This is a genomic window from Sulfurospirillum sp. SCADC (assembly GCF_000743525.1).
Lineage (GTDB): Bacteria > Campylobacterota > Campylobacteria > Campylobacterales > Sulfurospirillaceae > Sulfurospirillum.
Map to the genome: position 1 here is coordinate 1 of NZ_JQGK01000005.1, position 114940 is coordinate 114940.

A 114940-nucleotide genomic window follows, 5' to 3' on the forward strand; every position below is an offset into this window, starting at 1 on the left:
GTTTTTCAGGGTCGACTATATAGTTTTTATGTAACTCTTCATTGGCTATAAATTCATCAAGTTCAGAGTGAATTAATACTCCTGTCGATGAGAAGGATTTTAACGTAACTGTTTTGTATGTAAAATAGAGATTATCATGGATATCCCCTTTTTTGCGAGCAAGAGGTAGTCCAATCCTGATATATGCAAGGTTCTCCAGTTTCATCGATTCTCCAAAAAAGTTTTACAACAAAATAATACATTATAAAGTAAAATTTGTCAAAATAAATGTTTTATTTTTATGATAATACATTGACATATTAATTTTTTATCTGTAAAATTCTAAACAGGATGAACTTGATACAGAAAAATCTTCAATAATTGAGGCAATTGAAGATTAACATTGAGAAGCCTTAGACTGGAAAAGGCAACATAAAGAGATATCGAGTCAAAACTTAAAACCATCCAATGTTCTTTAAGTTATTGGCAAGTATTGATAACGTTATCAAACTGAATCAAAATTGTATTGATTTAGAAACACATAAGCAACTAGAGATCTTGCAAATCTCTAACTATGCTTTACCGTAAAGTTTTCAAAGTACAACAACCTATTTTAAGCGTTCGTATGTGCCTTTGATGCTTTGTACGTTTTGCAACTAAATCCTATAAGACGTACGATAAAGAAAAGACTACAAGAGAGTTTGTAGCACATTTCTACTGAAGTGTACGAACTGTACTTCGATTTAGTACAGCAATATCAAAAAAAGATTTATTGTGAGTCTTTTGCGTGATCAAGCCATTAAGCTCGTTGGAGAATTATACCAATTCTTTGACAAACCTAAAATATCTGTTATTTCAACTAAAAAGTTACTTACAGAAAGTGAACTTGCTTTGTATTTCAGACGTGGTAAAACCTGGACGTCAGGACTCAGAACAAAAGGAGTGCTTATGGAAAAAAAACACTATCATTACATTGATGGCTTGATTATGTACGATCGTGAAGAAATAGAAAAAGCAATTATTTCGAATTCTTTACGATAATTATTTCAAATTCATCCGAATGCCTCATCTGAAGTAACTCTTCTTTTTACTTATAATTCCGGAGTAAGTAGGGAAGGGAGACTGCATGAAGGGCTGAGAAGCAACCAAAAAATTTGGGCATACTTCTCCGCTCTTGATGTTATAAATTTTCAGATTTTAGTCCAAAATGCTATAATTCCATCGTTTCGATCGGTCGGTCGTTTCGCCTCTTCGCCTTTTCACGCTCATGCGAGAGCACATTATCAACTGTCGGTTGTGCTGTACAGTTTGTTCCTTGTCCAATATGTGAGAGTTTTGGATTTAGGTCAATGTGAGAAGGTGATGAGTGCATAGTATCATCCACAGCGCCACTATCTGCGTGTAGTCGATTCCTCTTTTTGTTTCCATGTGAGAACCAGCCGCAACTGTATCAATTTCTACTCTTTATTCAATATAGGAGGTACTCATTATGTTTTTAACTATGATATTGCACATAAATGATATATCTACTTCACCAGACGCTTGATAATACGCCTATCAATTTTTAACAGTAAAATTCGATTGAGTGTGGAACAGGTACCAAGTGCCCCAGTTGAATTACTCAACGGGAAGCCAGAAATGACTTCCTTCACTTGGGTGTGAAAAAACACTTGGTACCCCGTTGAATAATTTAAACAGAGGTAATCATAGTTTAAAAAGATAGGAATGTTAATAAAGGGTTTTTCAGCTTGCAATACACTTCATGTGTGATGAAAAAATATCATTTTGTTTCATTCGATTTCAAATGTATTGTCAAAACGCTAATAGACTGAAGTTAAAAAATTAGTAATAAAAATTTATTAGAGGATAAGATTTATACTTGTAGTAAAAAAGTAGTAAAAAGGTGCTTGAAGTGATTTCTTAAAAAGAGAGAAAAAGTTTTTGAAAGTCCTAAAATAGGGATGGTGCGGATAAAGAGACTCGAACTCCCATGCCTCTCGGCACCAGATCCTAAGTCTGGCGTGTCTACCAATTTCACCATATCCGCACACAACAGTAGTAAATTTTGCGAAGCTGAAGCTCCGTCTTAAAAGGTGGTACGCCCTACACGATTCGAACGTGTGACCTACGCCTTAGAAGGGCGTTGCTCTATCCAGCTGAGCTAAGAGCGCATCTTCTCGGTTTAGGTGGTGCGCTCGAAAGGAGTCGAACCTACAACCTACGGATCCGAAGTCCGTTGCTCTATCCAATTGAGCTACGAGCGCATAAACCGCTCTAAACAATGGGGTGAGTGATGGGGATCGAACCCACGACCCTCAGAACCACAACCTGATGCTCTAACCGACTGAGCTACACCCACCATCATTTTAATATGACATGGTCGGGGCGAAAGGATTCGAACCTTCGACCCCCTGGTCCCAAACCAGGTGCGCTGACCAGACTGCGCTACGCCCCGACATTTAAAAAAACCTAAGATGGTCTTTTTAAGGCTGAAATTCTAGCCAAAATCCAGCCTTTTGTCAAGGAAAAGTTTTTAGCCTTTGTGAGAAAACTCGATCAGCCCCTCCGTCGGTGAGCTCGCCGTTGCAAAAGGCTTCTTCGCGATGCGTCCAGCGAGGAAGCTTGCACGCCCTGCCAATACAGCGTATTTCATCGCTTCTGCCATCAAAATAGGGTTTTTTGCCTGTGCAATCGCTGTATTTGTCAGAACACCATCGGCACCTATTTCCATCGCAATTGCCGCGTCACTCGCACATCCGATGCCTGCATCGACGATCACAGGAATGTTAACGGCTTCTTTGATGAACAGAACATTGTAACGGTTTTGAATGCCTAGCCCACTGCCAATAGGGGATGCCAAAGGCATAACAGCGGCACTTCCTGCGTTTTCCAAGCGTTTTGCCATGATCGGATCGTCATTGGTGTAGGTCATGATGGTAAAGCCATCTCGTGCTAACACTTCGCATGCTTTAAGCGTTTCCATAACATCGGGGTAAAGCGTTTTAGCCGTATCTCCGATAACTTCGAGTTTGATCAGATCAAGCCCTGTTGCTTCTCGAACCATGCGAAAAAGAGTAATAGCATCTTCTGCGGTGGTACATCCAGCAGAGTTTGGAAGCAGTTTGATGTCTGTGCCCTTGAAATAATCCATAAGGTTTTCTTCATTAGGATTGGTAATGTTAACACGACGCACAGCGACTGTGATGAGTTTTGAGCCACTTGCGAGCGTTGCGTCTTTGGTCGTTTGAAAATCGGGGTATTTACCGCTTCCGACGATCAAACGGCTTGCAAATTCGATATTGCCTACTTTAAGAATGTCGTTCATTTGAGTTCCTATTGAGTAAATTTTTAACGGTTTCGGGAAGGAGTTCATGCTCCAGTGCGTGGATTTTAGCTTCAAAATCTTCAAAACTCATGCCCTCGTGTTTCTCAAAACAGCGTTGTGCGATGATTTCACCGCCATCGAGCTCTTCGCTGACGTAGTGAACACTGATGCCAGCAACTTTCATCGGCGAATCAAAGCTCTCTTTTATAGCATTGCCTCCCTTAAAAAGCGGAAGGAGCGAGGGGTGTAAATTGATTGCTTTAATCTGTTGTGTAAAATAAGGAGTGAGAAAACGCATAAAGCCAGCCAATACAGTAAGCTCTGCGCCACTTTGGATAATAGCTTTTACAAGGGCTTTATCAAAGGCCTCGCGGCTTGAATAGAGCGTATGATCGATGATGAGAGGTTCTATGCCGTAACTGCGTGATTTTTCGATTCCTGCTGCGTTGGGGCGATTGCAGATGGTAGTTGCAACTTCGATTTGACAGTGTTCAAATACTTGGTTGTGAAGTGAGGCGAGCAATTTTTCCAAATTACTGCCCTCTCCACTGAATAAAATAGCAATTTTCTTTATAACCATTTAAGACCTTTACAAATATCCATTGGGGTGAGCGCAAAATTGTTACATGTAAACGTGCGTGAGACGAGGGCATGTGCTAAAGAGGCACTGATCGCCGCGTCTTTTGGGGTGTAGCCTTGGGCGAGGAGGGCTCCTATCATACCCGCTAAAACATCGCCACTGCCCCCTTTGGCAAGAGACGGCGTGCCATACGTGTTGATGAAAAGCTCTCCCTTGTGCGCGATGATGGTGTTCGCACCTTTGAGCACGAGTACGACATGAGGAAAAGCGAGACTAAAGCGTTTGGCGTGTTTAAAGCGGTTTTGCTGAATCATCTCCACGCTGATTTTCTCTTTACATGTAAGCTCTAAAATCGCGCTAAATTCTTTGGGATGGGGTGTTAAAACGACGGGTTTTTGGGATGCGATGATCTCCGTGATAAGCGGATGACGGGATAATGACGCATCAATCACCAGTGGCAGTGTGTTGGAGAGCAAAAGTGTTTTCAATGCTGTTTCATCAAAAGGCATTTCGAGTCCCATCCCTGCGACGATGACATTGGCATTTTTAGGCAGTTTTTCGCTGCTCATGAGATAAATGGGCAATTTTTTTGGCTTTTCTCCTAGGAGTGTTACCAGACCTGCGCCAAAATGAAATGCGCCCATGCCAGCAAGTCGCGCTGCACCCTCTTTGGAGCCTTGCACAATCGCGACGTGTCCAAACGTGCCCTTATTTGTGTTTTTCTTGATGCGAATCGGCAGTTTGAGATCGCTTTTGCGAAGCAAAAAGTTGGTGCTAGGTGTTTCGTACTGATTTCGTGCGATGCCCAGATTGGCAACTTTGATAGTGCCTATGGCATCTTTAACCGTGTCATTGAGAAGTGCGAGCTTCAAAGCGCCCATCGTCACCGTTTCATTCGCTTGGAAAATGACTGAATTCAGCGTTAAATCACTGAGAATTCCACTGGGAATGTCGCAGGCGATTTTATAGCCTTGCTTTGCATTGAGCGTTTCGAGTAGTTTACATGTAAAGCTATCTAAGGCGCGGTTGAGTCCTGCGCCAAAGAGAGCATCGACGTAAATATCGGCATCGATAAGCTCATTGACCATGGGAACACCCACTTTTTGGGCGCGTTCGAGTTGTAATTTTGCAAGTTCTGATTTGAGCTCAAAAGGAAGATAGACACTTACATTATACGCGCCATGAAGTAACCGTGCGGCGACAATGCCATCCGCTCCGTTGTTTCCCATGCCACAGACAAAGAGCGCACTCTTTTTACATGTAAGCTTTTTTTTCACGGCGCGAGCAAGTGCAAATCCTGCATGTTCCATTAAAATTTCTGGGGTTAAGCCAAAGGTTGTGTAACAACGCTCATCGAGTGTTTGGGTCTCTTCATAGACGTACTGCATTGGTTTCTCCTAACGCTTACGGAAGCTCAAAGCTTCTAAAAGATGCTCTTGCAAGATCAACTCACTCTGCGCCAAATCGGCGATGGAACGCGCAATACGAAGCACTTTGTGAATGCTGCGCTGGCTTAGCCCCAAGCGATTTTGTGCCATCTCTAAACTCTCAGCGGCTTTTGCTTCGAGGGTGCAAAAACGCATCGTGCTGTGCTCGTCCAGTTTGCCATTGAGCTCCTGTTGCCCTCGACTTTTTTGCATGATAAATGCTTTTAATACCTGATCAAACATCTGAGCCGAACTTAGACCATGCTCTTTAGAACTCTCTTCGCTCATCTGAATGTACAGATCGATTCTGTCCATAATGGGCTCGGAGATGCGGTTTTTATAGCGATTGATCTCGACTTCAGAACAACGACACTCATGTGTTTGGCTAAAAAGGTTACCGCAGGGGCAAGGATTTTGCGCGGCAGCAAAGAGAAATTTGGTCGCGTAACTTACTTTGGTATTGACCCGAGAGATGAGCACGCGATGATCTTCTAGAGGCTCTCTGAGGCTCTCCAAAACGGTTTTGGAAAAGTTGGGAAATTCATCAAAAAACAAAATGCCATTGTGCGCGAGCGCGATTTCACCTGCGCGACTTTGCGAACTGCCACCCCCAAAAATGGACGGACGAGAGGAGGTGTGATGGGGCGATCTAAAAGGGCGCAAGGGGCTTAGCGCCACGTCCTCTTCTTGGAGCGATTGATAGGCGTTTGACTCTAAAATTTCTTCGATGCTTTGAGGGGGTAAAATGTAGCGAAGGCGTTTGATGCTCATACTTTTGCCACATCCCGGACTTCCTTCCATCAACAGGTTGTGCATACCCGCTGCAGCGATCGTCATCGCCCGTTTGGCACGGTGTTGTCCTAAAACATCGCTAAAATCAAGCGGAAATTGCGTGCTGTAAAAGTAGCGTTTGTTCTCAATATCCAGGACATTTTCACAAAAATTTTGCTCACGTGGTGCTGCTTCGTTATTGAAGCGTTTTTCTTTAAAAAAGAGTAGGGCATCATGCAGCGTCTCAACACCAAATGCCTCGATATTGGGGATTTGGTGCACTTTGGCGAGAAGCTCGCTGGGAACCAAAACGCGAAGGTTAGGTGTGTGCGAAGCTAAGGAAAGGATAATCGGAAACATAGAGTTGGTTTTCTTGATTTTGCCATCCAGTCCTAGTTCGCCAAAGATGAAAAAATCTTTACATGTAAAGCGCTCTTTTTGGATGGCAATAAGCAACGCCGTGACCAAATCAAAGTGGCTTCCCTCTTTTTTGAGATCGGAAGGGGAGAGATTGATCGTAATTTTTTGGGAGGGAAACTGAAAATCGATGCTCGAAAGGGCTGATTTTACGCGCTCACGTGACTCTTGGATGGAGACATCCGTCAGTCCCACAATATTAAATCCTGGAAGGGCTCGCACTAACGTTGACTCAACATCAACCTCATACGCTTTATTGCCAAATAGCGTGGCGCACTTTGCATGTTTGACCTTGGAGAGTGCAACAGCTTCTTCCACGATTATTTACCTGCTTTTTGCTTTTTTTTCCACTCTTTGTCAAATTTTTTACGTTTTAAATAAGAGAGTTTTTCGATAAAAAGGCGACCTTTAAGGTGATCCATCTCGTGCTGTACGGCAATTGCCATCAGATCGGTAAACTCTTCTTCACAGCGGTTACCATCACGATCACAGTAGGCAACCTTAATATGCGCGGCACGCTCGATCTCATCGTAATACCCAGGTACGCTTAAACAGCCCTCTTGGTAAATGGTCAAACCGTCTTTTTCAAGAATGACAGGATTGATCATTTCATAAAGATTTTCGACGGTTTGGTACCCTTCTTCATCGACAAGATTGATGATGAGAACATTGAGAGGTACACCCACTTGAATTGCCGCAAGCCCAATACCCTCTTTGGCAACCATTGTTTCGTACATATCGTGTAAAAGCGTGTGCAAATGCACATCAAAATGCGTCACCTCTTTAGAGGTCTCTCTTAAAAGCTTATTGGGATAAACGAGAATCTCTCTAATCATAGCTCCTCGCTTGGAAGGGAAGGCGTACACACAATATACGGAACATACTTTTTACCTGTGTGTGGAAGTTCTTCAAGGGTTGCTGCAATGAACTCCTCGGAATTATGTTCGGTATCAAGCGCAACGATGGAAAGTTCGATGTCGGTTTCAACTTCACCGGTTCCCACAAAAAAGCTGGTTTGGTACACCAGTTCACTGATACGATCGCACGCTTTTTTAGCGCTCGTAATATCGGTATGTTTGAGAATCATCGCAAAAATACCATCCCCAAAATGCGCCACAATATCGCTTCTACGAGATGTTTTTAGAAGCAATTTAGCAATGTTACGCACAACGGTGTCTTTGTCTTTTTTATTGACAATTTTCTCTAGCGTATCTTCTTTAACGCGCGCCAATACCAAAGAGCTCGAATGCGCATAATTTTTAATGAGTTTGATCTCATCTTGGAGCGATTTAAGCAGGTATCTGCGATTGTAAACCCCATACTTCACATCGAAAATAGATTGGTTATCGACCTCTTGTAGAATCGTTGTTGTTTTTTGATAATAATCTTTTAAAAGATCAATTTGCTTGGTGGTCAGCGCAAACATTTTATTAAGATCTTCGCTTAGCGTTGAGATGATATTTTGAATCGAAAGTGGGTTAGAGTTGGTCTCTAACTGCGTTGAGCGTTTTTTAATAATCTCTTGCATGACATTCAGGTTGCGATACACCGTAGAAACCACTTGCATAATGTTTTTGATCTGCGCAAAACCCTCTTTAACTTCGCGCTCAATACGGGCATGATTTTCATCATTGTTGGTGTTTTCGAGATCTAAAAAATCATTAATGCGTTTTTTGAAAGCAGTTGGTTTGCTCTCTAGAAGTTTGTCAAAATAGATCTGAAAATTGGTAGGGGTGGGAGGGATATTCTCATCCCCCAACACCTTAAGGACCAACGCGGCAAATTTTTCAAGTTCAACATTGGAAGCTTGAGGAACAATAGGCTCTTTAGGAATCGGCAGGGGTGGTGCTTGCTCAATCGTATCATCCTTGACATCGATATTATAAACACCCGTTTTCCCTTTTTCTTTATTAAAACGAACCATTGTTTGCCCTCTTTATGTTATTTAAAACTTTTGTCTAATACTTTATCAATTAAACCGTATTCACTGGACTCTTCAGCACTCATGAAAAAGTCTCTCTCGGTATCTTTAATGATTTTAGGGAGCTTTTGTGAACAATTTTTTGCCAAAATTTCATTGAGTACTTGCTTCATACGTAAAATCTCTTTGGCTTGAATTTCAATGTCAGTCGCTTGCCCTTGAGCGCCACCTAAGGGTTGGTGAATCATAATGCGCGCATTTGGCAGTGCATAACGTTTCCCTTTAGCCCCAGAACTGAGTAAAAATGCTCCCATCGATGCTGCTTGACCGATACAAATGGTGCTGATGTCCGGTCTGACATAATTCATCGTATCATAGATGCTAAAACCACTGGTAATAACGCCACCTGGAGAGTTAATGTAAAGATAGATGTCCTTTTCAGGATCTTCCGCTTCAAGGAAGAGGAGTTGCGCTACGATTGAAGAAGCAACAACATCATTAATCTCACCGCTGAGCATAATGATACGATCTTTTAAAAGACGAGAGTAGATGTCATAGCTTCTCTCACCACGACCCGTTTTTTCGATAACGACAGGAACATAATAACTCATTATTGACCTTTAGTAAAAAGCTTTGTGAAGAGTCTCTCTTCAATGATAGACATTTTAATCGCTGGAAGAACCCCTTGTTTCTCATAGTATTCTAGGTATTCTTTTGGATTTGCACCTTGTTGCATGGCTTCAAAGTAGATCATTTGAAGAACTTCTTGGTCGCTGACATTAATCCCTTCTTGTTTGGCTAATTCGTCAACAATGAAGGTAAGTTTAACACTTTTTTCAGACTCTGCTCTAAATTCTTCTCGTTTCTCTTTGATTTTCTCAGGATTGCCTGCATACTCTTTGATTTCGTCTTCGCTGAGTTTACCAAACACACCACGCATTTGAAGATCAATCTCTTGGTCAACAATGTTTTCTGGTAAATCAAGCGCAAGTTTCTCTAAGATATTTTCAACAAATTTAGGTTTGACTTCATCATTGAAAAGTTTTGCGAGTTTTTCATTGCGGATTTCGGTCTCAATTTGCTCTTCAAGGATAGCTAACGTTGGAGCTTCTACACCTGGAAGTAATTTTTTGATCATCTCTTCACTTGGTGTTTCAGGAACGTCTTTAACTTTAATCTCTTTTATGGTGACTTTAAAGACCGTTGGTTTACCTGCAAGGTCTTTGTTTCCGTAGGTCTCTGGGAATGTTACTTCAATATCTTTGCTTTTGCTACTGACTTTGAGCCCGATAATGCCATCTTCAAAACCAGGGATGAATGATCCACTTCCGATTTCAAGGGTATATCCTTCTGCTTTGCCACCTTCAAACGCTACGCCATCGATAAAGCCTTCAAAATCAAGCACAACAAAGTCGCCTGATTTAACCGCGCGTTTTTCTTCAACCGTTTTAAGCTCAGCAACCAATGCTAACGTTTTTTCAAGTCTCTCAGAGATCTCTTTTTTAGTTACTTTGGGCGTTTTGTATTCAGGTACGCACTCTTTGTAGCCTTCAACGACCACCGTTGGTTTAAATGAAAGTTTCATTACAAGCTCTAAACCACCCTCTTTTTCTTCAAATTTTGAGAAACTTGGCTCTCCGACAACAAGGTCTGCTTTCACATCAAGATCAGCCAAGGCTTTGGTGTAAAGTTCTCTGAGAACTTCGGTTTGTGCGTCTTCTTTAAGTTGTTTGCCGTAACGTGCTTTAACGATGTGTGCAGGAACCTTCCCTTTTCTAAAACCATCCACTTTCATATTGGAAGCAGCAGATGCAATGAGCTTCTCTTCTTTTTTTTGTAAAAGTGCAGGTGAAATAGTCGCTTCAACTGCAGCATTAGCACTATTAGTACGGTTAACTTTAATTTGCATAAAATCCCTTTTCGATATAAAATTTTGCTCAAATATACCAAAAAATTGCTTTTAAGTCGCTTTTTATCCATTAAAAAGCAAAAAGCAGATAAAATAACTCGTCTTAATTTTAACAGAAGTGAATCACTATGCAACGAAGAGAAGAGTTCGAACAAGCCGTGAAAACGATGCTGGAAATTATCGGTGAAAATACCGAGCGTGAAGGGCTTTTAAAGACGCCAGAGCGTGTGTTTAAAGCGTATGAATATATGACGCAAGGCTATGCCCAAAGTCCCAATGAAGTTCTTGGCGAAGCACTTTTTAATAGCGACAATAACCAAATGGTACTGATTAAAGATATAGAATTTTATTCGATGTGTGAACATCACCTTTTACCGATTATTGGACGTGCGCATGTTGCCTACATTCCCAATGGAAAAGTCGTTGGACTCTCTAAAATTCCTCGCATGGTGGATATTTTTGCACGTCGTCTTCAAATTCAAGAACAACTGACCGAACAGATTGCTAAAGCCATCGATGATGTCATCGCGCCTAAAGGTGTCGGTGTTGTTATCCAAGCGCGTCATATGTGCATGGAGATGCGAGGGGTTGAAAAAACACACTCCAACACCACTACATCAGCACTTCGAGGACTCTTTCTCAAGGCCGATACGCGAAAAGAGTTTTTTGACATCATCAACGCACCGCAGGCAAATCGCTACTAATGCCACTCGAACGCCTCAAAAAACAACTTAACGGTAAAAGCCTCTCTCCCATGTTTGGCACTATCACCAAAATCAGCTCCACAACCATTGAGGCATGTGGGCTCAGACCCAGTATTGGTGATATTGTCAAAATCGTCTCTTTAGATGGTCATAAAAGTGAGCTTGGCATGATCACCGAAGTCGATCGCAACTCCTTTTTTATCTCTCCTTTTGGCTTTATCGAAGGGTTTAAAACAGGCGATAAAGTGTTTATCAGCGAGCAGGGTATGATGATTCCTGTGGGCGAAGAGTTACTTGGTCGCGTGGTTGATCCGTTTATTCGTCCCAAGGACGGCAAAGGAACAATAGGTGCAAGTTCACAAGCACCGATCATGAAAGCGCCACTTGATCCGATGAAAAGAGGGCTCATTAATGAGCCATTTCGTGTAGGCGTCAAGACCATTGATGGACTTTTAACCTGTGGAAAAGGTCAGAAAATGGGCATTTTTGCAGGAAGTGGTGTGGGTAAATCGACTCTGATGGGTATGATCGTTAAAGGGGCAGAAGCTTCCATTAAAGTCGTCGCACTCATTGGGGAGCGTGGACGTGAGGTGCCTGAGTTTATTGAAAAAAACTTAGGTGGTAATCTTGAAAATACCGTGATCGTGGTTGCGACCAGCGATGATTCGCCTTTGATGCGAAAGTATGGTGCCTTTTCAGCGATGAGCATTGCTGAGTACTTTAAAGACCAAGGACGCGATGTTCTGTTTATGATGGATTCCGTCACACGTTTTGCGATGGCACAACGTGAAATTGGTCTGGCTTTGGGTGAGCCACCCACCTCAAAAGGCTATCCACCTTCTGTTTTGGCTCTTTTGCCTCAACTGATGGAGCGAGCCGGAAAAGAAGAGGGCAAAGGCTCGATTACAGCGTTCTTTACGGTATTGGTTGAAGGGGATGATCTAAGCGATCCGATTGCCGATCAGTCTCGAAGTATCTTAGATGGTCACATTGTGCTCAGTCGTGAGCTTACCGATTATGGTATTTATCCGCCGATTAGCATTCAAAACAGTGCTTCAAGGGTTATGGGCGATGTCATTGATGGGGATCATAAAAAAGCGGCGATGCGTTTTAAACGACTCAATTCCATTTTGAAAGAGAACGAAGTTCTCATCCGCATCGGTGCATACGAAAAAGGCAACGATAAAGAGCTCGATATAGCGATCCATAAAAAAGAGAAAATGAATGGCTTTTTACAGCAAGCGCCCGAAGAGGTTTTTGAATTTGACGCAACCATTGCTGAGTTAAAACAGATTATTGCCTAAATTTCTTTAGTATTTTTTAATATAGAAAGTAATAGTATTCAAAAATTAATTAGGATAAACTTTATCCTATATAGAAATGGAGAGTGAAGCCAATGAGAGTCTATTTAGATAATAACGCGACAACCATCGTTGACCCTAAAGTGTTTGCAGAGATGGTTCCTTATTTTTGCCAAATGTATGGCAATCCAAATTCGTTGCATGAGTTTGGCAGTGAGAGCCATCCCGCACTTCGCAAAGCGATGGATCAACTTTATGCTGGCATTAACGCAAGCGATGAAGATGACATTGTCATTACCTCCTGTGCCACCGAGAGCAATAACTGGGTGATCAAAAGTATTTATCATGACTACATTTTAAATGGTGACAAAGATCACATCATCACCAGTGAAGTGGAACATCCTGCTGTTGGGGCTTCGTGTAAATTTTTAGAAAGCCTTGGCGTTAAGGTGACGTATCTTCCTGTCAATACCGATGGTGTCATCAGCGTGGAAGATCTTAAAAACGCTATCACTGACACCACCGCACTTGTCTCCATTATGTGGGCAAACAACGAAACAGGTATGATTTTCCCGATTGAAGAGATCGGTGCGATCTGCAAAGAGCGAGGCGTACTTTTCCATACGGACGCCGTTCAAGCGGTCGGTAAAATTCCTGTCGATGTCAAAAAAGTCAATGTCGATTTTCTCAGTTTCTCAGCACATAAATTCCACGGACCTAAAGGGATTGGTGGGCTTTATATCCGCAATGGACAACCTTTATCCCCTTTCTTCCATGGTGGAGAGCACATGGGTGGACGTCGTAGTGGTACCCTAAATGTTCCTAGTATCGTTGGTATGGGAAAAGCAATGGAACTGGCGGTTGAAGCACTTGATTTTGAAAAAAACAATGTCAGACGCCTACGTGACAAACTGGAAGATGCTCTTTTGCAAATTCCTGAAATGATGGTTGTGGGTACCAAAGAACAGAGAGTTCCCAATACTATTTTAATCAGTGTTAAAGGCATTGAAGGCGAAGCGATGCTGTGGGATTTGAACCAAAATGGTATCGGTGCGAGTACCGGAAGTGCGTGTGCTAGTGAAGCCCTTGAATCAAACCCTGTTATGGAAGCCATTGGCGCGGAAGCCGATTTGGCGCACACCGCACTTCGCCTTTCCCTTTCACGGTTTACCACTGAAGCAGAGATTGATTTTGCGATTGATGTGATTCAAAAAGCAGTTGTGAGACTTCGTGCCATTTCAAGCACGTATGCGTACGCGCCAGAATGGCACGTTAGTAAGCTATAAGCGAGTTCTTTCAGAACGCTAGACACGCTTTTAAAGCAAAGCTTCAAAAGCTACGTTAACACTGGGTTCTCTTTAGCAGAGAGCCCGCGCACCTTTGGTGCTTTTATGTTTACATGTAAAGATTATAAAGGATAAAAAAATGGCAAAAAATAGTTTAATTGGTGGCTCCATTTGGGAAGAGTACAGCCAAAAAGTACAAGATTTGATGAACCATCCCCAAAATATGGGTGAATTGACCGAAGAAGATGCAAAAAATATGGGTGGAAAGCTCATTATTGCAGATTTTGGTGCAGAGAGTTGTGGCGATGCGGTGAGACTTTACTGGATCGTTGATGAAGCAACTGAAGTGATTAAAGCGGCAAAATTTAAGAGTTTTGGTTGCGGTACGGCGATTGCTAGTTCGGACACGATGGCAGAGCTTTGTATCGGTAAAACGGTTTCTGAAGCGGTTAAAATTACCAACATTGATGTAGAAAAAGCGATGCGTGATACGCCAGATGTTCCTGCTGTTCCACCTCAAAAAATGCACTGTTCTGTTATGGCATACGATGTTATTAAAGCAGCAGCCGCTTCGTATAAAGGCGTGGATGCTGCTTCCTTTGAAGATGACATCATCGTGTGTGAATGTGCACGTGTGAGCCTTGGAACGATCAAAGAGGTCATCAAGATCAACAACCTCAAAACCGTTGAAGAGATCACCAACTACACCAAAGCAGGTGCATTTTGTAAATCCTGTATCAAGCCTGGTGGGCATGAGGCACGTGAGTATTATCTGGTTGACATTTTAAGAGACACCAGAGCTGAGATGGAACATGACCATCTGCTTGCGATCTCTAACTCTAAAATTGAAGGCAGCAATACCGTGAACTTTGATGATCTCACCATCGTTAAAAAATTCCAACAAATTGAAGCGGTGATCGATGAAAATATTCGCCCGATGCTGGTCATGGATGGCGGTAACCTTGAAATCCTTGACATTAAAGAGGGTGGCGATGGTATGAGTGATGTCTACATCCGTTATCTTGGCGCATGCAGTGGTTGTGCGAGTAGCTCAACAGGCACCCTTTTTGCGATCGAAGCGGTTTTACAAGAGAAATTAAGTAAAAATATACGAATATTACCTGTCTGAAAAGACTTCAAAGAAGAGACCCCCGCTCTTCTTTGAAATTCTTACATGTAATAAGGAAACGATGTGGCAAAAGTCGAATTTTTGGGACCCCTTGGGCGTCCTAGTATTGAAGTGGATATTGCAAATCTCAGTGAACTTAAGACCTTTTTTAAAGACGATCAAGAACTTCAAGATTGGCTTGCCATCTGTGCAGTTGCGGTGAACGATACGCTCGTTTGCGACCTCAATATCCCCCTCTCCAAAGAAGATAAAATCTCACTTCTCCCTCCCGTTTGTGGAGGTTGACCTATGTTAGAACTTCACGATGGATCTTTACATGTAAACACTATTTTGGCGGATTGGTATGCCAAAATAAGCGATAAAAATTATGGTGCATTCATCCCTTTTGTGGGCATCGTCAGAGATGAAGATGGCATAGAAGGGCTTAGTTTTGACATTTATGAGCCTATTTTAAACAGCTGGTTTAACGCGTGGCAAGAGAGGGCCAAAGCACAAAATGCGTACTTGCTGATGGCGCACTCACGTGGTGATGTGCCCAATCACACTTCAAGCTATATCGCCGCAGTGGTTTCTCCCAAACGAAAGGTAGCCCTTACAATGATTAACGATTTTGTTGAAGATTTTAAAGCCAATGCGCCGATTTGGAAGTACGACTTGGTGGATGGAAAACGTGTGTATGCTAAAGAGCGCTCGCATGTTTTAAGTGGCTCAGGTCTCCTAAAGGCGGACGTATGAGCCATTCATTTCCTCCCTTTGATGAGACGCTTAAGGCGCTTGAAAACTCCATTCAAACCGAAATTGGCATTGAAAATATTTTTATCGGTGACGCACTGGGTCGTTTTCTTGCCGTTGACATCGTGGCGCAGGACAATAACCCAACGCATGCGACCTCTTCGATGGACGGCTATGCCATTCGTTTTGAAGATCAACAATTAGGCTCACTCACCATTAGCGATTTTATCCCCGCGGGGACTGAAACGCATGGTGTGGTGAACAAAGGTGAGTGTGTGAAAACCTTTACAGGCACCTTGATGAGCGAAGGCAGCGACACGCTGATTCCCATCGAAAATGTCGAAGTTAAAGAGGGAAAAATTCACATCACTTCCGCTGTGTCTAAAGGCTTCGCAGTTCGTCCTGTGGGAGAAAACTATAAAGCGGGTGAAGTGCTTATCAAAAAAGGCACAAAAATTGGATTTGCTGAAATTGGTGTGATGGCAGAAGTGAGCATGGTGCAAGTCGAAGTTTTTATGAAACCTCGCGTTGCCATTCTCTCCACGGGCAATGAAATCTTGGACTTTGGCGAGCCAAAAACGTCATTTGCCCAAATTCGCAGTTCCAATCACGTCACCGTTGAAGCCATTTTACGCCAACTTGGTTGCGAAACAATGCGTTTTAAACTTATCCGAGATGATCGTGATGTGATCGAACAGCAACTCAAACAAGCGCTTATGTGGAGTGACATCGTCATCACCACGGGTGGTGGAAGTGTTGGGGATTTTGATTATTTGCAAAGCATTCTGACCGATATGAAAATCGAAAATATCATCGACGGTTCGTACATGAAACCAGGGCGTCATATTCGCGTGGTCAAAACAGGACACAAATACATCTACGCGCTCCCCGGTTTTCCGTATAGCGCATCGGTCTGTACCTTTTTGTTCATCGCTCCACTGCTTCGCAAACTGCGCGCACAAACCTTCGCCTTGCCAACGATTAAAGCGTTCATGGGCGAGCTCTATAAAAAACGCTCCAAATTTGTGGAATTTACCGCCTGCAACCTTCGCTTTGACCAAGGGCAACTCATCGTTGACTTAGAAGGCAAAAAAGAGGGCAGTAGCGCTATCCTCAATAATCTATTAGACAATCCTGTACTTTTACGTGTTGAAAAAGATGTGCAAATTATCACTAAAGGCGAAATGGTTGATGTTGTGTTGTTAGAGGTGTAAATTAGTATTTGATAAAAAATTAGATATTTAGTTTAAAAATATATTCAAATAAGGATTTTTTATGTTTCAAAAAATTATAGTTGGAACTATGGCTCTTGTGAGTGTTACCATTGTTTTCGCTGAACAAGATGTTATTACGAAAACTGGTAACAAAGAAATTCAAGCTGAAAAGCAAAAAATGACAATCTCAAATATTAATACAAATAAATATATCCTTGGTAAAGTTGCAGAGGTTGATAAAGACTCTAATAAGACCAATGTATCTTCATCAACATTAAGAAGTTCAGGTAATATAGATACGAGTGCAATAGGATTGAAAAGTGCAATTGATGAACAAACAAAGAAGCAAATAGATAAATAAAGTAAACTTGAAAAAATTAGATAGTATTAGAAAAATGCAAAATGCGTTATAATTGACTACTATCAAACACAAAGGAGATTATCGTGCAAATAGCGGTTGATATATCATTGCCACACATTTTAAATCTTATTTCGCAAATGAATCTCAATGAAATTGAGGAAATTAAAAACAAGATTGTCGAAAAAGAACTTTATTTTAAAAAGTTTAAAAAAGACAGCATTGCAGATGTTCTAAGCGATTTTAAAAAGGAAAATTATTCGGATGAATTTTTGAAAGACCTTGAAAATGGTTTGAAAAAAAGTTCTGTTTATCATGCACATTAAATCTTTAAGGGGTGATTTAGAAGCGTATCTTAGAGAACATAATCTAACGAAAAAATTTGAAAAAGCAAAAAAACTTTTTGAAAACAACCCCTTTCATCCCTCGTTAAATACAGAACTCCTTGAACCAAAAGAGAGACTGATTTACTCTTTTAGACTCGATAAAAAATACAGAGCCATTTTTATTTATATAGATACGAGCATGATAGAGATAGTGGTGTTTACAAATCACTATAAATAGCCATTAAACAATTAAAGACAGAAGCAAATATTTAGAAAATTGAAAAGATAAGATGGTGGATGTGGTATTGTTGGACGTGTAAAGTCGGGTGATGCTGGCTCCCCATTGCTCTTCGCAAACCAAATATTTGTAAACATGGCGCATACCAATATTCCAGACTCAATCGAACGTATCGCCGATGCGTGGTCTGCACATAATAAAAGCGTAGCAATCATCAAGCAAGAGAGCATCTCCTTTTGCACACTCTTTTTTAACGATACCTTGAGCAAAGAAGAGGCGAAGAGAATCATGCAAGGCGTGCCTCCGCAATAACGCTCACCTTTTCGTATATTGCGGACTGGCACTTTAGGTTTTATACGCTGAAATTTCTTCTTTGAGTTTTACGGTCATTTGACACAATTCATTGGCAGACGCAGAGATCTCTTCGGCACTTTTTGTATTGTTTGTGGAGAGGGAGCTAATGAGATGGATTTGATGGATGATGGTGCTTGTTGTTTGCACATTCGTTTGAGCATCTGTGTAGAGTTTTTGGATCAAATCAACCGTATCGGTTAGCGTATGGGCGGTTATATCTGTGTTGGAATTGACTGTGTTGGAGGATGTAACAAGGTTTTGAATGCGCTTGATGTTTTGATTCATTTTATCGGAAATGTCATTGACCGATTGCACGATAATATTGATCGTTGCGTTGGTATCGACTAAACTTTTTTGCGTACGCTCCGCCAATTTTCGCACTTCATCGGCAACAACTGCAAAACCACGCCCGTGTTCTCCTGCGCGTGCTGCTTCGATAGCAGCATTTAACGCCAATAAATTCGTTTGATCGGCAATGTCGGATATGATCGTAATAACCTCTTTAACCTGCGCTGCTTCTTCGGAGAGCGTATGGAGGTTGGTATTGATGTCGGATTCTATTTGGGACGTTATATCCAACTGTTCGATTGTGTACGAGAGTGATTTTTTAACTTCTTGCATATTTTCTCCCGTAGCGATGGCTTTTTCAAGAATATTTTTCGCTTCATGGGATGAGATTTCCATGCCTTTTTTCATCGTGTCGGAATGGGCTGTGACATCGACAATGACTTTTGACTCTTCGTCTACGGATTTTTTGATAAAAGAGGTCGTGGTCGAAAATGCTTCTGAAACGGCGACATTGCTGCTGAGCAAGAGATTGATCGTATGGAAGGATTGGCGAAGCATCGTGATGAGCTCATTTAGCTGGATGCTCATCTGCGCCAATTCATCGTTTCCTTTAATGGAGATGTCTTGTGTAAAATCTTTATTGTGCGTTATATTTTGAACACTGACGCCTAAATTTTTAATGGAGGTGACGATATTTTTGGTTATAAAATAAAAAATGCTCATGATAAAGGCAATACTCACAAAGATAATACTGGCTATCTTGGTTGTGTTGCTATCCATCTCTTCTAAATTGTTTGTTTGAATAAGGTGCAAAAGTGCGTCTTGCTCATCTTGAATACTATCTTTTAACGCGTTGGATGTTTTCGTTATTTTAGCAAGCGTTTTACCTTCCTCACTCTCTTGAAAGGCTTTGGTTTTGACGTTTTCTTTATGTTTAATAATTATTTCTGATATGGCGTAGCGTACATCATTCCATTTTTGATATTCATGTGATAAACTGACCAGTTTCTTTTTAAGAACCTCGTCATTTAGAATGGCGGAGAGCTCGTCGATTTTTTTGACGATAGCATCTGAATCTTTTTTAAATTAATCTAAAAAGTTTTGCTTTAAAAAAAGTCTAAATCCACGTAAATCTGCCGATGTTTCACTTGAAAGCGCTTGAATTTCTCCTACTTTTAACAGTCGTATCGTTATCGTTTTCGCTTGTTGATTATTGTTGTACGATATGTATCCTATCGATGAATACGTTATAAAACTCAGAATCGATAAAACAGCTAATTTCCCTTTGATGGTACTCAGATTAATCACTTACACCCCTTTTTTGATCTTGCTACATTCTAAAAATTATAACGGATAGGTGGGTGAAAATGGAGAGAAAATCTATTGATGAAGAAAAAAATGAATTATGTGGGTAAAAAGAGAAACACACCTTTGCGTGAAGGTATTCTTTTACATGTAAAGTCTCAGTCTTTGCCATAAAACGCAACAATTGCTTAAGGATTGAGATACATTTTAACTCAAAATGCGTTAGAATTAAACCACATTTCTGAAAGGTTCTTATGAATAACGAATTATTTGAAAAAACCATAACCTGCCCTTATTGTTGGGAGAATTTTTCCATTTTCATTGAACCCAGTTGCGAAGTGGGTGAGAGTTATGTTGAAGACTGCTATGTCTGCTGTCGCCCTATCGAAATTGTTATTGCCTCAACAAGTGACGATGCAATAGAAATTCGCATCAATCCTATTGAAGGGAATGAGGTTTAATAGAAAGGTTTTCACTTTTGCCTATTACATTTCCATAACTATTTAAGATTCTGTTATAATAGTGTTCATCTTAAATTATAATGAGGAGTATGTATGAAAAAAGTTTTCTTATCGATGGTTGTAGCAGGTGCTTTAGTGTTGCCTTTAAGTGCGCAAGAGGTAAAAGGTCTCAATGTCTTGATGGTCTCAGCAGATACGCAAACTCAAATGATGGGCATGGTGCTCTCAACTAGCGTAATCAAAGACCACAATAAAGTCGTGAATATCACCTTATGCGGCCCTGCAGGAAACTTAGCACTTAAAGAGTTTGAATCAGGTTCTGTAAAACGTGCTGATGGACAAAATGTCAATCCTAAAACTGCACTACAAGGCTTAATCAAAGCAGGCGCTATCGTGCAAGTGTGTCCTCTTTTCCTCCCCACAGCAGGAAAAGATGCTACCGCTTTACTCGAAGGTGTGAGTGTTGCTAAACCACCAATGGTTGCTAAAAATTTGGTAGACACAGCGTTTAAAAACATTACCTTTTAATAAAAAAAATGGGTTACATGTAAAGATTCTTCTTTACATGTAACGTTCTCAAATCTCTTTGTGCTTCTTTCCATTCAACGAAAAAATGCTCTGAAGATGGATCTTTTTCCCACTTTTTAGCATTAAAAACTCTTCATACTCTATCATCATCAATTCTGTGACAACGCCTTTAATGGTGCACGTTTGTTCGTTTTCCAGATAGACAATCGTCGAGGGAATTTTGCGCTGAATCACGACCATGAGTTGGTCGTAAAATTCGCAGGAGATGGGTGAGTTCATTGTAAACCTTATTATCTAAAATTATGCGAGTATTATAGTCTATACACGTTTGAGCGAATTAATTCCACAAAAAACCTAAAACATCATTGTAAAAGGCACCGCCCAAAGGTTTTCACCAAAGGCAAGTGGGTGTTCTCCCATGTAAACGACGATGCCGCGATGAAAAGCGTCGCTACTGTGTTGCAGGTCAATGATGTGCTTAAAGTCGGATTTTGAGACATTTTTGGCAAATTTGACTTCGATAGCAACGATTTTGCCATTGCGTTCGATGATAAAATCAATCTCTTTTTTATCGAGGGTACGGTAATAATAGATCTGCGTGGTATCCGTCAAAAAGCTTTGTTGTTTGCACAATTCATTAAAGACAAACGTCTCAAAAATGCTTCCTATAAACGATGAAGCCAAGAGTTGATCGACGGTTTGAATGCCAAGTAAAAAATTTAAAATGCCCGTGTCGGTAAAGAAGAGTTTTTCACTTTTAACAAACCGTTTTCCGATGTTGGCATAATAAGGTCGCACGCGTTTGATCTGATACACCAACGCTAAAAGATTGAGATGGTTGTCGAGTGTTTTTACATCCAGTGCGCTAGCAATGCTTAGGTCTGCTTTATTGATCATGTTCGCACTTCGGCTGGCAAGCAGGTGAATGAGTTTTGCAAATTTATCAATATTACGAATATTTTCAATGTCACGTACGTCTCTTTCGATATACGTAGCAATGTAGGAGCTTAGCCATAAATATTTCATCTTTTGTTCTTCTAACGAGAGCATTGTAGGGTACATGCCATCTAAAATGCGTTTCATAAGAGAAAATTCATCCATCGATGGTGCTCTTTGCGGTGAAAAATCATCACTGAAAAGTGTCTCTAAAAAAAGTGTTTTAGAATGGCTTACTTCGCCTAAGGAGAGTGGAGAAAGCTCGAAAAGGGCGATACGACCTGCTAAGGTATCACTGACATGTTTAAAATCCATAACGTTGGCTGAGCCCGTGAGAATAAACTCTCCTGCATTTCTCTTTTGATCAATCGCTATCTTAACAGCACTCAAAAGTTCGGGAGATTTTTGAATTTCATCGATAACCACAGGGCGTTTGAGTCCAGAAATAAATAAAAGTGGGTCTTCTTTGGCACGGGAGAGAACCGTGATGTCATCAAGGGTGATATAGTTTTCACACAGACTCATTGCCAGAGTACTTTTGCCACTTTGTCTCGCTCCTGTGATCAGAATAGAGGGAAAATAGTTAAGAGCGTGCTGTATCTCTTTTTGTAAAAAACGTTGATAAAGCATAGATACTCCTTTAAATTATAGGAGTATATTACCATAATTTATGAGAAGTAGTTTATGAAATAGCCAAAAATCCAAGATAAACAAACCCATACCGCGCCAATTTGGCAAAGGCAACGATAATGACAAACTTCCACCACGCATAACGCACGATGCCAGCGACGAAAGTGAGTGGGTCGCCGATGATGGGAAGCCATGAAAAAAGCAGACTCCATGCGCCGTATTTTTCAAACAGTGTGGAGGCTTTTTGAAGGTGTTTTTCGTTCATATAGTTTTTGCGCAGTGCAAAATCCGTAGCGTATTTTCCTAAAATATAATTGACACAAGAGCCTAGTGTATTGCCCAGTGTGGCAACGACTAAGAGTAAAAAAGGGTTGAGGTGCTCGCTTAAAAGATAGACAAAAAGGGCTTCGCTTCCACCAGGCAGTAGCGTGGCAGAGGCGAAGCTTGTGAAAAAAAGGGAGAGAAAGCTCACCTATTCTAAAACCGCTAAGATGGTCTCTTTGTTGGTTGCTTGTGAGTCATACTTGATGACGAGAAGGTGTTCACTTTCGTTTTGGTACCATTCGATGACACCTTTAACATGGCTAAGATGCAAGGTACGTGTCATGTCGATGGTGGAAAATGGCAAATAGAGATTTTTATTGTGGCTTGGATTTTTAAGTGCGGCTATTAAAAATAGCCAGAGAATACAGGTGATAAAGATAACCCAAGCAATTTCCATGATGCCAAAGTGTTGCAAGAAATACCCACCAAAAACACCACCAATGAACGTACCTGCGTAACCAAACGTGTTGAAAACGCCTAGTGCTGCACCTTTTTGGTGCACTTTCGCGTATTTGCTCGCCATAGACTGCATCAAAGGTTCGTGCATGTTAAAGCCGATGAAAAAGATCACCACACCCACGATAAACCATGAGGCACTTTTCGCGTAGCCCATCATCACATAGCTGATCGCAAAGAGTGCGACACCGATCATGAGCATCTCTTTGGAGCGGTGTTTTTTCTCCCCTAAAATCGCCGAAGGACCCATCGCAAGGACACCACAGAGCATCGCTGGGAGATAAACCATCCAGAGTTCTTTCTTCTCAAAGCCAAACTGTTGCACCATAATGATAGGAATGACCATAAACGCCAATGTCATCATCCCTTTTTGCAGCATATTGGTGATGTTCATGTTCATCAGGTTGCGGTCTTTTAAAATGTGTTTAAGCTCTGTCTCATCGGCGCCATAATTGTGAATAATTTTGGGAGGATTGGGGACTTTGGTGTAGAGTACGATTATCGCAAACGCTGAGAGAGCCGCGGTGATAAAAAAGAGTTTATCGACCCCATAGTAGCCACCGATCACGGAGCCTAGCATCATCGAAATGGCAAAACTCGCGGCAATACAGCCACCCATAATCGCCATAGCGTGTCCACGAACCTCTTCTTTGACCATATCGCTGATCATCGCTGTTCCCACAGCGCCAATCGCCGCGGCACCTTGCAAGAAACGTCCGATCATCAGACCGTAAATGGTTTCACTGTACGCACACACCAGTGAGCCTACAAGAAAGATAACCAATCCAATAAAAATAGTAATTTTGCGTCCAATCTTGTCGGACATAATGCCAAAAGGAATTTGAAGCAACATCTGCGTGAGCGCGTAGCCACCGATGGTGATACCCACTAAAAATTCGTTAGATCCTTCCAGATGCAGTGCATACACGGAGAGGACGGGTAGGACGATAAAGAGACCTAAGAAACGGAGTGAAATGATAAGGCTAAGGGGAAAAATAGTTTTAAACATCAGTCTGATAATCCTCGAAGAGATATAGAAGTGACAATTTTACCTTGGTTAAACTTTGAAAATTCTATGGGATTTGTAAGCATCATATCGCGCAAGGTATATTTATGTTATACTTTTTTCACCAAATGAAAAGGATAGACCATGGAAATTACACATGTTTTGGGTTTTGTAGGGTGTGTGGTTGCGTATTTTGTTTCGCTGTATTATGTGGGATTGAATCACTGGATTGTCATGGAACACAATAAAATCTATGCCGAGTTTGATGCGATTAAAGCGGAGTTAGCGACGCTTAAAAAGTAAATGCGAGACACTTTGGTGTCTCTTCTTAATGGATGGTAATGCGAAAGAGTTTCTATTTTTGTGTCTGTTTAATGGTTTTGGTGAGCGGTTGTAGCTTTAAAACGACGGCTCCAACGCTTCAAGATGAAGCTTTAGTCAGCTCGCTTCAAGAGCAAAATGAACGCTTTGAAATGCTCAGTCACACTGAGAATTTTGATGAACTTCTCTTCATGTTTCGCCAAAATTGTGCGGCACCTCTCACCAAAAAAGTGTACGCCAATGTCTGTGAACAATCCTTACATGTAAACGATGCGAAAGCTTTTTTTAAAAACTCTTTTGAGCTTAAAAAGATTGAGCCCAACGAACAGCGCTCGATGTTGACGGGTTATTATGAGCCTTTGTTGCATGGCAGTTTGAAAAAAACAGAACGGTTCAAATACCCCGTTTACGGCAAACCCAAAGACCTTGTGATGATCGTGGGGGAGAATGACAAAAAGATGCGCGGGCGTTCTGTAAAGGGCAAAATGATGCCTTATTTTACGCGTGAAGAGATCGGCAAGCGTAAACTCAACGCGGAAGTGCTCTGTTATGTGGACGATAAGATCGATCTTTTCTTTATGGAAGTGCAAGGCTCTGGCAGGGTTGAGCTGGAAAATGGCAACGTCATTTTCATAGGTTATGCCGATGCTAACGGGCATGCGTACAAATCTTTGGGGCGCGAGATGATCAACCGTGGCATTTTCAACTCTGTGGATGAGGTCTCGTTGCAGAGCATCAAAGCGTGGCTTGTTGCGCACCCAAGCCAGATCGACACATTGCTCAACACGAATCCCAGTTATGTTTTCTTCCGTAAAATGGAACAACGCGCCACGGGGAGTTTGGGACTGGTGCTAACCCCTGAGCGTTCTGTTGCGGTTGATCGCACGTATATTCCTCTGGGGTCTCTTTTGGTGGTCAAAAGTGAATCGCCTAACTACACAGTTGAGAAATTTGTGTTTGCCCAAGACACGGGAGGTGCCATCAAAGGACCCAATCGCGCCGATATGTTTATGGGCTACGGAGAGAGGGCACAATGGATCGCAGGTGAGCTTAAAGCACCGCTTGAGCTGTGGATCATGCAACCCAAGTTTTAAACAAAGAATGGATAAAATCAAGGTTTAGAACTAACCCTTTCTCAAAACGGTTGAGACACGACGGGAGCCCCGAAACGCTCCGCTTATTCGTCCCATCGGCTCAAAGTGTTTCGTGCGGGTTATTTCTAAAACCTTTTACATGTAAGGTAATGGAGCAGCGTTTGAGAATTATTTTAGCCACGTCCAATCACGGTAAAGTCAAAGAGTTTCAATCTTGGATCAGCGAGTATGAAGTGGTCGCGTACAGCGACATTATGGCACCGTTTGACATTGATGAAACGGGGTCGACTTTTAAAGAAAACGCTCTGATTAAAGCGCGCGCCGTCTATGAAAAACTAGAAAACAAAAATGACATCGTTTTAAGCGATGACAGCGGCATTAGCGTGCCTCTTTTAGGCGGAGAGCCCGGTATTTACAGTGCGCGTTACGCAGGAATCAATGCGAACGCAAAAGAGAATTTCACCAAACTGATTGCGGCATTAAAAGACAAAGGTATCCAAAAAACGCCTGCATTTTACACCGCGGCGATTGCGCTTGTTTGCGCCAAAGGCGAGTTTTGTGTGCATGGCTGGATGCACGGCGATGCGATTGCGCAAGAGCGTGGCACAAATGGTTTTGGGTATGACCCGATGTTCATTCCCTGTGGTTACAACCAGACACTGGGCGAATTGGATGAGAGCGTAAAAAAAGCCTTTTCACACCGAGCACGTGCGCTTGAACTCGCGTACATCGTACTTAAAAGCTTGAAATAAAAACGTAACCAAAACACTCTATAATAACTCTAAAGTCAATAGGCTTTTTTGATAATTTCTATGGTTATAGGGATTATTAAAGAAGCCTCAATGAAAATCTCAAAGGATAACAATGGCAACAGTATTAATTATTGGCGCGGGTGGCGTGAGCCGCGTGGTCACCAAAAAATGCGCAATGAACAGTGATGTATTCAGTAAAATCGTCTTGGCAAGTAGAACCAAATCAAAATGCGATCAAATCGCAAACGAGATCAAAGAGTCTTTACATGTAAACATTGAAACGGCGGCAATTGATGCGGATGATGTCGAATCACTCGTCGCTCTTATCAAAAAAGTAAACCCAGCGTTGGTGATGAACATCGCTCTTCCATACCAAGACCTCACCATCATGGATGCGTGCATTAAAACCAATGTTCCTTACCTTGACACCGCCAACTACGAGCACCCAGACTTGGCAAAATTTGAGTACAAAGAGCAATGGGCAAGAGATAAAGCCTTTAAAGATGCAGGCATTATGGCGCTTTTAGGCAGTGGATTTGACCCAGGTGTGACGAACGTTTTTTGTGCCTATGCGCAACAATATCTTTTTGATGAGATCAACTCTATCGACATCTTAGACTGTAATGCAGGCGATCATGGATACGCGTTTGCAACCAACTTTAACCCAGAAATCAACCTTCGCGAAGTAAGCTCCAAAGGGCGTTATTGGGAAGAGGGCAAATGGATTGAAACCGAGCCTGTTTCGGTAAAAATGGTCTGGGATTACCCCGAAGTAGGGCCAAAAGACAGTTATCTGCTGTATCATGAAGAGTTAGAGTCTTTGGTGCAAAACATTAAAGGGCTTAAACGTATTCGCTTCTTTATGACCTTTGGTCAAAGCTACCTCACTCACATGAAATGCTTGGAAAATGTCGGTATGCTTCGCATCGATGAAGTGGACGTTGATGGCGTGAAAATCGTGCCGATTCAACTCTTAAAAGCGTTGCTTCCAGATCCTGCAAGTTTGGGATCAAGAACCGTTGGTTTTACGAATATCGGGTGTGTTTTTGAAGGACTTAAAGATGGTCAAAAACGCAAAGTCTATATCTACAATGTGTGCGATCACCAAGAGTGCTACCGCGAAACGGGTGCGCAAGCGGTCAGTTACACCACGGGTGTGCCTGCGATGATCGGAGCGAAGATGATGTTAGAGGGAAAATGGGCTGGTAAAGGCGTTTTCAATATGGAACAATTCGACGCAAAACCATTTATGGACGAGTTAAATACACAAGGACTTCCTTGGAAAATCATCGAAATGAAACCAGAGGAAACGTTCGAAGTTAAATAATTTTTTAGGCTCAAAGCTTTACATGTAAAGTTTTGAGCTGCCTCTTTGACACTTTACATGTAAAGGATCACCATGTCAAAAAAAGCAAAAATCTTATGGACAACAGACAACAAAGAGACCGCCTTGCATATGGTTTGTCTTTATGCACACAACGCCATTTTAAAAGGGTGGATGGATGAGGTTGAAGTGTTGGTTTGGGGTGCTTCTCAACGACTTATTGCCGAAGATTCAGAAGTTCGAGCTAAAGTTGAAGCAATGATAAAAGATGGTGTCAAAGTCGTCGCATGTCTTAAATGTGCTGATACAATGGCGATAACTGATCCGTTGCAAACATGCGGTATCGATGTCTTTTACACGGGTGAGCTTTTAAGCGCGTGGATCAATTCAGGCGAAACCATTCTAAGCATATGAAAGCACAAACGATTTTGATCACAGGCTGCTCTTCGGGCATTGGGTACACCTGCGCGCATGGGCTTTCAAAACTGGGTTACACCGTTTTTGCAACGTGTCGTAAAGATGAGGACGTCAAGCGCTTGCAAGCGGAAGGGCTTAATGCGTTTAAGCTCGATCTGTGCGACTCTGGCAGTTTACATGTAGCGATTGCGTGGATGATCTCTCAAACGGGTGGGCGCATCGATGTGCTTTTTAATAACGCTGCATACGGGCAACCCGGAGCCGTGGAAGATTTGAAGCGTGACGTGCTGCGTGAACAGTTTGAAACCAATGTTTTTGGCACCCTTGAGTTGACCAACCTCGTGCTTCCCTATATGCGCAAACAAGGGCACGGGCGCATCATCTACAACAGCTCCATCTTGGGTTTGGTCGCGATGGGTTACCGAGGAGCGTACAATGCGTCCAAATTTGCCATCGAAGGACTTGCCGATACGCTCAGACTTGAGCTTCATGGCAGTGGCATTGACGTTGTTTTAATCGAACCAGGCCCCATCCGAAGCAAATTTCGTAAAAATGCCCTCGCAAAGTTTCGCGCCAACATCGACCAAGAGCGCTCCGCACACAAAGAGGTGTATACCAAAACCTTAGAGCGCCTTCAAAATAGCGGCGATAGCGCTTTTACCTTGGGGGCTGAGGCAGTTTTAGACGTGTTGATTCACGCGATTGAAGCCAAAAAACCAAAGTTCCGCTACCCTGTGACGTTCCCCACAAAGCTTTTTGTCTGGCTCAAACGGTTTTTCCCAACGCGTTGGATGGACACGATTGCCAGAAAAGCGGGAGAGTAAAAGCCCAAAAATAAGGCTTTTGCTCACGTTCTAAATTTATTCAAAATCGCATTAAGTTTTTCGGTCAAGGCATTGAGATGCTCGCTCGCTCCTGCTATCTCTTCGACACTTCTGGTATTTTGGGTTGAGAGGGTGTTGATCTCTTCGATTTTTGCGACAATGGCTTCGATTTTCGCTCCGGTTGCGATGTAGTCATTGACCGTTTTATCGTTGAGGTTGGTTGCTATATCCATAATATCAACGGTGGTGTTGATTTTTTTGCCCACATCTTCTGCGATGAGGGAGAGTTCTTGAACCTCTTTGGAGTTATGATTCATCTGCTCGCTGCTGTCCATAATCGCTTGAACGATCACGTTGATGGTGGCGTTGATCTCCACCAAACTTTTTTGCGTGCGCTCTGCTAAAGTGCGTACTTCATCGGCAACCACGGCAAATCCGCGTCCATGTTCCCCTGCACGTGCGGCTTCGATGGCGGCATTGAGCGCTAAAAGATTGGTCTGATCGGCAATGTCGCTGATGACCGTGAGGACATTTTTGACTTGGTCGGCATCTGAGCTGAGCTGTTGGATTTTATGCGCTAGCTCAAGTTCGGTGTGCGCACTGTTTTGAACGCGAAGTCCTAGTTGTTGGACAAATTTATGGGCGGATTTGAGTTCTTGATTGGCTTTGATGACCTCTTCTTTACTCTCTTTGGCTTTCACCACCGATGTGCTGATCTCTTGTTGGATCGCGTTGGACATGGTCGTTGTTTGATGAATGATCGTGGTCGAATCCTCGACGCGTTTGCCGACTTGCAGGGTTGTTGTTGAGAGCTCATGTGCAATGGAGGCATTTTCACTGCTTGTCTCTTTCGCAAGGGCAATCGTTGCACGCACTTTTTCGATGAAATTGTTGATCTCTTTGGACGCTCCTCCGATTTCATCGTTATTTTTGATCTCAAGTTGTTTGGTCAGGTCGCCATCGCCCTCTGCTAGATTGTGCGCGGTAGCTTGCAAGTTGAGAAGGGGCGCTGCGATCAGGCTGGTGATGAGAAAATAGATCGCAATAATCGCAATAAGTGCGACAATAGATCCTATGATCACGGTTTCGGCGAGCATGGTATTGATATTAGCAGAAATTTTTTCACCTTGTTTGGCAGTGTGTTCTTCGATGCTATCGATGTAAACGCCCGAGACAATCGTCCAATCCCACTCTTTAAAGTATTTGGCGTAGGCGAGTTTTGGAGCATCTTTTTTGGTGATGGGGTGCTCCGAATTGTAGATGACAAAAACCCCTTCTTTCGGGTTTTTCAATGCCCCCTCAATTAGCTCTTTACGAAACATTTTCCCCTGAGAGTCGGTGCTGTCAAGTTTGATTTCTTTGCCTTGACGATCTTGCTTTGTAGCATGAAATGCGTACACATAAGTGTTCGTATTGCCTTTTTTGAAACCAAAAAAGTAGCCCTCGTTATCATCCGTGTAGCGTAGGGTATTGAGAATTTTAATCGCCTCATTTTGGAAATGCGCTTTGATACTAGAGGCATAATCACCTGTGCCGATAACGATGTTTAAAGGTTCATAGTAGAAATTATACGAGAGTTTGGACTCATCTTGTTTGGTAATGGGATGCGGCCAAATGAACTTGGTAACACCCGTTCCCTCTTTAGCAGCTTTGAGGAGGTCTTTGATAACAAAGTTTCCCTCTTTGTCTTTCATGTCGATCAGATTTTTACCGACCAGTGCTTTGTTGATAGGATGAACGACATTGATACCTTCCATGTCATAGGCATAAAAGTACCCCACATCGTTGTTGTAGCGGTAGCCATTAATCAGTGCTAAAAGCATCGTTTGCAGTTCATCTTTGGAGAGTTTGTCTTTGTTGTTTGTATAGATGTCATCCAGCGTTTTTTTTAGAATCATCGCATCGGCTTTAATCTTTTGCGCGATGTTGGACTCCGAAGAAGAGGCTTCATAAAAGGAGGCAATCGCCTTTTCCGCCATCGTCGTAAAGGCTTTGAGCTCATTTTTATTGATCTCTAAAATGAGTTCGCCCTCATCCTTGGTTTGGGTTTGCCCGAGTTGCTGTGATTTGTAAACGACCACCACCAACGAGATGGATGCTACGAAGACAATTGAAACCATAAAGACAATCAAAGCCTTAATTTTAATACTCAAGGCACGCATAGATTCTCCTTGTATTTTGCTCTAACTCCTAATAATATCGTAACTTTTGAGGAATTGGTTCATGGTAGGATAATATTAAGATTATTAAGAGGAAAAATGCTACATTTCATCTGTCATTTTGGGAGAAAAACATGGTCAAAATCAGTAAAATAGAGACAATCATCAAACAGATTCACACCCCTGCGTATGTCTGTGAAGAGGCACTTTTAGAGGCAAATTTAAAGCTGCTTAAAGAGGTGAGTGAACGCTCAGGTGCAACGGTTTTACTCGCACTCAAAGGCTTTGCTTTTAAAGCGCTTGCGCCACTTGTCGACACATACCTCAGTGGTTGTACGTGCAGTGGACTCCATGAAGCGAAGTTTGCGAAAGAGTACTTTAAAGGTACGATTCATACCTATTCGCCTGCGTACAAAGAAGAGGATATTGACGAAGTCATTGCGCTTAGCGACCATCTTATTTTTAACTCGTTTAACCAATGGGAAAAATACAAAGCAAAAGCAGTCGGCAAAACCAGTTGTGGACTGCGTCTCAACCCTGAAGTCTCGTCTAGTCCTGTGGATCTTTACAACCCATGTGGGCTTTACAGTCGCCTTGGCATCACCAAAGAAAACATGCAAAATGATAAACTGGAAGGCATTGAAGGGCTTCATTTTCACGCACTTTGCGAACAAGATGCAAGTGCGCTTGAAGCGGTTTTAGAAGGGTTTGAAGCGCGTTTTGGAGATTTGATACCCCAAATGAAATGGGTCAATTTTGGAGGAGGGCATCACATCACGCGCGAGGATTACGACGTGGAAAAACTCATCCGGCTCATTAAAGATTTTCGTGCGAAATATAACAGTATCAACGTTTATTTGGAACCCGGAGAAGCGGTAGGTTGGCAAACAGGTCCATTGGTGGCAAGTGTGCTTGACATCGTTCACAACGGCATCGACATCGCTATTTTAGACATCTCCGCCGAAGCGCATATGCCTGACACGCTTGCCATGCCGTATCGTGCGGCGATCCGAAGAGCGGGAGAAGTGGGTGAAAAACCTTACCTGTACCGCCTTGGAGGTCCAACATGCTTGGCAGGCGACATCATGGGCGATTACAGTTTTGATGCGCCACTGAAGATTGGTGACAAGCTCATTTTTGAAGATATGATCCACTATACCATCGTGAAAAACACCACGTTTAACGGCGTCAAACTCCCAGATTTAGCCGTGCTTCACAAAGACGGACGTTACGAAGTGACCAGTCAATTCGGGTATGACGAGTACAAAAGGCGCAACTAAAAATCTTTACATGTAAAAGAGGAAGTCTTTAGACTTCCTCTTTTACATCCTAACAAAATCCTTATCTTTTAACCCCAAATAAAGATATTTTCCTCTTGTTATCTGTCCTATAATTTCCTAAATAACGAAAAAGGAAAACAATGGTTGCAGATATAACCCTTTTTATCAGCTTTTTGATCTTGCTCATAGGAGTGGCAAAAGCGTACAGTGGGTTTTTTACCAAAGTGTTGGTGGGGGAGAAAAATGTTTTAACCCCCATCCTTGCGCCGCTAGAAAATAGCTTTTATCGCTTGTGCGGCATCAATCCTCATCTTGAGATGAACTGGAAAAAATACGCTTTAGCACTCATGCTTTTTAACGGTGTGGGCATCGTACTTGTGCTGGTAGTGCTTCTGTCACAGCATCTTTTACCGCTTAATCCCCAAGGCTTACCCGCTTTGCCCTTTGAGTTAGCGTTCAATACGGCGGTGAGTTTTGTGACCAATACCAATTGGCAAAATTACAGTGGTGAGAGCACGATGAGTTATTTCTCTCAGATGTTCGTGCTCAGCGTGCAAAACTTTCTCTCCGCTTCAACAGGCATTGCGGTCGCCGTGGCTTTCATGCGAGGCATCATCTCTAAAGAGAGCGAGTCCATCGGCAATTTCTGGGGAGATATGGTACGCATAACGTTGTATGTTTTGCTTCCGCTCTCTTTGGTGTATGCGCTCTTTTTGATCTCTCAAGGCGTCATTCAAAACTTTTCCCCTTATATCAGTGCAGTGAGCCTCGAAGGAGCCAATCAGAGCATCCCGATGGGACCTGTAGCTTCACAAGAGGCAATTAAGATGTTAGGAACCAATGGTGGTGGCTTTTTCAATGCTAACTCCGCACACCCTTTTGAAAACCCAACGCCCCTTTCTAACTTTGTGCAGGTCTTCTCCATCCTCTTCTTACCCATCTCGTTGCTTTTCGTCTATGGAAAAATGAGCCAAAAAAGCGGTGAGGGACGTTCTATCTTAATTGCGATGGTTGTGCTTTTTGTGTTGATGTTAGGCTCGCATTACACTTCTGAAAAATTTGGCAATCCTGAAATTTCGGGCATTGTTGGAGAGAGTGCGATGGAAGGCAAAGAGGTGCGTTTTGGTATCGCCTCAACCTCTTTATTTTCAGTAGCCACAACGGCAGCATCGTGTGGTGCGGTCAATGGTATGCACGATAGCCTCACTCCACTCGCAGGTATGGTGGCTCTGGTGCAGATGATGCTCGGTGAGATTGTCATCGGCGGTGTGGGTGCTGGATTTTACGGCATGATGGCGTATGTCATTTTAAGTGTGTTTATCGCAGGACTGATGATAGGACGAACCCCTGAGTATATGGGCAAAAAGATTGAAGCCAAGGAGATGACCTATACCGTCATAGCCGTGTTGCTTCCGGGTCTGTGCATCCTTCTTTTTACAGGATTATCGCTTTTAATCCCTGATGCCACCAGCTCCATCTCCAACCCAGGACCGCATGGTCTTTCTCAAGTGCTCTACGCCTTTAGCTCAGCCAGTGGAAACAACGGTAGTGCTTTTGCAGGACTCAGTGGTAATACACTTTACTATAACTATGCACTGGCTTTTTGTATGTTTGTGGGACGTTTTGGTGTGATTATCCCGATGCTGGCGATTGCAGGAAGTTTGGCACGAAAGAAAGTGGTTCCGTTTGGTAAAGGTACACTCAATACCCAAAGTACACTTTTTATCACCCTTTTGGTAGCAACCATTGTGTTAACGGGAGCACTTACGTTCTTCCCTTCACTGGCACTTGGCCCTGTGATTGAGCATTTGATGATGCTTGAACGCGTCTCTTTTTAAGGAATGAACATGAAAAAACAACAAAATTCTAGCTATAACCAAGCGATTATCAACGATGCGCTCAAAGGGTGCGTTAGCAAATTAACACCCAAAGAACAGCTCAAAAATCCGATCATTTTTGTGGTCTATTTGGGTACGTTTATCACCGGTTTTATATGGCTTTATGAGAGCAGTCGTGGCAACATTTCTCTTTTTGGATTTGAATTTTGGGTCTTTGCATGGCTCTTTTTTACGGTTCTCTTCGCCAATTTTGCAGAAGCATTGGCTGAGGGCAGGGGTAAAGCGCAAGCCAGTGCATTACGTTCGGGTAAAAAAAGTAGCAGTGCCAATAAGTTAAGTGAGGATGGTAGCCTTTTAAAAGTGAGCTCTGAGAGCCTGAGAGTAGGCGATGTGGTCGTTGTCAGTGCAGGCGAAGTGATTCCCAGCGATGGCGAGGTCATTAAGGGCATTGCGAGCATTGATGAGAGCGCCATTACAGGCGAATCTGCGCCCGTCATCCGTGAATCAGGAGGGGACCGCAACTCGGTTACAGGCGGTACGCTTGTTTTAAGTGATGAGATTACGATCAAGATCACGAAAAATCCTGGTGAAACCTTTTTGGACCGTATGATTAGCCTGATCGAAGGGGCTAAAAGGCAAAAAAGTCCGAATGAAATTGCGCTCTCCATCTTGTTGATGGGCTTGACCGCCATTTTCATTGTGGTGACGTTGACACTTAAGCCAATGGCTTTACATGTAAACGCAGATATATCTGTTGTCTCGCTGATTGCGCTTTTGGTCTGTTTGATTCCGACAACCATTGGTGGGCTTTTAAGTGCCATTGGTATTGCAGGGATGGACAGACTGCTTAAAAAGAATGTGTTGGCGATGAGCGGTAAAGCCATAGAAGCTGCGGGCGATGTTAATGTGTTATTACTCGATAAAACAGGCACGATCACTTTTGGTAATCGCATGGCGAGTGTTTTTCTCCCCATTGACACCAAAGAGCTTGATAATTTAGCCTATGCGGCGTTGTTAACATCGCTGAGTGATGACACTCCTGAGGGAAAAAGTACGGTTACGTTTGCACAAAATACGTATGGATCTAAAGAACCAGCCAATCTTGAAAGTGCCACGTTTATCCCTTTTAGTGCCTATACGAGGATGAGTGGGCTTGACTTGGATGGTAAGGAGTATCGCAAAGGGGCGGTGGATGCCATCGAAAAATTTGTCACCGCAAAGGGTGGGAAGTTCCCCAAAGAGGCTCATGATATATGCGCTCAAATTGGTAAAAAAGGTGGCACACCTTTAGTCGTATGTATTGGAAATCATGTTTTAGGCGTGATTCACCTCAAAGACATCATCAAGCCTTCTATCAAAGAGAAATTTGCTGAGTTTAGAGGTATGGGCATTAAAACCGTGATGATTACGGGAGACAATCCGATCACGGCTGCTGCCATTGCCGCCGAAGCGGGTGTGGATGACTTTGTCGCCGAAGCAACGCCTGATACGAAAATAGCGCTTATTCGCAACTATCAAAAAGAGGGCTTTACGGTGGCAATGACGGGAGATGGTACCAACGACGCGCCTGCTCTTGCGCAAGCGGATGTGGGACTGGCGATGAATAGTGGAACCCAAGCAGCTAAAGAGGCGGCGAATATGGTGGATATGGACAGTTCACCTACCAAACTGATTGAAGTGGTTGAGACGGGTAAAGAGCTTTTGATGACCAGAGGTGCGCTAACGACTTTTAGTTTAGCCAATGACATTGCTAAATACTTTGCGATCATCCCAGCTCTCTTTGTGGTAGCGTTTCCGCAGATGGAAGTGCTTAACATCATGCACCTCTCATCACCTCAGAGTGCTATTTTATCGGCGGTTATTTTTAATGCGTTGATTATCATCGCACTGATTCCTCTGGCAATTTCAGGGGTTGGGTATAAAGCCTTGGGCGCGGACGTGGTGCTAGGAAAAAACTTAGTTATCTATGGACTTGGCGGTATTATCGTTCCTTTTGTAGGGATAAAACTGCTGGATATGTTGCTTGCAACATTGCATCTTTTGTAAAAGGAAGCGTATGAAAACACTATTTCAATCGATTAAATTACTTTTAGTCATGACATTTTTACTTGGAGGTGTTTATCCTCTGGCGGTTACCAATTTAGGGGCATGGGTTTTTCCAACACAGAGTTCGGGGCTTTTACTGAAAGAACATGGAACGGTTATAGGCTCAGAACTGATCGGACAAAATTTTTCAAAAGTGGGTTATTTTATTGCTCGACCCTCGGCTGCAGGGGAGGATGGTTACGATGCACTCTCCTCAAGTGGGAGCAATTTAGCACCGACAAACAAGCTTTTGTTGGATAGAATAGAAGTCCGTAAAGAAGCTTTACATGTAAGGTTTGGTGAGGGTGAAATTCCTAGTGATTTGGTCATGACCTCAGGCAGTGGACTTGACCCGCATATCTCCAAATTAGCAGCCCTTTATCAGGTGAAAACCATCGCCAAAGAGCGCCATGTCGATGAAGTTCAAATGCTTGAGCTTGTCAATCAGCACATTGAAAAAAAGTTTTTGGGTTTTATAGGCGAGGAGAGGGTGAATGTCCTTCTTTTAAATCGTGCGTTAGATAAACACTTTGGAGTTTTAAATCCTCAACATGAATGAAGATGTCTTAGAAACAAGTGATCTGGTACTTCAAGAGATCAAAAACAGACGCGAAACGGGAGAGCTAACACTTTTCTTTGGCGCTTTAGCCGGTGTGGGCAAAACCTACACCATGCTTCGTAACGCCAAAGAGTTACTTCAAAGTGGAAAGCGTGTGCTCATTGGCTATGTTGAGATGCACGGTAGGGCTGAAACAGAGCGTTTAACCCAAGGCATTCCCTCCATTGCCCCTAAAAAGATCGTGTACCGTGGAAGTACGCTTTATGAACTTGACATCGATGCTATTTTGGAAGCGAAGCCCGATGTGGTGCTCATTGATGAGTTAGCTCACAGCAATGCGCCCACTTCAAGACACCAAAAGCGTTACCAAGATGTTTTAGAGATCTTGGACAATGGCATTGATGTTTACAGCACAATGAATGTCCAACATCTTGAAAGTCTTAACGATTTGGTGCTACAGATTACGGGTGTGAAGGTCACTGAAACCGTTCCTGATAGCATTTTAGAACGCGTTGATAAAATCCAAATCATCGACATCCCTCCTGAAAAATTGGTCGAGCGGCTCAAAGAGGGGAAAATCTATAAACTCCAAAGCGTTGAAAAAGCGCTGATGAACTTTTTCAAGCTTGGTAACATCAATGCCCTAAGGGAAATTGCGCTCAAACAAGCTGCAGGACGTGTCAGTAAAGACGTTTCAGAACTCTATAAAGAGAATAAAGTTGAGCGCTGGGAAGCGGTTGAAAAGGTCATGGTGTGCATCGATGGCAGTGAATTTTCTGCCAATCTGATTCGCTATGCCAAACGGCTCTCCTCGCAGATGAATGCGGAGTGGATCGCGCTTTACGTCGATGATTTTTCAACCAATAATCGTGAAAAATTGGCTAAAAATATCCGTTTAGCCGAAGAGTTAGGCGCTGAGGTCAACACCGTTTCGGGTCAAGATGTCGGCGAAGAGATTTTAAAACATGCGAGGACGCGGTTTGTAACGCACATTGTTGTGGCAAAGCGCAAAAAAAACTTTATAGGAAAGTTCTGGCGTATGGATATTGCCGATGAGCTTTTAAATGCAGGCGATGAGTTTTGCATTATTTCGTATATCAACAAAACCAAAGAGCAAAAATTAGAAGCGTATACCCTTGATGAAGCCAAACAAGAGGAAGCTCCGTTGTGGCACTCTCTCTTTGGACTAGGCTTACTGGGTGTGATAACATTTGGCTGTATCGTTTTTAGAAATCATTTGGAACTTCTCAATGTCGCACTGCTGATTCTCATTCCTGTACTGATTGTTGCTTCCAGAGGCGATATGAAAACCTCGATGGTGATTACTTTTGTCGGTGTCGGGCTTTTTAACTACTATTTTGTGCCGCCTGTTTATACCTTTGTGGTGAGTGACATCTCGCATCTGTGGAGTTTTTTCATCTTTTTTATTGTTGCTTATCTCATCTCATCACAAGCGAAAAAATTGAAACTCATTGGTGAGGTGATCCGCGAACGTGAGAAGAGGGTAAGGCGACTGTATAAACTAAGCCGTCGTGTCACTGCTGTTTCTGAAATAAAACAGGTGATTAAGATAGCGATGCCTTTAATCGCTGAATCACTCGGCAAAGAGACCTTCTTTTTCTTACGCAAGCATGTGGATGAGATACCAAAACTCTATGCGCATTATGATCCTAAAAGTCCGCTATCGAGTAAAAAATACGATGCGATGTTTGAAAAATTAGAGGCTATTTTTATCTCTTCGAGTGAAAAAGCCGTCCTTGATTGGTGTTTGGACAATGGCAAAATCGCAGGGGCTGGAACCGATACTTTTTTGGCTTCGGATATGCTCTATATTCCCATTAAAAGCCGCGAGGTCGTTTATGGAGCCCTTGGGATTAAAATCAAACAAGATGAGATGAACACGGAGTTTAAGATGTTTTTAGACTCGGTCACCAGTGTCATGGCGGTCTCTTTTGAGCGTATTTCGCTTTCAGAAAAAAACAGTAAAAATGCGATTACATTAGCACGTGAAGAGCTTAAAAATGCACTGTATGGCTCGATTTCCCATGACTTACGAACACCGCTTGCTTCTATTTTAGGCATGGTTTCGATGCTGAAAACGGATGAAACGTGGTTGGATGAGAAGAAACGCGTTATCATTTCTCAAGTTATTTTTAGCGCAAAAAAGATGGAACGTTTGATGAATAATCTGCTTGATTCGGCACGGTTTGAAAGCCATAAAGTGGTTCTTAAAAAAGATTGGTGCGATGTAGCAGACATCTTCTCTCAAGCGGCGAGGGAGTTTGAAGATACTTTAAAAGAGCGCAATTTTAACATCAAAATTGAAGAGGAATCGGGCATTTTTAAAGCCGATTGTGTTTTAATAGAGCGCGTCGTCGTCAATCTTTTGGAAAATGCGATTAAATACTCACAACACGGAAGTGCCATTACCTTAGGGTTTCAAAAAGAGGGAACGTGGTGTAAAATTTTTGTTTTAAATGAAGACAGTCACATCAGTGAAGAAGACCTTAAAATGGTGTTTGAAAAGTTTTTCAGAATCAAAGGCATTAGCGATGACATTAATGGCAGTGGCTTAGGGCTTTTTATCTGCAAAAAAATCGTTGAAGCGCACGAGGGAAGGATTTGGGCGAGAAATTTGGAAAACAGTGTGATTTTTGAGTTTAGTATCCCCAACGAGGAGGAATAGTGTCCCAACTCAAATACAAAATTTTGATCATTGAAGATGATAAACAGATCCAAAAGCTTCTTGAAGTGAGCCTTGAAGAGCACGCTTTTTTACTCAAAGTATGTGGCACTCAAAAAGAGGGCATGTCGCATATGGTTCAGTTTAATCCTGATCTGATTTTGCTAGATTTAGGGCTTCCCGATGGCAATGGAAGGCTTTTTGTGCAAAAAATACGCGAGTTTAGCAACATCCCCATTATTATTGTCTCGGCACGCAATAGCGAACAAGAGATCGTGGATTCACTCAATTTAGGAGCGGATGATTATGTAGTGAAACCCTTTTTTACAGGAGAGCTCGTTGCGCGCATCAACTCTGCTCTCAGGCATGCGCTCAAAAAAGAGAGCACGCCATTGCTTAAAGTGGGCACGTTGGAACTTGATCTTGAAAAACGAGAATTTAAACTGAACGATGATGCGTTGCATCTCACCCCACTCGAATTTAGCCTTTTAAAATTTTTCATGCAAAACAGTGGCAAGGCTCTAACCCATGCACAAATCCTCAAAAATGTCTGGGGTGTGGGCTATCAAAACGACACCAAAATACTGCGTGTGTTTGTTAATCAACTTCGCAAAAAAATCGAAACCGACCCCAATCGACCCACATTGCTCATCACGATTTCAGGGGTTGGCTATCGGTTTGGATAAAAATACCTTTACATGTAAAACTTTTTTCATTGTTACCCACTGTTTACTGCATCGGTGATAGGATTGCTATTGGGAAATTCCCAAGCCAAACAAAGGAGGAGATGATGACGGTCAGTTCAAATTCTCTCTATGAAACGTCTTTGTACGGTTCGTATGGCAGCAGTACTAGCAGTAGTACCAGTTCGAGTACTTCAGATTTCGTAGATGCGTTGCTTACATCTATGGATTCTGATTCGAGTGGTGCTATTGACAGTGCTGAGTTTAGCAGTGCAGCTCTAGCATTGTCAAACAGTGACGAAAGTACTATTAGTAGTGTTTTTTCATCGTTAGACAGTGATGGAGATGGAACGATCAGTGAGGATGAACTAAGTTCATTGTTTACCAGTGAAGAATCTGAGACGATAGCGTCAGGTATGCCCCCACCTCCGCCATCTACATCATCATCAAGTGAAGAAGATACGGGTTATACCGCTGAAGAGCTTACCGCTATGGCGGAAGAGACTGCTTCAACCGATACGAATCTTTCGACTTTGCTTTCAGCTATTTCGGAGAATTTCGAGGCAGCTGATACCGATGGTGATGGTAAGGTAACTTCAGCTGAAGCAATGGTTTATCAACAATCATCATTAGAGACAACCGATGCAACAGAGATGAGTACAGTATCTGCAGCTGGAGGCACGCCCCCGCCGTCAGCGACATCATCTTCTTCTGAGGATGAGGACGATACGGGTTACACTGTGGATGAGCTTACCGCTAAGGCGAGTGAGACTTCATCAACGGATAGTGCCCTTTCTGCGCTCTTTGAAACATTGGCTGAGAATTTTGATGCCGCTGATACCAACAAAGATGGTACAGTAAGCGCCACTGAAGCACGAGCCTACCAAGACTCTGCGCAAGCAGAAAGTTCTGGTACAACGGATACAACAGAAGAGAGTACAACCAGTAGTGAAGACTTGATGCAAACGCTTTTAGCGCAAATCATCTCGAATTATGCTTCTCAAAATACTCTTGCTGGGACATCTGTCAGCTTTAGTGCCTAAGCATAAAACCACGCTCTAAGCAAGGCGTGGTTTTATGTTACTTTTCATTTACTTGATCTTCGTTATAATCAAAATATGATTAAAATTTTAATGATCGAAGATGACGTTGAACTCGCACAACTCCTTCAAGAATCTCTTTTAAAAGAGGACATCGAAATCGTACTGGCGTTTACGCCTTTGGATGGTTTAACAGCCCTCCAACATGACACCTTTGATGCCCTTGTTTTAGATCTTTCACTGCCTCAAATTGATGGCTTGGAGATTTGTCGCATTGTGCATGAATCGATTCCAACCCTTCCGATTATTATCTCCTCAGCACGTTCTGATATGGGCGATAAAGTGATGGGATTTGAGCGTGGAGCGGATGATTTTTTGCCAAAACCGTACGATCCAAGAGAGCTGGCTTTCAGACTTCGAGCGATTTTAAGACGTGGCAATACGCTTAATGAGCCTACCGCTTTTACCTTTAGCATTGATGAAGAGCGACACATCATCAAGCGTGGTAAACATGAACTAAGGCTGACAATGGCAGAGTATGACATCGTCTCGTATATGCTCAAAAAAGAGGGTTTTGTGATCTCACGCGAAGAGCTTTTGATGAACATCGGCTCTATCAAGTATGAGAGCAGTCTAAAAAGTATCGATGTGATTATAGGGCGCATTCGCCAAAAAATTGGTGATGATCCTAAAAAACCTCGATTTATTCTCTCGGTACGAGGGGTTGGGTATAAATTTGTTAATGCGTAAAACATCGATTGTAACACTCGTTTCTATCTTTTTTGCCCTCACGTTGGTGGTCATCAATCTTGCCTTTGCCTTTGAATACAAAAGGCAAATGAGTGATCTACACTTTTTTACCTTTCAGCGTTTTATCATGGCGACAAAAACGATGCTGCATAACGACTCTGACCAAGAAGGAACGTTTTTAAAGCTGGGTATTCGCATCAGCAATCAAGATAAAGATACGTTGCTCAACAAGGGTGAAAAACTTCTGGAGGATCCTTTTTCTGAGATGATTCAGTACCACGATAAACTCTATTTTGTTCATCAAAACCCACCTCCACCCATGATCATGCCGATGATGCGAGACGATAGGTTTCCACCACCACCCTTTGATATTCATAACGATGCAATGGGAGAAATGCCGACCGTTTTGGAAAATATTGAGGAGATTTCGCTGTACCGTCTTTGGATTTTAGGCGGTGTGATTAACGCGCTTTTGCTGCTTTTCTTTGGCATCGTGCTTCGTAAACTGTTGCGTCTTCGCAGCCTCAAAAGCGCGATTCGCACCTTCGGCGATACCAAAAAATTTCAAGTGATCGAGGTCGACAGCGAAGATGAATTGGGTGAAATTGCCTCAGAATTTAACGTAGCGATGCAGAAGATTCACCTGCTCAAAGAGGCTCGAACGCTCTTTTTACGCAACATTTTGCATGAGCTCAAAACGCCAATTATGAAAGGGAAAATTCTCTCCAATTCTCTTGAGAATATCAAACAACAACCCCAACTAGAGCGCATTTTCGAGCGCCTTGAAACGTTGCTTGGAGAAATGGTCAAAGTCGAAAAACTGAGCTCCAACGAGTGGATACTCGAAGCCAAAGAGTACCGCTTGGTCGATGTGTTAGACCATGCGATGGACTTACTGCTTTTAAGCGATACCAAACGCATTCATATTCCGCCCCAAGAGATGGCACCACTGGTGATCGTTGACTTTGAACTCTTTGCCACCGCCCTTAAAAACGTACTGGACAATGCGCTCAAACACTCAACGGATGGCGTAGAAGTCGATATGTGCAGTAATAGCATCAGCATTAGCAGTTTTGGAGAGAAAATTCCCCAAGAGCGACTCGACTTTTCACGCGCCTTTAACCGAACGGTAGAGGGCTCAAGCAGTGGACTAGGACTCGGGCTTTACATCGCCAACGCCATTGTTGAAAAACACGGCTTTCGTTTGAGTTATTTACATGTAGAAGGACAAAACTACTTTACGATTCATTTCTCACCCCATGCTTTACATGTAAACTAAAATAGGCTCAGATACTCACTTGGTTTTGCTATAATCTTCATCGAGCAAATGTATCTCGCAGTCAAGTTATAGCCCCCCATCTCACTCGGTTTTGCTATAATGTGAAGAGCATGTAACCAACCATCAAGTGTGTTATAGCCCCCCATCTCACTCGGTTTTGCTATAATAGTGTTGGCGATGTTTCCGCCACAGAGGTTGTTATAGCCCCCCATCTCACTCGGTTTTGCTATAATTACGGCGATAGCCGTGTGGCTCTTCCATGTGTTATAGCCCCCCATCTCACTCGGTTTTGCTATAATTCTACTATCAACAATTTGTATATCCTTGTTGTTATAGCCCCCCATCTCACTCGGTTTTGCTATAATATAGGGGCAATGCTTTCTTTTGATGATGATGTTATAGCCCCCCCCATCTCACTCGGTTTTGCTATAATAAAGGAAAGAGTCGGTACGTCCAGTGGTATGTTATAGCCCCCCATCTCACTCGGTTTTGCTATAATATACAGAAGATACAGCAATATCCAAAGGAAGTTATAGCCCCCCATCTCACTCGGTTTTGCTATAATAAATCAAACGCTTTATGCGAGTGGTCTTTTGTTATAGCCCCCCATCTCACTCGGTTTTGCTATAATCTTTTTGTCATAGTTTTTTCCTTAGTTTTTGTTATAGCCCCCCATCTCACTCGGTTTTGCTATAATGGCGATGACAACCGTTGACAATATCGTTAAGTTATAGCCCCCCATCTCACTCGGTTTTGCTATAATAGGACAATTTTTTAAAGGTTTACATGTATTGTTATAGCCCCCCATCTCACTCGGTTTTGCTATAATTGTTGCAATACTTCTATTGTTAAAATCTACGTTATAGCCCCCCATCTCACTCGGTTTTGCTATAATTTGCTGATAAGCTTAACGAATTTCATACGGGTTATAGCCCCCCATCTCACTCGGTTTTGCTATAATAAAAATTTTATGGAACGTGCCAAGGTGACAGTTATAGCCCCCCATCTCACTCGGTTTTGCTATAATAAAGACGTTGACAAGATTACGAGCCGTTGCGTTATAGCCCCCCATCTCACTCGGTTTTGCTATAATTGCAGGTGCTTCGCTCCATATTCCTTTTAAGTTATAGCCCCCCATCTCACTCGGTTTTGCTATAATAGACCTCGATAGAACCCCTGAAATTAGGGGTTTTGTTGGGATTTTTCATTTTAAAACTAGAATAAAAGTAGTTGGTTTTTACCTATTTTCTCTTCTTTTTTATCCATTCCTATCAATAATTTCATGCGTTCATACTGTGTATTGGTAACGCTCATCGCTCTGATGTTGCCTTTTGGCGGTAGATTTGTTTCCAAATGTGACATGTATCGCTCGGCTGTATCTTGTCCTTTGCATATACGGCAATACACCGAAAACTGAAGCATGTCATAGCCACTTTTGAGAAGAAATCTGCGAAAGATCGTGTAGTCTTTTCGCTCTTTTTTGGTCGCCGTTGGTAGGTCAAAAAAAACAAGCAGTCGCATAAATCTAGCCTCCGTCATACAAAACTCACAGTCTCAATCAGTGTGGCATCTTTTGCTTTAGTCGCTCGAAGCAAAGACTCCGCACACAGTTCACAGGCATAAGACAAAGTCGTCTCCATTTTTCCAATACGACAGGGTAGTGAGGGAAGTTCAAGCAGTCTTGTTTTATAGTGCATGGGAAGACTTAAAGGAAGTTCTTCGCCATCTTCATCGAGTAACTCTCGTGTTAGTGCATCGACAAAAGGTCGAAAGGGTTCGATGATGTCATCGGCAAGATTAAGCGCATTGAGTTCATTGCAATGATGCAAACCAAAAGCAGGTAAAAATCCCACACCAACTATTGCCCTTGCGACCATGCCACGCAAGATGGCATAGCCATAATTAAGAGCAGAGTTTCGTATGTCTTGCTCATCGATATGGCGGGTAAAATTTTGAAAAAGCATACTCCAATACGCCCTTGCCGCTTGTGCTTCGATGTTTGTGGCATCTCCTGAGGTAATGCGACCTCGAAGGGAGCATAGGTAAGTTATATCATCCCTTGCACTTGGGTCTAGGACTTCGGATTGGTTGGTGATTTTAGCGTGAATGATTTTTTGCCAGCATCGCTTTTTAAAAGGCTCACTCCAAAGCACTTGAAGTCTAGCAACTCCCGCTTGCCTTGAGTGCGCATGAAACGGCAAAATGACACTAGAGGGCAGATGTTTTTCATCGCAAATATAAACCACCGCACTGCTGTTTGCAAGTGCATCAATGAGTGGTGAAGTCAATGTCACATGCCTTGTTTCAACCACGACACAAGCAAGGTCGTTTAAAGGAATGGTGTACTCTTCACCATTGTTCAACACAAGTGAGTTGTGCAAAAGGCTCAATTTGGCAGGTTGGGTAATAAAAAGCGTGCGCCATCCCATTTACTCCCTCCTAAAATCAAGGATGAGAGTAAATCGGCTTATTTTATTATTTTTGGCGTTTTGGGTGTTTTTTGGCTCCTTGTGGTATGGTGCCTAAGAGTTTTTCTCCTTTGACCTCGTGGTAATAACCGAGTGGGTCGATGGTGTATTTTCGTACCGCAATAGCAAATTTAATGCCTTGATCGCACTCGAAATCTTTTTTGGGTACTTTAATATTTTCAGCTTCCCAAAACTCTAAAGTTTCTTGCGAGCAATTACCGATAGCTCTATCTTCTGGTAAACATTTTTTACACATGTCTTTTTGTTGTTTAAAAAGTGTTATGGGAGAGCATACAAATCCATCTATTATGCCATTATGTATGGAGTTTAATATAAAATTTGCACCATTAAGCTGTTTGAAATACCCTAAGAGTTTTTTACTAGGTTTTTTAGGTGTTGCTTTTGTCTCTAATTCAATGAGGTCATTTTTGAATACACTAAAGCAAAAATATTTTTCATCCATTCCCTCAGGATTTGTACCTAAAGATTTATTGGGGACTTCTGCTTTTGTCATATCTGAAAGATAGATAGGAACTACATGATACTTATCATCTTTCTTGTATATATCAACTCTTGGAATTGTGCTTGAGTTGTAAAAATTTTTATCATTTCCGCTAGCGACTTTATCATTTCTAAAAAGCTCAAATTTATCTTCGTCTATAGGAATCCGCCTTCTTTTGTATTTATTTTTTATTGGCTTGATTCTTGGATAAGGTTTAGCGGTTTGTTCATGTGCAGCTCCCGTTACGCTAGCACGAGGTGGTCGGCTGATAAGAAGGCGGTTGAGTGTAATGGTATCTCCCGCTTTTGTTTGGATACTCTCTTGGCGTTCAAGCGTTGTTGCTTGCTCAACAGCTTCTTTAAACTGTTTTATTGGAGTTATTAGAACGGGTTTATCTTTTTCGACTTTTGCTTCTTTTTTGGCAAAATAATCGCTGAGTTTTTTAACCATACCTTGCGTACTAAACGCTATCATGATGGCATCCATCGCATGATGCGTATGCGTTTCACGATTTTTATTATCTAATCCCCATTGATGACGAAGTGTTGAGGTTAGCTTTCCACTACGCACTTGAATACGAAGCTTGTCATCATCGTGTGAGAGTTTCCAGTGATTTTCGCAATAAGTCTTAATGGCTTTTGACATATAACGAGTATCGTTGAGGTTGCGTGAAATAAACTCTTTTCGACTTTGTGGGTCACTAAAATTTTCTTTTATGAGGTAATTTCTTTTTTTCTCCCCTAAAGTAGATTCCATTAAGATATAGCTTTTAAAGGTATCCCAATCTTTTTTTTCATCTTGAAACCACTCAAACGGTGTTCGGTTCTTTTTGTTTTGATTGCATGCACTGTGAACAAGAACTTTATTGACATAGCTGTCGTCTTGGCTTTGACTAAGAGGGAGTATATGGTCTATTTCAGCATAGCCATCTTCAAAAATCATGGGGTAATGTAAATTTTTTTGACAGTAAGGACAAGTGTCTTTTTGTTCACTTCGTAATTTAGATTTTAAGATATTTTTGTAGCTTGGCTTCACACCTTCTTCTACGAGTTTTTCAGTAATTTGACGATGCATTTTTTCGTTTTTGTCTCTGTCTTTTTCCCAGCGCTTTCTATCTTCTTTTGTATTGACTTCTCTCGCAAGTTCAAAATGCACTTTATCGAAACTGCCATATTTTGAGACTAAAGCATTGGCAACTTGGCGAAATTGTGCAAATGCTCGGATGACGGTTGGGTTTAAGATGGCGATGTTTGTCTCTTTGAGAGGTGGTAAAAGGATGGATTTTTCATGAGAAGGTTTTGGCAATAAGTTATTTTCGAATGCATATTGAACTGCTTCATCATACCTTGCATAGCCTTCTATCATGATTTTAGAAATAATTTTTATTGCTTTAAGTGAAAGCTGGTTGAATTGACTAAAAGATAATTTAGCCAATTCGGCAATATGATTGTTATCTATCCAGTCAATATTGACAAGTAAGTTTTTAAGCTTTGTTTCTTTTTGTTCAAATGTTTTATCGTAGGTTAAAATTTTTGCTATCTCGTCTGAAATTTCTGTATTTTTTAAAAAAGTTTCATAGTTCAAACCAAGAATTTTTTTAAATTTTGCATTCCCTACAAGATTTATCCATGTTTTTTCCTCATCGCTTATACTTTTGAACGATATATCTTTTGCAAGATTTAACTCTTTTCGCAGTTGCTTATATTTGAGTGTTTCTTTACTTCTAGCTATTTGAATAAGTTGTTCAATACTTTTTAATTCAATTAGCTTTTTTTCTTGTTTATTTTCATCAATAACAATGGTTGAAAAAATTTTACTTAGTATTACAAACTGTTCGGCTGATGGAGAAGCTTTAGGTGCTCTTTTTTCTCCATCTTGATTTTTGCTTTTGATTTTTGGATAAAAAGTGCAGTAACCAACCATATCTTCGATACTTTGCATCGGTTTGACATAAAAAGCGATGTCGGTATAGGCTTTTTGAAGTTCAGAAGTGGCAAAAGTAGAGCCAAATTTTTGTTGTGTTTCAAAAATGCGTTGAATCTCTTCAACCAAAAAGTCTCTAGGAATTGAAATCTCGTAATCACCGCTTTTATTGCGCTTTTTACCTTGCAAGCCTCTTTCTTTCCAAAGCCATTCACCCACACTTTGGCATCCTGCTTCAAGAAATTTTTTCTTGAGTTCAGCACCTGCTTTTTTGACTTTTCCGCTCTCTTCGTCGCTTTCATCATCGCCTAAAAATTTATATCCCCGATGCTTTGCGATGTGAATCAGCACACGAGCCAGTTCGTCGCCACTTAAAAGATGATAGAGTGCATCATGGCGGAGTTTCCAAACATCGACACGGTTACTTTGGGAGTGAAACATGCCCATTTCTTCATCTAAGAGCGTTTTATCAATGAGTTTATACGTTATAAGAAGATTTTTGATAGTATTCATTCGAACACGCCGTCGTTTAATCACACGGCGAAGCCCTCTTGCGTCTCGCCTAGCTTTATTGGGGCTTTCTTTTTCTTTGGGAGTTTCAGCAGCAGTAAATAATCTTACACCGCAATCAATAATTTTGTTGTTTTCATCGTTATCTTTGTCGTACTCAACCACTGCCCAACCAAGTGAGCTAATCCCTAAATCGATTCCTAAAATTTTCTCAACCATGACGTACCTTTTCATCGTGAATTAAGCAATGTTCATATAGTATCACATTTATAGCACAACCGAGTGAGATCTAAGGGCTATAATAAGGGTTTCTAAGCTTCTCCCGTGAAGCGCTACTCTACGGAGTATCTTCTAAAAAGCTTTTCCTTTTTTCTTCAACTTCCATACATTATTTTTTACATGTAAAGCCTATTTCTGATTTGCTGCTTCGATTTTTTCGGAGATTTGTTGCCACTCTTAAAAAGACTTTTGCTAATTCTGTACATAAATGTAGCTAGATCATATTGCACAGTTTTGCTAGGGGAAGGAAGCTTGGCGTATGGCGAAATTATCTTACATGTAAAGATTCAGAGTGAGCGTTCTCTTTTGCTTTTAGAGGCAAAAGAGAAGGAGTTTTAGCTGACGATCTCTTTGAGTTTTTCTCTTAAAAGAAACGCGGTGAACGGTTTGACGATGTAATTGCTCACACCCTCTTTGATCGCGGTAATGACCTCTTGTTTGCCACCTTCGGTTGTCACCATAATAATCGGTGTTGTTTTATACGCTTCCATAGCGCGCAGTGCTCTTACCAAATGCAGACCGTCCATGCGTGGCATATTCCAGTCTGTCATAATCACATCAAATTTTTGTTCTTTGATTTTTTCAAGTGCATCTAACCCATCTTCGGCTGCGGTGGTTGTGTGGCCTATACTGTTGATGGTATTGCACAGAATTCTGCGCATAGTTGAGCTATCGTCAACAACTAAAAAATGCATATCTCGTCCTTTTAAAAATTCGTCTCTAATGCTTAAGCAAAAAGCGTTCTAGTTTTGATATTATATTGAAAATTTTGGGGAATGCAGGTGAACTACATCGGCTCGAAAGTAAAACTGCTCTCTTTTATCGATGAGCACCTATCGTCTCTTTTAAAAGAAGATGTAGCCCTTAAAATTTTTTGCGATCTTTTTGCAGGGAGCGGTTCGGTTGGGAGCTATTTTGCTCACAAAGGGTGGAGCATTCTTAGCAATGACGTGGAATTTTACAGTTATGTGCTCAACTATGCGCTGCTAAAACCGCCCGAATTATCTGCCATCACTCCCATCATTGACGCCTTAAATGCACTGCCTTTACGCAAAGGGCTGATGTATGAGCACTACTGTTTGGAAAGTGGCAGTGGACGGAACTATTTTAGCGCTGAAAATGCTCAAAAAATCGATGCGGTGCGCCAAGGCATTGAAGCGTATAAGCGTGATGAGCCACTGTATATTTACCTCTTAGCCTCACTGCTGCACAGCGCTGACAAAGTTGCGAACACCGCTTCTATTTACAGTGCGTATCTCAAACATCTCAAGCCTTTGGCGTGCGAAAAACTGCATCTGCATGCGTTTCCCACACGTGCATCGCACGCTAATCATCAGGTTTTTTGCGAAGATGCCAATGGGCTTATTTCCACGCTTACAGGCGATATTCTCTACCTCGATCCGCCGTACAACCGTCGTCAATACGGAGCGAATTACCACATCTTAAACACGATAGCGCGGTATGATGCGTTTACGCCCAAGGGAAAAACAGGGGTGAGGGCGTATGAAAGTTCGGCGTATTGTAAGAGTCGAACAGCGCTTTTGGCATTGGAAGATGTTATCCAAAAAGCGCGCTTTTCGTGGATCATTTTAAGCTATAACGATGAGGGGATTATTGATCTTTCTTCGCTATCCAACATGTTGGAGCGCTATGGCAGGTGCGCGTCGTTTCAGATGTCCCATCAGCGTTTTAAAGGGTATCGCAATCAGGAAAATAAAAAAGCATTAAGCGAGTATCTTTATATTCTTGAAAAAATGTAGAGAAAAAACGTCAAAATGCTCTTATTTTATAAGATTTTTTAGAGACTATCTTAAGCAAACTCACTGTACAATCCCTCTAATGCACGACGTCTAAGGCTTAGACAAACATAATCGTAACAACTTCTTTTGTCACTACTTTTATGTTTTTTCCTCTTCGTGCCACTTTACATGTAAGGATTTTTTATGCAAAGAAGAGCGTTTATGAAAGGGTGCATCGCCCTTGGAGCTAGTTCTGTCATCCTCCCTCAGGTTTCGATTTTGGAAGCGAGTGAGCCAAAGGGTAAAACACGTATTTTTTACGTCATAAACCGTTACAATCTCAAACACGAAAATAAAAATGGCTTGACCAAACTTTGGGTTCCACTTCCACAAGAGACCAGTTACCAAAAAGTGAGCGATTTTAAATTTAGCTCAAATGCCACCAATGCGTATGTCACCGACAAAAACAGCTACAAAGCCAGAACGCTTTACGCTGAGTGGAAAAATGGCGGCGAAAAACTCCTCGAAGTAACCTATACGATTACGACGAATGAGCGCAATGCTGATCTCTCAAAAGCTACCGCTTCCACCAAATACCCTAAAGACGTTGCCCACTATCTCAAACCAACCGCACATATCCCAACGAGTGGAAAAGTGAAAGAGTTGGCGCTTAAAATCACAGAAAACAGCAAAACACCCCTCGATAAAGCCAAAGCGATTTACGCATGGGTCACTGAAAATATGTACCGTGACGATGCGGTCATCGGGTGTGGTGTGGGTGATGCGGGCAAGGCGATAGAGCAAAACATTATGGGTGGCAAATGCACCGACATTAGCTCTGTTTTTGTTGCTCTTTTACGAAGTGTCGGCGTGCCTGCGCGTGAGATCTTCGGTATCCGTTTAGGCAGTTCTCGCTACTCCAAAGCATGCGGAAGCAGCGATGAAAAAGGGTTGGCAAAAATCACGGGAGGCGAGCATTGTCGTGCTGAGTTTTATTTGGATGGCGCGGGCTGGGTTCCATGCGATCCTGCCGATGTGGCAAAAGTCATCTTAACCGAAAAAATGACGCTGAATGATCCACTTGTGAAAGGGGTACGTGAGTATTTCTTCGGCAACTGGGAGATGAACTGGATGGGTTACAACACAGCGCGTGATTTTGTGCTTTCCCCAACGCCAGCGCAAAAACCACTCAATATGTTTGGTTATCCGTACGGCGAAGTCAAAGATGAAGTGCTAGACTATTACGCTCCAGCAGCTTTCAGTTATAGCTTTGTCTCTCAAGAAAAACTTTAACGTATGAAAAAAGAGATTCTAAGTTTACTCACAGCACTGCTCTCAGCCTTTGCCGCCACGGCATGTTGTCTGCCTCCACTGCTGTTTTTACTCTTTGGAATCTCTTTTGGATTTTTAAGTTTTTTAGAACTCCTCACCCCGTTTCGCATACCGCTCTCCCTTTTATCGCTTTTTGTTTTGTGGCTTTCATGGCGCTCTTACGCGCATCACACCTTTACATGTAATCCTCAAAAGAAAAAGTACTATGTGTGGTTTTACTCGATTATTCTAGGGTTGATTGTCGTGATATTGCTCTATCCTGAATGGGCAAATTTTTTTATTGAGGATGCAGAATGAAAAAATGGTTGATACTCCTTTTACCGTTGATGCTGTTCGCAAAAGAAGAAGTGGTCATAAAAGTAGCACGAATGCACTGTCCATTATGTACAACGGTGGTCAAAAAAGCACTCAAAAGCGTTGAAGGTGTTGAGTCATCTAAAGTGACGTTAGAGACGAAATTAGCGGTCGTCATTGCCAAAGATGGCATTGACGATAAGGCGTTTTTAGAAGCGGTGAAAACGACGGGATATGAGGGTGTGGTTGTGTCTCGTCATCGTTTGAAAGAACAGGCTAATTTTTATTGAATTGGGCAACGAAAAATTAAAAGCTTATTTAAAATAGTCCGTACCCTTTATCTCATAAAAATTTAGCCCAATGGCTCTCACATACTATAGAGATACCAGTCTCTTTATTATCACGATATTCTACGGCTTTTTCAATTTTTCGTCCATAGCTTGAATGTGCCCAGTCTTTACTTCCAATATCACCTATGACAAGATAGTCGGTATCTTTTTTAACAATGTCATGAATAATACCTCCTAACTCTTTTACAAGTTCTTCAAGGATTTTTCTTGCACCAGTTGTAAATACTCCCGTAAATACAAAAGATGATCCACTAAAAACAATAGTTGGAAATGGTACACATAAAGGCAACGTACTACTCATGCTTTCTGTATCATCGCCTATAATCTCACCGCCTGTAAGTTTGACCATTATTTCTAAAAGTTCTTGCTTTTCTTCATCGTCGAACACATCATCACTGAGCATAATAGATACTCGATCATAAATGATGTTAAATGGATATGATTGTGAAAATTCTCTATTTGATTCAACCCATGAGAGAAGGTATTCGGCTTCTTTTTTGTTTATATTACCATCAGCCATAATTCCACGGCAAATGCCTATAAGCTCGTCTACTTTTCTATCGCTTGTATCTTTAGCTCTTATAGCCCTAGAAGCTAATTGATTTTGGTCGTCTTTTTTCATGCTTCATTCTTATATTTATTTTGGTCGAAAGTGAAGATAGTTGTCATGCCTGTCGCGCTACATGTAATGGTTTTACCTTCATCTCTTAACTCATCAATATCTAAGTCTTTACCTTTAAGTCCTTGAAGTTTTGCAAGATAAACTATTGCACCATGCTTAGGCTTTATATTTTTTAGTCTACGTTCGTACCCACCTTTAAAACCAAGAGGAGGGAGTTCACCATTTTTAGCTTTATTTGCTAATTCAGGATTGTTAATTGCAAGTTCTCTTCCAAGTTCCCACGCAATTATTAACCCTTTATCGTCGCCATTCCATCGTTTATCGAAATCAGGTTTATTTCTTATGGGCTCATTTATTGATTGGTAAACATTAATTTTTTGAGAGAATAAATTCACGTTGTGCCTTCTCCTCTATCTCTATTTTCTCTTTACAAGTAAAGAATTTAAGGAAAGCTTAGCAAAAAAATTCTTTAAAATTACCTCTCATACTTTTCTTATGTCCTTGTGCACGTTTGCATGCTAAAATTGCATTATCCAAAAATACTCAAGTGAATGAAGTGGATGCAGCGTTCAATCTTCTTTACATGTAAAGGCAAATCATGGGTGAATACTCTTTTCTTTTAGGGATAGTGACGGTGTTTATATTGGGGACGATGAGTCCGGGACCTAGTTTTATTTTAACCGCCAAAACGGCTGTTTCAAAGTCTCGCAAAGAGGGTTTTGGGGTCGCTATTGGTTTAGGATTGGGTGCTGTTGTCTTTTCGCTTTTAGCCATTTTTGGGCTCTATGCTATTTTGAAAACGGTGCCTTTTTTGTACGGCTTTTTAAAAATAGTAGGAGGCATGTACCTTGTCTATTTAGCCTATAAAATGTGGAAATATGCCGATACACCTTTAGATACCAAGCTAAATTTGGAGCAAAAACCAAAGAGTTTTACCAAGGCGATTTTACTCGGTTTAGCAACACAGATGAGCAATCCAAAAACTGCCATCATCATCGGAAGTATTTTTGCAGCACTTCTTCCCCAAGAGATACCGCCTTTTGGAACACTTTTAGTCTGCCTCATCGCATTTATCATCGATGTTTCATGGTACTCGTGCGTTGTAGGGCTGTTATCGACACAAAAAGCCCAAAAGGTTTATTTGCGTTCTAAAAAGTACATCGATAAAATTGCAGGAAGTGTACTGGGTGCTTTAGGTCTTAAGTTAGCGTTGGATAGGGCGTAGGTTACGGTACAATACTCCGTAAATTTACCATACAAGGCTTTATATGAAGAAGATATTACTGGGTTTATTGGTTCTTCTTGTCGCTGCTGCGGGAGTGCTGTTTTTTTTGAAAGGTAAAGATACGTATGAGAGCAATATCTCCTCTGCGTCACTTACGGATGGGCTGAATGTTGGCTCAACGATCACTTACACGCTTTTTGATCAATTTGGTAAATCGCATACGTTGGATGATTCGATTCATACGCTCATTTTGGTCTTTGCGAAAGATACAGGACATGTCGTTAAAGCGTATCTTGGAATGCAAAGTGCGGATTATTTGAACGTTCATCATGTGGCGTTTGTAGCGGACATCAGTCCGATGCCGGTGGTGATACGCAATACCTTTGCACTTCCCGATCTTAAAACACAGCCCTACAGTGTCAATCTCATTTTGGATGGAACAATCGCAGCGTCTTTGAAAAATGGGGCAAAAGTGGATGGCATTACGGTGGTGACACTCAAGAATAAACAGGTCGAAAAAGTGGAGTATGCGGAAGGTGTTGAAGCACTTAAAGCGATGATTGAGCGAGAAAAATAAAAGGGGTGAGATGGCGTGAGTATCTCACGCCACCCTCTTAAAAATTAGTCTTTTTTGTAAGCGTTACGAGGAGCGGCTTTTGGAGCGCGACCTGCGTCACTGCGTGGAGCGGCTGGTCTGTCGGCTCTTGGAGCGCGTGGCGGTCTGCTGTCTCCACTGTCACGGGTACCTTTGTATCCGCCACCTTCACGTGGAGCTGAACTGCTTCCCTCTTTTGCAAAAGGGCTACGCTCGCCTCTGCTATCACTTCTAGGAACGCCGTCGCCTCTTGGAGGACGTGCATCTCTGCTTCCGCCATCACGTGGGTTTGAACCTTTGTATCCGCCGCCATCTCGTGAGCCGCTGCTAGAGTTGCCTCTGTATCCGCCACCTTCACGTGAACCGCCAGAGTTTCCTCTATAACCGCCGCCACTGCTTCTACCATCACGTGAGCCACCTCTGTAACCGCCACGTCCGCCACGGCTGTTATCACGCTCTTCGATATTTTTAACAACATTTTCCAATGTTTTTTTATCTAAACCGATTTTATCTGGACCGACTGGAGTATTCTCTTTTAAAAGGTTAGAGAGAAGTTTCAGTGCGATTTGCGACATATCCATCTCTTCTTCTAAAATAGCAAGCAATTTTGTAGCATTTTCATTGAGCTCTGCATTTTTAATATCTTCAGCAATTTTGATCAGTTTGTTCTCTTTGACGTCTCGTAAACTTGGAACAATTCGGTGCTCGATTTTAGAACCCACTTTTTTACCGATTCTTTGCATTGAGTGAAATTCGATAGGCGTTACCAATGTAATCGCAGTCCCTTTTTTACCCGCACGTCCTGTTCTACCAATACGGTGAACATAACTCTCTGGATCAAATGGCATATGGTAGTTGAAAACATGGCTGATGTCAGCAACGTTTAGACCACGTGCTGCAACATCCGTTGCTACAAGGATTTCGATTTGTGAACTACGGAACGCTTTAATAACGCTCTCACGTTGATTTTGCTCCATATCGCCGTGCAAACCTTTTGCTGCGTAACCGACTGCCATCAGTTGAGTAGAAAGTCTGTCAACCTCTTTTTTAGTACGGCAGAAGACGATGGATTTCTCAGGCTCAAGCGCGTCCAAAAGACGAATCATCGCATCGTCTCTCTCGTATTCGTTGATGACGTAGTAAAGTTGTTCGATGTCATCATTCGTCGTGTGATCTTTTGGCGTGACACTGACAAATTTTGGATCATTTAAAATTTTGCTTGCAAGACGTTTGATGGGATCTGGCATTGTTGCTGAGAAAAGGAGGGTTTGACGCTCTTTGGGAAGGTAAGTAAAGATCTCTTCGATGTCTTCTAAGAAGCCCATATCTAGCATCTCATCGGCTTCGTCCAAAACAACCATTTTAGGTGAAAAGCCTGGAAGTCTGCCGTTTTTAAGAAGATCAAGCATACGACCCGGAGTTGCAACGATAACGCTCGCACCTTTTTCGATCAAGCCAATTTGACGTGAATAAGAGCTACCACCGTAAATCGTTACGGTTTTAACACCACGAAAACGACCGAGTGAGTAAAGCTCATCGCTGACTTGGGTTGCAAGTTCACGTGTGGGTGTAATGACTAAAAGTTGTACTTTGTTTTGGTGTGGGTCGATCATACTCATGGTAGAAAGACCAAATGCAGCCGTTTTACCCGTACCTGTTTGTGCTTGTGCAACGATGTCGTTACCGGCTAAAACTAAAGGGATTGATTCTGCTTGGACGGGACTTGGTTCTGTAAAGCCAGCTTCTACGACGGCTTTAAGGATCTCTGGGTGTAAGCCAAATGTTTCAAATGTGATTGTGTTGTTTTCCATGTGTTTTCCATGTGTTTGATTTTTTCAAAACAATACTAACGTGCGCTCGGCACAAAACTCATGTACATAAAAATTTTAATGGGGAATAAACCCGTCAATATCGTATGCAAAAACCTACATACTCACTGAGGATTTCTCAAATCTGGTAGGTTTTAGGTGAAGTTCTTTTTTAATGAAGTTCTGAAATTGTGGTCATTATAGTGGAATTAGATTAAAACAATATTAAGGTTTGGAAGTGGTTTGGTGTTTATCCACTGTTTTGCGTCCAGTCAAACTCCATTTGTTTGGCAGTTTGAAGTGCAAGTTCTCGCCCCATCAGACGCTCCACCAGATGTAAACTCATGTCGATGCCAGCCGAAATGCCTGCGGAGGTGACGATGGAATTTTCATCGACCCAGCGCATTTTTTCTTTTACATGTAAGGTTGGAAACAGGGTACGAAGATCGTCAATGTCTTCCCAGTGCGTTGTCGAAGATTTACCTTCTAACAGTCCTGCTTTTGCGAGCAAAAAAGCCCCCGTGCAGATGGACGCAGTGATGGTGGTGAACGTTGAAGTACTTTTGATCCATGCGATCACATCGTTATCTTCCATCTCTTTGGTGACCACGCCACCCGGAATGAGCAAAAGATCGGGCGTGGGATGCGATGTCATCGAATAATCAGGATGGAGTTTAAGTCCGGCTCTAGCGTAAATGGATTGTTTCGTTTTGCCGATGGTGAAGACCTCAAAAGGCGGATGGGCGAGAGATGAAGCCGTTTTATTAAAGACGCGTGACGCGGTTGTAAAAACTTCATAGGGCCCAGCAAAATCAAGCACTTCCACATTGTCAAAGATAAAAATCCCCACTGAATATGCCATCAAATTTCCTTTACATGTAAATCGTAAAACAGTTCATGCCTGCTTCGTGTTTGTAATCAAGTCGCATGCCATGTAGGCGAATGACGTGCCAGGTGATAAAGAGTCCAAACCCAAGACCGCGTGAGCTTTTTTGCTTTTTGCCCTCAAGAAAGTAGGGCTCGGCGTAGCGATCAATGGGAAACTCTAACGCAGGCGCATGGTTGGAAATGGTAATGGTTTTAAGATCATTGCAAAGGGTGACGTGGTGGTCGTCCGAGTAGTTGATGCCATTGTCCAAAAGGTTTTTCAGTGCCACACCAAAAAGCTCAAAATCCACCTCCAATTCCATCGGCATCAGTTTACATGTAATGCTTTCGCGTTTGTCATCTAAGATGTCAAGCGCAAAGTCCACCACGTCTTCAATATGATAACGATTGATTTCCAACTTGAGTTCATCGGCACTCAGTTTTTCAATGCGCGAAAACTCTTCCAAAAGCGCTTCTTGACGGTTGAAGACATTTTGCAAGATCCTCGCATAAGCGGTATCTTCGATCATTTCAGCGGCGAGTTTCCCTTTGGTAATGGGCGTTTTGAGCTCGTGCATGATGTTGCGCAAAAAGAGCTGTCTGGAGTCTCGAAGCGACTTGATCTTGAAAACGGCACTGTCAAATTCATTGGCAAGGGCGGCGATTTCGTCTTTTTTACTGCTTTTACATGTAATGTCATAATCCCCATTGGCAAAGTGTTTGATCTTCTCTCTGAGGGTTTTAAGTGGCAAAATGCTTCGAATAATGCCAATGTATAAAAAGATGACAAACGCAAGGCTGATAAGAGGCAAGATGAGGCGGGGCATCATCTCTTTTTTTAAAGGCGTTTCAAAGACGATGGGAGGCGCGTCACGTGAGAGTAAAATCGTATAAATGTGCATACGGTATGGCACCGAATCGATCATAAAATGAAACCGCTCTTCCATGCGTTTTATCGGAAAAGGTTTGGGTGGACGTGGGCGTTCGAGAATTTTTTGTTTGAGCGCCTCATCGGTAATCAGTTTAAACCCGATCTCTTCCATCTTGTCAAAGTCAATCGCTTTTGTGGAACGATCAAACGAAGAGCGTAAGGCAACGCGCGAGTAGTCAAACATCGTTTGAAGCTCCCTGTTGGTTTCATACTGTGCAATGGAGACAAAGATCGCCGTGATGCCAAACAACGAGAGGGCAAAAATGAGCGAAATACGCGTGATGATGGAGTGGTACCACCTCATGCTTGAAGCCTGTACCCAATACCTCTGACCGAATGAATGAGTTTTGGCTCTTTAGAACTTTCGCCTAATTTGGTGCGAATACGGCTGATAAGCACGTCAAGGCTTCGGCTTTCATTCTCTTCATTGAGACTCAGCGCACTGTTAAGCAGCTCCGTTCGAGAGACCACACAGTTGTTTTTTTTGATGAGGTGCGTGAGCACGTCGTATTCAGCAGGGGTTAGCGTAAGCGGTGTGCCTTGAAAAAAGATGGTATGGCTCTCCTCTTTGAGAATCAGTGTTGAATGACTCGTCTCTTCGCTCACTGTGTTGCTTTTTTTGTAGCGTCTAAGGACACTAATGATGCGCGCGTAAAGTTCTTTGGGCTCATACGGTTTTGGTAAATAGTCATCTGCCCCAAGTTCCAAGCCTACGATTTTATCTTCCAAATCGCTTCGCGCAGAGGAGATGATGATAGGAATGTCACTTTTAGCGCGCACTTCTTTGCAGATCTCTAGACCATCCATACCGGGCAAAGAGAGGTCTAAAATGAGCAGATCGTATTTGGTAAGGCTGAGCGCACTGATGCCAAGATAGGGGTCATCGTAATTGGTAACGGTGATGTTATAGCGTTTCAAAAAACTGCATAAGATTTCGGCAAGTTCGACATCATCCTCGATCATTATGAGGTTTGGTTGCATGGTGTATCCTGAAAATTTGTCTTAAACAATCATACCTCTACTCTTTGAACGGTTTGTTAATGCAAAATCCACAGAGCAATTTCTCATTTTCTTCATCAATGGTAAATTTATAGAGATGAAAAGGCGTGTTCAACCCTTCTGCTGTGGGAAGGATAATATCGTGCTCAAGGACGCCTTCATAAAGGCTCAAACGATCCGTCTCTGCAATATCGGCGGCTGTTTTTTCGTTGAAAAGGCTCAGAGCTGTTTTGTTTTTCCATGTTTTAAAGCCTAAGAATTTTTGGTAGGCTTGGTTCATGTACAGATACGCTCCGTGTGCATTTTTAATAAAACAGAGTGCTGGAATATGTTCCACAAAAGCGATAAAGCGTTCGTGTTCCGCGCGTTCTAAAACCTCTTCAATTTTACGGTTGCTGATGTCTCGAATGGTACCCACCATACGAATGGGCTGCTCATTTTTGCCGACAATCACCTTGCCTCGGACATTGACCCAGCGCAGAGGATCGCTCCCACGCACGCGGTGATCGACCACAAACAGATCGCTTTTAGCATCCAAATGTGCTTTGAGGCGTTCATTGACCAGCGCCATATCTTTGGAGTGGACTAAATTGAGCCATGAAGAGAGGGTGGAGGGGTGATCTTTGGCTTCATAGCCCATGAGTTGCTTCCATTTTGAAGAGTAAAAAATGGTTTCGCTTTTAATATCCCAATCCCACAGTGCCTCATCGCTTCCCTCAAGGGCGAGTTCTAAACGCTCTTTTTGCTGCATCAACAAGGCTTTGCTTTTATGCCAATGCGCAATATCCACAATCATCGCTACAAAATCACCCGTTGCGCTTAGAAGTGGCGCTGTGTAGATCAGCGTTTGCTTGGTGATGCCATTGTCAAATTGAAGCTCCATCGCGTGTTCGCCGTTTTTTGGAAGGGTGCTTAAAAGCTCGGCATTCTCTTTGCTCATCGTTCCAAAAGCGTGCGTAAAAGCTTTATTGGTGAACCATTGCGCATTTTTTTTGTAGAGAATGGGCAGAGGCATGGCTTGAAATGTCTCTGCTTCTTGCTGAGGGGGTTGCTTGGGTGTTTGAGCGCATGATTGGAGTTTTTGAAGGCGAAAGTAGAGTGTTAAGGAGATAACTCCTAAAAAAGCGATGATGGCAGAAAGGATTATTTGTGACATACCAACCTCTTTGAGATGGAGTTGATCCCGCCCTTAAGAGCGGGATACAAAGGCGGTGAGAGTTACTTTAAAAGCTCTTTCTCTTTTACGATAAATGGAACACCTTTGATGCCAGCACCAAAGTATTTTAGCTTTAGCTCATCAATATGCGCGACATCTGCGTCGCTGACTTTTTGATCAAATTTGACGTTTTCATCGTAGTATTTTTTCAAGATTTTGATCTTCTCTGCATCGGTTTTGACTTTGGCTGTTTCATTGTAAATGACCACTGATTTTTCAAGAGAACTGCGCTCATGCACCGGTGTAAAAATCAACTTAAGGTTGTTGGTCGCAAGGCGTTGCTCGATTTGGGCAAGCTCTTGACGACAGTAAGGACACTCAGGATCGGTGAAGACGACTAAGGTCTCTTTTTTAGGGTCATTGCCCAAAGAGATCACATTTTTCTTCTCCTCTTTTTTGTAGATTGCTGAGAGTTTTTTCTGAAGCTCTGCCATCTCCATCATCTCTTTGATGCTTCCACCTTGTTTGATACTGATGACATCAGGGAAGATGAGGTCATCTTTGGTGAAGATGCTCAGTTTTTGTGAACGTGTTCCATCGCTAAGACTCAGGGTCACGAAATCCATACCATCAATGCCTTCAACGGCTTTACGAGAGACGATTTCAATGGTGATGTTGGGAACTTGCACGGTTGATTTGAAGTGTTCAACAATTTGTGCGTCGGTTGCTGCAAAAAGAGTGGTTGAGAAAAGTGCAACAAGCGTTAAAAGATATTTTTTCATTCATTTTCCTTGTAAGTTGCAGAAACTAATCTGCATGAAATGTAAGGTATTATACAATAAAACCAATCATAGTTTGTTAATCAAAGGTCAATGAATGCTAGAGAATGCCGATAAAATGGCACTTATACACGAGATAGAACTGCTTATAGAATCCGACCCAAATGCACCCATTTCTTCATTTTCAATGCTAGAGTTCTTGGAATTGGACGATTTGGTTTCGATGCGCGACGCACTTATACGCTCCAAAGCGAACCGTTCAGCGGAGAATGAGAAGTGGTTTGATGAGCTGTGTAAAAAGTAAAACATCATTTACATGTAAAGGTTTATAATGCGTGAAAAATGGGCGTATTTAAATGACATTGAGGGCTGCGAGGTCGTAGCCCTTTACACCCTTCACAATTTGCTTGAGATCGCGTATCTCAAAGAGGGTAAACAGCAAAGCCTGACGATCAATTTTCATGTCGCAGGCGGTGCGATGGGATATGTGGAGTGTTTTGAGTTTGATTCGATCCCGCTTCCGCCTGCAAAAGAGCGCCATCATTGTGAGCTTCAAACGATTTTACATGTAAACCTTTATGGAAGCGATAACGGTTGGGAATGTTACGAAGAGCTTGAGTTGGTCTGTGAAAAAGCGAATTATCTTCTTTATTTTAGCGACGGCGAGGTCTACGCTACCATCGTAAAAGATCGCGCACCAAGCTTTCCCAAATTTCCTCATGTGGAAGCAAGCTTACCCAAAGAGCTTTTTAGCGTGGATTTTTTCAAAGAAAACCTCGCCTTTGCCTTTTGTGCGCACGGTGAACAAAAGACGCCACACGGGTTGCCTTACTCGATGCACCTTTTAAGTGTCACCGCCGAAGTGATCAATGCTTTAGCGTGTGAACCCCTCAGCTACGATGAAGCCAATGTGGCGATAGCGTGCGCCCTTTTGCACGATGTGAACGAAGATACGATCACCAAAATTACCAAAGAGAGCCCTTTAGCTGGCAATAAAGAGGTGATCGCTAAAGGCGTTTTAGCACTCACGAAAGATAAAAGTTTACCCTCCAAAGAGGCGCAAATGCGCGATAGCTTAGAGAGACTCAAACAGCGTCAAAACTGCGTCGCAATGGTCAAACTGGCTGACCGCATCACCAATCTTGGCGAGCCTCCCAAGCAGTGGGATGCCGCGAAAAAAAGAGTGTACCTAGAAGAAGCCAAGGTGATTTTGCGAGAACTTGGCTATGCGCATCGCTATCTCGCCACGAAATTAAGCGAAAAAATTGAGGCGTATGCGCTTTACATGTAAAAGCGTTATAGCATTCAAATGGGAGATATTTCTCACTTGTTAGTATTTTTTTCCCTCACATGGGATCAACTCTTTCTCACCAATTGCTTCCACGAGCGGTTTCAAACTTTTCAGCGTAAAGAGTTTAAGATCATCCCCCTTTAATGTTTTCAGTTCGGAACTAAAACCACTTTTGCTAAACAGAACAAACATATCAGGCTCAAGTTCCGCTTTGGCACACTGCTCTTTGAGTTTAGAAAGTTCGGTTTTTTTCACTTTGGTGTTGGTGTATTTGCAACTTCCTGCGATCAGTTTGTCCGATTTGGTCTTGGCTAAAATATCAATTTCTGCGTTTTTATCCCAATAGCTTCCTATCTCCATGATCGGGTCGTCCGTCAAACTTTTTTTCAACAATTCTTGGGAGAGTTTTTCAAAAATAAGATCGTTAAAGCCTTGTTCGCGGTTGGTAAACGCTTTTTCGACTTCGCTAAAATCATTCTCTTTGATGGTTTTGTAAAAAGGGGAGACAAAGGCAAACCAAAAGCGCATAAAGGGACTCATGAAGTTCAGTTTATCGGAGTTGTCATCCTCTTCGCGAACGGGGCGTTCAAGAGAATATTCCAGCTCAACGATCTCACTGCGCAACAGTGCATGAAGCGCTTCATTGCCTTCTTCGCGACTCAAACGCGCTTTTTTGTACGAAGAGTAAACGCGACGATCACCCGTAGCACAGGCAAAAAGCAGTGCGTGGCTCTGTTTATTGCTGTAGGTCAGTTTGGTGATGTCGGCATGAATGTAGGTATAGTTTTTTAAAATTTTCGCCGCAATGAGTTCAAAAAGAGGTTTGGTGGTATCGATATTCCAACTGGTTCCTCCAAAAACGCTGAAGTATTCGATGGCAATTTCAAGATCGGTGAGCTTGTTTTGAAGGTAAAATGAGCGGAATTGCTCTAAAAGGGTAGGGTGTTTTGGCATAAAAAATGACCTTTTTTATGCCATTATACACGAATTAGTGCATCAAAATATCAAACAGTAAAATCCAAGAGGGTTTCAACGCTTTGATCTCATAGGCTTTTTCTTCGGTGATCTGCACTTCATCGCGTGTTTCAAAGCTCACACCATCGATTTCTATTTTGCCTTCGACAACGAGTACGAGTTTACCACGATTGGGGGAAGAGGGCGCTAAGGAAATGATTTTACCCTCATCCAATTCGGTCGTTAGAATGAATGCCTCTTGTTTGATCGCAATGGAGTTATTTCTGCCATCGGGTGAAACGAGGGTGACCCATTGATTGCTCTTGGTGACATCTCTAAAATCACGTTGATTGTAAAGGGGTTTTCCACCTTTTTGGTTTGGGTGTATCCAGATTTGAAATAAGGCAGTGGTCTCCTCTTTTGATGCAAATTCGGAGTGATACACCCCTTCGCCTGCACTCATGTATTGAATTTCACCGGCATGCACTTCGCCGTGATTGCCAAACGAATCTTTGTGAATCAGCACCCCTTGGGTCACGATGGAGATGATCTCCATATCGCGGTGTGGGTGCATCCCAAAGCCTTCGCCTTTTTCGATGATGTCATCGTTAATGACACGCAGTGCACCAAATCCCATGCGTGTTGGATTGTAATATTCGGCAAATGAAAAACTAAAATGGCTATGAAGCCAACTATGCTCTGCAACGCCTCTTTGGTTGGCTCTATGAATGGTAAATGACATGATTGGTTCCTTTACATGTAAAGCTATTATTTTTGTAAAATACCCTCTAAGGCTACGTCGATTTTAACCTCTTCACCTACGATCACGCCGCCAGTCTCAAGGGCTTTATTCCATGAAATACCAAAATCCGTACGATTGATTTTACCCGTCAGTCCAAGTCCTACACGTTTGTTGCCGTAAAGATCCGTTGCTGCGCCACCATTCTCAAAAGCTAAGACAACGGGTTTGGTTACACCTTTCATGGTGAGTTTGCCATACGCTTTGTCGCCTTTAACTTCATCCAGAACAAAGGTAATCGTTGGATACTTTGCAACATCGAAAAGATCAGCGGAGCGTAAGTGATCGTCTCTGTCTTTAATACCTGTATCGATGGTGGCGGCTTGAATCGTTCCGTTTAAAGATTGAAGCGTTTTGGTTGCTTCATCGTATACAAAATTGCCGCTAAATGTTGCAAAATTTCCTTTAACCGTTGAGATCATCGCGTGTTTAACACTAAAATCTGCGCTTGAATGCGTAGAATCAACGCTGTAGTTTCCAGCAAAGAGGGCAGTTCCTGCCAACAAGGATGTTGCGAGTAATGTTTTCATTTTCATGATGGTTCCTTTTTTACTAATGAGTAGTATTTGAGTAAAAAATTATTGCGCTTTTTGCAATTTTCGTAACAGGTCATACAATGTGACCAACTCTTCATCGCTTAACACGTCAAAATAGCTTTGCAGATTGCTTGCATGTTGGGGGAACATACCGCCGATAAGCGCACGTCCACTCTCCGTAATGCTCACAATGCGTACACGGCTATCTTCAGAGCAGGGCAGTGTTTGTATTAACCCATCTCTGAGGAGATTTTTCACAACCACGGTGACATTGCCAGGCGTGCTCTCGATCAATTTGGTGATCGCACCTATTTGCAAATCGCCACGATGGTAAAGGACTTCTAAGATTTCAAATTGATTCATGCTGAGGCCAGAGGCATTGATGTATTTCAACTCCTTGGCACGGATTTTTTGAAATGCGCGTAAGATTTGAATCCATGTTTGCATACTTCTATCGGTGCGTTCACCATAACTTTTAACGTTTGATCTCAGTTTCATCTTTTCCTTCCTTTGGCAAAATTATATTACTAATTAGTAATAATGTCAAGGCTTTTTTGAAAAAGAAACGAAAAGGTCATTTTAAAGGAGTACTCTTCTATTTTCCTCTTTTTTCACATCATCAAAATTATCGAGATAATCAAGATACGCGACTAAGTATTTGCGGCTGATGTCGAAGTGTTCTTTAAAAGCCTTGATGTCAACGCCGTTTTCTTTGCGCATAATCTCTCTTAGATGCGCCATCATGGCACTTAAGGCAATGGTCGTGACAAAGAGGTTGTGCTCCAATCGAACGACCTTTTTGGAGCGTGTAAGACTTTTGAGCGCATCATCGCCCATTTTGCGGTCGATGTCGAGTTCATCGTAGATGTTGTATGGAGCGTCAGGTGTAAATTCGGCTTTAAATAAAATCTCATAAAGTCTATCTTCGATGAGCGTTTCGATATTGTCGATGTCAATTTGCGCATTTTTATAGATGCCATTTACAAAGTCTAGCATGCCTTCATCGCAGAGTTTTTGCAGCACGCTCTCGACCAACGAAACACTTGCCCATTTGAGTTTAAGGGAGAGCGAATTGGCGGAGAGAAGGGCATAAGCATTTTTAGCGTAGATGGCTTGAATGATGCGCTCCAACTCGTTTTGCATTGAAATCGGATAGAGGACTAAGCCCTTTTCATCGACAAAAACATCACGCATGTCATTGGAAATCGCAATGGCTTCTTCATGGTTCAGCCCAAAGCGTTGGTTGGACGAAATGAGCCCAAAACCGTGTGTGTGCATCCCTACCAAAAGGGTAAAAGCGCTTTTAAAATCCTTGGCGTAGAGTGCTTTAAGCAGTTCTAATTTCACCTTTTTTTTCATCGGATCATTGATGGGATTGAGCACGCGTCCACCACCGATAGTGCGACCGCTTGCTGTGATAATGAACGGCTCATCGTGGACTAAAAAGAGCTTGTGATTGAATTGTAGTTTGGCAAAACCGCTTTGTAAACTCTCTTCGGTTTCGTAAAATAAAATGCGCGCTTCGACTTGCTTGGTGCCGACGTATAAAATCACTTTGGCATTGTGTTTAAGCGTATGTCCACCAATGCTCTCTATCCAGACATCCGCGCAGTCAAAACCACGAATAAACCCTTTTTTACAGAGCAATGCCCCTTTTTCAAACGCTGTTTTTTGAGCATTTTGAAGGTTAATGGCGGTTCGTTGAGACGAATGAGCCGCTTCGACGTCGTGGTCATGGACTTGAAGATTGCGGATGACAAACTCTTTTTCGAGTTCGGGCGCAAAGAGCTTTTCGCCAACTTTGATGGTGCCATCCAAAACGGTTCCCGTCACAACGGTTCCGGCACCTGCGATGGAGAAAGAGCGATCCACGTAGTAGCGAAAAAGACCGTTGCTTTTTTTAGGCGTTACGGGTAGGGAAAACAGGGCGTTTTTAAGCGTTTGAATAGAGCTTGGCTCATAGATGCTGACAGGGATAATTTCGACCAAATGGAGGTTTTTAAGCGTTTTGAGATGCTCTGTGATTTCATAGGTTCGCTGCTCGATAACCTCTGGTGTTGCGAGGTCTTTTTTGGTCAGAGCGATGATACTATTCTTTACATGTAAAAGATTGAGGATCTCCAAATGCTCTTTGGTTTGCGGCATAATGCCCTCATTCGCATCGACAACCACCAAGCTCGCATCAAAACCAAACGCCCCTGAGATCATGTTTTTTAACAGCTTTTCATGCCCAGGGACATCGATAAATGCGACGTTTTTTGCCTCGTTTTGCATACTCGAAAAGCTGAGGTTGATCGTGATGCCTCGGCGTTTTTCCTCTTCTAAACTGTCTCCTTCAAAGCCTGTAAGTGCGGTGATAAGCGCCGTTTTACCGTGATCGACGTGTCCTGCGGTTCCAACAATGATAAAATCCATTTAATTCCCTACAATGCGTTTAATAATGTCACTCAGTTTTGCTTCGGTACTGGGGAGAATCGTGCGAAAGTCGAGTAAAAAGCGGTCATTTTCAATGCGTCCAATGACGTGATTTTCTCTAAATTTTTTCTCCAAAAGGGTTGCTTTTCCTTTTACATGTAAAGCAATGGTCGGAAAGCGTCGGTTGGGCAAAGTACCGCCGCCCATATAGGTTTCGCTCTCTAGAATTTCGCACGTATGTTCGCCGACACACTCTTTTACATGTAACGCTCTTTGCTCTAATTCTTCGACACTTCGAAACAGAAGCCACAGGGTAGGAATTTGCTCGTACTCTTCTGCCAAATAGGCTTTGATGCTCTCTTCAAGCAGACTCAGGGTGATTTTATCCACGCGTAACATGCGAAGGAGTTGGTTCTTTTTAAGCTTCGCGATCAAATCAGCACGCCCTGCGATAATGCCTGCTTGGACACTTCCAAAGAGTTTGTCACCGCTGAAACTGATCAAGGAGGGCTTACATGTAAGAATTTCGCCAAGGGAGTGTTCGCGGTTTCCAAGGTTGTACGGTAGTTTGGGAACGTAGCCACTTCCAAGGTCGTAGTAGTCCAAAAGGTTGTTTTGGGTGGCGAGTTGCTTGAGATCTTCATACGCTACGGCTTCGCTAAAGCCTTCGATGCTAAAGTTGGACTGATGCACTTTCATCAGCATCGCGGTATTTTCGTTGATCGCGCTCTCGTAGTCGGTGATTTTGGTTTTATTGGTCGCGCCCACTTCATTCAGAATGGCGCCACTTTGTTTCATCACTTCAGGGATGCGAAAACTGCCGCCGATCTCGACCAATTCGCCCCTTGAGACAACCACTTCTTGGTTCTTGGCAAAGGTGTTCAAGATCAAAAAGACGGCGGAAGCGTTGTTGTTGACAACCAAAACATCTTCAACATCCAAAAGCGCTTTCAGATGCGTGCTCACATGCTCATAGCGTTCGCCTCGGCTTCCAAGCTCTAGGTTGTATTCTAAATTGGAGTAGTTGCAGATGACGTCACTGGCGCGATCCAGTAGGGTTTTGGAGATCAAACTTCTGCCCATATTGGTGTGTAAAATAACGCCTGTGGCATTGATAAGAGGTTTGAGTGAAGGTGCAAAAAGTGCATCGTATGCTTTTTTGATCTCCTGCATTAACGCCTCTTCATCGAAGCTTTCGATCTCTTTGGTGATCAATCCTTGACGAATGTCCTCGATTTTGGCTCTGGCAATTTTCATGACCAAAGTGGCATTGCACCCTTCAAAAAGGGGATGTGAGAGGCATTTGTCAACTTTGGGAAGCGTTTTTAAAGCATTCATGCGTTCTCCGGAAGCGGCAATTGGGTCTCGTCAAACAGGTATTTTTTATTTTGAATTTTTGTCAAAATCCCTTGGTCTCCCAGTTGTTTAAAGAGCTTGATGACGGTGGGTTTGCTCACATCGACTTGCTCCATAATCTCGCTGTAGGAGTAGTTGAGCATATTGTCATTGTCCAAGTTTTTGATGATAAAACGGATGATTTCGACCTGCTTACTATCCGTCACTGCAGAGATGGTTTTGATGATGTTGTAGGAGCGCTCGATCTCTTTGGCTTGAATTTTAGGCAGCAATACATCGTGCAATGAATTAAGGAGCTCCTTGATATTGACCGGCTTAATGAGGTAGTTATCCACATGAAGTTTTATCGCATCCAGCAGATACTCGGTGTCGGTAAACGCGGTCGTGACGATGGAGGGAAGTTCGATCTCTAGGTCATGTTTGAGGGTGCGCAAAAAGTCCAGGCCATTGCTGTATTTGAGGTGAATGTCTGCGACAATGACGTCGATTTTTTCGCTCTTAATGATCTCTAACGCTTCCTCGATCGTTTGCACGGGGTAGATCTTTTTCACAAAATCTTCTAAAACAGATGTGGTGTGTTTCAGCAAATCCGCTTCATCTTCGATGTAAAGAATCGTAAAGCTACCGAGTAACTCAAAATTGCGCTTGTTCATCGTCATCACCCTCGTTTGTGTTGATATAATTTTTTGGTATTTCTATCGTAAACATCGTGCATGCCCAAAAAAGTTTGGTGCTTAATTTGTGGCGAATATTCTTACATGTAATCTTACCGTGCATGTGTTTTTCCACCATCTGTTTGGACATGTAAAGCCCAATTCCTGTGCCTACACTCTTGTGTTTGGTCGTAAAATAGGGGTCGAAAACTTTGGGTATTATATCACTTTTTATTCCGCCACCATTATCAATAACATTGATAAAAATACGTTCTTCATTTTGCTTGGCGATGATGTGAATAATCTTGTCCATTTGCTCTGTCTTACTCGCCAAAATATCCTTGGAATTGCCAATAAGATTGAGAAGCACGTGAATGAGTTCGTTTTTAAAGCCAAAGACTTCAAGATCATCTTTGATAAAAAGTGCCAACGTGATCTCTTCACGTTCCAGCTGATACTTGGAGAGATCAACCGCTTTTTGGATCACCTCTTTGATGCGAAACGCCTTTTTGCTTTTGTTGGGGTTAAAGAAGGTGCGAAAATCTTCCAAAGTATCCGACATATTGGAAGAGAGCAGTTGGGCATCTTTGACACGCGAAACGATGAAAGGTTCGTCCAGTTTGCCTGCTAAAAACTTACTCTCAAAACTTTGCACAATCATCATGAGTGAGCCAAGCGGTTGTCGCCACTGATGCGCGATGTTTTGTAGCATTTCTCCTAGACTTGCGAGTCTGGCTTGTTGGAACATGATGTTGTCTTTTTTGCGACTGTTTTCAACCTCCCGCCTGATGCGAAGTTCTAGCGAATCGTTGAGATCACGCAGCTCTTTGGTTTTGATAAGAATATTTTCCTCAAGATAGTTATGCAAATTTTTAAAATGGTTAATAATGATAAAAAGCACCATCGTGATAAAAAAGAAGATCATACCGATGAGCAAAACAAGCATCACAGTACTGGTTTGAAAAAGGCTGTCGTTAACCTGTTTTTCGGTAATCGCCTGTTTAAGATGCGTGGTAATTAAGCTGGAAAGATAGATGTTAAGTGAATTGGCTTCGAGCATAATGTCATCAATCAATAAACTTGCCTGCTCGGTTTTGGAGTATTTTAACAGTTCCAATATAATGATAATTTTGCTGTCAATACTCTGCATTTTAGCGCTGATTTTTTCCACAATGCCTTGCTGAAAGATGGTCTTTTCGGGAATATCAGGGGTGACTAAAAAGAGGCTGAGCCATTTGCTTGCAAAGTAGGGAAGTCCACCAATGTGACGGTTAGTAGCAAATTGGTAGCTGCTCCACTGTTTGTGGATGATCTGTTGCGCGAGATAGATTACCTCGATGGCATCATCATTGCTGATTTGGCGCTCTTTGATGTCACGCAAGGTTTCTGCGATGTTGACACGGTAATTGTCTTTGATCTCTTCAAGATCGACTTGGGGTTGGGTGTGTTTTTGGAACAAGGTTTCGTAGTCGTATTTGAGCGCAAAAATGGAGACAAACATCAAAAAACCAATCGTGATCGTACCACTGAGAATGATAAAAATGAGAATTTTGGTTTTATTGGAAAACTTGATGGTCTCTAATTTTTGGTTGATAAACTCTACAAACGTCATCTTAATATTCATACTTTTGAATAATCTCAAATTTGCCGTTGACATAGTTTGAGAGGTAGACTTGATTGAGTAGTTGGGCATGGTGGTATTTTAAAGGAATGTTGTCGAGTGTTTGGGCAGGAACATGTTTGAGTTTATCCAAAAATTTACCCGGCGTGATCGCGCCATTGATCGCTTTAAGCGCTGTGACAACCGCTTTGGCCGCCAAATAGGATTCGTAAGAGACCAAAGAGGGTTTCTCTTCAGGGTAGTAGAAAGCAAGGTTTTTCAGGTAATCCACCGCCTCTTTCGAGTAGAAATCATCGTATGAGGGAACGGTTTGGGAGAAGAGAATGTTTTCTCCTTTGCCATGCAGTTCTCCCATAAGTGCGTCCGCATTGACAAAAGAGATGGGACAAAAGATGATCTGTTGTGGGCAACACTCTTTCACTTTTTCGATAAAACGCGCCGTAGGTTTATACGAACCTACCAAGATAATGGCTTCAGGTTTTGCCGCTTCGATCTCATGAATCGCATGGCGAATGGAGAGGGTGTTGCGTTTGTAGGTTCCCTCTGCCATCAGCTGCAAGTTGCGTTTACCAAGGGCGTTTGAGAGCGCGATGTAACCCTCTTCGCCGTAGTCATCGTTTTGGTAGAAAATCGCAAAGCGGGTAATGTTTTTTTGTTTTGTAAGGTACTCCACTAATGCGTCGAGCTCTTCGGTGTAAGCACTTCGAAAGTTGATGATGTTCGGTGTTTCTTTGGTACGAAGAAACGAAGCACCGGTGTAAGGAGCGATAAAAGGAATCTGGCTTTCCGTGATGAGCGGTAACACACGCTTGACCGTAGGCGTTCCTACAAAGCCAAAAAGGGCAAAAACATCGTCTTTGGTGATGAGTTTAACGGTATTGCTGTAGGTGTTTTCAGGTTCGTATTTGTCGTCATATTGGATAAACTCCACTTTTTTACCTTGTACGCCACCTCTGGCATTGGTGTGGCTAAAGTAGGCATTTGCCCCCACAACGACATCGCGACCCAAATGGCTGTTAATGCCAGTAAGCGGCAAAGAGGCGCCTAGGACAATCGTGTTTTTTTCCACACTTTTATACGAAGTGGCGAACGAAAAGAGGAGTACTAGCACGATTAAGGCTAAAAAGCTTGTGATTAGAAAGTTTTTGTTTACCAAAATTGTAACACCTTTGTCATTTCATACCTATTATTATAACTTAAGAAGATTAACGCAAGATAATAGTGAAAAAACACCATTATAGCATTATATAATAAAATATATAATTACGTGTAAGCGGATAAATATACTCTTGTTAAGAACGATTTAATCCAATTCATTTTACAATTCGGTAAATTCTTATTTACCACTTAATGGATGTAAAATGCAAAAAGAGTACGTTTTCTACGATACCGTTGGTATTGATTTCCCTCTTGACGAAGCGATAGAACTGGTTAAAAGCCCTTGTCATGGTGATTTTTTGGTCTCGAATGACCCTGCGGCAGAGGCGATTATTTACGCACCAGAGATCAATTTTTACCTCCAACACTCACGCGATAGCATTGCGAATAAAATAACGAACATCACCAAACTCTATGCCATCCGTGCCCTTGGATTTGACTTTGCGCAAGATATGGACTACGCGCAAGAGGTTGGTAACAAAGTGCTCATCGTTACCGACGATGAAAGTCTTAAAGCTCTTAAAGCGGAACTGAGAGATAAAGATTTTACCGTTATGTTGCTTTCTCCCTCAACGATTTTAGATGTAAACGGTCACATTGGCGCTTTACATGTAACGCTCAAAAAAGAGGATGAACTCCTCGAATTAGAGTGCGATCAGATTCTCTGGTGGAATGCTCCAAGTTTTGCGATGAAGCAAAGTGGCGTGTATGACCCAGCTCTTCTTGGGCTGGAAGGGGCGCTTAAAAAGCTTCGCGATAATAAAGGCGAATACCACTATAAAAACTACATCAATTACGATCCGTCCATCTGTCAGTACCATGAAAGACGCGAAGAGATTTGCGGTAAATGTGCTGAGGTCTGCCCAACGGTTGCAATTTTAAAAGAAGATGAAACCAAGCACTTAGCCTTTTCGCACATTGACTGTCATGGCTGTGGCGGTTGTGTGAGCGTATGTCCGAGCGGTGCTCTTGATTATACGCAGATGCCACGCATCGCTTTTGCCCATTTGAGTGAGTCTTTTAAAGGTGCAACGGCACTGATTATTCCGAATAAAATGGATTTAGGTTTGATTGATATTCCACTGCGTGAGGGTGTTTTACCTTTGATGATTGAGGGTGAAAAGTATTTGCATGAAGCGCATTTGATGAATTTGCTCCAAACCAGTGGCAACCCTATCATTTTCTACACCGATTTTATCTCTAAAGGTACGGGTGATGTTATTCGTATCATCAATGAAATTTTTGAGAAAAAGTACCATAAAAAAGCGATTTATGTGTGTGAAGATAGCGCTGATTTGGCGCGTATTTTTGAGAGTATGGAAAGTTTTCCTGAGTGTATGTACGGCATCAATGAAGAGGGTCTTCGCAAACGTGAGATCTTTTCAGCGCGCCTTTCTCACTTGGTAGATGGCGAAGATTTGGGTGTGGTGAAGACGGGTGAGCATGTGCATTATGGCGATATTACAATCAATGAGAGTAACTGTACGCTCTGTCTTAGTTGTGTGGGAGCCTGTAATGTACGTGCTTTGACGGCGCATCCTGAAGACAATTCCCTTCGTTTTAACGCATCGATTTGTACAAACTGTGGCTATTGCGAAGTGACCTGTCCTGAAAAAGAGTGTTTGAGTGTTATCAAAGATGAGATCAGTTTAAAACCCAGTTGGTTTTTGCAACGCATTATGGCGAAAGATGAACTCTTTACCTGTATTGAGTGTGGGACGCCTTTTGCAACCGTCAAAGCGGTTGAGAAAATCGCAGCGATTATGACACCTCTCTTTGGCAATGATGAAGTAAAACTTCGCACACTTTACTGCTGCGCCGCTTGTAAACCCAAAGTGATGTTTAAAGCGCACATGGAAAATGAAAACAAAGGACTCAGTCTATGAATAAAGAGGCCATCAATAAAGCAAGAGCCGTTTATTACGGACTTTTTGCTTCACTGTTAATGTTTTTTGAGAACAAGAATGATCTTGAAGTGATTCAAAAAACGATCAAGGTTTTAGCGCAGAATCCACTCGATGAAGAGAGCAAACGAGCGTTTAGTAATATGCAAAATTTGCTTATTAGTGGAGGCTATACTCTGTTAAAAGAGGAGAGTGATACGGTCTTTTTTAGCCCTTATTCAGCCTTTATTCCTGTTACGGCGTCGTATTTTCTTGAGAACCGCGATGATGGTAAAAAGCGTTTAGAGATGGTCAATTATGTTCTAAGTTCTAACTTCAGACGTGATAGCGAAAAATTTAAAGAGCTCGAAGATCATGTTGGGTTTATTATGCTGTTTATGCAAAAAATGATCGAAGAAGAGCTTGCCGGCAATGCGAAAAGTGCACAGCTTTCACGCGAAGTGTTTGTCAACATTCTCAATCCGTTTGTGGATGATTTTATTGGTGCCCTTTTCATTCATGAAAACAGCCATTTTTACCAAGAATTAGCCGCGATTATGCACTCGTTTGTGGCATTAGAGCGACTCTATTTGGATGTGAAAAAACCTGTTAGCGAAAAAGAAGATCAAGCGCCAAAAGTGTACACCAAAGAGCACAAAAAACCACGCAAACCTTTAACCCCAAGACCGAAAAAGAATTTTGAAGAGTTCGTGCTCTAAAAGGTTACATGTAATGCGCAAATGGCGTACTGAACGCCATTTCGCGCTATTTAATATGCTAATTTTGCATAGATATAATCTTTACATGTAAGGATTTTAGAGCTAAAAAAATCACGGTTTTTTTAGCTCTCTCTTTGAAGTCAAAGAGAAATTCTGCAAGGAGAAAATGACCATGCAAGATCAAAGAAGGAGTTTTCTTAAAAAAACTCTGAGTGTGGGTGCCGTTGCTGCAACCGTGAGTGTCGGTGCAATCGCCGGTGACACAGGTGCAAAAACAGCAGGAAGTAACGGTGTTGTTAAGGGAAAATCGAAGAAAAAAGAGATTCTCTACACAAAAACAGCCAATTGGGACGCGTATTATCACGCGGCAGTCTAAGGAGATTAGATGAGTAAAGAGATGTTAAAAGACGCCTCTTTGCACATGGGAAGACGATCATTTCTTAAAATGGCAGCGATCGGAGCGAGTTTTGGAGCAACCACAGCGTTTGCATCCAGCGACTCAATCAGACCAGCGACCGCGGAAGAAGTGAAAAATCCTTTCCCAGGTAGCAAGAGAGTCAAAACAATTTGTAGTATTTGTTCAGCAGGATGCGGAATCATTGCTGAAGTTCAAAATGGTGTTTGGGTACGTCAAGACGTAGCGCAAGATCACCCCATCAGTGAAGGTAGCCATTGTTGTAAGGGCATTGACCAGATTGATTTGGTGAAGAGTTCACAACGTATTAAGCATCCGCTTAAAAAAGTCGATGGAAAATGGCAACGTATCAGTTGGGATCAAGCCGTTAACGAGATTTCAGAGAAAATGCTTAAAATGCGCGCCGAAAATGGCCCAGACATCGTAGAATTTTTAGGTTCTGCAAAATTCAGCTTGCAACAGGCTTTCTATTTTAGAAAATTTGCGGCAATGTGGGGAACAAACAATATTGACCACGTCGCTCGAATTTGACATAGTGCTTCCGTCGCAGGTGCTGCGAATACATTTGGATACGGTGCTATGACACAACAATTTGGTGATGCGGTGAATGCAAAAGTCATTATGATGATTGGTGCAAACTCAGCCGTTGCGAACCCTATTGGATTTAAACATTTCTTACAAGCCAAAGACAGAGCTGGAACGAAATTGATCGTTGTTGACCCCATTTATACAAGGAGTGCGGCAAAAGCAGATCTCTACCTACGCATTCGTTCAGGTACTGACATTGCCTTTGTGTATGGTATGCTTCACATCATCTTCAAAAATGGTTGGGAAGATAAAGAATTTATCGACACACGCTCTTACGCGATGGATCAAATCCGTGCAGAAGCTGCCAAATGGACACCAGAACTCACTTCTGATGTAACAGGCATTCCGGTCGATCAAATCATTCAAGCAACCACACTTTTTGCTAAAAATACACCAAGTGCTATTGCATGGTCACTCGGTATTACGCAACACAGTGTTGGCTCATCAAATACTAGAATTCTTCCAGTTTTACAAATTGCTCTTGGAAACATGGGTAAAAAAGGTGGTGGACTTTACATCATTCGTGGACATGACAACGTTCAAGGTGCTACCGATATGGGTAACCTTGCAGACTCACTTTCAGGCTATTATGGTCTTGAAGATGGTGCTTGGAAATACTTCGCACAATCGTGGGGTGTGGATTACGAATGGCTCAAAGGTCGTTTCTTTGAGAAAAAATGGATGAATGAAAAAGGGTACTCGCTTTCTCAATGGTGGCAAGGTGTTCTTCAAGAGGTAAAAACATACTCTTCAGCACCGGTTCGTGCCGTTTGGATTCAAGGAACGGGTATTACTTCTATGTCGCAACAAGCGAAAATCAAAGAGGCATTAGACAAGCTTGACCTTGTGGTTATTGCAGAGCCATTTGTGAATGAAGCCGCTGTTCTAACCAGCCGAAAAGATGGCATTTATATCTTACCTGTGGCTACTCAGTTTGAGTGTGAGGGAACGGTAACCGCAACGAATCGCTCAAGCCAGTGGAGAAGTAAAGTCGTTGAGCCTCTTTATGAGAGCAAAACAGACGAAGAGGTGATGTTCCTTTTTGCGAAAAAATTTGGTTTCTACGATCAGTTTGTTCAGGGTATGAAAATGGGTGTTAAAGATGGCAAAGTCGTTCAAGTTAAAAATGACTTCAAATGGCCAGATGACGCGGTTCGCGAGATTGCTCGTACCATTAAATCGATTGGTCTAAGTGGCTGGACACCTGAGCGTCTTCGCGCTCATCAAGAAAACTGGCATATGTTCGATCCAGTCACTTTAGAGGGAAAAGGACCGATGAAAGGTCAGTATTACGGTCTTCCATGGCCATGTTGGGATGACAAACATCCGGGTTCTCCTATTCTTTATCGTCGTGATGTTCCTGTCGCTGAGGGTGGTATGGGCTTTAGAAATCGCTTTGGTTTAGAGCACAACGGTGTGAGCCAACTTGCCGATAAATCTGTGACGGTTAAAGGCTCAAAAATTGAGGGTGGTTATCCACAACTCACCAAAGAGAACATCGAAAAAGTGCTTGGCATTACGTTAACCGAGGAAGAAAAAGCGCAAATGGGCGGAAGCTGGGCGATGGACTTTAGTGGACTCATTCAGCAAAAAGCACGCGAGGCCGGTGTGTGTGTGTATGGAAATGCACGTGCCCGTACGATTGTTTGGGAATTCCCAGATCCAGTGCCATTGCATAGAGAGCCTATCCACTCACCACGTTGGGACTTGGTCGCAAAATATCCGACCTATGAAGATCAGCCGAAAAACTTCCGTGTTGAGACGAAATTTAAGTCTGAGCAACAAAAGCAAGACTGGTCAAAAGATTTCCCAACCATGTTGGTCAGCATGAGGGTTGTGAATCTCTCAGGTGCAGGTATGTTAGAGCGAACGAGCAAATATCTTTCAGCGATTACGCCAGAGATGTTCTGTAATATTCACCCAGACTTGGCACTCAAACATGGTATACGAGATCGCGATATGATGTGGATTCATGCGCCTCAAGGCACTAAAATCAAGGTTAAAGCGTACCATAATCACAGTGTAACACCGGATCGTATCTGTATGCCGTACAACTTTGCAGGTATTTTTCAAGGCATTGATTTGAGTGCAAATTACCCAGAAGGCACCAAGCCGTATGCGATTGGTGAGAGCTCAAACACCATTACAAACTATGGTTTTGACGTGATCACACAAATTTCAGAATTCAACGCTGGTCTATGCCGCGTCGAGAAAGCATAGGGGGTGGCCAATGAGTAATGAAATGTCAAGAATGAAATTTTTCTGTGATGATCACAGATGTATCGAGTGTTTTGCGTGTTCCGTTGCATGTGCAGAAGCGCATGAACTGCCTACAGGCATTAGCCGTCGTAAAGTTATTACACTGTTTGATGGTATCGAAGGTAAAGAGGTTTCTACTTCGATTGCATGTATGCACTGTACAGACGCACCATGCGAGCAAGTCTGCCCTGTGGATTGTTTCTACATTCGTGAAGACGGAATCGTTCTTCATGATAAAGAGAAATGTATCGGTTGTGGCTACTGCTTGTACGCATGCCCATTTGGTGCTCCACAATTCCCACGAGATGGCGCCTTTGGTGCCAAAGGAGCAATGGATAAATGTACGATGTGTGCAGGAGGACCACTAGAGACAAACTCTGAAAAAGAGCGACACCTTTACGGTCAAAACCGTATCGCTGAGGGCAAAGTACCGATGTGTGCGGCAGTATGCTCCACCAACGCGCTTTTGGTGGGCGATGCGGAGAGTGTCTCAACCATTTACCGTAAAAGGGTAGCAGGTCGAGGTAAAGGTGCATAAAGGAGCAGCAATGAAAAAGTCTATCATCTTGTTCATTGCACTTCTTGGTTTGGCATCAGTGGCGTACGCCAATGAAAGCCAAATCTGGGGTGAGATGCGCATCCAAAATATCCTAGGATACGGACAAGAAGAATCCCTTAAATTAGGCGTCTTGTTCACTATGCTTCAAAGTAAATACTTTGCATGGGTCTTTTTAGGCGTTTTGTTGGGCGTTCCTTTGGTGTTTTTCTTACACTATAAAATTGTAGGGCCTAAAGTATTTCCACACAGTCATAAGAAACATTATGCCTTTAATCTGTTTCACCGAACCGTCCATCAAATAGCCGCGGTTAGCTTTTTGGTGCTACTTCCCACAGGATTTATCATCGTGTTTGGTGACTTCTTTGGGGGTGGGACACTCGTGAGAATGGCAAAGAACCTTCATGGACTCTTTACGATTCCGTTTGCGATTGTGGTCATCCCCATGGCGTTGATGTGGCTCAAAGAGGCACTGTTTAATCTGGAAGATGTGAAGTGGTTTATGATTTTAGGAGGCTATCTTTCTAAAGAGAAACAGATCATTAATGCAACCCAATTTAACGCCGGTCAAAAGATGTGGTACTGGGTCGCAATCCTTGGTGGCATCACGATGATTTTAAGTGGTGCTTTTATGTTTTTCTTGGACTTTAAGATGGAAATGTTACATAACATCACAGGTCTTAGCCAGATTGATTTACTGCGCGTTGCAGCGATTTTACATAACGTTATGGGCTTTGCCGTAGTCGCACTTTTCATTACACATGTGTATATGTCTATGTTTGCGATTAAAGGCGCTGTGTATAGCATTATCACTGGCTACGTCGAAGAAGAGGAAGTGAAGATTCTTCACAATGCGTGGTATAAAAAGTTGAAAGAAAAAGGCAAGTTTTGATCTTACACGCTTTCCAAGCTAAGGTCGAATTATAGGGTTACATGTAAGCTTACATGTAAAGAGAAAAGCCCCAGAAATGGGGCTTTTTTAAAGTGATTGTTTGCGAAAGACCAATGGGGTCAATCCCGTCTCTCGTTTAAAAAAGCGGCTAAAATAGGCTGCATCTTCAAATCCTAACAGCGCAGCAATTTCATTGGAATTCATCCCTGTATAACAGAGCAGTCGTTTGGCTTCTATGACAGTTTTGGAGCGAATGTATTCACCACACGTGATGCTCGTATACTCTTTGACGGCATGATTGAGCACTTTGAGTGAAATCTTGAGTTTTTTAGCATAAAATGCAGGGGTTTGAATTTTATAATTATTGCTCTCCAAAAGGGTGTTGAGTGCGCCAAAAATGGTTGTTTGGGTATTTTCATTGACGACATTGGGCAGAAGCCTTTGGACTTGAATCAAAAAGAGTTTGAGTAGGTTGTTGATCGTGCACTGTTTGAGTGCTTTTGCGCTTTTAAACTCTTCATGTAAACTGAGCAACAACCCCTCTAAGGCACTGTATGCTGGCTCTTCAACCAATAAATAATCAAAATTAAAGATAGAGAGATTTTCCAAAAACGTTTTGTCTGCAAAAATAGAGATGTCAAAACGGAGCAAAAATCCTTGAAATTCTCCTGTGTAAAGGGGTAAATGGATTTGAGAAGGCAACATCAGATACAAAGAGCCTTTTTGCATCGGTCTATCGATAAAATCAATGCGCATAATGCCATTGCCTTTTTCAACAAAAATAATTTCATAAAAAGGGTGTCGGTGTGGAAGTGGAGGAGGCGTTCCCTCTGGCAGAGGTGCATGTTTGATTTGACCGATAAAAAAGTTTCTCTCCTCATTGGGGCTGTTTGGGTCAATATCGTAAAAAAGTTTGACTTCAGTGTGCATGATTTTTCCTTGATTGAGACGAAAAAAGTATAGCAAGTTTAAGGTTTACTTACCATACGCTTTACTGCTTAATTTTGGTACAGCTGTTATGAAACAGAGCTGTACCAAAAGAATATTTAAGGAGAAAAAGAGAGGTGCTTGGCGGCAAAAACCTCTCTTCATGATAATGGGATGTAGAAATTTATTTCTTGATGTCGTATTTAACGGTTACTTCATCACCTGATTTAATCGCACCAAACATAACAGAAGGAATCTCTAAACCAAACTCTGTCATTTTGACTTTAAAATTACCAGAGACATGATCTAGCGTTAAAACTTCGGGCTTTAACGTTTCGGTTCGCTCTTTATCCAGCACTTTGAAAACACCTTTGACGGTTCCTGCGGCAAGATCTGCTTCAAGAAGCTTAAAGGTAATCACATTGTTGCGATCAATTTTAAGTGTCTCATAAGCTTTCTCATCGAGTCCTTCATCACCACTTTTCAGTGTTTTAATTTGAACGGAAACGTTCAATTTTGTGATTTTAGAACCATCGTTTTCAAAAGCAACATCGGTTTTGTTCGAGACCATTTTCCAATCATGGAGTGTTGATGTTCCATGAATCTCAATATTTTCAGCGTATACCAAGCCTGATAAAAGCAAAAGGCTGCAAATCAATTTTTTCACGTTAAATCCTTGTAAAATTAGAAGCTAAGCGCTGCGTTGACCATAAAGCCGTTGAAGCTTGCATTGCCGTTTCTATAGATAGCAAATTTCTCACGCTCTTGATCGATATATTCGATTTTTGCAACAGCATTTTTAGAGAGGAACCAGCCCGCTGCTAACTGCCATTGGGTTAATTCTGCATCACCAAAGTCATTGAAGGCATCTTGATATTCTTGAACAGCATTTTCATAACGTGCAGCTAGCCAGAATTTGTCATTGTAGAAACGTTGGACAAGATCGACCGCGTAGTGTTTTGTATCGGCAGATTTACCGTTGATATCTTCTGCATTGATGACTTCATACATAGCGTAAAATTCGGTATCTTTGTATTTTAAGAAAAAGTTTGTTTTAGAAGCAAGAACATCGGGTGTTATAGTCGCTGTACCCGCAGAGGTGTAAACCGATGTTGGTTGCCATCCAGAAGAGAAAACATCGGTATTTGCTGTACCATAAACGTTTCGAATAACATTACCCGCTTTATCGCCATTGTATAAATCGACTCTGTTGACACCTTCGATATAATAGACAGATTCGGTAATTCTAAAGCGTAGGTCATCACTAAATTCATGATCAAAACCAATTTTTCCATAAAGTGCATAGCGGTTACTGCTCGTACTTGCTGTTTCAACAACGGTTGTATCTTGAGGATTGGCTTGACCGTTTGTAACACCTACCATCGCAAATGAACTAATGGCAGGAATGCGGTAAAGGACTTCAACATGCGTACCTTGAGTGTAGCCATCAACTGCTAGGTTATTAATAAAAGGATTGCGCATAACATTGGCATTATCCGTTCTTCTGTACTGATCATCACCATAGTTAATATCATTGACACCGATTTTGATGGTGGTATTTCTCATAACATCAGAGAGAAAACCAGGCGCTATAAAATCCAAGTTATCGATCGTTGCATAACCACCTTTGACATAGGTTTCATTGTGATGGTGACTTGCTAGCATGGTTTGTAATTTGACATTAAAACCACTCATGATTTTTCCATAAATATCAAAGTTTGCCGTTGGTAAAATGAGCGCTTCTTCAATTCCTCCACTACCTAAAGAGTACGTTGTACCATTCGTTGTAGTTCCTTGATAATCTTGACTCAATCCTTGATAATAAAAAGACAAGTCAACGGCAAAACTGACTTCTGGTTTTCCACTGAAAGCAGAAGTATCTTTTTCTGGTTCAAATTGTTGAACAATCTTAGCACTCGCCAAAGTGCCACAGACAACTGTACTTAAAAGTACGATAGCGATTTTTTTCATTGTAATTCCTCCGAAAGTTAAATTTCAGATAAATTATAACGGTTAACTTTTATTTTTAAAATGGATTTTCATTATTAAAAATTGTACTTTTCTTCCATTGCATTACGAAAATGCTTTGGAGAAACACCAACTTCACGTTTAAAGAAACGACTAAAGTACGCAGGATCTATAAAGCCTAAACGATCAGCAATTTCATTGCAAGACAGGGTGTCGTATTTGAGGAGTCTTTTGGCTTCTTGCATCGTCTTCGTGCGAATAAATTCACCGCAGTTAAATCCTGAACTCTCTTTAATAGCTTGATTGAGAAGCTTGACACTGGTTTTTAATTTTTTAGCGTAGTAGGTGACAGGTGTGATTTGGTAGTTGTTCTCATGCATAAGATCATTGAGTTTTGTAAAAAGCGCATTGGTCATAAACGATGCAGGTTTTGCAGGTAACGCACGTTTGACATAAATGAGCAAAATTTGAAGCAGATTGGTAATCGTGCAATCTTTAAATGATTTGGATGTGCGGTATTCTACATGTAAATTTTTCAAGATCGTTTCAAAGGACAAAAATTCAGACTCACTGACATTCACCGTATCAAAATGAAAGAGGGAGATGTATTCGATGAATGATCGCTCAGAGAAGAAAGAGGCATCGAATTTCAAAAGATACCCATGAAGATTGCGCGTGTGTTCCCAGCCATGGATTTGATTGGGGGAGACGAGAAAAAAGGAGTGTTTGTGAATTTCATAACTCTGACAATCCACGTAAAATGTTCCTTCACCTTCAAGAATAAAAAAAAGTTCATAGCAATCGTGTTTATGCCGAGGCACAGGCGTTAGATATTCGATTTTATCAATTTTAAAATGCTCTTCAGTGATACTGTAATGAGGTAATGTCATCATACCCTCCTTTTTAAAAAATGGTTATGAATTGAAATCTAGAAATAGGAATTAAAGTTATTATTTTTTCGTCACTTATATGAAAAAATGAGAATTGTATTAACCTTAATATTTCCATATTTTTATGAAGTATATCAGATAGGTCAGTTGTATATAAATGGATTTTCAGGATAAATGATAGTACTTTTAAGCCCTATTATGTAGTAAAAGTGTCTTTTTTGTGGCATAAAGATTCACTTTAGCGCGTTTTTATGGTGTTTTTAGATAGAAAATGTACTTTTGAGAATTATACTCATAAACTAGTAGTATTTGATAAGTGATATGTGATAAAGTTTTAAAAATGAAATGAATTTTGGTACCCTATAAAAATAGTAGACAAAGATTGTTTGATTTTATAAAATTAATTCGTCTATTCTTGAGTGATTAACTATTATATTTTTTAATGGCTGTGTCAGAAAACAAGGTGCTAGAAAGTGTGGAGTATTTTAAAAAAGAGACGAGCGTTCTTGAAACTCACTGTGCAAGAACGCTCGTGAATTAAAGTGTCCCAAATTCGATTGCAGTTTTGGTGTAGAATAGCCCTAGTTTTTCTTCATTTAAAAGCGCAAAGAGTTTTTCACACTCTGTTTCATTTACATTCATAATAATCTCAAGTGGCTCATCCGCCAGTTCAAAAAAGTTGGAGGAGTGCAGCTTCCCATCTCGCCCGACGCCTTGTGCAGCATGAAGAACCGTTATGCCTTTAATACCGATTTTTTCAGCAATCTCCATAAGCCACTGGCTGATAGGCTCACCATTAGGGTGTTTACGACTTTGCAGCGTTGAAAAAACGAGTTGAAAACCTTTCATAAGCTTCCTTTGTGAAGTAGGGTGTAACTGGCAATGCCAAGCAGTGTCATCGTGATCGAACCCATTAGATGTAAAAAAACGGCCACGATGCTCATGCTAAAACGCCCTTCTTGAATGAGGGTCACAATCTCGGCGCTAAAGGTGCTAAACGTGGTAAGTCCGCCTAAAAATCCAGTAATGATAAAAAGTCGCCATTCAGGCGCTAAGGCTGTATTGGAAGCAAAAAAAGCGATGAATAATCCAATCAAATAACCACCCAGTAAATTAGCACTGAGGGTACCTAGTGGAATGGAAGGGTAAAGAGAGTTTAACTTAGTGCCTAAAAGCCAGCGTAAAAGTGCGCCAAACCCCGCACCTGAAAAAATAGCCAAAACGGTGTAAAACATCCCAAAACCTTCTATAAAATTTGAGGAAGTATAACATAAAGGCGCTTCACCTGCTGAAAGTGGGCGCATGGAAGGGGGGGAAATCTTTACATGTAAAGATTTTAGCAATGATAGGGGTTAAAGTTTTGGAGCAGGATTTTTCTATTAAAGCGTACATGAAGATGCCCCAAAAGGGCATCTTCATCTTTTTACGACACTCTCCATAAAATAATCCCTTTTTCGGCTTCCGTGGTCACTTGCACTTTATCACCTTCAAGATTGGCGACTAAAATGGACTCAACGATTGCTTCATCGGGTGTAATTTCTTTGCGTTTGAGTTGATCGTAGGCGTACTCTTTTGCCTCTTCAAAACTGTAGGTTTCACTCCAAGAAGTTTCAAAAAAGCTACTTTCATAAGCGATGTTGCGCTCATCTAAGATGTCAATAAATTGTTTTGCCTTAATGCAACCTGCCGACGCGCAATCTTCCTCTTCTTCGATGATATGCGCTTTAACTAAGGCTTCGACCAGTTTATTGATGCGGTATTTTCCCCAGCCCACATAAATGCCCAGTCTTTTGGTCGCACCCAGCATCTTTTCAATCTTTTGAAGATCGCTAATCGCAGGCGTCATGGAGGCGATGACGATGTCGTATTGTTGGCTCAGTGGAAACGAATCCCAATCGCTTTGGTGGGTGTGCATTTGAGAGCTTACACCTTGCTCTTTCGCATCTTCATTGAGTGCGGCTAGCATGCCCTCAGAGATGTCCATCGCTGTGACAAGGGCTCCTTTTTGGGCTAAAGGAATGGCAATGGCTCCTGTGCCAGCCCCAATATCTAAAATAGAAGCACCTTCAAATGAGACATTTCTGTTTTGACACCAAGAGAGGATGTGATTGACATCTTTACTCATTGAAGCATCATTAAAACGCGGGTAGCGCTTTGCCATATTGTCCCAAAAGTTGAAATTGGGTTCCATGAAGTATCCTTTGTAACGTTATATACACAGCACTATAACGAAATTTACTTCGAAGTACAAGAGAGGCGTGCTTAAATTTACATCATGAAACCCAAGGCATTAAAGATCAAAATAGGTTTTAAGATCCTCATCACTGAGTGCAACACCAAAAAAGAGTTGGTAAAACGCTCTGACTTTTTCTTGAATTTTGTACGGATAACGGGTCGGATAGAGTTTACTCGCAATCCAGTGTACCCCGATAATGCGCATAAAAGAGGGTGGGTGATCTGTCCAGTTAAACGGCGATTTTGGGATAAGATAGACATGTTTGGCTTGTACCGCTTTGAGCATCGCCCATTTTTTATCTTCAAAGATCGTTTTGTAAAACGCAGGACTTTGGACGATGATCACTTCAGGTGCATAACTCAAAACCTGCTCAAAACTGACCTCTTGCATGCCTATGACGCTGTTTTGAACGCACTTATGGACTAAATTGCCCCCTGCTAGCACTAAAGGTTCGGAGTGAAACGAGACATCGCACTCCGTTTGTAACCCAAAAGGACCTTCGGCATAATAAACTTTGGTACGTTCCTTTAGAGGAATGCTCGCTACAAAGGTTTTTAGCTCGTCCAGATAGGTTTGCGCCATGGTAGCAAGGGCATTCGCTCTCTCCTCTTTGTGCATCACTTTGCCAAGATAACGAAGCACTTCAGGGTAATTGCGCGAATCATCGATGTTCACTTTCAGTGCAGGAATGTTGATGCGCGCCAAATCTTTTGCCGTTTTTTCATTCAGAAGCGGCGTATCCCATGTGATGATCACGTCGGGTTTTGCGGCGATAATGGCTTCAAGATTGGGTGTGTTATTGCCGTGCCAACCGCCTAAAATGGGAAGACTCATAAAATGTTTGGACAAAAATGTGTCACCATTGGCGTTGTCTTGGTTGGTTTGTGGAAAATTGACACCAATGAGGGGTGCGTCATCAATGACGTAAATCATAAAACTAATCGGTGGTGCCGAGCCGTAAATGCGCGTGATAGGTTCAGGCAAGGTGATTGATTTGCCCGAAATATCAACAAACGTGCGCGCTTCATTGGCAAAAAGCGAAACGAAAACAAGTAAAAAAGCAAGAATAAAACGCATCATAACTCCTTTTAAAATGCTGCTTTAAGCGATAAAACACCGTTGATACCAGCATTGTCAGGTAAATACCATGCCGTTGAAGAGACTTTATCAAGGTGTTCACGATAGGATTTATCGAAGATGTTATTGAGTTCAAAACTGACCACCGCATTTTTAAGAACGCCTAGTTTTGAAAATCCATAGCTCATCGAAGCGTTGGTCAAAGAATACCCTGGTGTCGCGATTTCGCCATTGACACTAGAGATGCGATCTTGATTGTCGACAAAGACCTCTTCAAGTTTCCAACTAAGCCCAATGGAGCGTTTTTGTGCCAAGGAGAGGGTCAGTTTTTGAGGAGCAATAAAGGCTAAAGGTGTGTCATCCTCTTCATTTTGACCACGTGTGTAAAGGTATGCCGCTTCTACAAAAAGATCATTGCCTAGTCCATAGCCTGCCATAGCTTCAGCACCGTAAATGATTGCTTCATCAAGGTTGATATAACGTTTGATAGGAAGTCCACCTGTGGTCATGTAACCTGTTTTAACCAGCTCGATGTAATCAGAGTAGCGTTGGTAGTAAAGCGCTGAGGTGTAGTAAAAACGCTCGTACTTACCATCCATTCCCACGTCAATGTCCCATACTTTTTCATTTTCAAGCGTTTGATTAGGTATTTGGCTTCCATAGCTTGGATTATTACCATACGCTTCGTTAAAATACGGGGTTCGCTCGGCGTTAGAGAGTTTGATGTAGGGTACAAACGCAGAAGAAATCTCATAGCCTGCTTTGGCACTCATGGAGAGAAGATTATCGCGCTCATTGGTATTGGTTTTCTGAATCAGCGCATCGAGTGCTTCGGGGAGTAAGGAATCCAATTTGGTGGTATTGACATTGGAAGTAACGTTGCGTTTGACATTTTCATAGCCAGCGCTCAGAGTGTAAAACGCTTTGCCATATTTAATGTCATCACTCAGTTGCAGACCCACATTGGTATAATCACCCCCTTTAATACCAAAGGCGCTCGTCCAATCGCCCCATGTCCCTGTTGAGTTATTCCAACTTCTCACACCGTTGGTGATCTCCATTTTAGAGTAGGTCATCACCAATGAGAGCGTTTGATGCTCATCTAACTCTTTTTTGCCCGAAAGCTTAGCGCCTTTGGTATTGCTTTCTCTAAAAAGCTCTTGATTATAGGGGACACCTGACTCTTTTTTGGTATTGATGTCATAGTGCAAATCGTTTTTAAAGATTTGGAAATCAATGTCGCTTAAGCCATACCACTCTGCTTTCCGAAACCCTACAAAATAGGTTTTGGCATCATCATTAGGGTGATCGGTATAGTTCCAAACACCGCTTTGTTGATAGCGCGAGAGTGGATCGGCTGAGCTGCTTTTATCTTTCATAAAACGACCGTAAATATAGCTGTCATCCCCTGTTTTTACCGCTGTAGAGATAGTGTAATGTTTACTATCGGAGTCAGAATGAAGGACTTCGTCTCCTGCGCCATTGTCATAGTTATTGTATTCGCTCACACTACCACTGAGTGAGAAGTTGACAAATTGATTGTAAAGGGTTGTCCCAATGCCCGTGGTATAACCTGTTTGTGAAAAAAGCGATGTTTTGGCGTTGATGAAACTGGACTCTTGAAATTCATCGCTTGTGCTAAATTTCGGCTCTTTGAGCTTGACGATCACAGCGCCGTTCATCGCTCCCATACCGACATTAGCGCCATTCGCTCCTCTGTAAACATCCACCTCTTGCACGTCTATCATCGTAAAAAGATTCGTCGAATCTGGGTGCGCTGCATTGATGCGCATTCCTTCGATATAAATGGGCACGCCATTCACACCTCGTCCTCTGATGTAAGGCTCAGCGTTGTATTCACCTGCTTTTTTGTAGTTGACAAAAAAAGTATCGCCCAGTGCTTCATTGAGCGTGGTGGGTTGGCTTGAAAGCTCTTGGGTGTCAATGGTAGTTTTTGCATCACTAAGACTTAGGGTTTGAGAAGTCTCTTTCTCTTCTTCAACCGAAACAGGCTCTAGGGTAACACTTTGCGCCGCATAGGCAGATAAAGAACACAAACTCATAGCAACGATCCATGAAAGCGGGGTTTTCTTCATTCTAATTTCCTTAGGGTTTTGTTTACATGTAAAAGGTGTTAAACGTCAAAATACGATTGAATGCTTTCATACGGATAGCGTTTGACCATCTCCATACTCGTCCTTCGATTAATCATACGAATCGAGATAGCCTCAACCCAATTCCAGATTTCGGGCAAAAGTTCTTTAGGAACGAACGGCGCACTGTTTGAGCGCTTTTCGAAAGCTCATGAGCCAAATATCGCGCCCCGTTTCGGTCACTTCAAAAGGAAAATGGCGATCACGAAGTTTGGGGTGCCCTTGCACACTCGTGTAGAGGTCTTTGCCGCCTAACATCTGCACAAAAAAGTCTTCGATTTTGCGCGTAGCAGCGATAAAAGCAGATTCCTCTTGTGGATAGAGATGCCCAATCTTACTGTGGCGCACGAGCTCATGATGGACTTTGACCACTTCACGAATTTTCGCTTCACCAAGAGCTAAATACGTTCTATTGGAAGGGAAAAACAGCTCAGGAAAGATCATATCGATCTTCGGATGAGCTCGCCTTGGGCTCTCATCGGCAACGGGAAAAGGTGCGTTTGTGTCGCACTCACTGAATAATTGAACTTGAATTCCATCGATTATGACAGGCATGGTGTCTCCTTAGAGTATTAGAATACGTAATAATTTTTACACTAATACGTTATATAAATAAAAATATAATGATAGCAGGAAAAAAAATGTATGGCAAGGGTAAAAATAGCGGAAGTATTATTTTATGCGCATCAAAATGGTTACAATTTAAGCATTATAAAAGAGAGCAGGGGAAAATAAAAAAGGCGTTTAAAGGGTATCAAACGCCTAAAATAACATTGGATGCTTTGAAAAAAGCATACGCTTCTTCGTTGATTTTAAGATGAAGTGGCTCAAACGCATCGTTGGCAATGGTCGCAGTGATGGTGCTTTTGCTCTCTAACTCTAGCGTCACTTCAGTGTTGGACGTGTCGCTGAGAATTTGGATGATCGTGCCTTTGAGGAGGTTTTCACACGCGATGGTTGGTTTGGTTTTTGAAAGAAGCACGGAGCTGGCTTTAATGATCGCAATCGCACTCTCTCCGAGATGAAGTCCAAGCTCTTGGTAACTGTTTTTGGTGATACTGGAATAAATTTTATCAGCAGCTTTGATGGTCAGCTCAATCGCAACATTGACAGCATCTTCGCTAATGGCGCTGATAGTTCCTATAAGTTGGTTGCGTGCGCTCAGTTTCAACGAGAGTCGGCTTAAGGTCTGAACGATGGTAAGCAGGTCGTCACTGTTGGCAAAAAGATCCAAAAATTGTTGGTGTTTAGCTTGCAAATTGTGAAATGCCGCGATGACCTCTTCGCCTTTTGGAGTGATAATCGTCCCACCACCGCCTTTGCCGCCACTTGTTTTTAGCACCAAAGGAATCTCTGAAAGGTTGTTCATGGCATCCACGGAATCCCATGCAGCTTTGTAACTCATCTTCATGACTTTGGCGGCTGCGTGGATTGAGCCAAACTCTCGAATATTTTCTAAAAGCTCAATGCGCCCTTTGCCAAGAAAATTTTTATCGCTTTTTTTCATCCAAAGTCGTGCTTCTAACATGGGTGTCCTCTGTATCCTAGGAAGGAGTAATTTAAAAATAAGTATAGCACAAAAGTCGCGTGAAGCGCTTTTAGGAAGCCTTTTAGAAACGGGAGTGCTTATTTTTTAAACACTTTTGCAGGTGTTGGGTGTATACTTTACCGTTGTATTGTCATGTATATTACGTTATAATGGTCTCGTTTCTTGTTGTCAGCTCTTTTTCGCTCAACCGTTATTTATGTGCAGTACATATCGGTTGAGCTTAAAGGGTTTTGGAGATGGCTATTTTAAGGAGAAGAGATGTTGAGTGAAAAACTTTTATCGTTTGCCCTCTTAGGGATCGACCCCGTACTGTGGGTGTTGGTCGCCATGAGTGTGTTAGCAGTTGGGGTGATGATAGAGCGTCTTTTAGCGTTTAGTATGATTGAAAAAAAGTATCAAAGTATGGATTATTATACGTTGCGTCTTAGCCTTGAGGCGCGTTTGGGCATTTGAGCCACCTTTGGCAATAACGCCCCTTTTATAGGGCTTTTTGGAACCGTTTTAGGGATTATCCAAGCGTTTCACATGATTGGCTCGTCCAATGCGTTTGATGTGCAACCCATCATGCAAGGCATCTCTGAAGCGTTGATCGCCACGGCGACGGGACTGTTTGTCGCCATTCCCTGTGTCATCGCTTACAACTATTTCATCAGACGGGTCAAAGTCATTTTAACATACAAAGAAGCGCAGCTCGATGAAGCGTAAATTTGTCTATGAGAGCGATATTGCTGAGATCAATATGACCCCTTTTGTGGACATCGTACTGGTCATCTTGGTCATTTTTATGGTCACGGCTACCTTTGTGACGCAAGGCAAAATTCCGCTTACTCTTCCCCAAGCATCCCATGCTGAAAACCGCAAAGATGAGCAAAAGCCGATCACACTCTCGTTGAACGAATCGGGTGAGCTTTATTATGATGATGTGGCAGTTTCGCTCGAAGATTTAGATGCAAAAATCGCCCAGATCAGTGCCTCTGAGCCTCATATTTTACTACGCAGTGACGCAAAAACACCGTTTGAATATGTGGTCAAAGTGATCGATCTGTGTAAAAAATACCGCATCAGCACCTTTGCGATTCAAACCACAAAGGGTGGCGCGTGAGAGCATCGCATTTTTTTGCCGCTTCGTTTGGAACACTCTGTTTACATGTAACGATTGCCTATGCGCTTTTTATGGGAAGTGTAATGATCCCAAAACCCGCTATACGCGAGCTTGTCGTTACGCAAGTGAGCTTTTTGGATGAGCCAAAACCTACGCCTAACACTGAAGAGGTTAAAGAAGCAATCGTTCCGCCAAAGGCTGAACCCATTGTTGTGAAAAAACCCGAAAAAAAGGTGTCAAAAGAGATCGTTAAAACCGTGCCAACACCCAAACCCATTCTGACAACGGATGCTTCGCCTGAGCCTTTTGTCGAAGAGACTGTTGAAGTTGCACCCACCACCAAAGCACAAGAGCAAGCAGTGAGTGCACCTGCGCGCCAAAGTGATGATCTGCTCTTGGCGTATCTTGCTAAAGTAAGGCAAAAAATTCAAGAGAGCCTTCGTTACCCCTCTATGGCTAAAAAAATGGGCGTGGAGGGTGAAGCGGTCGTGCAATTTTTGATTCACGCCAATGGAACGGTTGATGCCTCGTCCATTAAGATTGCAAAATCCAGTGGTAAAGCGATTTTAGATCGCAATGCTATGGATGCCATTTTGGACGCTGTTCCATTCGATCTTCCTCCTAAAGCGGCGTTGGAGATTGCAATTCCCGTTGTTTTTAAGCTCAAATCCTAAGGAAATTTCATGTGCAATGGTCATCATTTTCTTCATAAACCCCCCGTTGCTAAAAAGAGCGAAAGTCTTCAGTGGAGCCCTATCAATTTAAAAGCGCCACTGCCTGTGATTATTTTACCGACGCCTGGTTTTTTAACCAAACTTGGTGCTGAAACGATTCATAACATTGTGTTGCATCACCACCGCTTGCTTCAAAAAAGTGCTGTTTCGCAGATGTACCCAAGCGATGAAGCGCATTTTATGGAAGGCGTCACTAAAGCGAGCCATTTTCTCATTCAAGCTTTGGGTGGTGCAAAAATCTATACGTTTAGTTACGGTCCGCCCTCTTTGTGTCGTACGCACGCCCCTTTTGCCATCGATGATGAGGCTAGGGAGGTATGGCTGATGGCGTACAAACAGACTCTACATGATCTTGATTTCCCCAAAGAGTTGATCGGGGAGTTTTGGAACTGGATCGAGCCTTTTTCGATGCGCATGGTCAATCGTCGAAGTTCGAGTGTGCCGATGAAACGTATTTTGTATGAAGATATAAAAGCTGAGTTTGGACTCTTTTCATAGAGTTTTTGCAAAACTCTTGACACGCTTTTAAAGCAAAGCTTTAAAAACTACGTTAACACTAGGTTTTCTTCGGCAGAAGGCCCGCGCACCCTTGGTGCTTTTACTTCTTGCAAAACTGGTTTTGCAAGAACTCTAATTTTTTACATGTAAGGATAAAGATGCGAATTTTAGGCGTTATTGGAAGTGTATTACTTCTTCTTTTAAGCGGTGCATGTGCGCGTGAGATCGTCGATATGGGCGGCAAAACAGTTGAAATCCCTGATGTCATCACCAAAGTTTTTGGCACATCGCCACCTTCGACGTATATGATCTATACGATTGATGCTTCTTTGATCGTAGGGCTTAATTTCAACCATGCGCGTGGCAATAACGAATCCTCCAATATGCTTGACCCTCGTTTTATGGCACTTCCTGTTGTGGGAGGTCTTCAAGGAGGCGGTAATAGCATGAACAGGGAAACCTTGCTCTCGTTGCATCCTGATGTGGTCTTTTTGTGGAACAACGATGCTTCGAGTCAGTTGGCGAAGTATCTTTTTGAGAGCAGTAAAATTCCGAGTATCAATGTGGATTTGGAGAGCGTTGAGAGTTTGCCCAAAGCATATCTCTTTTTTGGCGAGGTTTTAAACAGACAAGTTCGTGCAAAAGTGCTTGCAGATTATGCCAGTGCTGCACTGGAAAAAACCAAAAATGTTGTGCAAAACAACGCCACAAAACGCCCTATTGTCTACTACGCAGAGGGCGCAGATGGACTTGCCACTGAGTGCGACCAGTCGTTTCACTACGAAGCGATCAAATTTGCAGGCGGCATCAACCCGCATTTATGTTCGACCAAAAGCGGACTTGGGATGGAAAAAGTCTCTTTGGAACAAGTTATTTTATACAATCCTGACATCATCGTCGCGCAAGAGCGAGATTTTTTTGAGAAAGTCAAAAGCGATACGAGGTGGAATTCCATCAAAGCCATCAAAGAGGGCAAAATCTTTCTCGTGCCAAAAGTGCCGTTTAACTGGGTTGACCGACCGCCTTCGTTTATGCGGCTTTTGGGCGTAAGGTGGCTGACGCATATCTTTTACAATACACCCAATTCAGAGCAGTTTGCGCAAGAGATGCGTGAGTTTTACAAACTCTTTTTAAACATCGATCTCACAGAGCAACAGATTTATGAAATTTCGGGCGTGCTATGAAAAACTCGTTTCTTTTTGGCATGATGATTGTTATGTTGGGGGCAAGTTTGCTGATTTCACTTGCTCTTGGGCGCTATGAAATTGACCTTGGCACACTGACGCAACTGCTCTTATGGAAACTGCTGAACATTGGCACGGCTCCCAAAGAGGTGATGCTGCTGTCTAACATTGTGTTTGACATTCGCCTGCCACGCATTTTAGCAGTCATTTTAGTCGGCGCTGCACTCTCGGTTTCAGGTGGGGCGTTTCAAGCGATGTTTGTCAATCCTCTGGTGTCACCAGGCATTTTGGGCGTACTCGCTGGCGCTTCGTTTGGCGCTACACTTGGCATTATGATCTCTGATAGTTGGTTTGGGGTACAGCTTTTCTCATTTACCTTTGGGTTTGTAGCGGTTTTGGTCGCCCTTGGTGTGGCGAAGATTTACGGTAGAAGCGGCTCACAGACGATCCTTTTAGTCCTTGGTGGTGTTATCTCCAGTTCGCTTTTTTCCGCACTGCTTTCAACGGTGAAGTATGTTGCTGATCCGTACAATAAACTTCCGACGATTGTCTACTGGCTGATGGGCTCTTTCAGCGCAGTCGATATGAAAACACTCTCAAGCGTTGCCATTCCGCTGATTTTCAGTACCATTGCCCTTTCGTTAATGGGCAAATACCTTAATGTTTTAAGTCTGGGCGATCAAGATGCCAAAGCGTTAGGTGTTCATGTGGTGTGGGTACGCAACAGTGCGATTTTACTTGCCACACTGCTTAGCACGCTCACCGTCGTGGTGGCGGGAATGATTGGCTGGGTGGGGCTTATCATCCCACATATCGCACGCTTTTTGGTAGGAGCGGATAACCGTGTTTTACTTCCGATGTGCGCCCTTTTAGGGGCAACCTTTCTTATCATCGTCGATACCTTGTGTCGTACCTCGATGAGTGTGGAAATTCCCATTGGGATTGCGACTTCGCTCATTGGTATTCCCATCTTTGTTTTTGCGCTGAAAAATGCGAAAAAAGGATTTGCATGAGTTTTTACAGCGCAGAAAATCTTTACTTTTCTTATAACAGTACGCCGATTTTGCAAGGGGTAGACCTTCGCATTGAGGAGGGTTCCATCGTCTCACTTTTAGGGCCAAACGGTACGGGAAAAAGCACGCTGATGAAACTTTTTTTAGGACTTTTAAACCCCAAAAGCGGTGAAGTGATCTTAAAAGGAAAGCCGTTGCAGAGCTATTCGATCAAAGAGAGGGCTTTACATGTAAGCTATGTTCCACAAAGTACACAAGTCGCTTTTGCGTTTTGTGCACTCGACATTGTCATGATGGGGCGCATCGCTTTTGAGTCATGGTTTCAAAAACCAAGTAAAAAGGACAGGGATTTAGCACGCGCTGCGATGGAGCGATTGGGCATTGTTTATCTGGAAAAGCGTATCTTTCAAACGCTGAGTGGTGGTGAAAAACAGTTGGTGTTAATCGCTCGTTCTTTAGCGCAAGGGGCAAAAATCTTGGTTATGGATGAGCCCGTTTCGGGGCTAGACTATGGCAATCAACTGCGCCTTTTGGAAACGATCCTGAAGCTCTCCAAAGAGGGCTACACCTTTTTAAAATCAACCCATTTTCCCGAACATGCGCTGATGTTGGGTGGTTACACCTATGCGCTGAAAGACGGGCATATCTTGGCGAATGGGCTTACATGTAAAACGATTACTGAGGAGCTTATTAACGAGCTTTACCACACGAATATTGAGCTTAAAGAGACGGTTTGCGGCTATCCTGTCTGTATTCCTTCGTTTGTGCACACGATTAAAATGTAAGAGGTTGGTTAGATTTTTTGAAAAGTTAGAAGTATCGTTATATAAAATACAATACTATGTTTTGGTAGCATACAAGGAGAAAAAATGAAATTTAAAATTGGCGTAGCACTCTCGTTGATCACCGCATCTGTGTTGATGGGTGAGACGTATGAGTTAGGAAAAATCGAGGTAACTTCACAGAAGGATATTAGTCAAAATCCAAGTGTGGATGTTGTTTCTGCAGAAACAATCAAAGAGAGTGAAGCAAAAACGGTTGTTGAAGCACTTCAAAGTGTACCGAGTGTTTATGCGGATTACACAGGGGCTAGAGGTGAGTCAAAAGTGCGTGTGCGTGGCTTTTCGAGTACGCGTGTGCCTATTTATATTGATGGTATTCCTATTTACGTTCCTTACGATCACAATATCGATTTGGCGCGGTTTAAAACCTACGATATTGGTGAGATCGATGTTTCCAAAGGGTATGTTTCTCCGATGTATGGGGCAAATACCATGGGTGGAGCGATTAACCTTATTAGCAAAAAACCGACCAAAGAGCTTGAGGGCGAAGTTGGTGCTGGCGTATTTAGTGGCAATGGCTATGAAGAGTATGCAACCATCGGAACCAAGCAAGAACTTTACTACGGCTTACTCTCCGTTTCCAATATGCAAAGGGATTATTATAAACTTCCAAGCGATTACGATTCAGCAGGGCATCAAGAAGGGCGCAAACGTTCCAATTCAGAGTATGGCGATAAAAAAATCAATCTTAAAGTCGGCTATACGCCCAATTCAACGGATGAGTACTCTTTGAATTATATCGCGCAGCGTGGTGAAAAAGAGCAACCGTGGTTTGCGATGGCGCAAGGTTCTACAACGAACAATGCTTACAATCGTAACTGGGATTGGAAAGACTGGGATAAGACGAGTTATTATCTGATTACCAAAACGGCTATTGGGGAGCATTATCTTAAAACACGTCTGTATTACGATGAGTTTTACAACAAAATTCTGTTTAAAGGAACACCGCAATCTGGGTCGCAAGATGTTGTGAGCGAGATTTCAGAATACGATGATCATACCTTTGGTGGTATTGTCGAAGGCGATATTAAAATCGCTGATAACCATCTTTTAAAACTTTCTGTTTCTCAAAAATACGACAACCACAAAGACATCAGCTCAAAATCTCCTAATGCAGATCTTAAAGATGAGAGTAAAACGTTGTCATTAGGCGCTGAATATTCATGGCAACCGAATGATAAATTGACATGGACATTAGGTGGTAGTTACGATAAAAATGAGGTGACAAAAGCAGAATACCGAAACAGTGCAGGAACACACATTGCTGGAGAGTTCCCCAAATACGACTCCGATGCCTTCAACCCTCAAACCATTCTGACATTTAACGCCACAAAAGAGTTGATGTTTTACGGAAGCATCTCTCAAAAAAGTAACATGCCAACACTGAAAGATCGTTACTCTTCAAAATTTGGAGATTATATTCTCAATCCTAGCTTGGATGCAGAACGTTCTACGACGTATGAAGTCGGCAGTGATTGGGCATTTGTGGACGATCATCATGCAAAAGTAGCGCTTTTTTACACCAAAACAAAAGATTATATTGCTTCCGTGAGTGGTTTAACCAATACAGATGCTACGCTGGGTTGTACCGGTACCAACTGTAAACAGATGCAAAATTTTGATCAAGAAGAGCATAAAGGTGTGGAAATTAGCTTGGATTCGCTGTGGAGCAGTCAGCTTAAAAGTACGCTCTCTTACACCTATATTGACGCAGAAATTGAAGACAGTAAAACGGCAAATGCTCAGTACACGACCGATACACCCAAACACAGTTATTATGCAAGCATGACCTATTCACCGATTCATTCGATTGATATTACTCCTATCCTTCGACACGAAGGTGAGCGTTATTCCAACGTAACAGGCAGTGAAAAGAGCAGTTCGTATACGGTGGCAGATATACGCGTTGCGTACAGACCTGTCAAAGCGCTTGAACTCGCCGTTGGCATTAAAAATCTCTTTGATGAGCTTTATTACTACAATAATGGCTATGTTCAAGAGGGTCGAAACTATTACGCGAATGTGCGTTATAGCTTCTAAAACGCTTTACATGTAAAACAGTTCAGAGGGCTTTAATGTTCTCTGAACTATACTTCCTTCATCCGCTTTAGCCCCCCGAGTAATATGCTTAATTTGCATATTTAAGTTACTTTTAAGTTTTTAAACTACTCTTTTTAACCCATTCTCACCTAAGCAAATCTGTGGTAAATTTTCTAAAAATCGGTCAACAACTGTTTACTAATTTCATAAAATGAAGCATCAAACAAGGGCAATAGTTTCACAAAGAGTTCATGTTTTCCCCTTGTTTTCGAGGTTTGTGAACGGTTTGAAGTAAATAAGACTAAATCGGTCTACTTTTGTTGACTTTAAGAAATGAGGAACAAAGACGTGATAAATAAAGAATCGGTTAATAAAGCCCGCTCACTCTACTATGGCTTTTTGAGCAAAATGTTTGTTTTTACGACAAACAGTGATCGCTATTTAGGAATTAATGAAGCACTTGAAGTGATGATACAAAATCCTATGGATGAAAATTCGGGTGAAGCACTCAAAGAGATTCAAGCTTTTTTAAAGACCTGTGGACAAACTGCCTTGGTTCAAGAGTACGATGACATCTTCCACAACCCTGCTTATAAAGTGGTTCGCAATACCGCTTCGTATTATGACGAAGGCGTTGAGAGCGGTCACCAACGACTCGCCGTTAAAAACTTCCTTGCCAAAACCAAAATCAGACGTGATGAAAACCATTTTAAAGAGAATGAAGACAGCGTTGGGTTTATTTTCACCTTTATGCACGAACTGATCGAGCTCATTATGCACGGTGGAAAAGAGTACGAAACTATTCAACACTGTCTTTTTGTTGAAGTGATTAATCCGTTTGTGGATGAATTTGTTATCAATGTTTACGAACATCCGATGTCTAAAGCGTATCAATCCGTCGCGATTGTGTTAAATGCGTTTATGGCGTTTGAGCGCATGTACTTTGAGGTTGCAAAACCTCCTTTCAAAGAAAAAGTAAGGGTTCAAAAACCCGTCGAAATGATCTCAGGTGCCGAAGCAAAAAGACGTGCTGAAAATAAAGCTAAAAAGATGGCTGGGCTTGAAGCCAAAGTGGAGCGCGCTCTGCGCTAGCAACTTAAGAGATTGCTCAAAAGTACATTGGCACTTTTGAGCAATCTCTTGCAAAAGAGATTTAACCCTTTTAGGAGGCTAATATGAACGAAAGCAGACGTGGCTTTGTCGCAAAAGCTGCACTGGTCGGCGCAGTTGCTGCCGTTGGTGCTGTGGGCGCGACAGCGAGTTCTTCTGGAACAAAAGGTTCAAATGGCGTTGTTGTAGGTAAATCTAAAAAGAAAGAGATTACCTATAAGAAAACACAAGCATGGGAAGATTATTATAAATCTGCCCTATAAACGAGGAGGCATAACGTTATGGAAAAAACAACAGAACGTGCTTTAAGTACGACTGTAGGTCGTAGATCGTTCCTCAAAATGGCAGCCGTTGCAAGCGTATTTGGCGCTACTTCGGGTTTTGCTGGTGAGAATGTGACACGAGCCGCAACAGAGGAAGAGGTGAAAAACCCATTTCCTGGAAGCAAAAAAGTTAAGACGATCTGTACATCATGCTCTGTTGGATGTGGTGTGATCGCCGAGGTTCAAAACGGTGTATGGGTTCGTCAAGAAGTTGCTCAAGACCACCCAATCAGCCTTGGCGGACACTGCTGTAAAGGTGCAGATATGATCGATATGGTCAGATCTGAAGTACGCCTCAAATACCCAATGGTTAAAGAAAATGGTCAGTGGAAACGTTTAAGTTGGGACGATGCGCTTAACCGCATTGCTAACAAATTGGCAGAGCTTAAGAAAAAAGATGGCCCTGATGCCGTTCAGTTCTTAGGATCAGCCAAAATGAGTAATGAGCAAGCCTACTATTTTAGAAAGTTTGCAGCATTCTTTGGTACCAATAACACAGATCATCAAGCGAGAATCTGACACTCTTCCACAGTCGCCGGTGTGGCGAATACATTTGGATACGGTGCTATGACAAACTCCCTTGGAGATATTCAGAAGTCAAAGTCTATTATTATTTTTGGCGCAAATCCAGCGGTAAACCATCCAGTTGGTTTCCAACATTTCTTAAAAGCAAAAGAGAGAAATAACTCTCAATTAATCGTTATTGATCCTCGTTTTACGAAAACGGCTGCTAAAGCAGATATTTTTGCTCAAATTCGCCCAGGAACTGACATTCCTTTTATGTATGGAATGCTCCATATTATCTTCAAAAATGGTTGGGAAGATAAAGAGTATATTGATGCACGCGTTTTTGGTATGGATAAAATCAGAGAGGAAGCTGCCAAATGGACACCTGAATTGGTTGCCGATGTTACAGGCGTTCCTGCTGAAAAATTGATTCAAATTACAACGTTATATTCAAAAAATCGTCCGGGTACACTCATCTGGGCTATGGGTCTGACCCAGCACAGCATTGGTACCTCTAATACACGCCTTGCTCCGATTCTTCAACTTGCTCTTGGCAACATGGGAAAAGCGGGTGGTGGTACAAACATTCTAAGAGGTCACGACAACGTTCAAGGTGCGACCGATATGGGCTGTTTAGCAGACTCACTTCCAGGCTACTATGGACTAGCAGCAGGCTCTTGGAAATACTTTGCAAAACAGTGGGGTGTAGAGTATGACTACATCGTTTCTCAGTTTAAAGATGCTTCTTGGATGGAGAAAAATGGTTTCTCACTAGCACGTTGGTGGGCAGGTGTTGCAGGCGTTAAAAGCGATGATAAAATCGAAAATGCAGGCACAACCCTCAAAGCACTCATTGTTATGGGAAATGGTATCACCTCTGTTGCGCAACAAGCGAAAATCAAAGAGGGTCTTGATAATTTAGAGATGATCGTTTTGGCAGATCCATTCGTCAACGAAGCGGCGATCTTGACCGATAAAAAAGACAACGTCTTCATTCTTCCAGCAGCAACGCAGTTTGAGACCAGTGGTTTGGTTGTTGCAACGAATAGAAGTGCGCAATGGCGTTACAAAGTCGTCGAGCCTCTTTATGAGAGCAAAGCCGATCAAGACATCATGTTTGAGCTTGCAAAGCGTTTAGGTTTTTATGAGCAATATACCAAAGGTATGTTGATGCAAGAGACCAAAGATGGTAAGTTAGAGATGATTCCTGAGAAGAAAACATTTACATGGCCCGAAGATGCGACCAATGAAATTGCACGTATCATCAAAACCATCGGTTTAACCGGTTGGACAGCGGAACGTGTTAAAAAACATACCGACAACTGGCATATGTTTGATGAAGTAACCGGTGCGGGAATGGGACCAATGAAAGGCGAATATTACGGACTTCCATGGCCTTGTTGGACGAAAACACACGGCGGTTCTCCAAACCTTTACGATACCAGCATTACTGTTGCTGAGGGTGGTATGGGCTTTAGAAATAACTTTGGTTTGGAAAAAGACGGTGTCAATCTCTTGGCTGAAAAAGGCTCTTTCCCTAAAGGCTCAAAAATTGAGACGGGTTATCCTGAGATCACCAAAGAGAACATCGAAAAAGTGCTTGGTATTACATTGACCGAGGAAGAAAAAGCGGCATGTGGTGCAAACTGGAAAGTCGATAACAGCAATATCTTGGTTCAAAAATGCCTCGAAGCGGGCGTTTGTCCTTATGGTAACGCGAAAGCCAGAGCGATTGTTTGGAACTTCCCAGATCATATCCCTATGCACCGTGAGCCATTGCACTCACCACGAACCGATTTGGCACAAAAATATCCAGCGTATCCGGATAAAGCAAACCACTTCCGTGTTATGACGAAGTATATCTCTGTTCAAAGTGCTGCTGATTATGCGAAAGATTTCCCTATCAACATGGTCACAGGTCGTTTAGTTACCATGAATGGTGCAGGTATCGAAAATAGAGCGTCGAAGTACATTGCAGCCTTAACTCCTGAGATGTTCTGTGACATTCACCCTGATTTAGCGCTTAAACATGGCATTCGAAACGGTGGAATGATGTGGGTACACTCACCTGAAGGGACTAAAATCAAAGTGAAAGCGAAGTACTCTCAGAGTGTTCTTCCTGATATGGTCTTTATGCCATTCCACTTTGCAGGATATTTTCAAGGAACAGATAGAACAGGGAATTTCCCAGCAGGAACGAAGCCTTATGCAAGCGGTGAGAGTGTCAATACCGTTACAAACTATGGTTACGACATCATTACGCAAATTCCTGAAACTAAAGGCGGTCTATGCCGCATCGAAAAAGCGTAGGGGGAGCAGATGGATTACGCAAGAATGAAATTTTACTGCGATGAGAGCAGATGTATAGAGTGTGATGGCTGTAGCGTAGCATGTGCCGAAGCCCATGAGCTTCCTGTTGGTATCAGCAGACGAAAAGTCGTGACGATCAATGAAGGTATTCCAGGCAAAGAGATGAGTACATCCATTGCATGTATGCACTGTACCGATGCCCCATGTGAGCAAGTATGCCCCGTGGATTGTTTCTATATCAGAGAAGACGGTATCGTCTTACATGATAAAGAGAAATGTATCGGTTGTGGCTACTGCTTGTACGCATGCCCATTTGGTGCTCCTCAGTTCCCAAGAGATGGCGCCTTTGGTGCCAAAGGGGCGATGGATAAATGTACCATGTGTGCCGGTGGACCACTTGAGACGAACTCCGAAAAAGAGCGACATCTCTATGGTCAAAACCGTATCGCTGAGGGAAAAGTACCGGTGTGCGCAGCGATGTGTTCAACCAAAGCACTTCTAGTAGGTGACGCAGAATCAGTCTCTAACGTTTACAGAGCGCGTGTAATGGCTCGTGGTGGAAAAGGCTCAAACTCTCCTTACGGATGGGATAAGGCATATAAAAACCAATGAAAGGAGCAGCAATGAAAAAGTCTATTATCCTGTTCATTGCACTCCTTGGTCTGGCATCAGTGGCATACGCCGCTGATAGCCAAATCTGGGGTGAGATGCGCATCCAAAATATCCTAGGATACGGACAAGAAGAGTCATGGAAATTAGGACCCTTGTTCACCATGCTACAGCACAAATACTTTGCATGGATCTTCCTAGGCGTGTTAATCGGAGTACCTGCAGCCTTCTTTATCCATTATAAGATTATAGGGCCTAAAGTGTTTCCTCACAGTGAAAAGAAATACTACGCCTTTAGTCTCTATAACCGTATTATTCACCAAGTAGCCGCAGTGAGCTTCTTGGTCATTATCCCCACAGGATTCATCATCGTCTTTGGTGACTTCTTTGGAGGTGGAACCTTTGTAAGAATGGCAAAAAACCTTCATGGTATCTTTACCATTCCCTTTACCATCGTCGTCATTCCTATGGCACTCATGTGGCTTAAAGAAGCCCTCTTTAATATGGATGATGTCAAATGGTTTATGATTCTAGGTGGTTATTTATCCAAAGAGAAAAAACCAATCTTGGCAGGGAAGTTTAATGCCGGTCAAAAGATGTGGTACTGGGTCGCCATACTGGGAGGAATCACCATGATCTTAAGTGGTGCTATGATGTACTTCCTAGACTTTAAAATGGAGATGTTGCATAACCTTGCAGGTATGAGTCAAATCGACCTCTTAAGAGCTGCCGCAATCCTTCATAATGTGATGGGCTTTATAGTCTTAGCTCTTTTTATTACCCATGTCTATATGTCTATGTTTGCTATTAAAGGAGCTGTGCATAGCATTATCACAGGGTATATTGAAGAAGAGGAACTAAAAATCCTTCACAGCACATGGTATAAGAAGCTTAAGGATCAGGGTAAGTTTTAATGTTACACGCTTTCCAAGCCAAGCTTGAAAAGCTACGTTAGACACTTCTCACTAAAGCTTGCCTCCTAGGAGGCAGAAATTGTTTTACATGTAAGCTTTACATGTAAAGAGCAAGAGCGTAAAATCTCTTGCTCTTTCTTTATTTTTTAGTGGTACAATATGCGTTAAAAGCACGTTAAGGGGAAGGTATGGAGCCAGTTTATTCAACCAAGATTACGAAGGTTAAAGGCAAAGAGATGTTTGAGCGAGAGGATACACTCGTTCGTGAAATCAAGCTAGAAATGTATGTCAATGGCGAAAAAATAGGCGCTGTTATGGCAACCCCTGTCGATCAAGAAGCCTTGGCGATTGGGTATTTGATGAGCGAAAATATCATCGAAAAATTCAGCGATGTCATTTCACTCAAACTTCTCAATGATGGTATGCAAGTCCACATCGAAGCCAAAGTCAATGAGGCTAGCATCAAAAAACTGAATGCTGAGGGTGTGGTTATCAGCGGTTGTGGCAAGAGTATGACGGCAAACATCGACCCTGAAGCGATTGAAGCCAAAGTCATCAAAAGTAATTTTAGCATTCGCGCGGAGCTTCTCAGCAGAGAGATGAGCCAGTTTTACACCGAGTGCCCGTTGTATGAACAGACAGGCTGTGTGCATACGGCGAAACTCTTTACCGATGCGCATACCTACTTTATTGGCGAGGACATCGCGCAGCACAATACGATTGATAAAGTCGTTGGCAAAGCGCAGATGGCAGGCATTGATGTCAGCAACGCCTTTTTGATGGTAAGTGGCAGGCTCTCTTCGGAGATGGTCGCCAAAGCGGTTATGCACCAGATCCCCATTCTTGCATCGCGTACGGCTTCAACCTGTTTGGGCTTGATGATCGCTGAGAAATTTGGACTCACGCTCATCGGGTTTGTGCGTGGGGACACGATGAATATCTATCGCCATCCAAGGCGAATCGTCGTAGAGGAGTAGACCATGTCTGAGATGGAAGCGTTGATCAAACACTATTTGAATGAACAAGGCAAACTAAACTGCACCGATGGCTTTAAAATTGCGGCAAAGCTGAAATGCTCGACACTTGAAGTGGGTGCGTACGCCAAAGCGATGGACATTCGCATCGACGCCTGTGAACTGGGGCAGTTTGGAAAATTGGAAGGTGGCATCTACGATGTTGAGGCAGAAAACCGCCTCAAACCGCTTTTGGATGAGAAAAACCGCGTTACATGTAAAGCAGCGCGTGCTGCCGCTGCTGGCATTGGGCTTAAAAAAATCCGTGGAACACTCAAAGAGAAAAACTACGATGTCACCTTTTGTGAGCTGGGCTGTTTTAAAGAGAAATTACGCCCTCGCTTGTATGTAAAAACCAAAACATGGATCGAAAATTCGGAAGGTGAACTGCTTTTTGGTAAGGGTAAAACCGAGATTTTAGAGTTGATCGAGCAGGAAGGCTCTATCTCTAAAGCGTCTGAAAAAATCGGGATGAACTACAAAAAAGCGTGGACACACATTAAGATTTTACAACGTAACATCAATGACACGATGGTGCAAACCAGACAAGGTGGCGGTGAAGATGCAGGAACGACATTGACTCCAGTTGCCCTTGAATATATGGAAAACTATCGAAAGTTACAAGCCGACATTGAAAACTATGCGAATGAGCGTTTCAAAGAGCTGTTTTTAAAACCTCGCAATCAAAAAGAGTTTAAAGAATAGACCTTACATGTAACGATGCAACATCTTTACATGTAAACCATTCCTCCTCGCACGATGCTTTGTGACGAAGCTATTTTGGTGCTATACATATTGTGTAAGATTGCTTGGTTAAACGGTTTGAAAAAAGGTCTTGGTGGACGGGTGCCATGAAGCCATTTGCATAAAAATATGCAAAAAATACATAGCTTAAAAAGGAGTTTTTATGAATAAAGTGTTCTTACTCAGTGCTCTAGCGGCATCGTTTTTGTTGGCAAAAGAGCCTATTTTAGTCTTGCATGCAGGAAGTTTATCTGTTCCCTTTGCGGAGATTGAAAAAGTGTTTGAAGAAAAATACCCACAGTACGATGTGCAACGGGAGCCAAGCGGAAGTATCGCCGCAGCGCGCAAAGTGACTGATCTTGGACGAGCCGCTGATGTGATGGGCAGTGCGGATTACCAAGTGATTGACAGCATGCTTATCCCCAATCATGCCAAATTTAACGCCCAATTTGCGACCAATGAAATGGTCTTAGCCTATACGGATAAATCCAAATTTGCCAAAGAAATCAACGAAAAAAATTGGACGGATATTTTTTTAAAAGAGGGCGTGGTGGTAGGACACTCCAATCCTAACCTCGATCCATGCGGTTATCGAGCGTTGCTTGTAACGATGCTCGCAGAGAAATACTACGTGAAGCCCGATCTGTATAAAAATATTTTTAATTACGGCGACCATTACGAAGTGGGCGAAGAAAACCCTAAAAAAGTGATTGTTAGACCCAAAGAGACGGATCTTTTAGGGCTTTTAGAAGCAGGGCAGTATGATTATTTGTTCATCTACAAATCCGTAGCCGATCAGCACAAGCTCAAATACATCACCCTTCCAGAAGCCATTTCACTCAAAAGTGCGAAATACGACAATGTCTACTCCGAGGTGTCGTTTAACATTGATGGCAAGAAACCAGGCGTGGTTGAAAAACAGATCGGTGCTCCGATGGTGTATGGAATCACGCTCTTTGAAGACGCCAAATCGCCTGTCAATAAAGCAGGTGCGATTGCTTTTGTGAACTTTGTGCTCTCGCCTGAAGGTCAAGCGATTATGAAGAAAAACGGACAAGATGCCCTCAATCCTCCTCTTATCACAGGAGATGCTTCCATCTTAGGTCGCAAATGAGTTTTCTCTCGTTACAAGCCCTTACATGTAACGTAGGGGCGTTTCATCTCCAAGACATTAGTTTTGATGTGGGCGAGGGCGAATACTTTGTTATTTTGGGACACAGTGGTGCGGGCAAAACGCTTATTTTAGAGTCGATTGCAGGGCTTCATAGCGTGGGTGGAAAGATTTTTTTCAATCAAGAAGCGATGACAAAAAAGCCACCCGAACACCGTGAAGTGGGCTTTGTGTATCAAGATTTTGCTTTGTTTCCTAACTTGAGCGTGAAAGAAAATATCCTCTTTGCTGGGCGTTATAAAACCATCGAAAAAGCGAAAGAGCTGTTAGAGGATTTGGTGCAATTTTTAGGGTTAGAGAAGATTCTCGACCGAGGGGTGGAAAATCTCTCTGGCGGTGAAAAACAGCGTGTCGCTATCGCGCGTGCCATTTACGGACGTCCTAAAATCCTTCTGTTGGATGAGCCTTTAAGCGCCATTGATCCGACCTTTCGCAATGCCATCATGAAATTTCTCAAAGAGATTCACAGGCGTTACGGTTTGACAACGTTACATGTAACGCATAATTTTCGTGAAGCTTCGTATTTAGCTGATCGTATTGCCATCGTGATGGACGGACGTGTGCAGCAAGTGGGCAGTACCAACGAGGTGCTTTCGCATCCTGCAAACCTCAAAATAGCGGAATTTTTGGGCTTTAAAAATATTTTGCCGTGCTGTTTGATTGACGAAGAGGCGCACACACTTTTTTCCATCGACCCTAATGATATTTTGGTCTCCAAAGAGCGTGATTTGGTATGTGATTTTGTTTTTGAGGGAACATTGGACGAGTGCATGGGCATTGTGGATCACTTTAAACTTTTTATCACGGTAGGAGAGCATCAGTTTTTTGTGAAAAGCTTAAAGCGAGAACATGAAAGCTGTTCCATCGATAGAGGTGAGAAAATCGTCATTGGATTTTGGAGAAAGGATGTGTGTTACTTATGAGACATTGGTTTACGACACTGTTAGTGTTTTTGGCTTTGGTGATCCTTCTTTTTTTAACCGTGCCTTTGTTTAAAATGCTTGTGGGCAATGATGTTGCGACGCTCGTTAAAACTTTAAATGAATCCGATGTTAGCGCTTCGGTTATTTTAACGATGAAGGTGTCATTTTTTGCGACTCTGTTTGCCCTTTTTACCGGACTTCCTTTGGCGTATCTTATCGCAAGACACGCATTTTTTGGACGCTCTTTTGTGGAAACGTTGATCGATATTCCGATTATGATTCCTCACACCGCTGCGGGCATTGCGCTTTTAGTTGCCTTTGGGCATGGCTCAATGGGAGGCTTTTTTGATGCACTGGGCATTCGTTTCATCGGTACGGAAGCGGGCATTATGATCGCTATGATGTTTCTTTCTGCCACGTTTCTCATCAACGGAGCCAAAGAGGGTTTTAAAAAAGTGGACATCAAGCTTGAAAAAGTGGCACGAACCTTAGGTGCTAGTCCTTTGAAAGTCTTTTTTGCCATCTCTATTCCTAACGCTAAAAAAGACATCGTTAATGGCTGTTTGATGATGTGGGGACGAGGTTTAGGCGAGTTTGGTGCAGTCGTGATTTTAGTCTACCATCCGATGACAGCGCCTGTGCTTATTTATGATCGTTTCACCAGTTTTGGACTTAGTTACTCAGCGCCCGTGGCTGCTGTGATGATTATTCTCTCCATCATGGTGTTTTTAACCGTAAGATTTATCAACAATCGATTGAGGTAAAAAAGGACTGCCTTATTTAAGGCAGTCTTGCTCTTAGTTTCTAGCGCGTGTTTTGAAGTCTGGATAGAAGAGTTGTTTATCCAAGAGTTTAAAGTTGGCGATTTCGGTTTGGATTTTATCGGTGGTGATCCATTCGATGAATTGTAATGCACCTTTATAGTCGGTGTTTGCACATCGTTGTGGATTGACCGCGATGACAGAGTAGAAGTTTTTAAGTGCGTCAGCACCTTCATAGACGATAACCAATGGTGGGTTGCCTTTATGGTTTGCTTCGTATTTGATGTAGGTTCCGCGATCCGCTAGCGTGACACCTTTTTGCTCCGCAGCAATATTGATCGTAGCGATCATACCTTGACCCGCTTCAAGGTACCATGGTTGTTTTTCAGGTGTATGTCCTAAAGCGCTTTTCCAGACACCTTTTTCTTTATCGTGTGTTCCTGATTTGTCACCACGGCTGACGAATTTAATCTGTTCTGTTTCAATGATTTTAAACGCTTCAGCGAGGTTTTTACCTGCAAATTTTGCTTTCATGTCAGGTGTACCGAGAAGCACAAAGTCGTTGTACATCACAGGAGTTCGCTCAACACCAAAGCCTTTTTCCATATAGGTTTTCTCTGACGATGGAGAGTGCACAAAAAGGACACTGACATCGCAGTTTTCGCCGAGTTTGAGCGCATTGCCCGTTCCAACAGCGACCCATTTAAGATCTACGCCTGTGTCGGCTTTGTATTTGGGAACTAAGACATCTAAAAGACCGGTGTCACCGGTACTGGTGGTGGTTGCCATCTTAAGATCAGCTGCGCAAAGCAGTGAACTTAAGGCAAGAAGGGAAAAGAGCACTTTACCTTTTAAGCGGTTCTTTACTGAAAACATTGAATAATCCTCCGAATATGTTTTTTTAGCATGTCTTAGTGTAGCGTATCTTTTTTTAAATTATATGTAAAAGAGGGAATGATTTTTGAATTTTATTGTATCGGGTTTAAAAGAGGCTTTTGGGTTGTTGATTCATCTTGATCCTGAAACCATATCTGCTATTGAAGTGACGCTAAAAAGTTCATCACTCTCCATTATTTTTAGCATTGTTATCGGACTTCCTTTAGGCTTTTGCTTGGGCTTTTTTCATTTTCCAGGTCGAAAATTTTTAAAACTTCTCTCTGACACACTGCTTGCCATTCCCACCGTGGTCGTTGGACTTATTGTCTATGCGTTTATCTCTAACCGCGGTCCTTTTGGAAGCTACGAATTGCTTTACACGCTTTCTGGCATTGTGATTGGTCAAACGCTTTTAGCGCTTCCCATCATCATCTCATTGAGTGCCACCGCCGTTGAAGGAATGGAAAAAAAGCTTTACCTCACACTCGCTTCCTTTGGGCTCACCCCTTTGCAGATGATCCAAAGTGTGGTGTGGGAACTGCGCCATGCTTTGATTGCTGTGGGTGTTGCGGCGTATGGTCGCGTGATCGCCGAAGTGGGTATTGCGATGATGATCGGTGGAAACATCAAGTGGTTTACGCGCACCATCACCACGGCGATCTCCTTGGAGACCAATAAAGGTGAATTTGCGATGGGCATCGCCCTTGGATTGGTGCTCATTAGCATCGCTTTTTTACTCAATTTTATACTCTTCTTTTTGAAAAAACGTGCGAGGATCATCGTATGATGTATGAACTAAACCGTTTACGCACCTTGTATGGTGAAAAACCTGTGTTAGACATTGCTTCCCTCAACGTTGAAGAAGGTGAAATTTTAGGGCTTGTGGGTTCCAATGGTAGTGGTAAAAGCACACTTCTAAGACACCTCGCTTTTTTGGAAGCAGCACAAAGTGGCACACTGCGTTACCGTGGTTTTGATGCGCACACGATTCCTTTACATGTAAAGCGTGAAATTGGCATTTTACTGCCAGAGCCGTATTTGCTCAAGCGCACCGTGCGGGAAAATCTTCTCTTTGGACTCAAAATCAGAGGCACGCTCGAAGAGGCTCAAAGTCGTATGAATGAGGCGTTAGAACTGGTTGGGCTTTTGCCCAAAAAGTTTCTGCACCGCGCATGGCATGAACTCTCCAGTGGGGAGACTCAACGCGTAGCACTCGCATCCCGACTCGTACTTCGCCCTCAAATGCTTCTGCTCGATGAGCCCACCAACAGTCTTGATTACAGCGGTGTTCCGCAATTTACCGACGCCATTTTGCACGCGAACCGTGAATGGGGCACGACCATCGTCATCGCCAGTCACGATCTTTTATGGCTGAGTGAAATCGCCACGCGCAAAGTCGGGCTTCACTTTGGACGTTTGATGGACTTTTCAACAACCAATCTCATCGTCGGCAAATGGCGCGAAAGTGGCGATGAGCGCTTTTTTGACTTCGATGAAACCCAAAGCATGTCACTTCCAAAAAGCTACCGCATCGGCGAAAAACGAGGCGTGGCGATCAACCCACGCGACATCTCCATCGCCATCGAACCCTTTACATGTAAAGACGATACCGTCTGTTTAAAAGGGGTCATCCGTGACGTGTTACATGTCACCAAAACCAATGAAATTTCCCTTAAAATCATCATTGGAAATCATGTATTAGAGTGTGTAGAAAGCTTTAAATACTTCGAGCGCTACCACTTCTACCCATCGCAAAATGTGTATGTTAGTTTTGCCAAATCAGCGATTAAAGTGCCATCCAAAGAGGCGTGATGATCAACATAGTAAAGATTGTTGTGTCTTTTTTTGAAATTGTTTTGTAAAAAATGTGACATTATTGGTAAAAACTTCTTTGATAACTTGTTTCTCTTTGTACTGTTCTAAATCAAATTGTATAGCACCTTTTGCTATGCCACATTTATATCTATCTCTAGGTTCTGTACAATGTTTATAGCATACACAATAGATAAAATTGTAATCGTTCTTTTGTATATTTTGAGCACTTAATAATTCTTCTAATGCTCGCTTGCCAGCTTCTAATTTTCCTTTTACATCATCATTTTCGATAGAAGCAGGTTTGAGATTTTTAAATTCAATGCAATAGATATTGTTATCATGAATGTAAAGTGCATCAAACGACTTTGGTCTGTCATTGGAATTAGGGTAATTTGTTTCAATGATCTTATCAAAGTTGATAACTTCTTGACTTTCATCGTTGCATAATGAAACATTGTTTGCATCGTCAAAACTTGTTATTTTAAAAGTACTTTTAAACGAAGAATATTCTCGAATGAATGAACCAATATCAGCCATGTAGTAAGTTCTCGCTATCCATTTCATCAAACATATCGAAAGGCTCAGACAATTTTTTAAAAATTTCTGCGAGTGTTTGACTGTTGCTTTCATTCATTTGTTTAATTTTCCCCTCTTGAGCAAGATAAAAATTTGAATCAATTTTTTCTAATTCACTGTATCTTTGCAAAGCTTCTACCATATAAGGGCTATGAGAATTTACCAAAACTGTTACTCCATTTTTTACTAAACGGACAATGATGCGAGCCATAGCAAGTTGCCATTTTGGATGTAAGTGAACTTCTGGCTCATCTAAAATAAGACACATTTTTCGACTGATAAAACGATTTTCATTTAGAAGTTGAAGGAGTCCAAAGGATTTAATACCAAAAGCTGTATTTGCCATTTCTATTTTGAGTGGTGCTTTTGCAGGTAAGTATTTGTAAAAAAAGAATTTTCCACTTTCTAGCTTGAATTCTCCACTCATAATCTCTTGAATTTCTTCTTGAATTTTTATTTGTTTTTTAACGAGAGGATAAGGATTTGGTTTAGAAATTTTGTCAAATAAATCCCAGATAATGTAGGGGTATTTTATATCAAAGTCAAGTTCATAATCAAATTTTTGTCTTTCTTTCATCTTTCCAATGCTATTAAAAAAATCAACCATATCAAAAACGATTGGAGATTGAACAATAGTTGCGTCAAAAAAACGATTACCTTCATCGTTCCCTCTTGTAAATATTTTTACAAAGTTTTTCCCCATAATGTCAGCACTAGCTATCTCTTTTTGCGCATTATCCAGCAACTTGATGTTTGCTATTGTGCCTTCTTGAGTAACATTGGCATCAAAAACTAAATTAAGTCTTATTGCTAAAATTTCTTTTGCTCTTTGTTGTGAAGCTTTAGTTTTTGCAACGATATTATCAGATTTAATAAGGGCAAATAATGCTTTTCCTAGAGTACTCTTCCCCGTATCATTTTCGCCAGCTACAACAGTAAGTCCGTTTATTTTAATATTGGCTTCTTCTATCGCACCAACATTTTTGAGTTGAAGCTCCATTTTTTTACCTTTTATTTCAGATATTGTTTATTATAACATATAAAATATTATGCTAGAATACTCCAAAAATATACGGAGGATTTATATGGTAAATTCAAGCACCGAAAAAATAACCTTCAATATGCCAGTCGAGCTCAAAGAGAAAGTGATGCAACTCAAAGATGAGCTGAAAGTTTCGCTTTCAACCATTTACAATGATGCGGTGAAAAACTACATTCAGCAAAAAGAGCGTGAGCGGTGGCAAAAAGGGGCGGAGTTGGCTTTGGGTAATGCAACGTATTTGGACACGGCAAGCGATGTGGGAGGAGAGCTGTATGACTATTCTTCAAAGTGAGATATGGATGGTGGAGTTTTACCCCAAAGTGGGCAGTGAGATTGCCAAACTTTGCCCTGCTGTCGTGGTCAGCTCCAACGAGATCGGTAGACTTCCGCTTAAAACGATTGTGCCCATTACCGAGTGGTCAGCGCAGTATGCGCATTATCCATGGATGGTAAAACTTGAAGTTAGCACGCAAAATGGGCTTTCTAAAACGTCTGCGGTGGACTGTTTTCAGATCAAAAACTTTTCGCATGAACGTTTTAGTGAAAAACTAGGCGTAGTGGATGCTGTGACGCTGGAGCTTTTACATACGACCATTGCTCAAACACTGAACCCTTTGTATGGCTTAAAACGTTAGATAGGTATTCTATAGGGTATACTGTAGTTTAACGGTCGATAGATCACACACAAAGGTAGATACGATGAGGCAAAACTCTTTTTTACACTGGCTCGGATTTGGGATTTTTGTGCTGATTGTTTGGCTCTTTTTTCCTTTTTTGAAAAGTTTTTTTGTTGCACTCTTGATGGCACTAGCCGTTTCGCCACTGCATCATCGCTTGCAACGATTTCTCGCCAAACAACCCCGACTTAAAAAAATTGCGCCGGTGCTTTCGGCGAGCATTGTGACCTTGGTATTTTCGTTGATTATTTTTGTGCCGATCACGCTTTTTTTATTCAATCTTCTCAGTCACCCTTCCGATACGCTCGATCTCATTCGCTCCGTTGGCGATCAAATTGAGGCGCAAAGCAAGCATCTGTCGAGTTATCTGACGTGGATTGTCTCTCCCATTGAGAGTTTGATCGAGATGTCTAAACTGCACAAAGACGAGATTACCGCTACGTTAGCAAGCTTACTAGGTAATGGACTGAAAACGTTTATGGCGATGCTGGTGGATATGGCGATGGTCATTGTTTTTTTCTTTTTTCTTACCCTCTACGGGCGCAAAATCATTCTGTTTCTCTTTCCTATTATTCCTTTGGGTCGCTCGACCAAGCGCGAGTTTTTAGAAGAGATGACAACGACGATGGCGGTGGTGTTTTACTCTCTCACGGGAGTGATGGTTGCGCAAGGGGTTGCTTTTGGCGTTTTTATCGCATTTTTTGATGGTTACAATGCTTTGTTGTTAGGATTTCTTGCGGGGATCGCGTCGATTATTCCTATTGCAGGAACGGCCCTGGTGTGGATTCCGATTGCAGCCAATGAGTACTTTCAAGGCAATACCTTCAATGCCATTATTATAGCGGCGTATTCATGGGCGATGTTAGCCTTTTTTATTGACAATATTTTCAAGCTTATGTTGCTGAATTTTGTTAATAAAACGCTCAGTAACGGCAAAAAACGGGTCAATGAATTTATCATCTTTTTTGCGATTGTGGGTGGACTTGCTACATTTGGATTTTGGGGATTTATCTTAGGACCTGCGATTATCGCACTCGCCATTACGACGCTAAGAACCTTACGCAAAGCCAACCGCTCACATCTTGGTCATGCGTAAGACTGCATTAAAAGCTTAGTTTTTGGTGAGTACTTGGATCTCTTTTTGAAGTTTGTCCAGTTTTTTCATCAGGTGTTTGATTTCGCTGCCTTTCATGACATCGTCCATATCGGTGTTGGTGACGTTTTGGGTGGTCTCTTTAAAGGCTTGGCTGAGTGCTTCAAATTTTGCTTTGGCTTTTTCGACCAAAATTTCGTAATCATCGGCTAATGTCTCTTCAAGATCGTTGAGCTTACATGTAAGCTCATCTTTGTTTTTATACACATAATACGCGCTAATACCTGTAATTGTCGCACCGAGTGCGAAACTGAGTAAGTGATTTTGATTCATTGTGTCCTCTTTTGAGTTTTTATTTTTGCTAAAGAGCTGTGAAAAGAGTGTGATAGCAGTTGTAACATGGGAAAATTGAGCGATACTTCCCGATGCTTTCTGTGCTAAAAAACGACTTTTTTCTTCGAGCGTAGCTGTGAGGTCGCTGACATCGTCTAGCATGAATGTGACTTTTTGGCAAAGTCCACTTAATTCATTTTGACCTAGAGCGATAAACGCGGTTGCTTTGTGCATGGCAGTGATATGTTTAAGTGTAAGAAAAACAATAGCGACGGCGATAATAACCATGCACACCATGATAATCCCTATAAAAAGGGTGAGAAGCTGCTGATCATTCATTTGAGAGCCTTTCATATCTAGTATACTCTTCTTTATGAACATTACAGTTTGGTTTTAGAATTTAAGCCTTAGAACCGTGTTATATCCCATTTTCCGTCTTTGTAAATCAGCTTAAGGCTCTCTT

General features: G+C 42.2%; 116 protein-coding genes, 5 tRNA genes, 3 pseudogenes and 1 CRISPR repeat array (1 of these 125 cut by a window edge). Of the genes and pseudogenes, 66 read left to right on the forward strand and 58 right to left on the reverse strand.

Annotation, left to right across the window (positions count from 1 at the left end):
• Window positions 1-205: pseudogene (locus JU57_RS04150) on the reverse strand (restriction endonuclease subunit S); the annotation flags it as partial.
• Window positions 206-753: 548 nt separating this feature from the next.
• Here JU57_RS04150 and JU57_RS04155 point away from each other — a divergent pair.
• Window positions 754-1020 (forward strand): hypothetical protein, encoded by a 267-nt coding sequence (locus tag JU57_RS04155; RefSeq protein ID WP_037957382.1) that lies wholly within the window; start codon window positions 754-756, stop codon window positions 1018-1020.
• Between the two features lie 169 nt (window positions 1021-1189).
• Here JU57_RS04155 and JU57_RS13995 read toward each other — a convergent pair whose 3' ends face one another.
• The 14 genes from JU57_RS13995 to tig form a co-directional block, all read right to left on the reverse strand.
• A complete protein-coding gene (locus JU57_RS13995; protein WP_294875805.1) occupies window positions 1190-1351 on the reverse strand; it encodes a hypothetical protein in 162 nt (53 codons plus the stop codon).
• Window positions 1352-1941: 590 nt separating this feature from the next.
• Window positions 1942-2026 (reverse strand) — tRNA-Leu (locus JU57_RS04160).
• 47 nt (window positions 2027-2073) lie between these two features.
• Window positions 2074-2150, reverse strand: a tRNA-Arg gene (locus JU57_RS04165).
• A gap of 16 nt (window positions 2151-2166) precedes the next feature.
• Window positions 2167-2243 (reverse strand) — tRNA-Arg (locus JU57_RS04170).
• A gap of 18 nt (window positions 2244-2261) precedes the next feature.
• Window positions 2262-2338 (reverse strand) — tRNA-His (locus JU57_RS04175).
• Between the two features lie 18 nt (window positions 2339-2356).
• Window positions 2357-2434 (reverse strand) — tRNA-Pro (locus JU57_RS04180).
• 78 nt (window positions 2435-2512) lie between these two features.
• Window positions 2513-3304: a thiazole synthase gene (locus JU57_RS04185; protein WP_037957384.1), complete on the reverse strand. Its 792-nt coding sequence runs from the start codon at window positions 3302-3304 to the stop codon at window positions 2513-2515.
• The gene (gene purN / locus JU57_RS04190) at window positions 3288-3884 is read right to left on the reverse strand and encodes a phosphoribosylglycinamide formyltransferase (protein WP_037957385.1); all 597 of its coding nucleotides are present in this window, start codon (window positions 3882-3884) and stop codon (window positions 3288-3290) included. The genes JU57_RS04185 and purN overlap by 17 nt, the downstream gene beginning before the upstream one ends.
• Window positions 3875-5272 carry a bifunctional ADP-dependent NAD(P)H-hydrate dehydratase/NAD(P)H-hydrate epimerase gene (locus JU57_RS04195; protein ID WP_037957388.1) on the reverse strand — a complete coding sequence of 466 codons (1398 nt, stop codon included), beginning with the start codon at window positions 5270-5272 and terminating at the stop codon, window positions 3875-3877. Before JU57_RS04195 ends, purN begins: the two co-directional genes overlap by 10 nt.
• Window positions 5273-5281: 9 nt before the next feature.
• Window positions 5282-6817, reverse strand: coding sequence for a YifB family Mg chelatase-like AAA ATPase (locus tag JU57_RS04200; protein WP_037957390.1), 1536 nt, complete (start codon window positions 6815-6817; stop codon window positions 5282-5284).
• 2 nt (window positions 6818-6819) lie between these two features.
• Window positions 6820-7335, reverse strand: coding sequence for a peptide deformylase (gene def / locus JU57_RS04205; protein ID WP_037957392.1), 516 nt, complete (start codon window positions 7333-7335; stop codon window positions 6820-6822).
• Window positions 7332-8423 carry a diguanylate cyclase gene (locus tag JU57_RS04210; protein ID WP_037957394.1) on the reverse strand — a complete coding sequence of 364 codons (1092 nt, stop codon included), beginning with the start codon at window positions 8421-8423 and terminating at the stop codon, window positions 7332-7334. The genes def and JU57_RS04210 overlap by 4 nt, the downstream gene beginning before the upstream one ends.
• A 17-nt stretch (window positions 8424-8440) precedes the next feature.
• On the reverse strand, window positions 8441-9031 hold the full coding sequence (clpP, locus tag JU57_RS04215; RefSeq protein WP_037957396.1) for an ATP-dependent Clp endopeptidase proteolytic subunit ClpP: 591 nt from the start codon (window positions 9029-9031) through the stop codon (window positions 8441-8443).
• Window positions 9031-10329: a trigger factor gene (gene tig, locus JU57_RS04220; protein ID WP_037957397.1), complete on the reverse strand. Its 1299-nt coding sequence runs from the start codon at window positions 10327-10329 to the stop codon at window positions 9031-9033. The genes clpP and tig overlap by 1 nt, the downstream gene beginning before the upstream one ends.
• 128 nt (window positions 10330-10457) lie before the next feature.
• Here tig and folE point away from each other — a divergent pair, with 128 nt between their 5' ends.
• From folE to JU57_RS14000, 10 genes are all read left to right on the forward strand, one after another.
• Window positions 10458-11033, forward strand: coding sequence for a GTP cyclohydrolase I FolE (gene folE, locus JU57_RS04225; protein WP_037957398.1), 576 nt, complete (start codon window positions 10458-10460; stop codon window positions 11031-11033).
• Complete coding sequence (gene fliI / locus JU57_RS04230) at window positions 11033-12337, forward strand: flagellar protein export ATPase FliI (protein WP_037957399.1); 1305 nt, start codon at window positions 11033-11035, stop codon at window positions 12335-12337. Before folE ends, fliI begins: the two co-directional genes overlap by 1 nt.
• Before the next feature lie 92 nt (window positions 12338-12429).
• A complete protein-coding gene (locus JU57_RS04235) occupies window positions 12430-13620 on the forward strand; it encodes a NifS family cysteine desulfurase (RefSeq protein WP_037957401.1) in 1191 nt (396 codons plus the stop codon).
• Between the two features lie 139 nt (window positions 13621-13759).
• Window positions 13760-14749 (forward strand): iron-sulfur cluster assembly scaffold protein NifU, encoded by a 990-nt coding sequence (locus tag JU57_RS04240; RefSeq protein WP_037957402.1) that lies wholly within the window; start codon window positions 13760-13762, stop codon window positions 14747-14749.
• Window positions 14750-14812: 63 nt separating this feature from the next.
• On the forward strand, window positions 14813-15034 hold the full coding sequence (locus JU57_RS04245) for a MoaD/ThiS family protein (RefSeq protein ID WP_037957404.1): 222 nt from the start codon (window positions 14813-14815) through the stop codon (window positions 15032-15034).
• A 3-nt stretch (window positions 15035-15037) separates the two neighbouring features.
• Window positions 15038-15484 carry a molybdenum cofactor biosynthesis protein MoaE gene (locus JU57_RS04250; protein ID WP_037957408.1) on the forward strand — a complete coding sequence of 149 codons (447 nt, stop codon included), beginning with the start codon at window positions 15038-15040 and terminating at the stop codon, window positions 15482-15484.
• Window positions 15481-16695 carry a molybdopterin molybdotransferase MoeA gene (locus JU57_RS04255; protein WP_037957410.1) on the forward strand — a complete coding sequence of 405 codons (1215 nt, stop codon included), beginning with the start codon at window positions 15481-15483 and terminating at the stop codon, window positions 16693-16695. Before JU57_RS04250 ends, JU57_RS04255 begins: the two co-directional genes overlap by 4 nt.
• A 61-nt stretch (window positions 16696-16756) precedes the next feature.
• Window positions 16757-17056 (forward strand): hypothetical protein, encoded by a 300-nt coding sequence (locus JU57_RS04260; protein ID WP_037957412.1) that lies wholly within the window; start codon window positions 16757-16759, stop codon window positions 17054-17056.
• A gap of 83 nt (window positions 17057-17139) precedes the next feature.
• Window positions 17140-17379 carry a hypothetical protein gene (locus JU57_RS04265; RefSeq protein ID WP_037957415.1) on the forward strand — a complete coding sequence of 80 codons (240 nt, stop codon included), beginning with the start codon at window positions 17140-17142 and terminating at the stop codon, window positions 17377-17379.
• A 373-nt stretch (window positions 17380-17752) separates the two neighbouring features.
• Window positions 17753-17929 (forward strand): hypothetical protein, encoded by a 177-nt coding sequence (locus JU57_RS14000; RefSeq protein WP_294875826.1) that lies wholly within the window; start codon window positions 17753-17755, stop codon window positions 17927-17929.
• 33 nt (window positions 17930-17962) lie between these two features.
• Here the strand turns inward: JU57_RS14000 and JU57_RS04275 are convergent, their stop codons facing one another.
• Window positions 17963-19039 carry a methyl-accepting chemotaxis protein gene (locus JU57_RS04275; protein WP_294875829.1) on the reverse strand — a complete coding sequence of 359 codons (1077 nt, stop codon included), beginning with the start codon at window positions 19037-19039 and terminating at the stop codon, window positions 17963-17965.
• A 779-nt stretch (window positions 19040-19818) separates the two neighbouring features.
• On the opposite strand from JU57_RS04275, the gene JU57_RS04285 reads away from it, so the two are divergent.
• Window positions 19819-20025, forward strand: a complete 207-nt coding sequence (locus JU57_RS04285; protein ID WP_037957426.1) for a CPXCG motif-containing cysteine-rich protein — start codon at window positions 19819-19821, stop codon at window positions 20023-20025.
• Between the two features lie 93 nt (window positions 20026-20118).
• On the forward strand, window positions 20119-20553 hold the full coding sequence (locus JU57_RS04290; protein WP_037957429.1) for a hypothetical protein: 435 nt from the start codon (window positions 20119-20121) through the stop codon (window positions 20551-20553).
• A gap of 48 nt (window positions 20554-20601) precedes the next feature.
• Here the strand turns inward: JU57_RS04290 and JU57_RS04295 are convergent, their stop codons facing one another.
• The 4 genes from JU57_RS04295 to JU57_RS04310 all read right to left on the reverse strand — a co-directional run bounded on the left by JU57_RS04295 (window position 20602) and on the right by JU57_RS04310 (window position 23908).
• Window positions 20602-20832, reverse strand: coding sequence for a hypothetical protein (locus JU57_RS04295; RefSeq protein WP_037957431.1), 231 nt, complete (start codon window positions 20830-20832; stop codon window positions 20602-20604).
• Window positions 20833-20907: 75 nt separating this feature from the next.
• Window positions 20908-22119 carry an ATP-binding protein gene (locus JU57_RS04300; RefSeq protein ID WP_037957433.1) on the reverse strand — a complete coding sequence of 404 codons (1212 nt, stop codon included), beginning with the start codon at window positions 22117-22119 and terminating at the stop codon, window positions 20908-20910.
• Between the two features lie 52 nt (window positions 22120-22171).
• Window positions 22172-22591 carry a YqaA family protein gene (locus tag JU57_RS04305; protein ID WP_037957435.1) on the reverse strand — a complete coding sequence of 140 codons (420 nt, stop codon included), beginning with the start codon at window positions 22589-22591 and terminating at the stop codon, window positions 22172-22174.
• On the reverse strand, window positions 22592-23908 hold the full coding sequence (locus tag JU57_RS04310) for an MFS transporter (protein ID WP_037957437.1): 1317 nt from the start codon (window positions 23906-23908) through the stop codon (window positions 22592-22594).
• 141 nt (window positions 23909-24049) lie between these two features.
• Between JU57_RS04310 and JU57_RS14005 the strand changes: the two genes are divergently transcribed.
• The 6 genes from JU57_RS14005 to JU57_RS04335 all read left to right on the forward strand — a co-directional run bounded on the left by JU57_RS14005 (window position 24050) and on the right by JU57_RS04335 (window position 28637).
• The gene (locus tag JU57_RS14005) at window positions 24050-24208 is read left to right on the forward strand and encodes a hypothetical protein (protein WP_294875838.1); all 159 of its coding nucleotides are present in this window, start codon (window positions 24050-24052) and stop codon (window positions 24206-24208) included.
• A gap of 38 nt (window positions 24209-24246) precedes the next feature.
• Window positions 24247-25320, forward strand: a complete 1074-nt coding sequence (locus JU57_RS04315) for a murein transglycosylase A (RefSeq protein ID WP_037957439.1) — start codon at window positions 24247-24249, stop codon at window positions 25318-25320.
• Window positions 25321-25481: 161 nt separating this feature from the next.
• Entirely contained in the window at window positions 25482-26072 is a 591-nt protein-coding gene (gene rdgB / locus JU57_RS04320; protein ID WP_037957711.1) for an RdgB/HAM1 family non-canonical purine NTP pyrophosphatase, read from the forward strand.
• Window positions 26073-26184: 112 nt separating this feature from the next.
• On the forward strand, window positions 26185-27399 hold the full coding sequence (locus JU57_RS04325; protein ID WP_037957444.1) for a saccharopine dehydrogenase family protein: 1215 nt from the start codon (window positions 26185-26187) through the stop codon (window positions 27397-27399).
• A gap of 72 nt (window positions 27400-27471) precedes the next feature.
• Window positions 27472-27810, forward strand: a complete 339-nt coding sequence (locus JU57_RS04330) for a hypothetical protein (protein ID WP_037957447.1) — start codon at window positions 27472-27474, stop codon at window positions 27808-27810.
• Complete coding sequence (locus JU57_RS04335) at window positions 27807-28637, forward strand: SDR family oxidoreductase (RefSeq protein ID WP_037957448.1); 831 nt, start codon at window positions 27807-27809, stop codon at window positions 28635-28637. The genes JU57_RS04330 and JU57_RS04335 overlap by 4 nt, the downstream gene beginning before the upstream one ends.
• Window positions 28638-28660: 23 nt before the next feature.
• On the opposite strand, the gene JU57_RS04340 is transcribed toward JU57_RS04335, so the two are convergent.
• Window positions 28661-30799 (reverse strand): methyl-accepting chemotaxis protein, encoded by a 2139-nt coding sequence (locus tag JU57_RS04340; protein WP_037957451.1) that lies wholly within the window; start codon window positions 30797-30799, stop codon window positions 28661-28663.
• A gap of 131 nt (window positions 30800-30930) precedes the next feature.
• Here JU57_RS04340 and nspC point away from each other — a divergent pair, with 131 nt between their 5' ends.
• From nspC to JU57_RS04385, 9 genes and pseudogenes are all read left to right on the forward strand, one after another.
• A complete protein-coding gene (gene nspC / locus JU57_RS04345; protein ID WP_037957452.1) occupies window positions 30931-32076 on the forward strand; it encodes a carboxynorspermidine decarboxylase in 1146 nt (381 codons plus the stop codon).
• A 140-nt stretch (window positions 32077-32216) separates the two neighbouring features.
• Window positions 32217-33914 (forward strand): potassium-transporting ATPase subunit KdpA, encoded by a 1698-nt coding sequence (kdpA, locus tag JU57_RS04350; protein ID WP_037957453.1) that lies wholly within the window; start codon window positions 32217-32219, stop codon window positions 33912-33914.
• Between the two features lie 9 nt (window positions 33915-33923).
• Window positions 33924-35960, forward strand: a complete 2037-nt coding sequence (gene kdpB, locus JU57_RS04355; protein ID WP_037957454.1) for a potassium-transporting ATPase subunit KdpB — start codon at window positions 33924-33926, stop codon at window positions 35958-35960.
• 10 nt (window positions 35961-35970) lie between these two features.
• Window positions 35971-36558, forward strand: coding sequence for a potassium-transporting ATPase subunit KdpC (gene kdpC, locus JU57_RS04360; RefSeq protein ID WP_037957456.1), 588 nt, complete (start codon window positions 35971-35973; stop codon window positions 36556-36558).
• Window positions 36551-39244 carry a sensor histidine kinase KdpD gene (locus JU57_RS04365; RefSeq protein WP_037957457.1) on the forward strand — a complete coding sequence of 898 codons (2694 nt, stop codon included), beginning with the start codon at window positions 36551-36553 and terminating at the stop codon, window positions 39242-39244. The genes kdpC and JU57_RS04365 overlap by 8 nt, the downstream gene beginning before the upstream one ends.
• Window positions 39244-39927 carry a response regulator transcription factor gene (locus JU57_RS04370; protein ID WP_294875854.1) on the forward strand — a complete coding sequence of 228 codons (684 nt, stop codon included), beginning with the start codon at window positions 39244-39246 and terminating at the stop codon, window positions 39925-39927. Before JU57_RS04365 ends, JU57_RS04370 begins: the two co-directional genes overlap by 1 nt.
• A 104-nt stretch (window positions 39928-40031) precedes the next feature.
• The gene (locus JU57_RS04375; RefSeq protein ID WP_037957459.1) at window positions 40032-40967 is read left to right on the forward strand and encodes an EF-hand domain-containing protein; all 936 of its coding nucleotides are present in this window, start codon (window positions 40032-40034) and stop codon (window positions 40965-40967) included.
• 75 nt (window positions 40968-41042) lie between these two features.
• Window positions 41043-41714 (forward strand): response regulator transcription factor, encoded by a 672-nt coding sequence (locus tag JU57_RS04380; protein ID WP_037957460.1) that lies wholly within the window; start codon window positions 41043-41045, stop codon window positions 41712-41714.
• Window positions 41707-42954: pseudogene (locus tag JU57_RS04385) on the forward strand (ArsS family sensor histidine kinase); the annotation flags it as partial. The gene JU57_RS04380 and the pseudogene JU57_RS04385, both read left to right, overlap by 8 nt.
• Window positions 42955-42992: 38 nt before the next feature.
• A CRISPR array of direct repeats spans window positions 42993-44152; the repeat unit is 36 nt; unit sequence GTTATAGCCCCCCATCTCACTCGGTTTTGCTATAAT.
• 56 nt (window positions 44153-44208) lie between these two features.
• Here the strand turns inward: JU57_RS04385 and cas2 are convergent.
• From cas2 to JU57_RS04405, 4 genes are all read right to left on the reverse strand, one after another.
• Window positions 44209-44514, reverse strand: a complete 306-nt coding sequence (cas2, locus tag JU57_RS04390) for a CRISPR-associated endonuclease Cas2 (protein ID WP_037957464.1) — start codon at window positions 44512-44514, stop codon at window positions 44209-44211.
• Between the two features lie 14 nt (window positions 44515-44528).
• Complete coding sequence (cas1, locus tag JU57_RS04395) at window positions 44529-45422, reverse strand: type II CRISPR-associated endonuclease Cas1 (RefSeq protein ID WP_037957466.1); 894 nt, start codon at window positions 45420-45422, stop codon at window positions 44529-44531.
• 46 nt (window positions 45423-45468) lie between these two features.
• Window positions 45469-48615: a type II CRISPR RNA-guided endonuclease Cas9 gene (gene cas9 / locus JU57_RS04400; RefSeq protein WP_037957468.1), complete on the reverse strand. Its 3147-nt coding sequence runs from the start codon at window positions 48613-48615 to the stop codon at window positions 45469-45471.
• Window positions 48616-49010: 395 nt separating this feature from the next.
• Window positions 49011-49370 (reverse strand): response regulator, encoded by a 360-nt coding sequence (locus JU57_RS04405; protein ID WP_037957472.1) that lies wholly within the window; start codon window positions 49368-49370, stop codon window positions 49011-49013.
• An 81-nt stretch (window positions 49371-49451) separates the two neighbouring features.
• On the opposite strand from JU57_RS04405, the gene JU57_RS04410 reads away from it, so the two are divergent.
• From JU57_RS04410 to JU57_RS04425, 4 genes are all read left to right on the forward strand, one after another.
• Window positions 49452-50435 (forward strand): DNA adenine methylase, encoded by a 984-nt coding sequence (locus tag JU57_RS04410; protein ID WP_349678292.1) that lies wholly within the window; start codon window positions 49452-49454, stop codon window positions 50433-50435.
• 183 nt (window positions 50436-50618) lie between these two features.
• Window positions 50619-51707, forward strand: a complete 1089-nt coding sequence (locus tag JU57_RS04415) for a transglutaminase family protein (protein WP_037957475.1) — start codon at window positions 50619-50621, stop codon at window positions 51705-51707.
• Window positions 51708-51710: 3 nt separating this feature from the next.
• Entirely contained in the window at window positions 51711-52043 is a 333-nt protein-coding gene (locus JU57_RS04420; protein WP_037957477.1) for a mercuric transporter MerT family protein, read from the forward strand.
• Complete coding sequence (locus JU57_RS04425) at window positions 52040-52330, forward strand: heavy metal-associated domain-containing protein (protein WP_037957479.1); 291 nt, start codon at window positions 52040-52042, stop codon at window positions 52328-52330. The genes JU57_RS04420 and JU57_RS04425 overlap by 4 nt, the downstream gene beginning before the upstream one ends.
• A 52-nt stretch (window positions 52331-52382) precedes the next feature.
• Here JU57_RS04425 and JU57_RS04430 read toward each other — a convergent pair whose 3' ends face one another.
• Window positions 52383-53012, reverse strand: a complete 630-nt coding sequence (locus tag JU57_RS04430) for a BRCT domain-containing protein (RefSeq protein ID WP_051906581.1) — start codon at window positions 53010-53012, stop codon at window positions 52383-52385.
• On the reverse strand, window positions 53009-53407 hold the full coding sequence (locus tag JU57_RS04435; protein WP_051906583.1) for a hypothetical protein: 399 nt from the start codon (window positions 53405-53407) through the stop codon (window positions 53009-53011). The genes JU57_RS04430 and JU57_RS04435 overlap by 4 nt, the downstream gene beginning before the upstream one ends.
• Window positions 53408-53610: 203 nt before the next feature.
• Between JU57_RS04435 and JU57_RS04440 the strand changes: the two genes are divergently transcribed.
• Window positions 53611-54237 carry a LysE family translocator gene (locus tag JU57_RS04440; protein WP_051906585.1) on the forward strand — a complete coding sequence of 209 codons (627 nt, stop codon included), beginning with the start codon at window positions 53611-53613 and terminating at the stop codon, window positions 54235-54237.
• 43 nt (window positions 54238-54280) lie between these two features.
• On the forward strand, window positions 54281-54814 hold the full coding sequence (locus tag JU57_RS04445; RefSeq protein ID WP_037957481.1) for a hypothetical protein: 534 nt from the start codon (window positions 54281-54283) through the stop codon (window positions 54812-54814).
• 44 nt (window positions 54815-54858) lie between these two features.
• Here the strand turns inward: JU57_RS04445 and JU57_RS04450 are convergent, their stop codons facing one another.
• From JU57_RS04450 to JU57_RS04475, 6 genes are all read right to left on the reverse strand, one after another.
• Window positions 54859-56643: a DEAD/DEAH box helicase gene (locus JU57_RS04450; protein WP_037957483.1), complete on the reverse strand. Its 1785-nt coding sequence runs from the start codon at window positions 56641-56643 to the stop codon at window positions 54859-54861.
• Between the two features lie 247 nt (window positions 56644-56890).
• Window positions 56891-57502: a DJ-1/PfpI family protein gene (locus JU57_RS04455; protein ID WP_037957487.1), complete on the reverse strand. Its 612-nt coding sequence runs from the start codon at window positions 57500-57502 to the stop codon at window positions 56891-56893.
• 10 nt (window positions 57503-57512) lie between these two features.
• Window positions 57513-58742, reverse strand: a complete 1230-nt coding sequence (locus JU57_RS04460) for an ArsS family sensor histidine kinase (RefSeq protein WP_037957489.1) — start codon at window positions 58740-58742, stop codon at window positions 57513-57515.
• The gene (locus tag JU57_RS04465; RefSeq protein WP_037957491.1) at window positions 58739-59419 is read right to left on the reverse strand and encodes a response regulator transcription factor; all 681 of its coding nucleotides are present in this window, start codon (window positions 59417-59419) and stop codon (window positions 58739-58741) included. Before JU57_RS04465 ends, JU57_RS04460 begins: the two co-directional genes overlap by 4 nt.
• A gap of 37 nt (window positions 59420-59456) precedes the next feature.
• Entirely contained in the window at window positions 59457-60593 is a 1137-nt protein-coding gene (locus JU57_RS04470; protein WP_037957493.1) for a PAS domain S-box protein, read from the reverse strand.
• A 62-nt stretch (window positions 60594-60655) separates the two neighbouring features.
• The gene (locus JU57_RS04475; protein WP_037957494.1) at window positions 60656-61375 is read right to left on the reverse strand and encodes a thioredoxin domain-containing protein; all 720 of its coding nucleotides are present in this window, start codon (window positions 61373-61375) and stop codon (window positions 60656-60658) included.
• Window positions 61376-61469: 94 nt separating this feature from the next.
• On the opposite strand from JU57_RS04475, the gene JU57_RS04480 reads away from it, so the two are divergent.
• On the forward strand, window positions 61470-61676 hold the full coding sequence (locus tag JU57_RS04480; protein WP_037957496.1) for a hypothetical protein: 207 nt from the start codon (window positions 61470-61472) through the stop codon (window positions 61674-61676).
• Window positions 61677-61703: 27 nt separating this feature from the next.
• A complete protein-coding gene (locus tag JU57_RS14010) occupies window positions 61704-62663 on the forward strand; it encodes an HD domain-containing protein (protein ID WP_294875875.1) in 960 nt (319 codons plus the stop codon).
• A gap of 39 nt (window positions 62664-62702) precedes the next feature.
• On the opposite strand, the gene JU57_RS04490 is transcribed toward JU57_RS14010, so the two are convergent.
• The 9 genes from JU57_RS04490 to JU57_RS04530 all read right to left on the reverse strand — a co-directional run bounded on the left by JU57_RS04490 (window position 62703) and on the right by JU57_RS04530 (window position 72108).
• The gene (locus tag JU57_RS04490; protein WP_037957498.1) at window positions 62703-63617 is read right to left on the reverse strand and encodes a DUF234 domain-containing protein; all 915 of its coding nucleotides are present in this window, start codon (window positions 63615-63617) and stop codon (window positions 62703-62705) included.
• A gap of 34 nt (window positions 63618-63651) precedes the next feature.
• A complete protein-coding gene (locus tag JU57_RS04495; RefSeq protein WP_037957500.1) occupies window positions 63652-64359 on the reverse strand; it encodes a pirin family protein in 708 nt (235 codons plus the stop codon).
• A 26-nt stretch (window positions 64360-64385) separates the two neighbouring features.
• Window positions 64386-64952 (reverse strand): YceI family protein, encoded by a 567-nt coding sequence (locus JU57_RS04500; RefSeq protein ID WP_037957503.1) that lies wholly within the window; start codon window positions 64950-64952, stop codon window positions 64386-64388.
• A gap of 42 nt (window positions 64953-64994) precedes the next feature.
• A complete protein-coding gene (locus tag JU57_RS04505) occupies window positions 64995-65450 on the reverse strand; it encodes a MarR family transcriptional regulator (RefSeq protein ID WP_037957506.1) in 456 nt (151 codons plus the stop codon).
• An 81-nt stretch (window positions 65451-65531) separates the two neighbouring features.
• Window positions 65532-67367, reverse strand: a complete 1836-nt coding sequence (selB, locus tag JU57_RS04510) for a selenocysteine-specific translation elongation factor (RefSeq protein ID WP_037957509.1) — start codon at window positions 67365-67367, stop codon at window positions 65532-65534.
• On the reverse strand, window positions 67368-68705 hold the full coding sequence (gene selA, locus JU57_RS04515) for an L-seryl-tRNA(Sec) selenium transferase (RefSeq protein ID WP_037957511.1): 1338 nt from the start codon (window positions 68703-68705) through the stop codon (window positions 67368-67370). It lies immediately after the preceding gene.
• Window positions 68702-69376 (reverse strand): response regulator, encoded by a 675-nt coding sequence (locus JU57_RS04520; RefSeq protein WP_037957513.1) that lies wholly within the window; start codon window positions 69374-69376, stop codon window positions 68702-68704. The genes selA and JU57_RS04520 overlap by 4 nt, the downstream gene beginning before the upstream one ends.
• Window positions 69357-70988 (reverse strand): HAMP domain-containing sensor histidine kinase, encoded by a 1632-nt coding sequence (locus JU57_RS04525; RefSeq protein ID WP_037957515.1) that lies wholly within the window; start codon window positions 70986-70988, stop codon window positions 69357-69359. Before JU57_RS04525 ends, JU57_RS04520 begins: the two co-directional genes overlap by 20 nt.
• A gap of 1 nt (window position 70989) precedes the next feature.
• Entirely contained in the window at window positions 70990-72108 is a 1119-nt protein-coding gene (locus JU57_RS04530; RefSeq protein ID WP_294875881.1) for an ABC transporter substrate-binding protein, read from the reverse strand.
• A gap of 250 nt (window positions 72109-72358) precedes the next feature.
• Between JU57_RS04530 and JU57_RS04535 the strand changes: the two genes are divergently transcribed.
• From JU57_RS04535 to JU57_RS04565, 6 genes are all read left to right on the forward strand, one after another.
• Complete coding sequence (locus tag JU57_RS04535; protein WP_037957517.1) at window positions 72359-74041, forward strand: 4Fe-4S binding protein; 1683 nt, start codon at window positions 72359-72361, stop codon at window positions 74039-74041.
• Window positions 74038-74757 (forward strand): molecular chaperone TorD family protein, encoded by a 720-nt coding sequence (locus JU57_RS04540; protein ID WP_037957518.1) that lies wholly within the window; start codon window positions 74038-74040, stop codon window positions 74755-74757. The genes JU57_RS04535 and JU57_RS04540 overlap by 4 nt, the downstream gene beginning before the upstream one ends.
• A gap of 172 nt (window positions 74758-74929) precedes the next feature.
• A complete protein-coding gene (locus JU57_RS04545) occupies window positions 74930-75133 on the forward strand; it encodes a hypothetical protein (protein ID WP_025345967.1) in 204 nt (67 codons plus the stop codon).
• A gap of 45 nt (window positions 75134-75178) precedes the next feature.
• Window positions 75179-77980, forward strand: a complete 2802-nt coding sequence (locus JU57_RS04555; protein WP_349678025.1) for a formate dehydrogenase subunit alpha — start codon at window positions 75179-75181, stop codon at window positions 77978-77980.
• 22 nt (window positions 77981-78002) lie between these two features.
• Complete coding sequence (fdh3B, locus tag JU57_RS04560) at window positions 78003-78557, forward strand: formate dehydrogenase FDH3 subunit beta (protein WP_037957727.1); 555 nt, start codon at window positions 78003-78005, stop codon at window positions 78555-78557.
• Between the two features lie 10 nt (window positions 78558-78567).
• Entirely contained in the window at window positions 78568-79467 is a 900-nt protein-coding gene (locus JU57_RS04565; protein ID WP_037957524.1) for a formate dehydrogenase subunit gamma, read from the forward strand.
• A gap of 87 nt (window positions 79468-79554) precedes the next feature.
• Here the strand turns inward: JU57_RS04565 and JU57_RS13665 are convergent, their stop codons facing one another.
• The 11 genes from JU57_RS13665 to JU57_RS04620 form a co-directional block, all read right to left on the reverse strand.
• Window positions 79555-80397 carry a helix-turn-helix domain-containing protein gene (locus JU57_RS13665; protein WP_051906589.1) on the reverse strand — a complete coding sequence of 281 codons (843 nt, stop codon included), beginning with the start codon at window positions 80395-80397 and terminating at the stop codon, window positions 79555-79557.
• Between the two features lie 181 nt (window positions 80398-80578).
• On the reverse strand, window positions 80579-81061 hold the full coding sequence (locus tag JU57_RS04575) for a YceI family protein (protein WP_037957525.1): 483 nt from the start codon (window positions 81059-81061) through the stop codon (window positions 80579-80581).
• 17 nt (window positions 81062-81078) lie between these two features.
• Window positions 81079-82365, reverse strand: coding sequence for a hypothetical protein (locus tag JU57_RS04580; protein ID WP_037957526.1), 1287 nt, complete (start codon window positions 82363-82365; stop codon window positions 81079-81081).
• Window positions 82366-82439: 74 nt separating this feature from the next.
• The gene (locus JU57_RS04585; RefSeq protein WP_037957528.1) at window positions 82440-83252 is read right to left on the reverse strand and encodes a helix-turn-helix domain-containing protein; all 813 of its coding nucleotides are present in this window, start codon (window positions 83250-83252) and stop codon (window positions 82440-82442) included.
• A 537-nt stretch (window positions 83253-83789) separates the two neighbouring features.
• Window positions 83790-84101, reverse strand: a complete 312-nt coding sequence (locus JU57_RS04590; RefSeq protein WP_037957530.1) for a DUF190 domain-containing protein — start codon at window positions 84099-84101, stop codon at window positions 83790-83792.
• Window positions 84098-84487 carry a fluoride efflux transporter CrcB gene (gene crcB / locus JU57_RS04595; protein WP_037957537.1) on the reverse strand — a complete coding sequence of 130 codons (390 nt, stop codon included), beginning with the start codon at window positions 84485-84487 and terminating at the stop codon, window positions 84098-84100. Before crcB ends, JU57_RS04590 begins: the two co-directional genes overlap by 4 nt.
• 188 nt (window positions 84488-84675) lie before the next feature.
• Window positions 84676-85443, reverse strand: coding sequence for a class I SAM-dependent methyltransferase (locus JU57_RS04600; RefSeq protein ID WP_037957538.1), 768 nt, complete (start codon window positions 85441-85443; stop codon window positions 84676-84678).
• Window positions 85444-85542: 99 nt separating this feature from the next.
• Window positions 85543-86565, reverse strand: a complete 1023-nt coding sequence (locus JU57_RS04605) for an ABC transporter substrate-binding protein (protein WP_037957540.1) — start codon at window positions 86563-86565, stop codon at window positions 85543-85545.
• Between the two features lie 11 nt (window positions 86566-86576).
• Entirely contained in the window at window positions 86577-88661 is a 2085-nt protein-coding gene (locus tag JU57_RS04610; RefSeq protein ID WP_037957541.1) for a TonB-dependent receptor, read from the reverse strand.
• A 165-nt stretch (window positions 88662-88826) separates the two neighbouring features.
• Complete coding sequence (locus tag JU57_RS04615; RefSeq protein WP_051906591.1) at window positions 88827-89273, reverse strand: hypothetical protein; 447 nt, start codon at window positions 89271-89273, stop codon at window positions 88827-88829.
• Between the two features lie 199 nt (window positions 89274-89472).
• Complete coding sequence (locus JU57_RS04620; protein ID WP_037957542.1) at window positions 89473-90246, reverse strand: TOBE domain-containing protein; 774 nt, start codon at window positions 90244-90246, stop codon at window positions 89473-89475.
• A gap of 279 nt (window positions 90247-90525) precedes the next feature.
• Here JU57_RS04620 and JU57_RS14015 point away from each other — a divergent pair, with 279 nt between their 5' ends.
• The 19 genes and pseudogenes from JU57_RS14015 (at window position 90526) to JU57_RS04715 (ending at window position 108068) form a co-directional block, all read left to right on the forward strand.
• Window positions 90526-90720, forward strand: a complete 195-nt coding sequence (locus JU57_RS14015; protein WP_294875893.1) for a hypothetical protein — start codon at window positions 90526-90528, stop codon at window positions 90718-90720.
• 12 nt (window positions 90721-90732) lie between these two features.
• Window positions 90733-90972: pseudogene (locus JU57_RS14020) on the forward strand (MotA/TolQ/ExbB proton channel family protein); the annotation flags it as partial.
• Complete coding sequence (locus JU57_RS04630) at window positions 90962-91369, forward strand: biopolymer transporter ExbD (protein WP_037957544.1); 408 nt, start codon at window positions 90962-90964, stop codon at window positions 91367-91369. The pseudogene JU57_RS14020 and the gene JU57_RS04630, both read left to right, overlap by 11 nt.
• The gene (locus tag JU57_RS04635) at window positions 91366-92043 is read left to right on the forward strand and encodes an energy transducer TonB (RefSeq protein ID WP_037957546.1); all 678 of its coding nucleotides are present in this window, start codon (window positions 91366-91368) and stop codon (window positions 92041-92043) included. Before JU57_RS04630 ends, JU57_RS04635 begins: the two co-directional genes overlap by 4 nt.
• A gap of 9 nt (window positions 92044-92052) precedes the next feature.
• Complete coding sequence (locus JU57_RS04640) at window positions 92053-92601, forward strand: hypothetical protein (protein WP_051906593.1); 549 nt, start codon at window positions 92053-92055, stop codon at window positions 92599-92601.
• Between the two features lie 158 nt (window positions 92602-92759).
• Complete coding sequence (locus JU57_RS04645; RefSeq protein WP_037957548.1) at window positions 92760-93785, forward strand: ABC transporter substrate-binding protein; 1026 nt, start codon at window positions 92760-92762, stop codon at window positions 93783-93785.
• Window positions 93782-94798, forward strand: a complete 1017-nt coding sequence (locus JU57_RS04650) for an iron ABC transporter permease (protein ID WP_037957553.1) — start codon at window positions 93782-93784, stop codon at window positions 94796-94798. The genes JU57_RS04645 and JU57_RS04650 overlap by 4 nt, the downstream gene beginning before the upstream one ends.
• The gene (locus JU57_RS04655; protein ID WP_037957556.1) at window positions 94795-95583 is read left to right on the forward strand and encodes an ABC transporter ATP-binding protein; all 789 of its coding nucleotides are present in this window, start codon (window positions 94795-94797) and stop codon (window positions 95581-95583) included. The genes JU57_RS04650 and JU57_RS04655 overlap by 4 nt, the downstream gene beginning before the upstream one ends.
• 84 nt (window positions 95584-95667) lie before the next feature.
• A complete protein-coding gene (locus tag JU57_RS04660; RefSeq protein WP_037957557.1) occupies window positions 95668-97680 on the forward strand; it encodes a TonB-dependent receptor in 2013 nt (670 codons plus the stop codon).
• A gap of 348 nt (window positions 97681-98028) precedes the next feature.
• A complete protein-coding gene (locus JU57_RS04665) occupies window positions 98029-98772 on the forward strand; it encodes a molecular chaperone TorD family protein (RefSeq protein ID WP_051906595.1) in 744 nt (247 codons plus the stop codon).
• Between the two features lie 83 nt (window positions 98773-98855).
• On the forward strand, window positions 98856-99053 hold the full coding sequence (locus JU57_RS04670; protein ID WP_037957558.1) for a hypothetical protein: 198 nt from the start codon (window positions 98856-98858) through the stop codon (window positions 99051-99053).
• 18 nt (window positions 99054-99071) lie between these two features.
• Window positions 99072-101930 carry a formate dehydrogenase subunit alpha gene (locus tag JU57_RS04680; protein ID WP_294875904.1) on the forward strand — a complete coding sequence of 953 codons (2859 nt, stop codon included), beginning with the start codon at window positions 99072-99074 and terminating at the stop codon, window positions 101928-101930.
• A 9-nt stretch (window positions 101931-101939) separates the two neighbouring features.
• Window positions 101940-102542 carry a formate dehydrogenase FDH3 subunit beta gene (gene fdh3B / locus JU57_RS04685; protein ID WP_037957562.1) on the forward strand — a complete coding sequence of 201 codons (603 nt, stop codon included), beginning with the start codon at window positions 101940-101942 and terminating at the stop codon, window positions 102540-102542.
• Window positions 102543-102553: 11 nt separating this feature from the next.
• Window positions 102554-103453 (forward strand): formate dehydrogenase subunit gamma, encoded by a 900-nt coding sequence (locus JU57_RS04690; RefSeq protein WP_037957563.1) that lies wholly within the window; start codon window positions 102554-102556, stop codon window positions 103451-103453.
• A gap of 188 nt (window positions 103454-103641) precedes the next feature.
• Entirely contained in the window at window positions 103642-104430 is a 789-nt protein-coding gene (gene fdhD / locus JU57_RS04695) for a formate dehydrogenase accessory sulfurtransferase FdhD (RefSeq protein ID WP_037957576.1), read from the forward strand.
• Window positions 104431-104433: 3 nt separating this feature from the next.
• Window positions 104434-105171, forward strand: a complete 738-nt coding sequence (locus JU57_RS04700) for a winged helix-turn-helix domain-containing protein (protein ID WP_037957586.1) — start codon at window positions 104434-104436, stop codon at window positions 105169-105171.
• A 202-nt stretch (window positions 105172-105373) separates the two neighbouring features.
• Entirely contained in the window at window positions 105374-106324 is a 951-nt protein-coding gene (wtpA, locus tag JU57_RS04705; RefSeq protein WP_037957588.1) for a tungstate ABC transporter substrate-binding protein WtpA, read from the forward strand.
• Window positions 106321-107304: an ATP-binding cassette domain-containing protein gene (locus JU57_RS04710; RefSeq protein WP_037957591.1), complete on the forward strand. Its 984-nt coding sequence runs from the start codon at window positions 106321-106323 to the stop codon at window positions 107302-107304. Before wtpA ends, JU57_RS04710 begins: the two co-directional genes overlap by 4 nt.
• Window positions 107301-108068: an ABC transporter permease gene (locus JU57_RS04715; RefSeq protein WP_037957593.1), complete on the forward strand. Its 768-nt coding sequence runs from the start codon at window positions 107301-107303 to the stop codon at window positions 108066-108068. Before JU57_RS04710 ends, JU57_RS04715 begins: the two co-directional genes overlap by 4 nt.
• A gap of 33 nt (window positions 108069-108101) precedes the next feature.
• On the opposite strand, the gene tupA is transcribed toward JU57_RS04715, so the two are convergent.
• Window positions 108102-108941, reverse strand: coding sequence for a tungstate ABC transporter substrate-binding protein TupA (gene tupA, locus JU57_RS04720; protein ID WP_037957609.1), 840 nt, complete (start codon window positions 108939-108941; stop codon window positions 108102-108104).
• A gap of 85 nt (window positions 108942-109026) precedes the next feature.
• Here tupA and tupB point away from each other — a divergent pair, with 85 nt between their 5' ends.
• A complete protein-coding gene (gene tupB, locus JU57_RS04725) occupies window positions 109027-109728 on the forward strand; it encodes a tungstate ABC transporter permease TupB (RefSeq protein ID WP_037957612.1) in 702 nt (233 codons plus the stop codon).
• Window positions 109725-110753, forward strand: coding sequence for an ABC transporter ATP-binding protein (locus JU57_RS13670; RefSeq protein ID WP_051906596.1), 1029 nt, complete (start codon window positions 109725-109727; stop codon window positions 110751-110753). The genes tupB and JU57_RS13670 overlap by 4 nt, the downstream gene beginning before the upstream one ends.
• Window positions 110754-110756: 3 nt before the next feature.
• Here the strand turns inward: JU57_RS13670 and JU57_RS04735 are convergent, their stop codons facing one another.
• Window positions 110757-111293, reverse strand: a complete 537-nt coding sequence (locus JU57_RS04735; RefSeq protein ID WP_037957614.1) for a hypothetical protein — start codon at window positions 111291-111293, stop codon at window positions 110757-110759.
• Window positions 111286-112332, reverse strand: coding sequence for an AAA family ATPase (locus tag JU57_RS04740; RefSeq protein ID WP_037957620.1), 1047 nt, complete (start codon window positions 112330-112332; stop codon window positions 111286-111288). The genes JU57_RS04735 and JU57_RS04740 overlap by 8 nt, the downstream gene beginning before the upstream one ends.
• Before the next feature lie 85 nt (window positions 112333-112417).
• Here JU57_RS04740 and JU57_RS04745 point away from each other — a divergent pair, with 85 nt between their 5' ends.
• The 3 genes from JU57_RS04745 to JU57_RS04755 all read left to right on the forward strand — a co-directional run bounded on the left by JU57_RS04745 (window position 112418) and on the right by JU57_RS04755 (window position 114147).
• Window positions 112418-112666: a hypothetical protein gene (locus JU57_RS04745; protein WP_037957623.1), complete on the forward strand. Its 249-nt coding sequence runs from the start codon at window positions 112418-112420 to the stop codon at window positions 112664-112666.
• Window positions 112647-113009 carry a type II toxin-antitoxin system PemK/MazF family toxin gene (locus JU57_RS04750; RefSeq protein ID WP_051906598.1) on the forward strand — a complete coding sequence of 121 codons (363 nt, stop codon included), beginning with the start codon at window positions 112647-112649 and terminating at the stop codon, window positions 113007-113009. The genes JU57_RS04745 and JU57_RS04750 overlap by 20 nt, the downstream gene beginning before the upstream one ends.
• A gap of 64 nt (window positions 113010-113073) precedes the next feature.
• Window positions 113074-114147 (forward strand): AI-2E family transporter, encoded by a 1074-nt coding sequence (locus JU57_RS04755; protein ID WP_037957625.1) that lies wholly within the window; start codon window positions 113074-113076, stop codon window positions 114145-114147.
• 15 nt (window positions 114148-114162) lie between these two features.
• Here the strand turns inward: JU57_RS04755 and JU57_RS04760 are convergent, their stop codons facing one another.
• Both JU57_RS04760 and JU57_RS04765 read right to left on the reverse strand, forming a co-directional pair.
• Window positions 114163-114816, reverse strand: coding sequence for a hypothetical protein (locus tag JU57_RS04760; RefSeq protein ID WP_037957629.1), 654 nt, complete (start codon window positions 114814-114816; stop codon window positions 114163-114165).
• Window positions 114817-114884: 68 nt separating this feature from the next.
• On the reverse strand, window positions 114885-114940 hold the final stretch of the coding sequence (locus JU57_RS04765; protein ID WP_037957632.1) for a hypothetical protein. It continues 544 nt past the right edge of the window; only the last 56 of its 600 coding nucleotides appear in the window; its start codon lies beyond the right edge, outside the window; its stop codon occupies window positions 114885-114887.

What these genes read in the sequence shown, in the direction of transcription:
- JU57_RS13995 (WP_294875805.1), bottom strand. Translation starts at nt 1,351, where the DNA reads ATGCACTCATCACCTTCTCACATTGACCTAAATCCAAAACTCTCACAT.
- JU57_RS04185 (WP_037957384.1), bottom strand. Translation starts at nt 3,304, where the DNA reads ATGAACGACATTCTTAAAGTAGGCAATATCGAATTTGCAAGCCGTTTG.
- purN (WP_037957385.1), bottom strand. Translation starts at nt 3,884, where the DNA reads ATGGTTATAAAGAAAATTGCTATTTTATTCAGTGGAGAGGGCAGTAAT.
- JU57_RS04195 (WP_037957388.1), bottom strand. Translation starts at nt 5,272, where the DNA reads ATGCAGTACGTCTATGAAGAGACCCAAACACTCGATGAGCGTTGTTAC.
- def (WP_037957392.1), bottom strand. Translation starts at nt 7,335, where the DNA reads ATGATTAGAGAGATTCTCGTTTATCCCAATAAGCTTTTAAGAGAGACC.
- JU57_RS04210 (WP_037957394.1), bottom strand. Translation starts at nt 8,423, where the DNA reads ATGGTTCGTTTTAATAAAGAAAAAGGGAAAACGGGTGTTTATAATATC.
- clpP (WP_037957396.1), bottom strand. Translation starts at nt 9,031, where the DNA reads ATGAGTTATTATGTTCCTGTCGTTATCGAAAAAACGGGTCGTGGTGAG.
- tig (WP_037957397.1), bottom strand. Translation starts at nt 10,329, where the DNA reads ATGCAAATTAAAGTTAACCGTACTAATAGTGCTAATGCTGCAGTTGAA.
- folE (WP_037957398.1), top strand. Translation starts at nt 10,458, where the DNA reads ATGCAACGAAGAGAAGAGTTCGAACAAGCCGTGAAAACGATGCTGGAA.
- fliI (WP_037957399.1), top strand. Translation starts at nt 11,033, where the DNA reads ATGCCACTCGAACGCCTCAAAAAACAACTTAACGGTAAAAGCCTCTCT.
- JU57_RS04235 (WP_037957401.1), top strand. Translation starts at nt 12,430, where the DNA reads ATGAGAGTCTATTTAGATAATAACGCGACAACCATCGTTGACCCTAAA.
- JU57_RS04240 (WP_037957402.1), top strand. Translation starts at nt 13,760, where the DNA reads ATGGCAAAAAATAGTTTAATTGGTGGCTCCATTTGGGAAGAGTACAGC.
- JU57_RS04250 (WP_037957408.1), top strand. Translation starts at nt 15,038, where the DNA reads ATGTTAGAACTTCACGATGGATCTTTACATGTAAACACTATTTTGGCG.
- JU57_RS04255 (WP_037957410.1), top strand. Translation starts at nt 15,481, where the DNA reads ATGAGCCATTCATTTCCTCCCTTTGATGAGACGCTTAAGGCGCTTGAA.
- JU57_RS04260 (WP_037957412.1), top strand. Translation starts at nt 16,757, where the DNA reads ATGTTTCAAAAAATTATAGTTGGAACTATGGCTCTTGTGAGTGTTACC.
- JU57_RS14000 (WP_294875826.1), top strand. Translation starts at nt 17,753, where the DNA reads ATGGCGCATACCAATATTCCAGACTCAATCGAACGTATCGCCGATGCG.
- JU57_RS04275 (WP_294875829.1), bottom strand. Translation starts at nt 19,039, where the DNA reads ATGGATAGCAACACAACCAAGATAGCCAGTATTATCTTTGTGAGTATT.
- JU57_RS04285 (WP_037957426.1), top strand. Translation starts at nt 19,819, where the DNA reads ATGAATAACGAATTATTTGAAAAAACCATAACCTGCCCTTATTGTTGG.
- JU57_RS04290 (WP_037957429.1), top strand. Translation starts at nt 20,119, where the DNA reads ATGAAAAAAGTTTTCTTATCGATGGTTGTAGCAGGTGCTTTAGTGTTG.
- JU57_RS04295 (WP_037957431.1), bottom strand. Translation starts at nt 20,832, where the DNA reads ATGAACTCACCCATCTCCTGCGAATTTTACGACCAACTCATGGTCGTG.
- JU57_RS04300 (WP_037957433.1), bottom strand. Translation starts at nt 22,119, where the DNA reads ATGCTTTATCAACGTTTTTTACAAAAAGAGATACAGCACGCTCTTAAC.
- JU57_RS04310 (WP_037957437.1), bottom strand. Translation starts at nt 23,908, where the DNA reads ATGTTTAAAACTATTTTTCCCCTTAGCCTTATCATTTCACTCCGTTTC.
- JU57_RS14005 (WP_294875838.1), top strand. Translation starts at nt 24,050, where the DNA reads ATGGAAATTACACATGTTTTGGGTTTTGTAGGGTGTGTGGTTGCGTAT.
- JU57_RS04315 (WP_037957439.1), top strand. Translation starts at nt 24,247, where the DNA reads ATGCGAAAGAGTTTCTATTTTTGTGTCTGTTTAATGGTTTTGGTGAGC.
- JU57_RS04325 (WP_037957444.1), top strand. Translation starts at nt 26,185, where the DNA reads ATGGCAACAGTATTAATTATTGGCGCGGGTGGCGTGAGCCGCGTGGTC.
- JU57_RS04330 (WP_037957447.1), top strand. Translation starts at nt 27,472, where the DNA reads ATGTCAAAAAAAGCAAAAATCTTATGGACAACAGACAACAAAGAGACC.
- JU57_RS04335 (WP_037957448.1), top strand. Translation starts at nt 27,807, where the DNA reads ATGAAAGCACAAACGATTTTGATCACAGGCTGCTCTTCGGGCATTGGG.
- JU57_RS04340 (WP_037957451.1), bottom strand. Translation starts at nt 30,799, where the DNA reads ATGCGTGCCTTGAGTATTAAAATTAAGGCTTTGATTGTCTTTATGGTT.
- nspC (WP_037957452.1), top strand. Translation starts at nt 30,931, where the DNA reads ATGGTCAAAATCAGTAAAATAGAGACAATCATCAAACAGATTCACACC.
- kdpA (WP_037957453.1), top strand. Translation starts at nt 32,217, where the DNA reads ATGGTTGCAGATATAACCCTTTTTATCAGCTTTTTGATCTTGCTCATA.
- kdpB (WP_037957454.1), top strand. Translation starts at nt 33,924, where the DNA reads ATGAAAAAACAACAAAATTCTAGCTATAACCAAGCGATTATCAACGAT.
- kdpC (WP_037957456.1), top strand. Translation starts at nt 35,971, where the DNA reads ATGAAAACACTATTTCAATCGATTAAATTACTTTTAGTCATGACATTT.
- JU57_RS04365 (WP_037957457.1), top strand. Translation starts at nt 36,551, where the DNA reads ATGAATGAAGATGTCTTAGAAACAAGTGATCTGGTACTTCAAGAGATC.
- JU57_RS04375 (WP_037957459.1), top strand. Translation starts at nt 40,032, where the DNA reads ATGACGGTCAGTTCAAATTCTCTCTATGAAACGTCTTTGTACGGTTCG.
- JU57_RS04380 (WP_037957460.1), top strand. Translation starts at nt 41,043, where the DNA reads ATGATTAAAATTTTAATGATCGAAGATGACGTTGAACTCGCACAACTC.
- cas2 (WP_037957464.1), bottom strand. Translation starts at nt 44,514, where the DNA reads ATGCGACTGCTTGTTTTTTTTGACCTACCAACGGCGACCAAAAAAGAG.
- cas1 (WP_037957466.1), bottom strand. Translation starts at nt 45,422, where the DNA reads ATGGGATGGCGCACGCTTTTTATTACCCAACCTGCCAAATTGAGCCTT.
- cas9 (WP_037957468.1), bottom strand. Translation starts at nt 48,615, where the DNA reads ATGGTTGAGAAAATTTTAGGAATCGATTTAGGGATTAGCTCACTTGGT.
- JU57_RS04405 (WP_037957472.1), bottom strand. Translation starts at nt 49,370, where the DNA reads ATGCATTTTTTAGTTGTTGACGATAGCTCAACTATGCGCAGAATTCTG.
- JU57_RS04410 (WP_349678292.1), top strand. Translation starts at nt 49,452, where the DNA reads ATGCAGGTGAACTACATCGGCTCGAAAGTAAAACTGCTCTCTTTTATC.
- JU57_RS04415 (WP_037957475.1), top strand. Translation starts at nt 50,619, where the DNA reads ATGCAAAGAAGAGCGTTTATGAAAGGGTGCATCGCCCTTGGAGCTAGT.
- JU57_RS04420 (WP_037957477.1), top strand. Translation starts at nt 51,711, where the DNA reads ATGAAAAAAGAGATTCTAAGTTTACTCACAGCACTGCTCTCAGCCTTT.
- JU57_RS04425 (WP_037957479.1), top strand. Translation starts at nt 52,040, where the DNA reads ATGAAAAAATGGTTGATACTCCTTTTACCGTTGATGCTGTTCGCAAAA.
- JU57_RS04430 (WP_051906581.1), bottom strand. Translation starts at nt 53,012, where the DNA reads ATGAAAAAAGACGACCAAAATCAATTAGCTTCTAGGGCTATAAGAGCT.
- JU57_RS04440 (WP_051906585.1), top strand. Translation starts at nt 53,611, where the DNA reads ATGGGTGAATACTCTTTTCTTTTAGGGATAGTGACGGTGTTTATATTG.
- JU57_RS04445 (WP_037957481.1), top strand. Translation starts at nt 54,281, where the DNA reads ATGAAGAAGATATTACTGGGTTTATTGGTTCTTCTTGTCGCTGCTGCG.
- JU57_RS04450 (WP_037957483.1), bottom strand. Translation starts at nt 56,643, where the DNA reads ATGGAAAACAACACAATCACATTTGAAACATTTGGCTTACACCCAGAG.
- JU57_RS04455 (WP_037957487.1), bottom strand. Translation starts at nt 57,502, where the DNA reads ATGGCATATTCAGTGGGGATTTTTATCTTTGACAATGTGGAAGTGCTT.
- JU57_RS04460 (WP_037957489.1), bottom strand. Translation starts at nt 58,742, where the DNA reads ATGAGGTGGTACCACTCCATCATCACGCGTATTTCGCTCATTTTTGCC.
- JU57_RS04465 (WP_037957491.1), bottom strand. Translation starts at nt 59,419, where the DNA reads ATGCAACCAAACCTCATAATGATCGAGGATGATGTCGAACTTGCCGAA.
- JU57_RS04470 (WP_037957493.1), bottom strand. Translation starts at nt 60,593, where the DNA reads ATGTCACAAATAATCCTTTCTGCCATCATCGCTTTTTTAGGAGTTATC.
- JU57_RS04475 (WP_037957494.1), bottom strand. Translation starts at nt 61,375, where the DNA reads ATGAAAAAATATCTTTTAACGCTTGTTGCACTTTTCTCAACCACTCTT.
- JU57_RS04480 (WP_037957496.1), top strand. Translation starts at nt 61,470, where the DNA reads ATGCTAGAGAATGCCGATAAAATGGCACTTATACACGAGATAGAACTG.
- JU57_RS14010 (WP_294875875.1), top strand. Translation starts at nt 61,704, where the DNA reads ATGCGTGAAAAATGGGCGTATTTAAATGACATTGAGGGCTGCGAGGTC.
- JU57_RS04490 (WP_037957498.1), bottom strand. Translation starts at nt 63,617, where the DNA reads ATGCCAAAACACCCTACCCTTTTAGAGCAATTCCGCTCATTTTACCTT.
- JU57_RS04495 (WP_037957500.1), bottom strand. Translation starts at nt 64,359, where the DNA reads ATGTCATTTACCATTCATAGAGCCAACCAAAGAGGCGTTGCAGAGCAT.
- JU57_RS04500 (WP_037957503.1), bottom strand. Translation starts at nt 64,952, where the DNA reads ATGAAAATGAAAACATTACTCGCAACATCCTTGTTGGCAGGAACTGCC.
- JU57_RS04505 (WP_037957506.1), bottom strand. Translation starts at nt 65,450, where the DNA reads ATGAAACTGAGATCAAACGTTAAAAGTTATGGTGAACGCACCGATAGA.
- selB (WP_037957509.1), bottom strand. Translation starts at nt 67,367, where the DNA reads ATGGATTTTATCATTGTTGGAACCGCAGGACACGTCGATCACGGTAAA.
- selA (WP_037957511.1), bottom strand. Translation starts at nt 68,705, where the DNA reads ATGAATGCTTTAAAAACGCTTCCCAAAGTTGACAAATGCCTCTCACAT.
- JU57_RS04520 (WP_037957513.1), bottom strand. Translation starts at nt 69,376, where the DNA reads ATGAACAAGCGCAATTTTGAGTTACTCGGTAGCTTTACGATTCTTTAC.
- JU57_RS04525 (WP_037957515.1), bottom strand. Translation starts at nt 70,988, where the DNA reads ATGACGTTTGTAGAGTTTATCAACCAAAAATTAGAGACCATCAAGTTT.
- JU57_RS04535 (WP_037957517.1), top strand. Translation starts at nt 72,359, where the DNA reads ATGCAAAAAGAGTACGTTTTCTACGATACCGTTGGTATTGATTTCCCT.
- JU57_RS04540 (WP_037957518.1), top strand. Translation starts at nt 74,038, where the DNA reads ATGAATAAAGAGGCCATCAATAAAGCAAGAGCCGTTTATTACGGACTT.
- JU57_RS04545 (WP_025345967.1), top strand. Translation starts at nt 74,930, where the DNA reads ATGCAAGATCAAAGAAGGAGTTTTCTTAAAAAAACTCTGAGTGTGGGT.
- fdh3B (WP_037957727.1), top strand. Translation starts at nt 78,003, where the DNA reads ATGTCAAGAATGAAATTTTTCTGTGATGATCACAGATGTATCGAGTGT.
- JU57_RS04565 (WP_037957524.1), top strand. Translation starts at nt 78,568, where the DNA reads ATGAAAAAGTCTATCATCTTGTTCATTGCACTTCTTGGTTTGGCATCA.
- JU57_RS13665 (WP_051906589.1), bottom strand. Translation starts at nt 80,397, where the DNA reads ATGCACACTGAAGTCAAACTTTTTTACGATATTGACCCAAACAGCCCC.
- JU57_RS04580 (WP_037957526.1), bottom strand. Translation starts at nt 82,365, where the DNA reads ATGAAAAAAATCGCTATCGTACTTTTAAGTACAGTTGTCTGTGGCACT.
- JU57_RS04585 (WP_037957528.1), bottom strand. Translation starts at nt 83,252, where the DNA reads ATGACATTACCTCATTACAGTATCACTGAAGAGCATTTTAAAATTGAT.
- JU57_RS04590 (WP_037957530.1), bottom strand. Translation starts at nt 84,101, where the DNA reads ATGAAAGGTTTTCAACTCGTTTTTTCAACGCTGCAAAGTCGTAAACAC.
- crcB (WP_037957537.1), bottom strand. Translation starts at nt 84,487, where the DNA reads ATGTTTTACACCGTTTTGGCTATTTTTTCAGGTGCGGGGTTTGGCGCA.
- JU57_RS04600 (WP_037957538.1), bottom strand. Translation starts at nt 85,443, where the DNA reads ATGGAACCCAATTTCAACTTTTGGGACAATATGGCAAAGCGCTACCCG.
- JU57_RS04605 (WP_037957540.1), bottom strand. Translation starts at nt 86,565, where the DNA reads ATGCGTTTTATTCTTGCTTTTTTACTTGTTTTCGTTTCGCTTTTTGCC.
- JU57_RS04610 (WP_037957541.1), bottom strand. Translation starts at nt 88,661, where the DNA reads ATGAAGAAAACCCCGCTTTCATGGATCGTTGCTATGAGTTTGTGTTCT.
- JU57_RS04615 (WP_051906591.1), bottom strand. Translation starts at nt 89,273, where the DNA reads ATGCCTGTCATAATCGATGGAATTCAAGTTCAATTATTCAGTGAGTGC.
- JU57_RS04620 (WP_037957542.1), bottom strand. Translation starts at nt 90,246, where the DNA reads ATGTTAGAAGCACGACTTTGGATGAAAAAAAGCGATAAAAATTTTCTT.
- JU57_RS14015 (WP_294875893.1), top strand. Translation starts at nt 90,526, where the DNA reads ATGTTGAGTGAAAAACTTTTATCGTTTGCCCTCTTAGGGATCGACCCC.
- JU57_RS04630 (WP_037957544.1), top strand. Translation starts at nt 90,962, where the DNA reads ATGAAGCGTAAATTTGTCTATGAGAGCGATATTGCTGAGATCAATATG.
- JU57_RS04640 (WP_051906593.1), top strand. Translation starts at nt 92,053, where the DNA reads ATGTGCAATGGTCATCATTTTCTTCATAAACCCCCCGTTGCTAAAAAG.
- JU57_RS04645 (WP_037957548.1), top strand. Translation starts at nt 92,760, where the DNA reads ATGCGAATTTTAGGCGTTATTGGAAGTGTATTACTTCTTCTTTTAAGC.
- JU57_RS04650 (WP_037957553.1), top strand. Translation starts at nt 93,782, where the DNA reads ATGAAAAACTCGTTTCTTTTTGGCATGATGATTGTTATGTTGGGGGCA.
- JU57_RS04655 (WP_037957556.1), top strand. Translation starts at nt 94,795, where the DNA reads ATGAGTTTTTACAGCGCAGAAAATCTTTACTTTTCTTATAACAGTACG.
- JU57_RS04660 (WP_037957557.1), top strand. Translation starts at nt 95,668, where the DNA reads ATGAAATTTAAAATTGGCGTAGCACTCTCGTTGATCACCGCATCTGTG.
- JU57_RS04670 (WP_037957558.1), top strand. Translation starts at nt 98,856, where the DNA reads ATGAACGAAAGCAGACGTGGCTTTGTCGCAAAAGCTGCACTGGTCGGC.
- fdh3B (WP_037957562.1), top strand. Translation starts at nt 101,940, where the DNA reads ATGGATTACGCAAGAATGAAATTTTACTGCGATGAGAGCAGATGTATA.
- JU57_RS04690 (WP_037957563.1), top strand. Translation starts at nt 102,554, where the DNA reads ATGAAAAAGTCTATTATCCTGTTCATTGCACTCCTTGGTCTGGCATCA.
- fdhD (WP_037957576.1), top strand. Translation starts at nt 103,642, where the DNA reads ATGGAGCCAGTTTATTCAACCAAGATTACGAAGGTTAAAGGCAAAGAG.
- JU57_RS04700 (WP_037957586.1), top strand. Translation starts at nt 104,434, where the DNA reads ATGTCTGAGATGGAAGCGTTGATCAAACACTATTTGAATGAACAAGGC.
- wtpA (WP_037957588.1), top strand. Translation starts at nt 105,374, where the DNA reads ATGAATAAAGTGTTCTTACTCAGTGCTCTAGCGGCATCGTTTTTGTTG.
- JU57_RS04710 (WP_037957591.1), top strand. Translation starts at nt 106,321, where the DNA reads ATGAGTTTTCTCTCGTTACAAGCCCTTACATGTAACGTAGGGGCGTTT.
- JU57_RS04715 (WP_037957593.1), top strand. Translation starts at nt 107,301, where the DNA reads ATGAGACATTGGTTTACGACACTGTTAGTGTTTTTGGCTTTGGTGATC.
- tupA (WP_037957609.1), bottom strand. Translation starts at nt 108,941, where the DNA reads ATGTTTTCAGTAAAGAACCGCTTAAAAGGTAAAGTGCTCTTTTCCCTT.
- JU57_RS13670 (WP_051906596.1), top strand. Translation starts at nt 109,725, where the DNA reads ATGATGTATGAACTAAACCGTTTACGCACCTTGTATGGTGAAAAACCT.
- JU57_RS04735 (WP_037957614.1), bottom strand. Translation starts at nt 111,293, where the DNA reads ATGGCTGATATTGGTTCATTCATTCGAGAATATTCTTCGTTTAAAAGT.
- JU57_RS04740 (WP_037957620.1), bottom strand. Translation starts at nt 112,332, where the DNA reads ATGGAGCTTCAACTCAAAAATGTTGGTGCGATAGAAGAAGCCAATATT.
- JU57_RS04745 (WP_037957623.1), top strand. Translation starts at nt 112,418, where the DNA reads ATGGTAAATTCAAGCACCGAAAAAATAACCTTCAATATGCCAGTCGAG.
- JU57_RS04750 (WP_051906598.1), top strand. Translation starts at nt 112,647, where the DNA reads ATGACTATTCTTCAAAGTGAGATATGGATGGTGGAGTTTTACCCCAAA.
- JU57_RS04755 (WP_037957625.1), top strand. Translation starts at nt 113,074, where the DNA reads ATGAGGCAAAACTCTTTTTTACACTGGCTCGGATTTGGGATTTTTGTG.
- JU57_RS04760 (WP_037957629.1), bottom strand. Translation starts at nt 114,816, where the DNA reads ATGAATGATCAGCAGCTTCTCACCCTTTTTATAGGGATTATCATGGTG.